Origin of the sequence: Brevibacterium aurantiacum (assembly GCF_007558825.1) — a bacterium.
Classification (GTDB): domain Bacteria; phylum Actinomycetota; class Actinomycetes; order Actinomycetales; family Brevibacteriaceae; genus Brevibacterium; species Brevibacterium aurantiacum_A.
Map to the genome: position 1 here is coordinate 230,352 of NZ_VLTK01000005.1, position 114,403 is coordinate 344,754.

Sequence of the window (114,403 nt, forward strand, 5' to 3'; positions counted from 1 at the left end):
CCTACACGCTTCCGAGCTCGGACAACCTCACCCCCGGCCCGCCCGCAAAGGAGCGCTCCGAGGCCAACGACCGTGTCGTAGAAGCACTGCGCGACGTGCTCGACCAGTTCAAGATCGACGCACAGGTCACCGGCTTCTCACGTGGCCCCACGGTCACCCGCTACGAGGTGGAGCTGGGATCGGGCACCAAGGTCGAGAAGGTCACGGCACTGTCGAAGAACATCGCCTACGCAGTGGCCAGTGCCGATGTCCGCATCCTCTCGCCGATTCCCGGCAAGAAGGCCATAGGCATCGAGATCCCGAACTCCGACCGGGAGAACGTCTCCCTCGGCGACGTGCTGCGCTCGAAGGCCGCCCGCAAGACCGAGAACTCACTGGTCATGGGCGTGGGCAAGGACGTCGAAGGCGGATTCGTCGTCGCCGACCTGGCGAAGATGCCCCACCTGCTGGTCGCCGGTGCGACCGGTGCCGGTAAGTCGAGCTTCGTGAACTCGATGATCACCTCGATCATGATGCGCGCAACCCCTGACGAGGTGCGTATGATCCTCGTCGACCCCAAGCGCGTGGAGCTGACGATCTACGAAGGCATCCCGCACCTCATCACCCCGATCATCACCAACCCCAAGAAGGCCGCCGAGGCGCTCGAGTGGGTAGTGCGCGAAATGGACGCCCGCTACGACGACCTCGCGAACTACGGGTTCAAGCACATCAACGAGTTCAACAAGGCCGTCCGGGAGGGCCGCGTCGAAGTTCCTGCAGGATCGGAACGGGTGCTCCAGCCCTACCCCTACCTGCTGGTCGTGGTCGACGAGCTCGCCGACCTGATGATGGTTGCCCCACGCGACGTCGAAGCTTCGATCCAGCGCATCACCCAGCTGGCGCGTGCGGCCGGTATCCACCTGGTCCTGGCCACACAGCGACCCAGCGTCGACGTCGTCACCGGACTGATCAAGGCCAACGTGCCCTCACGCCTGGCGTTCGCCACCTCATCCCTGGCTGACTCCCGAGTCGTGCTCGACCAGCCGGGCGCGGAGAAACTCATCGGACAGGGTGACGCACTGTTCCTGCCCATGGGTGCTGCCAAGCCGATGCGTGTCCAGGGTGCCTGGGTCAACGAGTCGGAGATCGAGAAGGTCGTCGAACACGTCAAGGGCGAACTCAAGCCGAACTACCGTGAAGATGTTGCGGTGGAAAAGCCGACGAAGCAGATCGACGAAGAGATCGGCGACGATCTCGAACTCCTGCTTCAAGCGGCCGAGCAGGTTGTGACCACGCAGTTCGGCTCGACCTCGATGCTGCAGCGCAAGCTGCGCGTCGGCTTCGCCAAGGCCGGGCGTCTCATGGACCTGATGGAATCACGAGGCATCGTCGGACCCTCCGAAGGGTCGAAGGCTCGCGACGTGCTCGTTCGGCCCGAGGATCTGCCGGGAACGCTGGCGATCATCAAGGGCGAGACCCCGCCGGACGAGGACACGAACCCGGAGGCCGGCGGCGGTGCGGATGATGACGGCTACGGCGCCAGCCGAGCGCATGATGCAGGCGGGCAGTCGGCGGCGGCAGACTACGACGAGGAGTTCGATGACTTCGGAGGCTCGGGGGCAGACACCTCGGCGCGGTCTTCAGGCTCCCGTGCCAACGATCGTTATGCGACGGGCGTCGGGCATGCCGCAGACCTGCATGTCGGCGACGTCGACCCCGAGACCGGGTTGGAAGTCGTAGAGACCAGCGGTGAGGACGCTTGGTCGCTCACAGGCCGCTGACTCCAGCGACAGCGCAGAACTGAAGATCTGAATTCGGCGTGGAGCCGGCCTCTGAAACGAGTGGCCGGCTCCACGCCATTCACATGTCACTCCGATAGGCTTGACACGTGAATGATCGATCAGAGAACGGCACCCCGGGACACGCACCGGCAGAGCCCAGCCCGTGGAATGTTCCCAACGCCCTGACCGTATTGCGGATCCTGCTCGTCCCCGTCTTCCTCGTCCTCCTCCTGGCCGATGGAGGCCAGGACATGACCATGCGGTGGTGGGCATTGGTCGTCTTCCTCCTGGCGATGGCCACGGACAAGATCGACGGAGATCTCGCACGCAAGTACAACCTCATCACGAACTTCGGCAAGATCGCCGACCCGATCGCCGACAAATCTCTGATGGCTGCGGCACTCATCGGCCTGGCCGCGATTGCTGAGATCCCTTGGTGGGTTCCCATCATCATCCTCGTCCGGGAACTCGGCATCACCGTGCTGCGGTTCTTCATGATCCGCATCGCCGTCATGCCCGCATCCAGAGGCGGCAAGATCAAGACCGTGCTGCAGACCGTCGCCATCGGGCTGTTCCTCCTCCTTCGCCCCACGGCGCAGATCGTCCCGGAAGGCGCGACCTTCGCATTGCTGATCCTGGCCTGGCTGATCATGGTCGCCGCCATCGTCGTCACAGTCGTGACGGGAATCGACTACTGCCTCCAGGCCGCGAAACTTGCCAAGGAATCGCGCGGAGGAGACGGAACTGCCGAGACCGGAGCCTCCGACCCGAGTTCGAAGTGAGCCTGTGAACGAGACCGATCTCTTCTCCCGAAGTCAGCACCTCATCACCACCTGTGCGCAGGTGGGACTCTCGGTCGCTGGAGCGGAATCACTGACCGGCGGTCGCTTCGTCGCCACGCTCGTCGATGTTCCCGGAGCCTCCGCCGTGGTACGCGGTGGACTCATCACCTATGCCACCGACCTCAAATCGCGGCTTGCCGGAGTCGATGCCGACCAGCTCGAAGAGACAGGACCCGTCGACGAAGTCGTCGCAGCTCAGATGGCGGCCGGTGCGGCCAGGGAATGTGTCTCCGACATCGGCGTGGCCTGCACCGGAGTCGCCGGACCCGAGCCGCAGGACGACAAACCGGTCGGTCTCGTCTACACGGCCATAGCCTTCGCCGGAAAAGCGCAGGTCAGCGAGCATCATTTCGCCGGAGATCGGGACGCTGTGCGCGCACAGACGGTCGCGGCCATGGTGGCAGACCTCGACGACTTCGTCACCCGGCTGGCGTTCGGCCCCGACGCGAACGGACCCCAAGAATCATGACGGTGCAGCTGCGGAATAAGTTCGACCTCGGCGAAGTTGACCAGATAATGGCAATTGGACGAATACACATCGGCACCTTCGAATGGACTGGCAAAACCATCAGGTCACGTACCCAGGTTGGCGCTCGGCATCGACCGGGCTGTAAAGTTGACTACACCATCACGACTGTTCACGGAGACAAAGGGAGGGACGCGCAATGCTACTGAGAGTTGAAATCGGTGACGCACTGCGCTCCGTACGCCGGCGCCAGGGGCGCACCCTGCGCGACGTCTCCACGGGAGCCAGCGTATCGCTGGGCTACCTCAGCGAGATCGAACGCGGACAGAAAGAAGCCTCCTCGGAGCTTCTCTCCGCGATCTGTGAAGCACTCGATCTGCCGTTGTCGGCTCTGCTGTCATCGGTCTCCGATCGTTTCGCGCTCGAAGAGGGCGTCGAGATTCCCGACACCATTCCACAGGAACTCTCGGACAAGATCCTCGGGCGCCCGGGTGGATACCCGGTGCCACGACTGGCAGCCAAGCCGTAATGCGTCACACCCTCTACTGGGTCCTCATGAACGAGGAGTTCGGAGAGGCTCGTGCTGCATCGCTGCACACGGACCTCGCACTGAGCAGCCTGGGTTCTCGGACCGCCGAAGAGGCATTCCGAGCAGGCATCGAACCCCGCGACATCTGGATCGCAGTCTGTGACGCCTCGGGCGTGCCCGAATCACACCGCCTGGGCAAAGAGAAGCCGCGTTCACGTCCCTTCTAGGGTTGCCCCTCCGTGGGACTGTCGTTCCCAGGACTCTTCCTCATCATTCGAATCCTGCCTGTTCGCAGTGCGATATCGCGGGTGCCTGGTCCGGGTGACTGGGGCAGAGGGGGGAGTGGCGTCAGGTGGGAAATAGTGCGACACGCGCCGTCATATAGAACACTTGTTCCCATGTCGGTTATGCTGGTAATGAATCACGGGACCTGTGACCATGAGTGGCTGATCATCCACGGGGGAATTCGTTCCTCTGTTGTTATGTCAGTGCCACCTTCTAGCCTTGGTCTCAACGGAAAAAGAAACTTTTAGGAGAGACCATGGCTCGGACACCGAAGAACCTGCAGATCCCAACCGGCGGAGATAAGTCGAAGGCACTGGACGCCGCGCTGGGACAGATCGACCGCAACTACGGCAAGGGCGCGATCATGCGTCTGGGCGAAGGGGTTCGCGAACCGATCGCCTGCATCCCCACCGGTTCCATCGCACTCGACGTCGCTTTGGGCATCGGCGGCCTGCCACGTGGTCGTGTCGTCGAGATCTACGGCCCGGAATCCTCGGGTAAGACCACAGTGGCACTGCACGCTGTCGCCAATGCACAGAAGACCGGCGGAATCGCAGCATTCATCGATGCTGAGCACGCACTTGACCCGGAATACGCGAAGAAGCTCGGAGTCGACACCGACCAGCTGCTCGTGTCTCAGCCAGACACCGGTGAGCAGGCGCTTGAAATCGCCGACATGCTCATCCGCTCCGGCGCGCTCGACGTCATCGTCATCGACTCCGTCGCGGCACTCGTGCCGAAGGCCGAGATCGAAGGCGAGATGGGCGACAGCCACGTGGGCCTCCAGGCACGACTGATGTCACAGGCCCTGCGCAAGATCGCGGGTGCACTGTCCCAGTCGAAGACCACCGCGATCTTCATCAACCAGCTGCGTGAGAAGGTCGGTGTCTTCTTCGGCTCACCAGAGACCACCTCCGGTGGTAAGGCTCTGAAGTTCTACGCCTCCGTGCGCATCGACGTGCGACGCATCGAGACCTTGAAGGAAGGTCAGGATGCGGTCGGCAACAGAACCCGTGCCAAGATCGTCAAGAACAAGATCGCACCGCCGTTCAAGCAGGCCGAGTTCGACATCATCTACGGTCACGGAATCTCCCGCGAAGGCAGCCTCATCGATATGGGCGTCGACAACGGCATCATCCGCAAATCCGGATCCTGGTTCACCTACGACGGGGACCAACTCGGGCAGGGCAAGGAGAAGGTGCGAACCTTCCTCAGCGACAACCCAGGCCTGGCCGAAGAAATCGAACTCAAGATCAAGCACAAGATGGGTCTGATCAAGGTTGACGAGCCCGAACCCGAGGCAGAGGTCGACCAGCTTGAAGACACCGCAGCAGAGAGCTCGAAATCGGATGACGTCGAAGTCTCCTGAGCCGATCGATCGCGGAAGCGATCTCGCCGAGTCGAGACCCCACGGGGGAGGCTCGGCGAGATCAGATGCGCCGACGACGAAGCTGGACAAGCTGCGCGAGGCCATCACCGAGATCGACCAGAGGCATGCCGAGGGGGAGTCGGAGTACTTCGCTGATTCCACCTTGCCCTCGGAATCTTCGTTGCCCTCTGATGTCACATCATCAAGGGATGCTCCCTCGTTCGCTGACGCGCTGGAGTTCGACGATGAAGCTGAGCCTGAGGATTTCGACGCCTCATACGCGAAGGCGAAGAAGACGGCCATGAACATGTTGGCCATGCGCGACCATGCCAGCGGCGAACTGCGCGACAAACTGCTCAAACGTGACTTCCTGCCGGCGGCCGTCGATGAGCTCATTGCCAAACTGCAGAAGTCCCGGCTCCTTAACGACGAGGAATTCGCTCACCGCTACGTGCGCGCTCACCGGGAACGACGCAAGCTCTCCCGATCGGCTCTCAAACGAGAACTGAACAAAAAGGGATTGCCCGCAGAGATCGTCTCCGGCGCCGTCGAAGATGTGGCCGGGGAAGATGACCTCGCCCGCCAAGTAGCCGAGAAGAAGGCCGCATCGACACGCGGACTCGACCACGAAGTCCGCGAACGCCGAATCCTGGGTATGCTCGCCCGACGCGGATTTGCATCCTCAGTCTGTCTGAAAGTGACACGCGAAGTCCTCGCCGAGGACTGAACAACGCCGATGACAGACAACAGCTAGAATAGTTGCGCCATGACTGAACTGATTGATGCCCCCGCCTCCACCGAGAAATCACCACGCAGCTACGAGGTGAAGACCTACGGCTGTCAGATGAATGTCCACGATTCCGAACGGCTCTCCGGACTTCTCGACGATGCGGGCTATGTTCCCGCGGACACCGATGACCAAGCCGACGTCATTGTCTTCAACACCTGCGCGGTGCGGGAAAACGCGGACAATCGCCTCTACGGAAACCTCGGTCAGCTCGCCCACGTCAAGGAACGCAACCCCGATTTCCAGATCGCAGTCGGTGGCTGCATGGCGCAGAAGGACCGGGACACGATCGTCAAGAAGGCCCCCTGGGTCGACGTCGTCTTCGGCACCCACAACATGGGATCACTGCCGGCGCTGCTCGAACGAGCCCGACACAACCAGGAAGCCCAGGTCGAGATCCTCGAGAGCCTCGACGTCTTCCCTTCGACCCTGCCCAGTCGACGCGAGTCGCAGCATTCCGGGTGGGTGTCGATCTCGGTCGGCTGCAACAATTCCTGCACGTTCTGCATCGTTCCCAGCCTGCGCGGCAAGGAGAAGGACCGCAGGCCCGGCGACATCTTGGCCGAGGTTGAAGCGCTCGTCGCCGACGGAGTCGTCGAAGTCACGCTTCTGGGCCAGAACGTGAACTCCTACGGCGCAGAATTCAGGGACAAAGGCGCATTCGCGAAACTGCTGCGCGCCGTGGGCAATGTGGAGGGCATCGAACGTGTGCGTTTCACCAGCCCACATCCTGCATCATTCTCCGACGATGTCATTGATGCCATGGCAGAAACGCCGACCGTGATGCCGCAGCTCCACATGCCGCTGCAGTCCGGGTCCGACACGATTCTCAAATCGATGCGCCGGTCCTACCGCACCAGCAGATTCATGCGCATCCTGGATTCCGTGCGCGAGAAGATCCCGCACGCAGCGATCACCACCGACATCATCGTCGGATTCCCCGGAGAGACCGAAGAAGACTTCCTGGGCACCATGGACATCGTGCGTCGTGCGCGCTTCTCGCAGGCATTCACCTTCCAGTACTCCATACGACCAGGCACTCCTGCCGCCACGATGGACGATCAGGTGCCCAAGCACATCGTGCAGGAACGCTTCGAGCGGCTGACGGCCCTCCAGGATGAGATCTCCTGGGAGGAGAACACAGCACAGATCGGTCGAGAGGTCGAAGTCCTCGTCACGACCAGACCTCATGATGACTCACCACGACTAACCGGCCGATCCGCGGATAATCGACTCGTCCATGTCGGAATCCCGCAGGGAGCGTCCATGCCACGTCCCGGTGACTTCGTCACCGCTACCGTGACAGATGCCAAACCCTTCTTCCTCTTGGCCGACTCGGGCTTCGGTGTGCGTCCGTCCCGAGCAGGCGATGCCTATGACCGCGCTCAGGCGGACAGCTGCGGTGCCCCGGCGCCGGGCCAGACGAGCGGCGGATCAACCAACCTGGGCATGCCGACCATCCGCATCCGCGGCTGAGATGCGCTCCTTTGCGATCATCCCGGCGGCCCCAATCCTCCTGGCAGGCGTGAACCTGGCAGAGGCCGCCACAGCTGAGGCGCTGCGAACGTCGATCGAGTCCTGTCTGCTGACCAAGGCGTCGTGGGCACTGCCGGTCAGCGGACTGCCACTCTTGGTCGGCCTCGGGGGACTGGGGATCGATCGGGGCATCGACACCCGCACGAATGAGCTGCTCGAAGGCGAGGACTGGGTTCAGGCTGTATCAGAACTCAGCCCTGCCAGCCGTGCAGACTGCGAATCCGCGCATCCTGCCATCGCCGTGGCACTCCTCCACGCCCACGCTTCCGGGGTTCGAATCGGCCCGCTGGGCAGCAGCGACGACCTGCTGATTCCCATCGACCTGTCCGTCGCAGCCTCGGACAACGCCCCATTGGCCCCCGTGCCCCAGGCAGCGGAGGCCGACGACAGGATCGTTCGCTCACTCCAAGCTGGAGATATCGGCGCGGTCTCTGCTGCGATCGATGCTGCAGCCGACGTCCACGCTGATCTCGACCTCCTCGACGCCGCCGCTGTGCATATGCGGACTCAAGGAGGTCGCGACTATTCGTTCACGACCGTCTTCGACGAGCGCGTCCACGAGGTTCGTTCGCTGTGTGGGACCGGGACGTACTGAAATGAGCCAACGTTGAGTACAGCCGACCAGCCGACCATCACGATTGCCGGAGCCACAGCCACAGGCAAATCAGATCTCGCTCTCAATTTGGCCGAGCATCTCGGCGGGGAGATCGTCAACACGGATTCCATGCAGTTCTATCGGGGTATGGACATCGGCACCGCCAAACTCCCCGTCGGGCAGCGTCGGGGGATTGCCCACCACCTCATCGACATCCTCGACGTTCGTGAAGAAGCGAATGTGCAGACATTTCAACGACAGTCGCGTAAGGCCATCGCTGACATACGTGCCAGGGGGAAACGTCCCATCCTTGTGGGCGGGTCAGGACTGTACGCTCGTGCAGCGACAGATCTGATGGAGTTTCCCGGCACCGACGCCGAGGTGCGGGCGCGGATCGAATCGGAGGTCGAAGCCGATCGCTGGGGCCGGCACCGGCATCTTCAGGAGGTCGACCCAGCCGCGGCTGCGAAGATCACACCCAACGACTCCCGACGCATCGTGCGTGCCCTCGAAGTGATCGAGCTGACCGGACGCCCTTTCAGCGCTCAACTGCCCGACTACCAGGCAATCGAACCGACTCTTCACCTGGGACTGAGCGTCGAGCGTACGACGCTGCACGAAAGGATTGCGACTCGGGTGGGAATCATGTGGGAGGAAGGATGGGTCGACGAGGTGCGCAATCTCCTCGATTGTGGTCTGGCCGAAGGCAGGACCGCGTCCCGTGCCATCGGATACGCACAGATCCAGCAGTATCTGGCCGGCGAACTCGATAAGGACGCCGCCCAAGAGCAGACGACGATCAGGACCCGGCAATTCGCCCGCCGACAGGATACGTGGTTTCGCAGAGACCCGCGCATCGCCTGGATCGACGCCACTGCCGGTGACCATGAGGCCAATGCGGCCAAAGCCCTGGACATCCTTGCAGACACGACAGCGACCATCGCAGACACGGCAGGTCCCGAGAGGTGAAGGCAAGTCATGCAGGCTGAAGACAGTTCGCACGGGTTGACGACAGTTCACACGGGTTGGAAACAGTCCACGAGAGCTGAATGCCGACTGTGCCACGTGAGGGTCTGTCACCGATAGGATGAGACCATGAGTTCCTCCCAGTCACCATTCGCCGACATCGCAGACACCGTCTTCATCAAGGGGCACGGCACACAGAACGACTTCGTCCTCTTGGCCGATGATGACAGTGATCTGGAGATGCATCCGGAGACGATCGCGCTCCTTGCCGATCGTCGCTCAGGATTGGGCAGCGACGGGGTCATCCGCATCGTCCGCTCCGCAAGCAGCGGGATTCCCGGTGCCCAGGAACAGGCCGAGGCCGGAGCCGAATGGTTCATGGACTACTACAACCACGACGGCAGCCTCTCCGAGATGTGCGGCAACGGAGTGCGAGTCTTCGCCCACGTGCTCGTGACGACCGGACGAGTCGCTGCTGACGCCAGAGAGATCCTCGTCGGCACGCGTGATGGCATCAAGACCGTGCACACTGTCCTCAATCCGGCACTGGGCAAGCAGACCGGAGACTCCGCTGCGACAGCACCGGCAGGGCGGACGCAGCCCGGCTCCGCAGGCGACGCCTGGTACATGATCGACATGGGCGAGTGGTCTCTCGACGACAGCGATGACGTTCTGGTCTCGACGTCTGGCATCGAAGTGCCCCGCCCCGGCATGCGGGTCGAGACGGGAAACCCTCACACCGTGGTCGCACTCGCGGAGTCGGCTGAGCTCGAAAGTGCTGAGCTGCGGGACGCCCCCGTCCTCGACCCGGTACCGCCGCAGGGGTCGAACATCGAATACATCGTGATGGAACCCGCCCGCAGCGATGTGGCCGGGGGAGAGGGCGCCCTGCGCATGAGGGTGTTCGAACGCGGAGTCGGCGAGACTCGCTCCTGCGGTACAGGAGCCTGTGCTGCCGCCATCGCCGCGCACCACTGGGCAGGTCCAGCATCGCCTCTGCAATGGCGGGTGGATGTTCCCGGGGGCCAGCTGCGCATCGGCATCACCCCGAATGAGGATGGTACACGCGGCAGCGTCACCCTCTCCGGTCCGGCAGTCCTGGTTGCCAGCGGCACAATCAGCTGAGACGCGCCAGCCGCCGATGAGCTCCAGCCGGCCACACCGACGGGGCCATCAGTCGCGGTCGACGGTGAGGACCCGGTAACCCTTCGATGATCCGGTGCGAACGACGCTGAATCCACTTCCCAGAGTCTCGATGAGCCACTTCTGGAGCGAGTCCGCACCGAGGTTCTTGGACACGACGAGATCGGCACGCCCACCGGGAGCCAGCCGCGGCAGCCAGGTGGTCAGCAGCTCGTGCAGAGCCTCCTTGCCGACCCTGATCGGCGGATTCGAACGGATCGCACTGAACTGCAGGTCGGGTGGGATCTGTTCGGCGGTGACGGGACGGATCGACGTCAGCCCGAGACGCTTCGCGTTCTTGGCAGTGGCGTCAAGGGATCGGGAATTGACGTCGAGTGCCCACACCCTGACATCCACCTCGGCGTCCTCGGCACTCAGTGCAGCGTCTAAGGAAATGGGGCCCCAGCCGCACCCCAGATCGAGGATGTCACCCGGCTCTGGCACCGGCAGATGTCGCAGCAGAACTGCGGTTCCCAGGTCCAAGCGGGTGGGGGAGAAGGTCCCCGAGACGGTCTCGACCGTGACTTCATGGCCCGCGAGGTTCAGTGAGAGCTCGCGTGTTTTGGCCTCGCTGCTGGGCGATTGCGTGAAATAGTGCTCTGACACCGTTACAGTCTAGACGGCTGTGGGAGAATTGATGGACACCTCTCTGATCTGAGAGGAAACTCTCCGCGGCAGCAGTGCCGCAGAGAGTGGAAGCGAACAAAGGAATGAATGACGTCCACTGACAAAGAACGTCGGGACGCGATGCTCGACCGCGTTCTCGCACGAGGCGCCCAGGCGCTGGGCACCAACGAATCAAACGTCGACGATGCCTCGCAGTTCGATCTGGCTGAGAGGGCCGCGCTCAAACGAGTCGCTGGCCTGTCCACCGAACTCGAAGACATCACTGAGGTCGAATACCGCCAGGTCCGCCTGGAGAAGGTCGTCCTCGCAGGACTGTGGAATACGACACAGGCCGATGCCGAGAACTCGATCAGGGAGCTCGCCGCCCTCGCAGAGACCGCAGGATCTGAGGTCCTCGACGCGATCATCCAACGACGTGAGACCCCGGATCCCGGCACCTACCTCGGCAAGGGCAAGGCGGCCGAGCTGGCCGAGATCGTTGCCTCCGTGGGTGCTGACACTGTGATCATCGACTCCGAACTCGCGCCCAGCCAACGACGCGGACTCGAAGACGTCATCAAGGTCAAGGTCGTCGATCGTGTTGCTCTCATCCTCGACATCTTCGCTCAGCACGCGAAGTCCCGAGAAGGCAAGGCCCAGGTCGAACTGGCTCAGCTCGAATACCTGCTGCCGCGCCTGCGCGGTTGGGGCGAGTCACTGTCCCGACAGGCGGGCGGCCGAGTCGCCGGCGGTGCCGGAATCGGTTCGCGCGGTCCCGGTGAGACGAAGATCGAACTCGACCGCCGTCGGATCAGGACCAGAATGTCCAAGCTGCGCCGACAGATCACCGCGATGGCCCCGTCGAGGGACACGAAGCGGAAGAACCGCGCCCGCAATCACATCCCCTCGGTGGCAATCGTCGGCTACACCAACGCCGGCAAGTCCTCACTGCTCAACCAGCTCACCGACGCCGAGGTGATGGTCCAGAACGCGCTCTTCGCGACCCTGGATCCGACCGTCAGACAGTCCCGCACCGCTGACGGCATCACCTTCACCTACACAGACACCGTCGGTTTCGTCCGGAACCTTCCGCACCAATTGGTCGAAGCGTTCCGGTCGACATTGGAAGAGGCCTCGGATTCGGATCTGCTTCTGCACATCGTTGATGCCTCGCACCCCGATCCGCACGGACAGATCCGCGCTGTCCGGGAAGTGCTCAAAGACGTCGACACGGGAGACATCCCCGAACTCCTCGTCTTCAACAAGGCCGACATCGCCGATGAAGCAGTGGTGACTGGACTCCACGCCGAGTACCCGGAAGCGAGATTCGTCTCCGCCGTGACCACGGACGGAGTCGCCGAGCTCGTCGAAACGATTGAGGCGATGCTGCCCTCGCCGAACATCGACGTCACAGTGCTCGTTCCCTATGAGCGAGGCGATCTCGTGTCGAAGATCTATGCCCTGGGCACGGTCGAGCATGAAGAGCACGGTGCCGAGGGAACCGCCATGCAGGCGAAGGTTCCGGCAGACCTGGCCGCGGAACTCGCCGACTTCCGACGTCCGGACCTGGTCATCGGCGAGTGAGCACCGTCGAAGATCTGCTCGAGTCCGCCGTAGGGGCCATCGGCGGCTCGACCAGGAAGGGTCAGACAGAGATGGCCGAGGCGGTCGCCTCGTCGGTGGACAAGGGCATCCACCTCTTGGTCCAGGCCGGCACGGGCACAGGAAAATCTTTGGCGTACCTGGTCCCCGCGGCCGAGTACTCCAGTCGGACGGGCAAGCGCGTCATCGTGTCCACGGCCACCTTGGCACTGCAGACACAGATCATCCACAGGGATCTGCCGCGACTGTTCAAATCAGTCAAGAAGACCCTCGACCCGCTGCCTAGGGCCGCCCTGCTCAAGGGCCGACGCAACTATGTCTGCAAACACAAACTCTCCGGCGGATATCCCGATGAGGGCGAGGGAATGCTCTTCGACCTCGGTGCCGATGCGGAGGCCGGACGAAAGCAGAGCGACCGATCGGGCCTGGGCGAGGAGATCCAGCGGATTCGGACGTGGGAGAAGACCACGGACACCGGAGATCGCGACGATCTGCTGCCGGGAGTCAGCGACAGGGCGTGGTCAGAGGTCTCTGTCAACGCCTTCGACTGCCTCGGGTCGAACTGCCCGCTGTACACGGAATGCTTCGCAGAGCTGGCCCGCAACAACGCGGCCGAGGCCGACATCGTCGTGACCAACCATGCGCTGCTGGCCATCGACGCCTTCGGCGAGAACGCGGTGCTGCCCGAGCACGACGTCATCATCATCGACGAGGCCCACGAGCTCAAGGACAGGGTCACGAACGCCCTGTCGGGTCAGATCAACACCAGCATGCTCGCGGCCGCCACAAGCTCGGTGCGCAAGCACACGATCGTTCAGGACGGCGTCGTGGCGCTGCTCGATTCAGCGGCTGCGGCACTCGAACGGGCCCAGAGCGGTGTCGGCGAAGGCCTGATCATGAACATGAGCGAGGCACTGTCCCTCGCGCTGGCCCAGATTCGTGACTCCACTCGCCAGATCATCAACGACATCGGCGGCAAGACCGAAGACTCCGACGCCGGCCGTCAGATGGCCAAGGCCCGCTGCCAGGAGATCTTCGAACTGGCCGAGCGCTTCTGCTCCCCGGGCAAGAACGACGTCGTGTGGCTGTCTCGACGCACCTTCCGCGAGCGCGAGACCACAAACCTCGTGGTTGCGCCGTTGAGTGTTGCCGGCACCATGCGGTCAGGGATCTTCGAAGAGTCAACGGTGGTGGCCACCTCGGCGACTCTGTCACTGGGTGGAAACTTCGACGCGGTCGCAGCGTCGCTGGGACTGTTCGGTCCCGACGCACCCAAATGGGACAGCCTCGACGTGGGATCTCCGTTCGACTATGGGAGGCAGGCCATCCTCTACGTCGCAGCACACCTGCCGCGCCCGGGCCGCAGCGGCCTGAGCGAACAGGCGCTGGATGAGCTTGAGGCGCTGGTCACCGCATCGCAGGGCGGTGCGCTGGGACTGTTCTCCTCACGAGCGGCTGCGAATGCCGCAGCTGAGCACCTGAGGGCGAAATCGGACCTACCGATCCTTCTCCAGGGCGACGACGGACTGCCGTCTCTCGTTTCTCAGTTCACCGCAGATGATCAGGCCTGCCTGTTCGGCACCATGTCACTGTGGCAGGGAGTGGACGTACCGGGCCGGACCAATCGTCTCGTCATCATCGACAGACTTCCGTTCCCCCGGCCCGATGACCCACTGATGCAGGCCAGGTCGAGAGACGCCGACGATCGGGGAGTCAACGGCTTCATGGCCGTCAGCGCCACTCATGCCGCACTGCGCCTGGCACAGGGCGCGGGACGTCTCATCCGGTCGACCTCGGACAGAGGAGTTGTCGCGGTCCTCGACTCGCGTCTGCGCTCGGCTCGGTACGGCGGCTATCTGGTGAACTCGATGCCGACGATGTGGCCGACGACGGATTCGGCACTCGTGAAGGGCAGCTTGGGGCGTCTGGCAGAGACGGAGATATGACCGGAGTCTGACACGCGCTGAGCCCCGTCCGACAGCACTCGGCTCTTTCAGACAGCGCTCCGCCTCGTCGAACAGCACTGTGCCCCGTCCGACATCGGACGGGGCACAGCGCGTTAGAACTTCGGCGGTCGAAAGACCTGAGGGTCGTCGGGGCCCGGCAGTGATGTCAGAGGCGGCGAATGACCGAGACGACGAGGCCCATGATCTGGGCATAGGTGCCGTCGATCGGTTCGTAGTCCTTGTTGTGGGGGAGCAGCCACTGGTGGCCCGCCTTGCGCTTGAGGGTCTTCACGGTCGCTTCGCCATCGAGCAGCGCAGCGACGATCTGACCGTTGTCGGCGGTGTGCTGTTTGCGCACGACCACCCAGTCATCGTGACAGATGGCTGCGTCGATCATCGAGTCACCGACGACCTTGAGCAGGAACATGTCACCCGAGCCCACGACCTGTGTCGGCAGAGAGAAGACGTCGTCGATCTCCTGTTCGGCCAGAATGGGCCCGCCTGCGGCGATGCGACCGACGACAGGGACCTGGACGGTGTTGTTGGCCAGCTCCTCGTACTTGGCGCGCTCGGCCTCTTCCTCTTCGAAGGGATTGACCACTTCTATGGCACGCGGGCGCTTCGGGTCTCGACGGACGTAGCCGAGACGTTCGAGCTGGGAGAGTTGGTGGGCCACGCTGGAGAGTGAGGCGAGTCCGGCCGCTTTGCCGATCTCACGCATGCTCGGCGGGTAGCCGTTGGTGACGACTGCGCGTTCGATGGTCTCGAGGACCAGTCGCTGTCGCGGGGTCAGACGAAAATCGCCCTCGCCGGTGGAGCCTTCCGGAATCGAGACGTCCTCGTCATCGCTGCGGGCGGCCGCGATCTCGCTGGCGACGTCCTCATTGCGGGGACGGCCCCTCCCTCGTTTGTTCTGAACCATTGCTCGTTCCCCTTCGTTCTATTCCCGCCGGCCTCACCGCTGGATCCTCACGTCGAGAATTCTCGTGTCAGTGCCGCCTGAGATGGTTCCTTCAGATCAATCAACAACGCTGGTTCTCTCTCATTGTCGCATAAATGTTCGAGTTGGACTGGACATATGTTCGATTGGCATGTTGAATAGAACAGACGTTCTACCTATTACGGGTGGAATCGTACGAAGGGAAGAGGTTAAGCGATGTCTGCACAGAACCAGGAACTGCGTCTCACCACTCGTGGACGCCAGGCGATGCGCCTGCTTCGGACCATGGTGTGCGCTCTCGTCATCATCGGCGGGGCATTCTTCGTCGCCACACAGTCGTTCTCGGCCGCCGCCGGAGCAGAGACCGAAGACATCGGCATCGACACCGAGGCTGTCGTCGTCGGCGAAGGTGAGTCGCTGTGGGCCGTCGCGTCGAACCTCGGAATCGAACGCGACACTCGCGATGTCGTGACCGAGATCGTGGAGATCAACCATCTGTCCTCGCCTGTGGTGCACCCGGGTCAGACCCTGGATGTGCCCCAACGCTAGACTGATGCGGTGGGAAATAACGAGTCTTTGCCAGTACGTTCGGACCTAGTCGGCCTCAAGCCCTACGGGGCTCCGCACCTGGATGTGCCGGTGCAGCTGAATGTCAACGAGAACGCCTATCCGATTCCGGACGTGGTCGTCGAAAGCATGCGCTCGGCAGTCGACGGTCACTTCGCCGGACTCAACCGCTACCCCGACCGTGAGTTCGAGGGCCTGCGCGAACATCTGGTCACCTATCTGCACGGAGTCAACGCCCGGGCCGGTCAGACCGTCGAGCTCAGCCCCGACATGATCTGGGCGGCAAACGGATCGAACGAAGTCCTCTCCCATATCGTGCAAGCCTTCGGCGGTCCCGGTCGCACCGTTCTCGGATTCACTCCCAGCTACTCTATGCACCCGCTGATCACTACGGGCACCGGTGCCACCTGGCGGTCCTCGGCGCGCAGCGACGACTTCACGCTTGATGCCAGCACCGTCGGCGCCGAGGTTGCCGAAGCCGATCCAGACATCGTCTTCCTGTGCACACCGAATAATCCGACAGGAACATCGATCGGTCTCGACGTCATCGAAGCCGCGTACGAGAACTGCTCGGGCATCGTCATCGTCGACGAGGCCTACGCCGAGTTCTCCAGGCCCGCACAAGCCTCGGCGATGACGCTTCTGGAAGGTCGTCCCCGTCTGGTCGTATCACGAACGATGAGCAAGGCCTTCGCCTGCGCAGGTCTGCGCCTGGGCTACGCGATTGCGGCCCCGGAGCTCATCGATGTCCTGCGCCTGGTGCGTCTGCCGTATCACCTGTCGGAAATCACTCAGGTGCTGGCCTGCACCGCTCTGGAACACGCAGACGTCCTCCTGGAGAACGTGGACCGGCTCATCGACGCTCGCGACCGAATCTCGGAACACCTGAGCAACGCCGGATTCAGTGTCTATCCCAGCGATTCGAACTTCGTTCTCTTCGGCAATATCGCCTCACCGCATGAACTGTGGCAGAAGCTGCTTGATCGCGGAATACTCATCCGCGACATCGGCATCGACCACCACGCTCGAGTCAATGCCGGCACCGAGGAGGAGACCACCGCGTTCCTCACTGCAGTCGACGAGATCCTGGCAGCCGACCCCGGCATTCTGCTGGAATCGAACTGAGATCCCGGCTTTGAGATGCGCACGCTGAGGCACACCACTTCGCTCGAGTCAGGGGACAATGGTCCTCAGGCGGCACACACCCTTCCTACGAAAGGCCATTCATGAGGCAGGCACAACGCTCCCGTACGACCTCGGAATCCTCGGTCACCGTATCCATCAACCTCGACGGAACCGGTCAGTCCGACATCTCGACGAGTGTTCCCTTCTTCGACCACATGCTCACAGCACTGTCGAAGCACTCACTCATCGACATGGAGATCAAGGCCGACGGCGATACACACATCGACGTCCACCACACGGTTGAGGACACCTCGATCGTCCTGGGCCAAGCATTGAGCGAAGCGCTGGGCGACAAGTCCGGCATCCGCCGCTACGGGCTGGCCGCCGTTCCACTGGACGAGGCTCTGGCCCGCTGCGTCGTCGACGTGGCCGGTCGCCCGTACTTCGTGCACGAAGGAGAACCCGAGGGCCAGCAGTACCACCTCATCGGCGGACATTTCACAGGGTCGATGACTTCGCACTCCCTCGAGTCGATTGCCTTCCACGCCGGTCTCACCGTGCACCTCGACCTGCTGCGCGGCCGGGATCCGCACCACATCGCCGAAGCCGAGTTCAAAGCCTTCGCCCGCGCTCTGCGTGAGGCAGTCGAACCCGATGAGCGCAACAGCTCGGTACCCAGCACGAAGGGAGTCCTGTGAGCACCACCGTCATCGTGACGCCGTTCGGAGTTGCCGAGCAGCTGGCCGCTGCATGCGTACTGTCGAACATCAAGGGAACGATTGTTCCCATCGGAGACTTCACCGGGATCGTCTTGGCCGACACCGATGTCCAGGCGGGCAACGAGGCGGCCGCGGCGATCTCGAAACTCTCCGGCAAACATGAGGTCCTCCTCCTGGTCCGCAGTGAGGAGCAGATCGATGCCGGTCACTTCCGCCACGGTGCCCGCGAATCGGATGTTCCTGCAGGTCTGGCGCTGAAGAACCTTCCAGACGTCCTCGAACAGCTGCTGCTCGAGATCAGATCAGCCGACGACGTGGAGGGCAACATCCCCACCTCTTCCATGACGAAGCTGCAGGCCAGTGCCGCCACGATGTCTCCTGGCCGGGCCGCCGTGGCCCGGACGGCACTGCTGTGGATCGTCGTGGCAGTGCTCGCTGGACTCATCACCGCTTTCGGCATCACGATCGGGCTCAGCGGGAACACCATGGCCTGGGTGGTGGCCGCCTTCGGCGCGATCGTCCTCGGCTTCTCCCTGTGGAGGATCTACAGCGTCCTGACCAAGGGAGCGAAGAAATGAGCACGGTGGCTGTCCTCGACTACGGGGCAGGAAACGTCCGCTCAGCTGTCCGCGCGGTGGAAGCGGCCGGTGCCGAAGCCGTGCTCACAGCAGACCGTGCCATCATCGATGACGCAGACGGATTGCTCGTTCCCGGCGTCGGCGCCTATTCGGCAGTGATGGCCGGACTGAAGCGAGTCGGCGGGGATGATCTCATCCGCTCGTGGCACGAGAGCCAGCGGCCTCTGCTCGGCATCTGCGTGGGGCTGCAGGTCTTCTTCGCCCGCGGAGAGGAGCACGGAGTGAAGACGGAAGGCATCGGACTGTGGCCCGGCGCCGTCACCGCACTCGAGGCTCCGGTCGTTCCACACATGGGATGGTCGCAGGTCAGCGCACCGAAGTCCTCACGGATGTTCGACGGTGTGGCCGAGGAACGTTTCTACTTCGTCCACTCCTATGCAGCAGCCGACACTCCACCGAACACCATGGTGACCACAGCGACCCATGGCAGCAGCTTCATCGCTGCCGTCGAAGACGGCACCACCTGGGCAGCCCAGTTCCACCCCGAGAAGTCTTCCGATGCGGGCGCGCGTCTGCTGCGCAACTGGCTCGGCACGTTCCCCGGAGCGGGCGCGACTGCCCACTAGGATTGTCCGAACCCTCCGGTTTCACCTGCTCCAATCTGTTCACATCAGTCTCGACAGCCTCTTGAGAAAGGTCACAATGACTCAAACCCCCAACAAGTTGGTCCTCCTTCCCGCCGTTGACGTCGCCGATGGCAAAGCCGTCCGCCTCGTCCAGGGCGAAGCCGGCACGGAGACAGATTACGGTTCTCCCATCGACGCGGCCCAGGATTTCGAAAGCCGTGGAGCGGAGTGGATCCACCTCGTTGACCTCGACGCCGCATTCGGTCGCGGATCGAATTCGGATCTGCTCAACCAGGTCGTCAAGGCTGTCGGCATCAAGGTCGAACTCTCCGGCGGCATCCGCGACACCGAGAGCCTCGAGCGCGCACTGGACACCGGTGCCGAGCGGGTGAACATCGGCACTGCCGCGTTGGAGAACCCGGAATGGACCGCCGACATGATCTCTCGTTTCGGCGATCAGGTCGCCATCGGTCTCGATGTGCGCGGAACAACTCTCGCGGCCCGCGGCTGGACCAAGGACGGGGGAGACCTCTACGAGGTTCTCTCGACTCTTGAGAAGGCAGGCTGCGCCCGCTATGTCGTCACCGATGTCCGCAAGGACGGCACGCTGCAGGGACCCAATGTGGAGCTGCTGAAGTCTCTGGCAGAGAAGACGGATAAGCCGATCGTGGCCTCGGGTGGAGTCTCCAGCCTCGACGATCTGCGGAACCTGCGCGAGCTGGTTCCCTTCGGCGTGGACTCGGCGATCGTGGGTAAGGCCCTCTACGCCGGGAAGTTCACTTTGGAAGAAGCCCTCGAAGTCGCTGGAGGCTGAAGAATTGGCATCGGATTCGGACGACCAGTCCCAGCCGCCTGACCGGCAACAAGGCCCCGGCCGGTCCGACTCGGCAGGAGTGTCATGGTCGGGGCGCGATCTGCGCCCGAATCCGTTCTCGGGTGATTCGGGACTGGCCGATGCCGGGCTCCTCGAGGCCCTCACCATGGTGAGCCGGGAGCCCCTGGATCCGAGTCTGCACCGCAACGTCGTCACCGCCCTGTCGGAGGCGCGTCTCTATGCCCCGATCGTTCCGATGGCTGTCGACCAGGAGGTCGGCGAGAACGGGCTGATGGTCGACAACTCCTCAGAGATGGCCATGGTCCGGCTGCAGGCCGAGGACGGACGCGAGTGCACCCCAGGATTCTGCTCGATCCCTCCGCTGACAGCATGGCATCGCGACGCTCGGCCCGTGCCGATCGAATCGGAGCGGCTCGTCCTCGGGGCGATCGAAGCCGATTCTCAGCTCGTCGTCCTCGACCCGGGTGCCGAGACCTCGTTCCTGCTGCGTCGCCCCGCGATGTTCGCGTTCGTTCAGGGCCGTGAGTGGACCCCGGCCTGGGCCGACGCCGAGGTGGGGCAGGCGCTCGTCGCCATCGCCGAACAGTTTCCGTGGGTGGCTCAGATCAGTCTCAGCCCCGGCAGTGCTCGAGTCCACGTCGAGGGGCCGGAGGTCGGCATCAGGCTGGGTGTGCGCTCCCAAGTGCCGGCCGAGGAGATGAAACGGTTCCAGGCGGCTCTGGCCGCCGATGAGACCATCGTCGAGAGCGTGGATTCGATGGCGCTCCAGCTCGCCGAGTCCTGAGCGTTCGCGTCGACACGCCCGTGCTGTTCGGCCGGGTACCAGATAGCGGGAAAGGGCATGTGCGCTTGCCGCTCATCTTCTATGCTTGGTCCCCATGAACCCGATGCGCGATCTGAGTCGACCCACCGTCCCCGACGAGAGCTACGTCGACGAGATCGCTGCCGAGACCCGTGCCCGCGCCGAACAGGTGGGAGCATGGACCTCAGGGTTCTCCGGAGCGCCCGAAACGAGTGCAGCGAGCATCGCAGCCGGGCTTGCGGAGGCGAAGCCGGAACTCGACGGACTGCTCCACACGATCCATTCCCTGGCAGAGACCGCCTACGACGAACACGAATCCGTCGCCGCCATCGCCGCAGTGCTGCGTGATCGTGGAATCGAGGTCGAGACCGGGCTCTTCGGCGTCGAGACCACCCTGCGGGCCACCACAGGTTCCGGGCAGGGACGTACGATCGCGATCCTCGCTGAATACGACGCCTTGCCCGAGATCGGCCATGCATGCGGGCACAACCTCATCGCCACCTCGGCGGTGGGAGCATTCCTGGCCCTGCACTCCCTCTTCGAACAGGATCCTGGTGCCGTTCCCGGCACGGTGGTGCTGCTGGGCACACCCGCGGAGGAGGGGCATTCGGGCAAGGAGGTCATGGCTCGCCAGGGTGCCTTCGACGGCATCGACGCGGCCATCATGGTCCACGGCTACGGGTACGACTGCGCGGATCAGGTGTGGTTGGGCAGGCGGCTGCTGGAGGTCACCTATACGGGAGTCGCCGCCCACGCCTCGGCGCAGCCGTTCATGGGCCGCAACGCACTCGACGCCGCCAATCTCTTCTACCAAGGGCTGGGGCTCATCCGTCAGCAGATGCCGCCGATCTCTCGACTGCACGCCGTCGTCGCCGAAGGCGGGACCAGACCCTCGATCATCACCGAATCGGCCACCGTTCAGTGCTATGTGCGGTCGAAGTTCCCAGCGACCCTCAAGGAGCTCTCGGAGCGCGTCGAGGACGCTGCGAAGGGAGCGGCGCTCATGACCGGAACCGGGGTCGACGTGACATGGGATGAGCATCCGCCCTCGCTGCCGGTGCGCTCGAACTCCGCGCTGACCCAGCGATGGGCCGTTCACGAGGAGACGCAGGGTCGAACACCGCTACCAGGCGGAGTGCTCGATGAGTCGATCGCAGCATCGACCGACTTCGGCAATGTCTCCTACCGGATACCGGGCATCCACCCACTCATCAAGACCGCCGACGCCGAGGTGGCGCTGCACACCCGCGAGTTCGCGGCAGCCTCGATTACACCTGCTGCTGAAGACGCCGCTCACGACGCCGGGTATGGCCTGGCGTGTACTGCATTGGACTTCCTCGTCGACGATGCGCTGGCCGCCGAGGTGGATGCGGAATTCGAGCGTGACGGAGGAGCGGTGGACGTGGAGAACTACTTCAACTAGAGACAGATCGGCTTCAAGACGACACCTGCTGGGCGTCTCGAAGGCCCAGGACGATTTGGATAACGCTGCGAAGCGGGCGAGACCAGGGATTCGGCTCGGATCGCGACCATCGAAGAGAAGGAAGTCACATGTCAACGACGACGACAGCGAAAGTCGGTATCGGCCAGCGCCTGCTGGACGGGATCGAACGCCTGGGGAACAAACTGCCTGAGCCGTTCACCCTCTTCCTCGGTCTGTTCCTCATCACAGGAGCGATCTCAACCGGCATGGCCATAGCCGACGTGTCGGTTGAGATTCCCGGCAGCGATGAGACCGTGGCGATCAAGGGACTCTTCACCGGGGAAGGCATGTCGTGGCTGACGACGACGATGGGCGACAACTACATCGGGTTCCCACCCTTGGCCACCGTACTGCCGATCCTCCTGGCGGTGGGCGTGGCCGAGAAGTCGGGGATGCTCGCTGCGGCCGTGCGGATCGCCTTCGGCAAGAGCCCCCGTTGGCTGCTGCCCTACGCCGTCGGATTCGTCGGCGTCGTCGGGTCGATCATGGCCGACTCGGCCTTCATCATCATCCCGCCCCTGGCTGCGCTCGTGTTCAAGGCTGCCGGGCGGCACCCGATGGCCGGGCTCATCGGCGGATTCGCCGCCACCGGGGCCGGGTATTCGACCTCGATCGTGCCGACGAGCCTCGATGCACTGTTCGCCGGCATCACCACCTCGGTGATGGGGACGTTGCCCGACACTGACTATACGGCCGTCAATCCGGTGTCGAACTACTTCTTCAATATCGTCGCCTCGATCGTGCTGGCGGTCATCGCCGGTTTCATCATCGACAAGCTCATCGAACCGAACATGGTTCGAAAGGGCGTTCCGCGCGAATACGCGGATGCCAAGGGTTCAGGCCTGGCCAAGGAATACCAGGCGAAGGACAACCCATTTGGCGAGAACTCGGTGTCTGCTGAAGAGGTCGAGGAATCTCAGAAGGAGGTCACGGCCGAACTGGAGCCTGAGGAGAAGAAGGGGCTGCTGTGGGCCGTGGGCTCCGCGCTGCTGCTAACGGCGGTGGTGCTCGTCGCCGTGCTCGTCCCCGATTCGCCGTGGCGCAACGAGGACGGCGGCTTCCTGCCGAAGTCGCCCCTGCTGTCGTCGATCGTCTTCATCGTCTTCGCCTACTTCATGCTCATGGGCGTGGTCTACGGCTTCGTCGTGCGTACCGTGCGGTCGATGAACGACCTGGTGAGGATGATGAGCCAATCGATCATCGACATGATGTCCTTTCTCATCCTCGCGTTCATCCTCGGCCAGTTCATCGCCCTGTTCAACTGGACGGGGATCGGATCGTGGATCGCGGTTGCCGGCGCCTCCGGTCTCGAAGCCATCGGACTCACCGGATTCGCAGCGATCCTCGGCTTCATGCTGCTGGCCAGCGTGCTCAACCTCTTCATCGTCTCCGGTTCATCGATGTGGACGCTCATGGCCGCGGTGTTCGTCCCGCTGTTCGCGCTGCTCGGCTATGAGCCGGCCTTCATCCAAGCCGGGTTCCGCGTCGGTGACTCGGCCACCCAGGTCATCACCCCGCTCAACCCATACATGATCGTGCTGCTGGGACTCGTGCGCCGGTATGAACCCAATGCCGGGCTCGGGACGATCATCTCGCGGATGTTCCCCTTCGTCATCCCCTTCTGGTTGGCATGGGCGGCGCTGTTGGCGATCTGGTTCTTCTTCGACCTGCCCCTGGGTCCCGGCAACGGCATCTTCCTCAAATAGGACGATAGGGAGGGCCGGACCGTGGGAGCTCGGTGCGCACCACGGCCCGCGCCGGGGTGGCTTCACAGCATCTGCCTCACGCCTTCGCGCCAGTTGGTCGTGCCGAGATCCTCAGCGAATGCCCCTGACTCGATGACGCAGGGGGAGTACCAGATCGGGGCGAGCTGGTTGAGTTCGTACATCGAGCGTTCGAAGATCCCGGCGACGCGAGTCGTCCAGCGGGGGAGCGAGAGAGGTCTTCTCGGCCTGGTGCCCAGATGCTCGTGAGTGAACTCCGCGATCTCGCCGAGGGTCGGATTCGACGAGGGAGCGATGAGCAGGCGATGCGTCCCCGCGGGGACGTCTTCGAGCAGCTGTGCCGCACGGATCATCAAGGCAGCGAGGTCTTCGATCACGGTGATGCCGTGAGCGACATCGGAGCGTGCGGGCACTATGGCCCGACGCCCTTTGGAGATCGGAGCGGTGATGCACATCCGCACTACCGACGTCTGCGGCTGTGCGGTCGTACCGAGCAGATCCCCGGCAACGACGCTCGCCGAGGTGGCCGGGTGTTCCAGCCTCGCCTCCATGAGCTGCTGCCTGATCCGTCCCTTCTCCTCGACCGGTGCAAACGGAGAGGACTCCGTTACCGAGCTGGGGAGGCCGGCGAAGGCGTAGACCGATTCGGGGAAGATCACCGGAATGCCGAGTTCCGCGGCGGCATCCATGATCGTCTTCTCCAGCTGTGGCAGAACCTGTGCCCAGACTCGGCTGTCGTAGGGAGCATGAACGCAGGCGAAGATGACATCGCTGCCTGCGGCGGCCTTGAGCAGTTGCTCGGGGTCTGATGCGTCTGCCTGAACACGGGCGATTGTGGCACGGTTGGCTCCGTTGGCTCGATTGGGCCGGTCGGCTCCATTGGTGTGATCGGCGTCGGCGGGCGCTGTCGATCCTTGGCCGGCTGCGGCGGTAACCGGGACAGCGGCTGGAGCCGAACGGGTTGCGACTGCAACGTGTACTCCTGCTGCCGTGAGTTGGGAGGCGATCTCGCTGCCGATCTGTCCATAGCCGATGACGAGTGCTGATTTCATGGTGGTTGTCCTTCGCAGTTTCGTGATGTCGTGATGCCGTGCGGACCGTCGAGTCCTTCGGTGAACGAGAGCACTGCTCTCTGAACTCAGAATAGGCCGCCGCGCGCGCCAATTCAAGAGCAGTGCTCACTATTGTAATCTTTGCTCTCTCGTTCTAGGGTTGAGGCATGACGAACTCGACTCCGCGCCAGCGGGCCCGGCTGGAAACCGAAGCGCAGATCACCCGGATCGGGAATCGAATGCTTGATGACGACGGTCTCGACGGAGTCTCGCTTCGGGCCATCGCACGGGAACTCGGAATCGTCTCAAGCGCCATCTATCGGTACGTGAAGAACCGCGACGAACTGCTGACCATACTCATCCGCGACGCATTCACCTCGATCGCCGATGACGTGGACGAAGCCCTCGAACACAACACATCTGTTCTCACCGTCGGTGTGACGATGCTGGCGTGGTCGCGCAGGCATCCCAACCGGTGGGCGCTCATCTATGGCACGCCCGTCCCCGACTACCAGGCACCGCGGGACGAGACCGTGATTCCTGGGACCAGGATCATGGTGACGCTGACGACCCTGCTCTCACAGTCCTCTGTGCATCAGACTCCCAACACTCAGGTACCGCCGGCTCATGCACTGGACGTGCTGCGTGAAGGACTGCGAGAACTGGGACTGGAGCCAGACGATCAGGTGATCATGCGCACTGTGACCGTGTGGGCTGCGATCATCGGCCTCATCAACGCCCTGCGATTCGGACAGTTCGGCCCCGGGATCGAACTGGTCGAAGACGAACTGATGCAAGGACTCGTGTCGACGCTCGGGTATTGAGTCGGAGAACGAACCAGTGACGACGAGTCACTTACCCGTCGAGCAGCCCGCGGATGTCCTCACCCGTGATCGCTGAGGAGAATCCCTCACCCTCATTGACCAGGGAGTCGAAGAGCTGCGCCTTCCTCTCCTGCAGCGCCAGCACCTTCTCCTCGATCGTCTTCTCCGAGACCATCCGATAGACCATGACATTCTTCGTCTGCCCGATTCGGTGTGCGCGGTCGACTGCCTGAGCCTCCACCGCCGGGTTCCACCAGGGATCGAGGAGGAAGACGTAGTCGGCCTCCGTCAGTGTCAGACCGAACCCACCTGCCTTGAGACTGATGAGGAAGACGGGTGCGTCCCCGGCCCTGAAATCCTCGATGACTGCGCCGCGATTCCGCGTGGAGCCGTCGAGGTAGGCGTAACTGATATTGCGATGCTCGAGCTGTTCACCGACCCGGGTGAGGAACGAGGTGAATTGGCTGAAGATGATGGTCCGGTGGCCCTCGGCAACGATGTCGTCAAGGTGGGAGAATAGTGCGCTGAGTTTGCTCGACCCGATGCCTTCATATTTCGCATCGATGAGATACGGGTCGATGGCCAACATCCGCAGGAGTGTCAGCGAACGGAAGATCGCGAAGCGGTTGCGATCCATGTCGTTGATGAGACCGAGGAGCTTCTTCCTCTCCTTCTGCAGAACCGTGTTGTACAGCTCCCTGTGCTTGGTGCTGAGTTCGACGCTGAGAATCTGTTCCTGCTTCGGTGGCAGGTCGGCAGCGACAAGTTCTTTGCTCCGCCGCTTCATGAACGGTCGAATCCGCCGGCGCAGCAGAGCCATCCCCTCCGGGGCCTCGCCGGATTCGATGGGGGAGGCGATTTCGCGCCGGAACTTCTCGAAGCCCGGAAGCAGTCCTGGTGAGGTGATCGAATACAGCGACCACAGGTCGGTCAGGGAGTTCTCCATCGGTGTGCCGGTGATGGCCAGGCGGAACCGGGCCTGAATCGCCTTCGCCGCAGTATGGACCTTGGCGGTCCTGTTCTTGACGAACTGTGCCTCATCGAGGACGAACGTATCCCACACGATCGACCTGAAGGCCAGTGCGTCGAGGCGCAGAATGGCGTATGAGGTGATGACGAGGTCCGCTTCCTCGATCTCTTCGGCCAGGGTGGTCTTCCGCTTCTTCTCTGTGGCTGAGATCGTGGCGACTCGCAGTCCCGGCGCGAACTTCTCCGCCTCGGCTCGCCAGGTCGACATCACCGAGGTGGGCGCGACGACGAGGATGGGAGCGGCGTTCTTGTCCGTGTTCTTGACGTGAGTGAACAGGCTCAGCGCCTGCAGCGTCTTGCCCAGGCCCATGTCGTCGGCCAGGATGCCGCCGAGTCCGCTGGACCACAGTGCTGCCAGCCAACTGAATCCCTCCTGCTGGTAGGGCCGCAGTGTGGCTTCGATTCCTTCGGGCACGTCGAGAGTTGGAATCTCGCCGAGGTGGCTGAGGGCTTCGACCGAGCGCCGCCATGAGGCCGCGGCAGCAGATTCGTCGACGAGCTCGTCGAATTCGGCCCACAGATCCATGTGATATCGGGAGAGGCGGGGTGATTCCGGCTTCCAGTCCGCGATGACATCGGAGTCGGCGAGCATCTGCCGAAACTTGTCGAAGAAGGGTGCGTCGAGTGAGAAGTAGGCACCGTCGGGCAGAACGATCATCGCAGCACCCTGATCCAAGGCGACGAACAGGTCGGCGAAGCGCACCTGCTGTCCGGCGATCGTGATGTCAAAGCGGATGTCGAACCAGTCGCTGTCCTCGGCATCGTCGGTCGACATTGCGACCAGGGGTGCATCGGTGACTTGTCGATAGCCCGGACGATCTCCGACCTCATGCACCTCGAGATGATCGATGTCGCTCAGGGCCGGCAGCAGTTTGTCGACGAAAACTGCTGTCTGCAGGCCGTCGAGGCCCACGGTGTCCGCCCGGCGAACTTCGCTCGGCAGAGTCAGCGGCATCGCGGTTACAGCAACTGTGGTGCTCAGCTTCTCCAGCACACGGTCTTCGTGCTCGATGCTCCGGTTGCGATCAGCCAGCGGTCCACGGCGGACCGGGAACGTCTGCACCGGGTGGTGATAATGCCACTCCCAGGTCAGGTGCGCACCATGGTCACCGTGGGTGACGGTGAGTGCGAGATCGGGAGGTACGAGCACAGGCAGGGTCACCGAATCGTCGGAGGAGACGACGGTGGTGGCATAGGCGAGCTTGGGATAGAAATCAGTGAAGAAGTCACGGATCTGGCCGTCGGTGATGGTGATCGGTTCCCACCGACGCAGCATCTGAACCACATCACGATTCGTTCTTTCCTCGGTCGGAGCCAGAACGAGGGACATACCGTCGGAGGTCGAGATGCCGTAGAAGCCGTGATCATCGATCGGGCCGCAGAAGCCCTGGTCGAACGACACATCGTCAATCGTGACCAGGGAGCGGGCCTCGAGCCCGTCCGAGACCGCAACCACATCACATTCGGTCGACCCTTCCTCGCCTCGGCGAATCGAGAGTCCGCGGCTGGTGCCGACGAGTTCGATACCCAGCGACCTCGCCTGATCGAAGAGATGCCAGAGCAAGGGCGAAGTGAACCAGTCAAGGACGACCGAGTCGTCATTCGTGATGAGGTGATTCGAGCTGATGGCGGACAGGCCGTAGAGCTGTGCGAACCAGGCCGCCTGCCCCTGTGCAAATGCACGAGTGTTTGAGTTGTTGGCGATGTTGGACCACGACACGTTCCCCTTGATCCAATTGCGGCGCGCACCTTCCATCAAGGGTCGCAGGGTCACGACGAGGTCGGTGCGACCGGTGAGTTCGGATCGTCTGGTGGGATGGGTTTCGAAGTTCCCGAAGCCCGTGCGTCTCAGCTCGGAGATCTCGAAGCCGAGAGCAAGGCGAGTCGGTGCGCTGCCGACCAAAGTGCCCCCGGGTCCGGAGGCCCATACCGAATCGTCGACTCGGTCGGAGGAGAACCCGGAGAGAATCGACTTCCAGTCGGGTTCTCTTCGACTGTGCGACGACACGTCGCTGCCATCAGGAGGCCGGCCTCGGGGGCTCGAGCGCGCAGTGCGCACGTGGGCGCTGCGCCAGTCGGCCTCGTCAGGGGAGCGGCGCTGCTCAGGATCGTGCAGCGCCGTGGAACCGAAAGGTGCCACCTGCCGGATCGACGCCGCCATCAGCGCAGCCACCACGTGTTTGCAGTCTCCGCCCACAGGGCAGGTGCACAGAGAGGAGATCACGGTGAACGATTTTGCTGTGGGATCGTGCCGCTCCAGCCGAACAGTGCTTGTGTAACCGTGTGCCGCGGTGCCTGAGACATCCGCCCGAAGAGTCATGGCGTCTGGATCCCAGCTGGCCTGCCCGACCATTCCCTTGTTGGCGTAGCTGCGTCCGCGCTCGTAGAACGTGGCACCGAAGTAGTCCTGTAACTCCTTGGCACTCACGTACGGCAGTTCAACGGGAGGCATGGAACGATGGTCTCACTCGGCACTGACATGACTAAAGCGGCCCCCGACCAATGGTCGAGAGCCGCAGCGGATGAGGAGAGTCACCACGAGTGGTGCACGACGAGACTGCCGGCACTCATCAAGGCTTGTGTCAGCGAACGGGGCCGGTGAACTTCTCGCCGGGGCCCTGTCCGGGCTCGTCCTGAATCGTCGAGGCTTCGCGGAAGGCCAGCTGGAGGCTGCGCAGACCGTCGCGCAGGGGGCGAGCATGGTGGTCGCCGATGACGGTGGCGGCTCCGGTGACCAGGCCGGCCAGGGCGGTTATGAGTTTGCGCGCCTCGTCGAGGTCCTGCAGCTCTGCTGCCGGAGCTTCGGGGGAGTCCTCGGCCAGTCCGCATTTGACGGCGGCAGCGGACATCAGGTGCACAGCTGCTGATGTGATGACCTCGACGGCTGGTACTTCGGCGATATCACGAGTGACATCGGCAACCGCCTCGGCGGGTACAGAATTTTCAGAACTCATGGGACTAGCTTGTCATATGATTGACCCGACGATTGCACGATCGACCTCGATGTGCGAAGAGTCATGAAGCGTAGTACACTGAATAGTGGTGCGAAGCGGGGTCTGACTCCCACCTTGATCGTGTAGAGCGATCGGGTCCAATGATCTGATGATCGACAGCCCGGGTGCAAACCTGAGGCAGAAGTTTTCAGATCGAGGTGTATTCACTTGATGTGCTGCGGTTTCAATTCCGTTGCTCTGATGTGTGTGCAGGCTCCCTTGGCATGTGGTCAATGGGAGCCTTTTCTATTGCCACGACATCATTTGAGCTAAAAAGGAGTGAACACATCAGCGAGACGCGCATCAATGACCGGATTCGGGTTCCCGAGGTCCGGTTGGTCGGACCCAACGGTGAACAGGTCGGTATCGTTGCCATTCGCAAGGCACTCGACCTCGCCCGTGAGGCAGATCTCGACTTGGTCGAGGTAGCACCGCAGGCGAAGCCTCCCGTAGCCAAACTCATGGACTACGGGAAATTCAAATACGAATCTGCTCAGAAGGCCAGAGAAGCCCGCAAGAACCAGGCGAACACTGCGCTGAAAGAGATCCGCTTCCGTCTCAAGATCGATGAACACGACTACGAGACCAAGAAGGGGCATGTGACCCGCTTCCTGGCCGGTGGCGACAAGGTCAAAGTCATGATCATGTTCCGCGGACGTGAACAGTCGCGCCCCGAAATGGGTATTAAGCTGCTCAACCGCCTCGCCGAAGATGTGTCGGACCTAGGCACCGTCGAATCCTCACCACGGGTCGACGGACGCAATATGGTGATGGTCATTGGTCCACTTAAGTCAAAATCCGACGCCAAGGCCGAGGCCCGCAAGGCATCATCAGATGCCAAGGGCAACGTCGCCGAGGTGAAATCCCGACGCGATCGCGTCGCTGCAGAGAAGCACGCAGCGCCCGACGCGTGAGAAGTAAGTACCGATTCGCTGAAGCCTGAACGGTTTCAGCGTGTGAAGTAGTTGGCGGTGGTCGCCACCGACAACGAAATGCAAAGGAGAACGGCTCGATGCCGAAGCAGAAGACGAACAGCAGCGCCAAGAAGCGCATGCGTGTGACGGGTACTGGCAAGATCATGCGTGAAGGCGTGAACAACCAGCACAAGTTCGAGGGCAAGTCCTCGGCCCGTAAGCGTCGCGTTGCTGAGGACCAGGTCCTCACCGGCGGAGATCGCGCCAAAGCCCGCAAGCTTCTGGGCAAGCTCAAGGGCAGGTGAGACCCCTTCGGGTCTCCATCCCGGGCAACCACGCACGTGGTTCCCATAGCTTGAACCAGACTCCGGCACTGCCGGTTGAACTAATTTTGAAGGAGTAACACGTGGCACGTGTTAAGAGAGCGGTCAACGCTCACAAGAAGCGTCGGGTCATCCTTGACCGGGCGAAGGGCTACCGTGGACAGCGCTCGCGCCTGTACCGCAAGGCCAAAGAACAGGTCATCCACTCGCTGGTCTACAGCTACCGTGACCGTCGCGCCCGCAAGGGTGACTTCCGTCGCCTGTGGATCCAGCGCATCAACGCCGGTGCTCGCGCCAACGGCATGACCTACAACCGCTTCATCCAGGGCCTCAAGGCCGCTGGCGTCGAGGTTGACCGCCGTATGCTCGCCGAGCTCGCCGTCAACGATTCAGCCACCTTCGCGCACCTGATCAAGGTTGCTAAGGAAGCTCTTCCGGCTGACGTCAACGCAGCTAAGACCGCCGCAGCCTGAGCTGCCGGTCCTCATACTCTCAACGGCCCCGAACTTACTTTGTTCGGGGCCGTTGAATTTGTCTCAGCTCATCCAGAACTCCTCAGCACTTCCAGAACTCCCAGAACGCGGGTCTACAAACTTCATGAAGCTTCCAGACGTCATCTCCTCCACACAGTCGAAACGGATCAAGAATGCCGTCAAGCTGCTCAAGCGCCACGGCCGCAAGAGCTCAGGCCAGTTCCTCGTCGAAGGGCCACAGGCCGTGCGAGAGGCTCTGGATCGTCATGTCTCGCAGGATCTTGACGGGCACAATCCTGGTGTACCGGAGTGGATGGGCTCGACTATCGATCCCAAGGGTGCTGTCGTCGACCTCTTCATCACCGAGGAGGCGGCCGAGGTTCATCCCGAATTCGTCGAGACCGTGAAGAGCGCACAGATCGACTGGAACATCGTGACCCCCGAGGTGCTCGCCGAACTGGCGACGACCGTGAACTCACAAGGTGTCGTTGCCGTGTGTGAACACCTCGATGTGGCCCTTGACTCGGTCATCGACAAAGAAGCTCAGCTCATCGTCGTCCTCTCACAGGTCCGAGATCCCGGCAACGCCGGCACGATCATCCGCCTGGCCGATGCCGCCGGCGCTGATGCAGTAGTGCTCACCTCGTCGAGCGTCGACATCTACAATGACAAGACCGTGCGGTCGACCGCCGGTTCTCTGTTCCACATCCCTGTGGTCACCGGTGTGGGACTGTCCGAGGTGACCGAAATGGCCCGTGCCCGTGGCCTCCAGGTCCTCGCCGCAGACGCCAACGACGATGCCCACGACCTTCACCACCCCTGGGACTCAGGGCTCGACCTGACCGCTCGCACCACCTGGGTCTTCGGCAACGAAGCGTGGGGGATGGGCGAGAAAGACCTGGAACTCTGCGACGCCTCGGCCGCCGTGCCCATCTACGGCAAGGCCGAGAGCCTCAACCTCGCGACCGCCGCGAGCGTGTGCATCTACGAGAGTGCTCGGAACCAGCGGATGTGACCCTATCGGGCCTCTGCAGACTTTGCGGTGTGCTCATTGGCGACCAGTTCCCAGATGTATCCGTCCGGGTCGGAGAAGTAGCCCATATATGACCCATCGATGTCATTGGCCGGTGCTGAGGATCCGCCAGCTGCTGCTGCCTTTGTGAGGGTGTCATCGATCTCGGACGGTGTTGCGAAGGCGCAGGAGATGATGCTGGCGCCGGGAGAGGGACGGTCAACCGCGATCTGCCCCGACAGTTCGAGGTAGCTGTCGTATTGTTCTGATTCGATGAAGAAGACCGAGAGATTCGGAAGTTCGAAGGCGACAATGCCTTCGTCGACGCCCTCTGTTTCGAGGCCCAGTCCGTCTCGATAGAAGTCGGCGGTGCGCTGAGGGTCGGTGACCGGCAGGGACAAGACTGTCGTCAGTGGCTTCATGGGCCCAGTCTAGCGATCAAGTACAGTGGGCTGCCCGATTCGAGTCAGGGCGGACCGATACGCTGAAGCCATGACGACTGAAGCTCCTCGCGCGCCGAAGATCAGACTGACGAACCTGGTGCCCGGCTACCTCGGCGATATCACTCCGGAAGAGTTTCTCGAGGGCATGGAGTTCACGGATCTCAACCTCGCTGAGGTGGAATCCTCCCAGGCTACATACCTGGACTGTTCACTGGCGAGGGTGAACTTCGGTGCATCTGAGGAGCCGGCGGATCTCACCGGTGCGCGTTTCTCAGGCTCGAAAATTGAAGACTCTCGTGCCGATACCTGGACGATGCCACGGGGAAGTTTCATCCACACCGAGATCTCTGGAACACGGATCGGCGCCGGAGTCTTCCATGACAGCGTGTGGGAGAAAACGACCGTCAACAACTGCCGCATCTCCTACCTCAACCTACGCGGCGCCAAACTCACCGACGTCGAATTTCGCGACTGCGTCATCGACGAGATCGACCTCGACCGAGCCAAGGTCAACCGAGTGTCATTCCCCGGCTCCACCGTCGGAGTGCTCCAGTGCGAAGGCTCAACATTGGGCAATGTCGACCTCCGGGGCCTGCAACCGCACAAGATCTCCGGAGTCCACTCATTGCGCGGAGCCACCATTGATGAAACACAACTGATGCTCTTCGCCGAACTCTTCGCTCACGAACTCGGCATCACGGTCGAATGATCGGGCCATCATCGCTGGGGGACGGCCCGCGCAGTGTTGACGCAGGCCGACCGGCGAGTGCGATCAATACCGGGGCTTCCAACTGAGATTGGTCGAATGGTAGATGACCGGCTTACCCGTGGAAGGGTTTTTACCAAGCGCGAACTTGCAGATAGAACTCTTGACGACGGATCCACCATCCATTCTGATCTCGTGGATCTTCTTGTTTGTGGCTGCCAGGCACTTGCTCTTGGCACCGGGGACCGAGATGCCCCAACTGTAAGTTGGTGAGGCGGCCGCAGGAGCGGCAGTGAAAAGGGTTGCAGAAGTGGCAAGCGCGAGAGCCACGCCGGCTATTTTCGATCGGATGCGAGTCGTCATCATTTCTCCTGGGTGTCATAGTTGAGTTTCCAGTGGGCAATGACAACGCTACGTAGCCTCAACGCGAGGAGATTCGAATCGAGGTGCCTGGTCTGGGTGAACGGTGACGAGACTGCAACGCCCGTCGCCACTGCACACAGCGAGTCCGGATTAAAGAGCTCGTGACGAGATCTCATGCGGCCCAGGCTGACCAACTCGAGGATGGCACGCTCGGCGCGTCTCGCATCCGCTCGTTCTACGCTGGGGCAGTATTTCCCGTCGAGGCAACGGGGAAAACTTCACTCAGCGTCTTGATGATCGTCGCGCAGCGCCGCGAGGTCAGAGGGATAGTGCGGCCGGTTCAGCTGGACTCTGAAGTCAGACCTACTGTGCGTCCAGCGCCTGAGTCGCGCGGTCACCCAACTCATCGATGAGCACACGCTGGTTCTCCGAATAGTCAACGGGCACGACGACGAGGTGGACTCCACCGGCGGCGGAGGCCGACTCGAGGACATCGTGCATCTCGCTGACATTCTCCAGCCTGTGCCCGGTTGCACCATAGGATTCGGCATAGGCGACGAACTCCGGATTGCCGAACGTCAGGCCGTAGTCGGGCATGCCGTCCACCGCCTGCTTCCACCGGATCATGCCATAGGAGCTGTCTTCGAGGACGAGCACCACGAGGTCGAGACCGAGGCGGACAGCGGTCTCCATCTCCTGGCTGTTCATCATGAATCCGCCGTCGCCGACGACTGCCATGACCCGGCGATCCGGGTAGGTCAGTTTGGCGGCCATAGCAGAGGGGAGACCGGCACCCATCGTCGCCAACGCATTGTCGAGGAGGAGGGTGTTGGCCCGGGTGGTGCGGTAGTTGCGGGCGAACCAGATCTTATACATGCCGTTGTCCAACGCCACGATTCCATCGATGGGCATGACCGCGCGCACCTCGGCGACGATGCGCTGTGGGATGAAGCGATCATCCGTCGTGCCTTCTTCGATCTTCTCCAGAATTCCGGCCCGCATCGGCAGCAGTGCTCCGGCGTTGGGCACGTGACCGACGAGTTCCACAGCGAGTCGATCGAGGCTGGGGCCCAAGTCACCGATGGTTTCGACCTGCGGAAAGTAGACCTGCTCGACGACGGCTGCCCGGTAGCCGACGTGGACGACGGTCGGTCCGTTCTCGTCCATCGTGAACGGAGGCTTCTCGGTCGTATCGTGTCCGATGGTGACGATGACATCGGCCTTATCGATCGCATCGTGGACATAGTCGCGGCTGGTCAGGGCCGCGGTGCCCATGTACAGATCGGACGAGCCGGACACGGATCCCTTGCCCATCTGAGTGGTGAAATAGGGGATGCGCACCCGAGAGACAAATCTCGACAGGGCCTCACTGCAGTCTGAGCGCGAGGCATCGGCGCCGAGCATGAGCAGTGGCCGCTCGGCATTCCGGATCACTTGGGCGGCGGCATCGATGGCATCGTCGCTGGCAGTCGCCCGTCCATTGGTGTGCGGTTGAACAAGGTCGCAGCGCTCCAGCGGCATCGCGGCGATGTCCTCCGGGAGTTCCAGATGGACGGGGCCCGGCCGTTCGGACTGGGCAACGCGGAAAGCCTCCCTGATCATGGTGGGGATCATCTTCGCCGAGGTGATCTGTCGGCTGTCCTTCGTCAGCGGCTTCATCGTCGCGACCGTATTGACGATCTGGAAGCGTGCCTGCTCGGCTGTGCGGATCCCCTTCTGCCCGGTGATCATGATCACCGGCATCCCGCCGAGGTGGGCGTACGCCGCGCCGGTCGCTAAGTTGAGCGCGCCGGGACCGAGCGTGGTCAGACACACTCCTGGCTTGCCGGTCAGGCGCCCATAGGTCGCTGCCATGAACGCGGCAGCCTGTTCGTGGCGGGTGAGGACGAATTCGATCGAGGACTGGCGCAGAGAATCGATAAAGTCGATATTCTCCTCACCGGGGATGCCGAAGATGCGCTCGACTCCCTCGTTCTCCAGGGCCTTGACCATGACATCGGAAGCTCGCTGAGTCGTCATTCTTCGACACTACATCTTCTGCTGACAGGTCTCGATGAGCCAGGTCACAGACCAGGACACGGACCGGATTCGGGTCGGACCACCTCGGCGAGGGTGGGAGGTTAAATCCCTATGGGACATCATCCGGACGGGTGGCCTGACACCGAATCACAGGCGATAGACTTGATCGCGGTAGACGAACGGTACCTACGCAGGCAGATGAAGGACATTGATGACTGACCAGCTCGACCCATTGGACGAGTCGGCCGTGAATGCGGCCGTTGACGCGGCACTGAGGGCATTCGCGGACGCACGCACCCTTGACGATCTCAAGGCCGCGAAGATCGAGTTCACGGGCGACAAGGCCCCGCTGGCGCTGGCCAACCGAGCCATCGGCGGACTCGACAAGGCCGATAAGGCCGCCGCCGGCAAGATCGTCGGCAAGTCCAGAGGTCAGGTCAAGAAGGCCCTCGACGCCCGTCAGGCCGAACTCGAAGCCGAGCGCGACGCAGCCGTGCTCATCGAAGAGTCCATCGACGTCACTCTGCCCACAGACCGCACCCGCCTCGGCGCTCGCCATCCGCTCTCCCTCATCCAGGAACAGGCCGCCGACTACTTCATCGGCCTCGGCTGGGAAGTTGCCGAAGGCCCCGAGATCGAATCCGAGTGGCTCAACTTCGATTCACTCAATTTCGGACCCGACCATCCTGCTCGCCAGATGCAGGACACCTTCTTCGTCGATCCTCCAGAGGCCGGCCTCGTCCTGCGCACCCACACCTCACCGGTTCAGTCCCGCTCACTCCTGCAGCGCGGTGTCCCGCTCTACATCGTGTGCCCGGGCAAGACCTTCCGCACCGACGAACTCGATGCCACTCACACGCCGGTCTTCCACCAGATCGAGGGCATCGCCATCGACAAGGGCCTGACCATGGCCAACCTGCAGGGCACCCTCGACGGCTTCGCCCGCGAGATGTTCGGCCCGGAGTCGAAGACCCGCCTGCGCCCCAGCTTCTTCCCGTTCACCGAACCGAGCGCGGAAATGGACTTCTGGTTCCCCAACAAGGTCGGCGGGCCCGGCTGGATCGAATGGGGCGGCTGCGGCATGGTCCACCCCAATGTGCTCAAGGCAGCGGGCATCGACCCCGAGGTCTACCAGGGCTTCGCTTTCGGTATGGGCATCGAGCGCACCCTGATGCTGCGCGAAGGAATCAACGATATGCATGACATGGTCGAGGGCGATGTGCGCTTCTCGGCACGTTTCGGAATGAAGGCTTGATATGCGCGTCCCACTGAACTGGCTGGCCGACTACGTCGATCTCCCGGCCAATACGGATCCCCATGCCCTGGCAGCGGAGTTCGCGTCGATCGGACTCGAGGAAGAGGACTTCTTCGGCCCCGAGATCACCGGGCCCCTCGTCGTCGGTCGCGTCCTTGAACTCGTCAAGGAAGAGCACTCGAACGGCAAGACCGTCAACTGGTGCCGGGTCGATGTCGGTCCTGCACACAACGAAGATGCTGATGATCCGAAGGACCCGCAGCCCGGCGAGGAACGACCCAGTCGCGGCATCATCTGCGGCGCCCACAACTTCGTCGTCGGTGACCTCATCGTCGCCTGCCTGCCCGGAGCCGTCCTGCCCGGTGATTTCCGGATCGCTGCCCGCAAGACCTACGGACACAAGTCCGATGGCATGATCTGCTCGGCCAAGGAACTCGGCCTGGGCGAGGACCACGACGGCATCATCGTCCTGAAGAACCTCGGCCTCAGTGGCGAACCCGGTGACGATGCGATCGCCCTCCTCGGACTCGACCAGGTCACCCTCGACGTCAACGTCACCCCTGACCGCGGCTATCAGCTGTCGATGCGCGGCATCGCCCGCGAGTACGCGCAGATGAAGGGGCAGTCCTTCACCGACATCGGCAGCCCCACCGTCGCCGAGGTGAACGCCCCCACCGATGACGGGTTCCCTGTCGTCATCGAGGACTCCAACCCCATCGACGGCAACGTCGGCTGCGACCAGTTCACCGCCTTGCAGGTGACCGGGCTCGACCCGGCAGCGACGACCCCGTTCTGGATGCACCGCCGTCTCATTGCCGCAGGCATGCGTCCCATCAGCCTCACCGTTGATGTCACGAACTACGTCATGCTCGAACTCGGTCAGCCCCTGCACGCCTATGACACGGCGCTGCTGGGCGAGGAGATCGTCGTGCGTCGTGCGCAGGCGGGGGAGAAGTTCACGACCCTCGACGACGTCAAGCGCACACTCGATGCCGAAGATCTTCTCATCACCGACCGTGGCGGCAAGGGCGGCAAGATCATCGGCCTCGCCGGAGTCATGGGCGGAGCCGCGGTCGAGGTCAATGATGAGACCACCGCCGTCGTCATCGAGTCCGCACACTTCGATCCGATCTCGATCGCCAGGACCGCCCGGCGGCACAAACTGTCCTCCGAGGCCTCGCGTCGCTTCGAACGTGGAGTCGACCCGCTGCTCGGCCCCGTGGCTGCACGCCGCTGCGCCGATCTGCTCGTCGAACTCGCAGGCGGCACTCTCAGCCCGGCGACAACTCAGGTCGGTCAGGCTCCTGAACCCACCGTCATCGAGCTTCCGATCAAGCGCGTCGACTCGCTCGTCGGCGTCGACTACACGACCGCCGAGGTGACCGGGCTGCTCGAAGGTATCGGTGCAGTCATCGAGGTCATCGGCAAGGACCGTCTGGCCGTGACCGTGCCCTCCTGGCGCACGGACATCACCGCAGACGTCGACCTCATTGAGGAAGTCGCCCGCACCGGCGGCTACGACCGGATCCCATCGATCCAACCGGCCGCTCGCGCCGGACAGGGCATGACCGAAGCACAGCGCACCCGGCGCCGGATCTCTAATCTGCTCGCCGCCGACGGGTACACGGAGGTGCTGTCCTACCCGTTCACGTCCGATAAGCGTGATGATCAGCTGCGCCTTGAAGCCGACGATGTGCGCCGCAAGCACATCCGCCTGGCGAACCCGATGTCCGAAGACCTGCCACTGATGCGCACCAACCTGCTCTCGACCCTGGTCGAACTGGTGGCACGCAACTTCGGTCGTGGAGCCAAGGATGTCGCCCTGTTCGAGGCCGGGCTCGTCTCCACCTCGGCGGGACTGCCTGCCGGACCCGGACCACGGCACCTGCCCGGCTACCACCCGACGGATGCGGAACTCGAGGAGGTCTACGCCTCGGTTCCCGCCCAGCCGTACCACTACGCGGGCATCATCTCCGGCAACGTCGAACTGCCCGGCGTCTGGGGCAAGGGCCGCAAGGCCGAGGCCACCGACGTCATCGACACGGTGCGCCGCATCGCCGGTGTCAACGGCATCGAGGTCAGTGTCGAAGCCGACCAGATCGCACCCTGGCACCCAGGGCGTGCGGCGAAGTTCCTCCTCGCCGATGGTCAGGAACTCGGACACGCGGGTGAACTCCACCCGAAGGTGTGCGAGAACCTGGGCCTGCCGGCCCGGACGGTTGCCTTCGAGATCGATCTCGACGCGCTCGTGGCACAGGAGGACCTGCGGACCTGGGACGGTGCACTGTCGACCTACCCGGTCTCCCGTCAGGACGTCGCTCTCATCGTCGACGAGTCACTGCCCACCCAGACGCTGGCGGCGACTCTGCGCGAGGGTGCGGGGGAGGAGCTCGAACTGCTCGAGACCTTCGACCTCTACACCGGTGACCAGCTGCCCGAGGGCAAGAAGTCCCTGGCCTTCCGCCTGACGTTCCGAGCAGCGGATCGCACGCTCAAGGCCGATGATGCCTCGGCGATGCGTGAGGCCGCGACGCAGTTGGCCGCTGAGCGCCACGGCGCTGAAGTCCGAAGCTGAGGACTGAACGCATGATGGCCCGGTCGGTTGCTTCGGTGTCCCGGCCGGGTCCTGTCACATCCGAACCGAACATCAGAGGAGTCTGACCATGACCGAGAAGCTGCCCTACGGAACCAACCTGCCCAGCGATACAGCGAAACACGAGGCGACGGCCGTGCCGTCCGAGACCATCGCGGTCGTGACCGGTGGAGCCCGCGGCATCGGCCGCTACCTGTCCGAGGCGTTTGCGAAGGCTGGCTACCACGTGGTCGTCACGGCCACCTCGGCGTCGAAGGCTGAGGCAGCGGCGGCGGAGATCGTCGACGCCACAGGGGGAGCGGTCACCGGATTGGAGCTGCGCGCCGATGACATCGACTCGGTGTCGGCGTTGCGCATTGCGGTCGCAGCGCTCGAATCTGAGAGTGGCCGCCGTATGCAGGTTCTGGTCAACAATGCCGGTCGCATCGAGTCCACCGAGGGCCCACTGTGGGAGGCAGATCCGGAGAGCATCAAGGGTGTCGTCGACGCCAACGTCCTGGGGGTCGCCCTCATGATCAATGCCTTCGCCCCTGTGCTCATTGCAGGCGCCGAGGCGACCGGCCGTCCCAGCCGCATCATCGACCTCAACTCGGGTTCGGGTGCGAAGGGCACGCCCGCCTACGCCGTGTACTCGGCGTCGAAGGCCTCCCTGTTCCGTCTCGCCGATTCCGTCGTCCACTTCGGTCATAACAAGGGTCTGCGGATTTTCGAGATGGCACCTGGCGTCGTCGAGACGTCGATGACGAAGTCCATGCCTGTCCATGACTTCCGCGGTGAAGACGATTGGACCAGCCCGCAGCAGGTCACCGACTTGGCGCTGGCTTTGTCCTCGGGCACGCTTGATGCGTTCACCGGGCGGTATGTGCGGGCAGGTGCTGACACCGAGGAATCGCTTCTCACCGAGCCGGCTGCCGGGTTCACAGAGTCCACACGACGTCTCGTCCTCGGCTGAGTTCCCAGGTTTTCGCAGAGCTCACGGACAGACTGAGACATCGGCAGATCAGTGATACGCACGCTGCTCATCGACAACTACGACTCGTTCACCTACAACCTGTACCACTACCTCACTGAGGTCAACGGCTGCCCACCCGTCATCGTGCCCAATGACTGGAAGGACTGGAGCATCGGTGCCCTCGAGGAGTTCGACAATGTCGTAATTTCCCCAGGACCCGGGTCGCCGGACAAGTCCGACGACTTCGGGATCTGCGCCGAGGTGATTGACGATGCGAGAATTCCCATCCTCGGTATCTGTCTGGGGCACCAGGGGATCGCCCTGGCTCACGGTGGAACAGTCGCTCACGCGCCTACTCCACGGCACGGGCGGCTCTCGGAGATCCGGAATTTCGGCGTCGATCTCTTCTCGGGAATTCCGCCGACGTTCAATGCGGTGCGCTATCACTCGCTGGCCGTCACCGATGTTCCAGAGGTGCTGGAGGTGACTGCCTATTCCGACGACGGAGTCATCATGGGGTTGCGTCACCGCACTCTTCCGCAGTGGGGAGTCCAATTCCACCCCGAATCGATCTCCACCGAACACAGCCTGGCGCTGCTGGGCAACTTCGCGCGACTGACCCGGGAGTGGACAGGCGGAGAGACTGAAGCCTCGAACACTGGGACTTTGAATTCCGGGACTCCAAGCTCCGGCACACTTGACCGACCCGAGCCAGTCACAATGGCGCTTCAGGTAGAAGCTTTGGAGCTGTCAGTGCCGGACGAGACCATCTTCTCAGCGCTTTACGGAGACGAGGAAGAAGCCGTCTGGCTCGATGGCAATGACCCGAGCAGGAGGTCATCGAGATTCAGCATCATGGGTGCGCCCACCGGAGCTAATGGCCGAGTCGCTACGGCAGATACGTCCACCGGCACGATCCGCATCCGCCACACCGGACGTGCTCCAGTCGACCCGGCAGATGCGGAGACAACAGTCAGCAGCGGCCTCTTCGACTGGCTCGAGGCCGAGTTGGACACCATCGACGTTGAGTCTCCGGCACTGCCCTTCGATTTTCGCCTCGGCTGGGTCGGATACCTGGGATATGAGCTGAAGTCCGAGGTTGGTTCTCGCAATCGGCACCACTCTGAACTGCCAGATGCCTCCCTGATGTTCCTCGATCGCGCCGTCGTCATCGACCACCTTGAGTCAAAGGTCTACCTACTGGCGCTCAACGGACTCGGCTCGTCACTAACAGACTGCGAGACCTGGTGCGCACAGACGAGGGCGGCGATCCAGGACCTCGCTTCTGACACCCCGTTGACTCCACAGGGGCTGGCAGCCAGCCCTGGAACCCGAAACGCCGTTCCCAACGCGACGTCTCTGGCGGCCCGGCATTCCCGCAGTGAGTACCGGGACAACATCGAGCGCGTGCTGGAGAAGATCACCGACGGCGAAACCTACGAAGTCTGCCTAACCAATATGCTCGAGGCCGAGATGGAGGTGGACACCGAGCTGGACACGCTGGGCATGTATCTTGCGTTGCGATCAGACAACCCCACCCCATTCGGTGCCTATCTCAAGTCCAGGAAAGCCACCGTCCTCAGCACCTCGCCCGAACGATTCGTGCGCATCACGGCCGATGGTCGCGTCGAATCAAAGCCGATCAAGGGCACCCGGGCACGTGGTGACACGGAGAGTGAGGACGTTGCGGTCCGCGACGAGCTCGTCCACTCGGAGAAGGATAGGTCGGAGAACCTCATGATCGTCGACCTTGTCCGCCATGACCTCGGAGCCACTGCTCAGCTCGGATCCGTGTCGGTCGATGAGCTCTTTGGCATCGAAACCTATGCCACCGTCCACCAGATGGTCAGCACGGTCAGTGCAGTCCTCGACCCCGAGAATTCCCCGGTGGCGTGTGTCCGAGCGGCCTTCCCACCGGGGTCGATGACCGGGGCGCCGAAGCTTCGGACGATGTCGATCATTGACGAACTCGAGACCGGTCCCCGCGGCGTCTACAGCGGTGGAATCGGATACTTCTCACTCAACGGGGCCGTCGACCTCAGCGTGGTCATCAGGACGCTGGTCGTTGCCGATGGCACCGTTCGGTACGGGGTCGGTGGCGCAATCGTCGCCCTCTCTGACCCCGAGGACGAATACGTTGAAACCGTGGCCAAGGCCGCTCCATTGCTGCGACTGTTCGACGATGCCGCATTTCCCGGCGCGGTTGAGGCCATGCCGCTTGGTCACGGTGTGAGCGGTGCAAACCTCGATCACGAGGAACTCATCAATGATCACGAGGAACCAGTTGATAGGGAAGGCACCGCGACATGAGGAGCTGGACTTGGGACCCACTGCCCAAAGATTTCGTGTCGAGTGGTGCAACCGGTGAACTCCGACTCGCAGATTCCTGGTTCGTCGGTGATGGCAGAGTCCGCGCGTTCGACGGGCATCGCCGACGATTCAGCAAGGCTGCTCTCGAGCAGGGTTGCACTGATGCGGACTCGACCGACTTCTGGACAGCGCTCATCGACCTCATTCCGCGTACGGGGGAGTGGTTCCCCAGAGTCGAGGTCCTCGGAGATGTTGCTGGACCAGTCCTCGGATTTCGGCTGAGACCTGCACCGCCACGCACCGACGAGCTCAGTGTGTGGATTCCACCGTTCTCGGATCCGCGTCGACACCCACAGACGAAGGGACCGGACATTGCCCTACTCGCTCAGATGCGTGCCCAGGCGTATGAGGAGCACGGCTGCGACGAAGTTCTGCTCGTCAACGAAGAGGGCCTCGCTGTCGAGTCGGCAACCTCGAGCCTGCTGTGGTGGGAGGACGAGACGCTGTGTGTTCCGCACCCGGACCTGGGCCAACTCCCAGGTGTGACCACATCACTAATCCAAGACGAAGCTCGCAGACGGTCTATCAGCATCGAGTATCGACGGGTACAACCTGAAGATCTGTCCGGACACGAGGTATGGCTCGTCAACGCCCTGCACGGAATCCGGCGGATCCGAACTCTCTCCGGCTCATACGATTCCGTTGCCGGCCCTGCGCCGGAGTGGTTTTGGGAATGGAAGCAGTGGCTGGATGCGCAGGCAGAACCGTTTTGAGGGCCTGTTAGTTCGGCGGTAGCTACGCTGTGTCTGCTCCATCACTCCAGACTTGGCACCAAGAGCACCTTCCCCGCATCACCCGTGAGCAGATTGAGTGCCTCGTCGGCGGCCGACAGCGGCAGGTGGTGGGTGAAGAGCCAGTCGAGGTCAAGTCGTCCGGACTTCAGCAACAACATGAGTTGATCCCAGCTCTCCCACAGACGCCTGCCGTAAATTCCTCGCAGGGTGATGCCCTTCCTGTTGATCCAGCTCGCGATGTCGATCTCCGCCGGCTGGCTCGGGTGACCGACAGCGACCACGGTGGCCTCATTCCGCAGCGCCTCGAATAAGGTCGGTAGCACCCCATGGACACCAGAGACTTCGAATGCGACATCGAAACCACCGCGCGCCCCTGCGACCTCCCGACAGATCTCGACAATGTCATCGGACGGGTGCAAGACTTGTGCACCGAGGTCGCGAGCCTGCCCCTGTCGAAACGGATTGGGCTCAACGACCACGACGTTGGCTACGCCCATGGTCAGCGCGATCTTCGCGATGACAAGTCCAACCGGACCGCAGCCGTTGATGAGGACGGCGTCGGATTCAAGATCGACGAGGTCGCTTGGGTTCAAGAGCACAGGGAAGCTGTGGAAGGCCCATCAAAACTGCGTCATTGAAGTCGTGCAGGACAAAGTCGGCGGCAACGAGCTCGTGGTCAACTACGGCGATAACTATCAATCGAACTTGCAGATAAGGCAAGACTGCTTAATCATAGAAGAATGACATCAGCCGATGACGTTCTCTCAAGCAGAGACTACAGCGAAGCTATTCGTAAAGGGCACAACGAAGTTTGGCATTCGATGTTTGCCAGCTTCACCACTATTGCTCTCATGAGCATTCTGATAGTGTTTGTGGCTGGGGCGGTTGAAAAACTCTTAGCTGGAAGCGCAGTCATTGATAGCAATAATCCTATGACACTCGTTGTGTCAGGATTCAAGGTTATTGTGAGCATGTTCTCTGGATATGAAGGATTGCAAGTTGTCGGGGTTTTGGCTACCATCGCGATCGCACAGACTGTGTCATCTCGATCATTGCTCGGGGAGGTCAGTGAACTTCCACAGAGCGATCGTGTGATTGAAGGAACTGGGCCATTGGAGGTCAAGAAGGCAAGCAAGCTGCAGCGGGTTGTATTGATCGCCGTGTTCTTCAGTGTGTTTATGACTTCAGCGATTATTCTGTTTTCTGTGGTGATGTTTACGATCGGCAGTTTTCCTGCAGGTTCAGTTTCGGTTATCTTGGGGGTATTTCTTACATTTGAAACTGTTAGATTCTTTGCGGGATACAGGGATATCGGGGAATTTAAACGAGACGTGTCCGGGCGCAGGGAAAGTGCGTTTAAGGATTGGAGCAGAAACTATGATCCGCCGAGCTGGATGCCGAGGGTTTGGTACCTTGGATTCGCGTCGTGTTTGATTCTTCCGTTTTTGCATTCACTGTTTTTGGGGTATGCGGACGCGGCATTTAACGTCTTGATTTTTACTGTATTTGTGTCGTTGTTGTATTTCGTAGTGTTCATTATAGTGGCACGCGGGGTAGTCGATATCAATCGAAGCTCGAGATTGATGGTGAGGGGCCTGTCGACCGTTCTTTCGGTGATGTTTTGGTTAGCTTCAACATTAGCCGTACTTGAATTTTTAGGTGCTGATCACGTTGCGTCCGGGAGTGTTGTTGTCGTCCAGCTGTTCGCGATTCTGTGTTTAACGGTGATTATGCTCTTTCGCGTGTGGGGAGAAACGCGATGGCTGGTCTTCAAGGGGTTCGGTACTGATTACGTCCGCAGGCTCGGTAGTAGGAGCGAGCGTGAGATTCTGCTTCGGGTTAAGGGCAGTTGGAATGAATCGAGAAGGATGTTGTCATTCTGGGCCAAAATTGTGGTCGTTGCTATTGCGATCGTTTTTGTAATATCTATCGCAATTTGGGATCTACCACCTAAGGAGTCAGTATCTTTCGTGATTTTGATGCTTTTGGGATGCCCGGCCAGTTTCGTCGCCCGTTGGAGCGGAATGTTTGAGAAGTTGGCCTGCTTCGGTGGCGCTCTACTGATTCTCATTGCTGCTAGCCGGTTATTATATGCAATGGGTCCAATCGGGCCCACTTATTCTCAGATTTGTTTCACTGTGATGTTAATGATATTTATCGTCGTTTGTTGGGACCGCCAGAGCTATTTTGCCCCGTTTCGGGCCGTACTGATTCTGCTAGATTCTATTGTTGTCCGCCAATTGGAGGAATTCGAATCAGAGCAGGACCGTGTGAATTCAGCTTCTGAAGGGCGGATAAATTCAGCGATCAGCTAATAGCCGTTGATTCGCTATTTTGCTGGTGCTTGACTTGGATTCCGCCAGCATCCATTCCACAATCGCCGCCACGTGCGCATCCACCGAGTCGATGGCTGGCAGGGGAGCGGACTCCGGCGGCACCAGCAGGCCGATCTCCGTGCACGATAGTGCCACCGCATCTGCACCGCGAGCTTTGAGGTCCTTCATGATCTCGACATATCGGGCACGGGAGGCATCGGTGAAGACGCCTTGGGTAAGTTCGTCGAAGATGATCTGATCGACCTCGAGACAGGTCTCCTCATCGGGGACGAGCGTGCGGATGCCCTGCGCCTCGAGTCGGTCGGTGTAGAAGCCGTCGAGCATCGTCCATTTTGTGCCGAGCACCGCCAGAGTCGAATGGCCCTGACGTTTGGCCATCGTCGCAATCGCATCGACGATGTGGATCAGGGGCGCATCCACCGCGGCCTCTACTGCAGGTGCGCACTTGTGCATGAGGTTGGTCGCGATTGCCACTGCCTCGGCGCCACCATGGACGAGTCGCTGTGCCGTTGCGGCCAGGGAGGCATCCATACCCGCCCAATCCTCGGCGACCTGCATGTCGCGGATATCGGCGAAGTCGGTTGAGTCCAACAGGATCTGTGCAGAATGATGCCCGCCGAGACGCTCAGTCACAGCCGAGTTGATCTTCGTGTAGTACTCGATGCTCGAGTGCCAGCTCATTCCACCCAACAGTCCGATCCTGCGCATAGTTTGTCTCCTCGTCCTCGTGTATCAGTGCTTTCCCTCCAGTCTCGTCCGATCCAGGGACTCCCGGTAGGCCCAGTTCCCTCTGCCATGACATAACCTGGACTTATGGCAAATGTGTTTGAGCAGGCGCTCGACGTCGGCGAACCGAAACGTCTGCTGATCTTCGGCGCGATCGCCGAGGCAGGAAGCATCGGAGCAGCCGCACGCGAACTCGGCTGGTCACAACCGGCACTGTCCCAACACATGAACGCGCTCGAGAAGGACCTTGACGTCAAACTCTTCGAACGCACCTCTCGAGGTATCGTCCTCACCACCGCCGGCCAACTGACACGCATCCGCGCGAACGAAATAGCCACCTCGGTGACGGGGCTTCGAGGAGACCTGGCCAGAGCGTTCGGCCTCGGCGGACGCAATGTCCGACTGGCTGGATTCCCCAGCTTCGTCATCGGCCCCTTGGCGGCAGCCTTGGGAAGTCTCGCATCATCCTCCGGCGCGGGCAGCGATTCCGTCCAGCATCACTCCTACGAGGTTGCCGAAACAGAACCGCCCGAAGCCATGACTCTGTTGGAGGAAGGCGAGATCGACGTAGCCTTCTTGTTCCATCACGAAGATGAGGAATCTCCAAGCCTTCCTGCTCACGACACGGTCGATCTCGGGGCCGACCATCTTGACCTGTTGGTCCCCGAACGATGGAACCGAGCTGGACAGATCACCCACCTCAGCGATGTCGCAGACCTGCCGTGGATCATGGGCTGCGTACGCTGCCGCTCCACCGCCGAGCGTCTCTGCCGGCGCGCGGGCTTCGAACCACGCACACGACACATCACGGACAACCCTGGTGCGATCCAGTCGCTCGTCTCCAACGGACTGGGCGTTGCCCTTCTGCCACGCAGCGCCCGTCGCTACTCCCAAGTGGCCGGCATCGACCCGATCGTCCTCGACGAGGCCGGGGCACGCAGAGTCACCGCGATGATCCCCGATGGACTGCGCTCGACATCAGAGGTCGAGGATCTGTTGAATGCGCTTCGCGCGGTGGAAGTCGCAGTGTGATGCTGACGTTCACGAAAGTCCTCAACAAGTGCCTGACGATCACCACGGCAGCAGCGATCATCATCATGATGCTCCACATCGTCATCCACGCCCTCGCACGTTCCCTCTTCGACGCCCCGATCTACGGCACCAACGAGATCGTCGAATACTGGTACCTGCCGATCGTGGCACTCCTCGGCATCCCGGCCGCCCAACTGCAGAAGGAACACATCACCGTCACCATGGCCATCGACCGGGCACGGCCATTCACCGCCTCGGCGTTCACAGTCTTCGCCTGCATCCTCGGCGTCCTCGTCTCCCTCGCTTTCGCCTGGTTCGGTCTCATGAAGGCACTCGAGAACATGGCAATCGGCTCGACAGCTGACGTCTCCGACATCATCACCTGGCCGGTCTACTTCCTCGTCCCGATCGTCTTCGTACTCCTAGCCGCGCTCTACGTCCTCGACGCCGTCCTCATCGCCCGGACTAGCGAATCCGAGCTCGACCGTGCCACGGGCAGACCGGCCGAGCACGACGCCGAGAACAGAACATACTGACGAGCTGCTGACGGAAACGACCTGTGAACGCAGATACTGATACCTCGACCGCTGGCCCAACGCCGGACGGCGGCCCGCCGACTAGCCCCCAGCTGCTGCCATCGGGTTCCCGCAGGAAACCGCCCGGCGCCCTCGCTCTGATCATCGGCTTCGGCCTAATCGCCATCTGCCTGATCGGCCTCTTCACCAGCCCCTCGGCGGCAATCGGAGGCGCCTGGTGCATCGCGATGATGCTGGTGTTGCTGTTCCTCTCCGTGCCCGTCGCCATCGCCTTGTCCGTGCCTTCGATCATCGGCGTCTACGCGGTCAGCGGCATCCCCGCGACCATGAATATCCTCTCGACGGCACCCTTCAGCGCGGTCTCGGACTGGACGCTGAGCGTGCTGCCGATGTTCATCTTCATGGGCATGCTGCTCACCCAATCCGGACTCTCTGGCAAGATCTACCAGGTCGCCGACCACTGGTTCTCCTGGCTGCCCGGCGGCATCGGCATCGGCACGAACTTCGCCGGCGCCGGACTCTCGGCAGTGACCGGGTCCACCATCGGCATGACCTACGCGCTCGGCCGTGCCGGCATCCCCGAGATGCTCAAGGCCGGCTACGACAAACGCATGGCCGTCGGCACGATCATGGTCTCCGGAATGACCGGCAACCTTATCCCACCGTCGATCCTCATGGTCATCTACGCCGGCATCGCCTCGGTTCCCGTGGGTCCGGCACTCATGGCCGGTGCACTGCCCGGGATACTCCTGGCGCTGTGCTTCGCCGTCTTCATCTTCGCCTTCGGAGTCATCGCTCCGAAACTCGTCGGCCGCGGCGTCGACACCGCCGACCGCACGACTCCCACCTGGCGCCAACGACTGACCTCACTCGGCGGAGTCTGGGGTTTCCTAGTCATCCTCGTCGTGCTCTTCGGCGGCATGTTCTCCGGCATCTTCACCCCCACCGAGGCGGGAGCCGCGGCCGCGCTGTGCTCTGTTCTGCTGTGCCTGTGGGAAAAGCGGGGCGACCATCCCTGGCGAAAGATCGCGGACTCAGCGCTGGCTACGGTGTCGGCCACCTCGGCGATCTTCTTCATCATGATCGGTGCGACGATGCTCACCAGCCTGCTCGCGATCACGGGGCTGGCCCCCATCCTCACCGGATTCATCACCGACCTGGGGCTTTCGCGGGTGGGCTTCCTGCTCGTGCTCATCGTCCTCTACGTCATCATGGGCATGTTCTTCGACACCATGTCGATGATGCTGCTGACCATCCCGATCCTGCTGCCGACGCTCGAGACGATGGGGGTCAGCCCACTCTGGTTCGGTGTCTTCGTCGTCCTCCTCGGCGAATTCGGCATGATCACCCCGCCGGTCGGCATCATCCCTTACATCATCCACAACATCGTCAAGGACAAGGCCGTCAACCTCGGGCACACCATCACGCTGCGCGACATCTTCATCTCCCTGCTGTGGTTCCTCCCCGTCGCTGTGGTCTTCCTCGTCCTTCTGGTCGCCGTACCAGGCATGACCGAATGGCTGCCGGACCTCATCGAGCGCACCAGCGGCGGCATGGCAAGTAGCTGACCCTCGCCGAGGTGGCCCTGCTGGTCCGTCGTGCGTGCTGTCGCGGGATTCAGAGCGGTGTGAGGGGAGTCATAACAGGGTGGACTCATTCAGATCTATGATCGAAGGAAACTCTCAGTCGTTGTTCAAAGGGGTCCCATGAATCGCATTCGGTCGGCGTCAGTCCGCCCTCTCACCGCCATCGCGACGGTCGCGTCGCTGGCGCTTTTGGCCGGATGCGCCGGATCTGTCGGCGGGAGCGATTCAGACTCGGATGCCTCCGCAGGGGAGGGCTTCGCCTACGACGCGCCACAGGATGAGATCGATGAGGCTCTGGCCGATCTCGACCCGGTGACCCTGAAGTTCCAGCCTTCGGCGATGTCGGAGAAGTCGATCCTCGCGCCGAACGGGCTCGATGTGAAGAAGGCGATCGAGGAGCGTTCGGGCGGAAAGATCACCGTCGACATCGTCTGGGGTCAGGCGATCGCCAGCTACGCCGACGTCGATGACGCTTTGGCTGACGGGCGAGTCGATCTCGCGTTCACGCTGCCGTCCTATACCCCGGCCGAATACCCGGCCTTCGATGCGCTCGGCACAGCCATGTCGACTCTGCCGTCTTCGCCGGTGGCCAGTGATCTGGCCGCGAATGCCGCCGGTGTCCAGGCCGCGTGGGAGACACCCGAGGTGCTCGCCGAGTTCGAGGACAAGAATCTCGTTCCCCTCATCCCGATGCTCGCCGCTGGTGGGTATTCCACAATGTGCTCGAAGTCGATGACGTCTCTCGATGATTGGAAGGGCAAGCAGCTGCGTGTCGGTTCGGCCGCCGCCGGTAAGCAGGTCACCGATCTGGGAGCCACTCCGGTGTCACTGTCGTTCCCGGAGACCTATGAGGCGCTGCAGCGCGGAACCGTCGACTGCGATCTCGGGCAGCTCGCCCCGAACGTGGAAGCCGGCACCTTCGAGGTCGCCCCGAATATCGGAGTCGCCTCCGATGCGGGAATCGCGCGCTCTGCCGGTGCCATCACAGCCGGGAAGAAGTACTCGGAGCTGCCGGTGGCCTATCAGCAGATCGTCTTCGACTCGATGTCGACGACGTTCTCCACCATGATGGAGGTCGTCATCGGTGCCAAGGCGATGGCCGTCGAACAGGCGAAGGCCAACGACGGATCGGTTGAGCCCTTCGACGATGATGTGCAGAAGCAGATGGCGAAGTACGCCAGGACGCTCTCGGATAAGACCGCAAAGAACGCCGGCGTTCCTGATGCGCCGTCGACGTTGAAGACCGCAGGGGCCGACTGGCAGAAGAGCGTGACCGAGCTCGGTTACGAGGACAAGGGCGACTTCGCTGATCTCGATCAGTGGTACCCGAAGGACGCGAACTACGACGAGCTCGGAACGCAGCTCTTCGAGAAGGCCATGGCCGGACACCGGCCGGAGTGAGGTAGGGCGGGGGACTGACGCCTAAACGAGTGTCATTTTCCCTGGTGCTTCAAACAGAAGCTCATTCCTCAGGCAGTGTCTCAGCTGTTTTCACTGACTCACCAGCAGACAAAGCCTCCGTCCACCACAAGATCGTGGCCGTTCATATAGGCTGACGCGTCACTGACCGCGAACGTCGCCGGACCGGTGAGATCGTCGACGGTACCCATTCGCCCTAGCGGGATTCCTGAAATCCATTCGGCTCGCTTTTCGGCGACTTCATCACGTTCAGTCAGCGGAGTGAGAATGTAACCGGGAGATAGCGAATTTACGCGTACACCCTGGGGTGCCCATTCCACTGCCAACGATCGTGTCAGATGTGCGACGCCAGCTTTGGAGGCGTTGTAGTTGGGTTGCAGGAGACCCTTGTTTGCGATGATTCCCGACATTGATGCCATGTTGAGAATAGTTCCGCGCCCACGTTTCAACATCACTCTGGCCTCAGCTTGAGAGCTGAAGAAGACACCAGAGAGATTGACGTCTATGACATTTCGCCACCAGTCAGCCGGCATGTCGACTGCGGGCACTTCACCGCGGGCGATGCCGGCATTATTGAACGCGATATCCAATTCCCCGAGTTCGGAGTCGACGCGTTTAACCGCGTCGTTGACGGCGTCCTCTTCGGTGACGTCGACAGACAGGGCCAGGCTCCGCATTCCGATCGATTCGACTTCGCTGGCCGTGCGAGCAGCGGTATCCAAGTTCGTGTCTAAGATGGCCACATTTGCTCCGGCTCGTGCCCAGGCAAGTGCAACAGCACGGCCAATCCCTTGACCAGCTCCGGTAATGAGGCCAGTTTTCCCCTCAAGACTGAATGGATTACTCATTGTGATGCCTTCCCAATTTGTCATATTGCGGATTGAAGAGATGCGGATACGGAGGAAGCGGAGTGCCGACAGGTATTGACCTGCGATCGTCTTAAAGCGGTCTTCGGGTGTTGGTCGTGCGGAACTCGTCGACCCGTTTTCGATCAAGCACGACCGCATCTGACCCGAGGCCGGTGGCCATCAGACTGCCGCAGGCGAGTGCAAAATTGGCAGCATCTCGCGTCTCTGCTCCTTCTATGAGCGATGCGATGAATCCAGCTGAGAATGCGTCTCCGCAACCCGTTGTGTCGATGACGTCAACGTCAAAGGCAGGTATCCGGATATCGCGATTGTTCGTATCGCTGATACTTACGCCGTCAGGACCCATCGTGATGAGGACGTTTTTGACGCCGGCGTTGAGATAGTAGTCGATGGCCTGTTGTCGATCATTTCCTGAGCCTGCGATGTAATACGCATCGTCATCACTTGGAAGGAGATAGTCGACGTAGGGCAGGCACGGTTCGATGGCACTACGATCTGCAGCAAGAGAGGATCGACTGGGAATGAAGTCCATTGTTACGACGATCCCCAATTTCTTGGCTGTTCGAAGGAAGTTCGCGCTGGGCTGGCCGTCGATTCCTGGCAATAGGCCAGTGCCTCCGAGATGAAGGACTGAGATGCCTTCGAGCAGTTCTGCGTGCAGGTCCTGCTCGCCTAGCTTTCCATTGGTGCTGACAACATGTAGTGCAGGACGACTGCCGTCTTTCCGAATGGGAAGGATAGTTGCCGATGTCGGTGATGACGGATCTATTCGAAGGTTCATCGTCGATACTCCAGCCTCGCCCATCTGCGAGGTGATGAAACTTCCAAGCGCGTCGCTGCCGACCACCCCAACCGTAGACACGTCAGCACCGAGGTGAGCAAGATTGACCGCTGTCGCCGCAGCAGTACCCGCCACTGTCAACCGAATTTCGTCGAGCAGTTGGATGCCTTGTCCATCCGGGATGGATTCGACATGTCGGCCGAGAACGTCGGCCAAATGCATGCCAACCGTGAGTACGCGTGTCATGAGAGTCTTCCCCTTCCGAGTTGGCTAGATGTGGTGATCAATCATGCGTGGTGGAGCTTCTCCCACTGATCGCGGGGAAATTCGCTTTTGGTGTCGCCGAGTAGAAGCGCACGATAGGTGGCCTCTGCCGCCTGCTCCATATTCACCGCCCTTCGGTAAGCCATTTCGATGCTCGGCCCGATGGCAGAAGAGCCGTGATTGCCCATGACGATGCAGTTATGCTCACTGGCCTGTGCGGCAGCAGTATCTGCTAGTTCGTCGGAACCGTTGGGGTAGAAGTCTGTTCGCCCGATCGATTTCACATAGAAGGCGTGGTCAAGTGTGAACAGGCGAATGTTGTGGCCGAGCGCGTCAAGCAGCACCGCAAATTGCGGATGGAGATGAATGATGCAATTGACGTCTGGTCTCGCTGTATACGTGCGGTGGTGAAGTTTCCACTCCGACGATGGCCGGGTGCTTGAGGAATCCACGGCCGTACTGTCCTTCAGATCGACGACCGCAAACGAATCGACCGTAAGGCGGTCGAGGAAGGTGCCGGCTCCGGTCACCGCAAATTCGTCTGAGCCTGGCACCCGTGCAGACAGATTTCCTCCGCTGGCGAGGGCGAGCCCCTTCTGTACGGCGTCCTGACCAACTTGGCAGAGTTCGGCGACGAGCTCATGCAATTGATCGTTCATATGTTCACATTCCTTTTCCTATAAGTGAGTTTGTCGAACTCAATCTGAGAAGACTTCCGGATTCTTCACAGTCGTGGGTTTCAAACCCTTCAGCCATTCCAGAAGTCCTTCGGTGGCGATCCGCGAGTGCTCTTTGATGACGTCATCGGAGGCCCCAGCGATGTGCGGAGTCATCGTGACGAGGTCTGATTCGAACAGCCGATGATCGGACTGCACTGGCTCCTGCCAGAAGACGTCGAGGCCAACCCCTGCCAGCTCACGATTGTCCACTGCGTTCACAAGCGCGCCTTCATCGATCAGTGCGGCACGGGCGGCATTGATGAGATAAGCGTGGGGCCGGATAAGCGACAGCTCGCGAACTCCGAGGAGGCCGACAGTGTCCTTCATGAGAGGGACATGGAGAGAGATGACATCGGAACTGGAGAGAACCTCGTCGAGCGGAGCGATTCGAGCTTCATCGCCAAACGCGTCGTCAGGAAGGAACGGATCGTAGACGATGACGTCCATTCCAAAGCCTCGAGCACGTCTGAGCACACCTCGGCCGACTGCGCCTCCTCCCAGAATTCCGAGAGTTCTTCCAGCGAGTTGAATTCCTCGGAACAGCGAGTAGGGCGCGAATACATCGTCGGAGCTCCAGTTGCCCCTACGCAGCCAGCGCTCGGCTTGGCTAGTGTGGCGCACTGTCATCAGCAGGAGTGTGAATGCGAGGTCGGCTGTCACTTCTGCATTTCTGGCTGGGGTGGTGAGTACAGGAATATTCCTGGTAGTGCATGCTGCAATGTCGACATTGACCGGGTTCGCTCGGCAAGAAACTACGGCGCGCAACGCGGGCATCTTGGTCAACGTCTCTTCATCGACTTCGTCGAGCTCGGTGATGACCACTTCCGCAGTGGACAGAAGTTCGTCTATCCCGCGGGTGCTCAGGGACTCACCAGCGATTGACGGCTCGACTTCGTGAACAGTGAAATCTTTGCGGAGCTCGTCGACTCGGACGGGATCGAATGCTGCCGTGATGACGAGGTGGGGTTTCATGCTCATGGGGTCCTTCCAAACGGGTTATGAATGAGATCGAGTAGATTGTCGGGTCAAAGCGGCAGATGTTTGGACGCTTCATTGTGAGTCAGCTCGGAGTTGCCGTAGTCCGCGCCATTGTGGTCGCAACGCCTCTCGAACTTGCCGGAATATCGTCGCTTGCGTTGTATGGAGGGCATACCTTTCTTCGTTCGGATCGAACCGGCGTACAGGCGTGGCGAGTCGTTCCATCGCCGCGTCGACGCTGCCGACATTGCCTAGTGCAACTAGAGCCAGAGCAGCACATCCACGCGCACCGAGTTCGATGTCATCGGACCGTTCGATCACCCGACCGGAGACATCGGCGAGGATCTGGCAGATGGTGTCTGACTGTGCGCCGCCCCCACTCAGACGGATGACGGCTGAGGATTCGAGGCCGAGTTCGTCCATGCATTCGCGCAGCGACTGCGCCAGACCTTCGTACACGGCGCGGATCATCTCGGCGACTGTTGTGCTTACAGAGAGGTTCACCCAGCTTGCGGAGGCAGCTGTATCGACGAAAGGTGCCCGCTCTCCACTGGTACTCGTATACGGCAGATAGATCACACCTCCGGCGCCAGGCTGAGCCGTGTTCGCAAGATCCTCCACCTCAGCCCAGGACAGATCGGACAGACTCAATGAAGATCGTGCCCAGTCGAGATTAGGAGTTCCGTTCATCGGCGCAAAACACTCGAGTACCTTGCCGTGGCCGTCAAATGAAAGAGTAATGACCGGTTGGTTGTTTGCGGCTGTCCTCTGGTTGTGAAGGGCACCGACGAAACTGGTCGTGCCGATGATGGCATACCCTTGTCCCGGCTTCGCCGCCCCGAGCCCGACGCCGCCCAAAGGTGTGTCCACCATTCCGACTACGACAGGAAGGCCCACTGGAATTCCTGTGACCGACGATGCTTCAGCGGTGACCGTGCCGGCGATATCGGTTGACGGAACTACCGGAGGAAGGAGCCGCCTGAATCGTTCATGACCAAGCTCGTCGATCAGTTCCCTGGAGTAGACGCCCGAACTGACATCGAGATACGTTCGGCTAGCCTCCGTCGGATCCGTGGCGATCTCGCCAGTCAGCTGATATCGAATCCAGTCCTTGCAATTGAGATGAAATGCGGACGACTGAACTCTCTCCGGGTCCGCCTCCTCTATCTCTTCCAGCAGAACTGGCAACGCCCCTGGAAATAGGGCAGATCCGGTGACCCTCCGCACAGCATCGGCACGTCCATCCATTTGCCATTGGTCTACTCTGTCACCGGCGCGCCCGTCCAACCAGAGCAGCGCCGGGCCAGTCGGACAACCCTCTTCGTCGACGAGCCAAGCCCCATCGCCCTGGCCCGTAATGGAAACAGCAATGATTTCGGCAGAATCAGATCGGCTGAGGGCGGAGTTCGTTGTACGACAGACAGCCGCCCAAACGTCGATCATGTCCTGCTCTGCGGTCGTGTGTGTTGGGCGTTGAACTGACAACTCTGTCCGTGCAGACCCGAGCACTTGCCCAGCGGTCGATATGACCACGGACTTCACCGCTGTGGTGCCAGCATCGATTCCCAATACAGCCGGTGTCTTCAATTCGCTCAATTCTCCTTGGTCGCAGATGCACTGCTGACTTCAGCCTGCTTGTCTGTTCGTGACCTTCGGCGAGCTTCGATCTTCTCTGGTTCGATACCAGGTGCACGCAGCAAATAGGTGAGGAACAGTCCGACGATATAGATTCCTGCCAGTACCCAGATGACAGGTGCAACTCCCATGACGGGCACGAGTCCTGCAATCACCGGCCCAACGAAGTTTGAAGCTCCAGCACCGAGATTGAGGACGGCGACTGCCGCAGCTTTGTGCTCTTTGGCGAGGAGAGGGACAACAGCAGAGAGTGGAACATACATTCCCAAGGCCAGTCCGTAGATAATGCCGATGATCATGACAATCCAGTAGTTCGCGCCGACGCTTTGCGGAACATAGTAGAAGCCGAGAATGGTGATGGCTGTGGCCAAGCCTCCGCCCCAAGCAATGACATTGAGTCGCCCGAAGATGTCTGATGCATAACCGGAGACGAGGTTGGCGAGGACATTTGCAAAGAGCATCGTTCCCCAGATCGATGACCATTCGGACTGGCTGAACCCGATAGTCTGCACCATGTAAACGTTGAGGAACACGGCGAACGAATAGTACGACATGGTGTTGATCAGTCGTAATACGCCTCCGACAGCGACTTTTGGCCTTTCGGCCATGATCGTCACTGACTTGACCAGACCGTCCACGGTCTCTTTCTTGGTAGGTCGGCGGGAACCCTTCTGAGCCTTGACGAGGACCGCCACCATGACGGTAGCGACAATCACGAAGACGATTGCAGACCACAGTGTGCCGAGTGCGCCGAACGGTTCAACGACGGCCGACACGAAATAGCCGCTGATGACACCGAGGCCCATGGCGTTGAAGAACCAGTACCAGCCGACTGCTTTGCCCATGACTTCATTCGAAGTCTCCATGGTGACCCACACCAGAAACCCGTAAGCGAAGAAGGGATACCCGATAGCTCTGACCGCATAGGCGAGGAGCATGATCGTGTAGTTCCCTGGGATGACTCCTCCAACGAGGAAGACGACCTCAAGGGCGATCCAGATGACACCGCCGATGATCATCACTCGACGTGGCCCCCATGACTCGGCCAGTGCCCCGGCCAACCAGGCTGCAACAGCGACTATAAGTCCGTAGACGGAGAAAAGGGTGGCGATGCTGCCGGCCCCGAATCCTCGATCAGTGAGATAGTTCGAGAGGAAGCTGAGTTCGATTCCGTCGCCGACCATGAAGAGCATCAGCGCGACGAAACCCCAGGCAAGTTTGGCCGATATCCCTTGTTTGGTGAGGAAATTAGAGAATCTGCCGGTCTGTGCTGAATTCGTGGGTTCGGACATTGTCTCTCCTTTGAGTGTGAACATTTGTTCACGTCAATGAACATTCGTAAGGGTAGAATAGGCACTGTCGGCATAAAGTCAAGACCGTGACCGAACTATCACGAAGGAGTGGGTGGCGATGAGCGATAGGCGCACAGTCGGTCGAGTGGCTCGACTGCATTTCGAAAATGGTCTCACTCATCAGGAGATCGCCAAGCTTTACGACCTTTCTCGAGTCAAGGTCACACGATTGTTGGCAGAAGCTCGTCAGACCGGCATTGTTGAGATCACCGTCCATTCTGATGAACGCCCCTTCTATGAAGTCGAAAGAGCCTTGGCCGATCGGTTCGGGCTGAAGCGTGTCTGGGTGTCTCCTCCGATTGAACCAGGCGATTCGGGCGGGCAGTCAGCAGACAATCGGGTGCTGGGGGTCACTGGTGCAGAGGCAATGCAAACGTTGCTTGACCAAGCGACTCGGGTGGTTATCGGTCTCAGTGCTGCTGTGAGCGTGAGCTCGAAATGCCTGCCGAAGTTCTCAGCCGCCGAGTTGGAGATATTCCCCTTGGCAGGAGGTCGTGCCGGTCGAGCGAGTGGATCGAATCCGCAGGAGCTGGTAGCAACTGTGGCGGCTGCAACGGGGGGCCAGAGTTTTCAGCTTCCGGCACCGTTGATTGCTGCGGACTCCCGAGTCTATGAGGCACTGATGGATAGAGCTGGCTGTGCCGCTGTACTTGAAGAAGCGGCCCAGGCGGACCTCCTCATTGTCGGTGTGGGTGCGGCTAGCAAGGTTGCGCCGGTCTTCCGCCAACAGGTCAGTCCGTCCGACCTCGATGAAATCGCTCGTTCGACGGCAGTGGGCGATATTTCCGCACGGTTCTTTGATTCCGCTGGCAGTGCCGTCCGCAATGATCTGGACAGGCGTGTGGTGGGTCTTTCGCTGGCGCAGATGCGGAAGATCTCGAATCGCTTGGCGATTTCCGGAGGTGAGGACAAGGCGGCTGCGGTGAGGGCCGTTGCGGAGTCGGGGCTGATCAATCATCTGGCTACCGACCTGACATGTGCATACGCACTTCTCAGCGAGGATTAGCGAGCAGCAAGTTGTTGGGTATCTATTGAGAGCCCTTCCTCGCCGAGTGCCGAGATCACAGAACTCCATGAGTCTGCCAAAATCGAGTCGGATGGCCACAGGTTCAACTAGGCTGGACACGGCGCACGCCAGCGCCGCTCTGCGTATCTGATCGAACGACAGAAGGGCTTGACGGGTGACGATCCTCTATTCCATCGGGCTGGGCGTCCTCAGCGCACTTATCGTCGGCTTCCTCGTCCGGCGAATGATGTTCACCGGCACGGGTGCAGCTCGCAATACCATCGTTTCCCTCGCCATGGGGCTCTCGATCTGGCCGATCACCCTCCAGGCGTATCGTCTTCTGGGTATCGCAGAGGGCGGGCAGTATCCGACCCTCGACATGAGCTTCCCGGCGATCATGGTCTTTCTCCTGCTGTTCGCCTGGTTCATCGTCATCCAAATGTTCGTGCTCCTGGCCATCGAGCTCGTTCTACCGACAGGATCGCTGAGTTCGCTGCTGCGGTCGGCGCCGAAGATCCCCACCTGGTATCGCAGGCTCAATCGCCTGGCCCAGATCCAGAAGATCCTCATCCAGTTCGGACTCTCCCGCTACCTCAAGCCCCGGATTCCGACCTTGCGAGTGTCCCTGCGCGAGGTCGCGTCGACCACGCGTGACGCGCTCGCCGCTGCTGGCGTCACCTTCATCAAGCTCGGCCAGTTCATCGCCACCCGTGGTGACATGATCCCGCACGAATTCGTCGAAGAGTTCTCTACTTTGCAGGCGGGTGTACCGCCGGTGCCGTTCAGTGAGGTCAAGGGCCAGCTCGAAGCACAGTGGGGCAGGCCCGTCGCCGAGGTGTTCGCAGAGTTCGACGAGGTCCCCTTCGCTGCCGCTTCGGTCGCACAGGTCCACCGAGCCGTCACCTGGGACGGTCGTGTCGTCGCCGTGAAGGTGCAGAGGCCGAAGATTCGTAAACAGGTCAGAGCCGACTGCGATATCGTCCTCACCCTGGCCGATCGCCTCGAACGCTCCACCGATTGGGCGAGCAGGGTCGGCATTGGGAAGCTTGCCCGCAGCTTCGTCGATTCCCTGCAGGGAGAACTCGACTACCGCGGGGAGTTGTCCCACATCGAGGCTTTGCGCACAGCCGACGAGACGGGCCGATCCACCTCGGGGACGGACTCCATGGTGCGCATCCCACGGGTGTACAAGGAGTACTCCGGTGAGTACGTCATCGTCATGGACCTCATCGAGGGTGTTCCGCTCTCACATGCCACCGAGGTTATCGAGAATCTTTCGGAGCTGGCCAGAAACGAGATCGCTCAGGATCTCTTCCTCATGGTCGTCCGGCAGGTGCTGGGCAAGGGCATCTTCCACGCCGACCTGCACCCGGGCAACATTGTCATTTCACCAGCAGGGAGAGCCGGCCTCGTCGACTTTGGGGCCGTCGGGCGCATCGACAAACGAGACCGCCGTGCCATTGCCTTGCTGCTCATGGCCTTCGACTCGCAGAACTCGCAAGCGGCGACGGCCGCAATACTCGACCTCCTCGGCACACCCAGTGACATCAATCTTCGGGAGCTGCAGCGCGAGATCGGTCAGATCCTGCTCAAATACGGTGACGGCCTGCCGGGCTCGACCTCGGCGGCCCTGTTCGGGGAGCTCATCGACTTCGTCGTCGACTTCGGTTTCCCCATGCCCGCTTCGGTCGCCACTGCCTTCCGGGCGATCAGCACTCTCGAGGGGTCGATCACGAAGCTCAACCCCGAGCTCAACCTGCTCACTCTCGTGACGCAGAACGGACGCAGCCTTCTGCGTGAGGTCGGAGGGCTGGGAGTCGATCTGCAGGAGACGGCACTCTACGCGGCCGCCGTCGGCCCGCAGATCGCAGAGCTGCCCGGGCAGCTCTCACGCATCGCCGGCCACCTGCAGGACGGTACCCTCGACGTCGGCACGAGCGGCCTGAATATTTCGATGATCAAGGGGCTGCTCAAGTCCACGGTTGAACAGTTCATCCAAGTGATTGTGTCCACGGCCCTCATCCTTGGGGGAGTGATCCTCATGGCGGCCGACTTCGGTCCGCCGCTGGCGCCCGAGCTCAAGCTGTTCACGTACTTCGGAGCCTGGGTGCTGCTGGTCGGCAGCGTCATAGCGGCGATGGTGCTGGCACCGGCGCTGCGACAGCGGATGGTGTGGGAAGGCCTGGGGTAATCCAAGGCGGCCTGACACCGTGTGGCTGGTTTGTTCCCATAGTCGTGGAGTGACGGCGGTGCACTGCAAGCGGAATGGCACTCGCTAGGATGATCGACATGACGGACACAGACCACACGACAGGAACGGCGCGCATCAGCGACACCGCACTTATCTTCGAAGGCGGCGGTATGCGAGCGTCTCTGACAAGCGGGATGGTCGTCACGTTGCTTGGCGCCGGTCTGGACTTCGACTGGGTCGCAGGGATCAGCGCCGGAGCGTCGAATGCGGTGAACTATCTGTCCGGTGACGCACGTCGGGCGCGCAGATCATTTGTCGACTTTGCTGCGGATGAGCAATTCGGCGGTCTGCGTTACTTTGCCCGCGGGCAGGGCATGTTCAACGCGGAGTACATCTACCAGGAGGCCGGCGGTCCCGAAGAGGCCCTGCCCTTTGATTGGGCGTCTTTCCAGTCGAGTTCTGCCGACATGCGAATCATCGCGTTTGACGCAGTGACAGGTGAGGACGTCGTGTGGTCGCGCAAGGACACACCCCACATCGAAGATCTCATGGTTCGCGTCCGTGCCTCCTCGACGATGCCGGGTCTCATGCCTCCGGTCCACCTGAACGGACACGTCTACGTCGACGGCGCGATGGGCGAAGATGGCGGAATCGCGTTGAGCCAGGCCCAGCGCGAAGGCTTCGAAAAATTCGTCATCGTCCTCACACAGGAGCGCTCATACCGGAAGGTACCGCAGCGTTTTCCCGCCATCTACCGAAGCATCTTTCGTCGGTACCCGGCGGTGGGCGAGGCGCTGCTCACCCGATGGAAGCGCTACAACGAAACGCGTGACCGCATCTTTGCTCTCGAAGCCGAGGGGCGGGCTCACGTCTTTGCTCCGGAACGGATGCCGGTTGACAACGGCACCCGAGATCTCTCGCGCCTCGCCGCGGCTCATCGCATGGGGCTGTCTCAGTCACGCCGCGAGTTGCCGGCGATGCGCGAGTTCCTCGGGGTGTGAGCAGCGAATTGCTACGCGAACGACAGCTTTTCGCAACACGATTCCGCGTGGAAACGGAGCCCACTTCTGCGTAGTTCCACGAGAACCGCCATTAAAGGTTTCTACATCGCGACGGGTAATCTCACCCCAGAGACAAACGACCAATCATTGCAGCTTGCAGAATTGACTCTGCTCCTGAAGTGTCGAGCAAGATGGGATTGTTGTCGCAGAGCCGCTTGGAGGCGACCCCCTTCTCTGCAGCCGACCCAATCGTGGCGGGATCGAAGCCGATCTGGCTCAGAGCGCTCGGAATTTCTATTCCCGACAGATACAGCTGTACGAGACGGGGTGCTGCGGCCGCTAGTTGTTCTTCTTGGTTTCCGCCTGCGCTCGTTCCGTTGCTGGCAGCGAGGATAAGCGCATGATCCGCTTGTGAGACACTTGCCGACAAGATGTCGTCCGCAATGACACTTCTTCCGATGATCCGAGCAATCTCTGCGTATTCCGGAATTCGAGCCTGACAGTTGAACTCCATCACGTATGGCATGAGCAGTCCGGTTCCGACCCCGTGTGGTGTGCGTGTCGCAGCTCCGACGGGGTACTGAAGAGCATGAGCGGCGGCGTTGCCCGCAGTGCCAAAAGCCAGTCCACCTAGGAGCGCGCCGTACATCACTTGTGTGCGCGCATGCAGCGAATCCGGTTCCCGATAAGCTCCCAGGAGCCCGTCGCTGATGGACTGAATTCCTTCAAGGGCCAAAGAGTTTGTGAGCTTGCTTTGCCCTATAGCTACGCGGCTTGCCAAGAGATCGGGATGGCTGTCTCTCCTGACGGCGGTGTATGACTCTATGCAGTGGGTGAGTGCATCGGCACCGGAAGCCGCGGTTACCGAGGGCGGACAGGTGAGTGTCAGTTCGGGGTCGCAGAGTGCCACTGTAGGAATTAGATAGGGACTCGAAACTCCTGCCTTCACGCCTTGCTCTGTGTCTGTCAGCACAGCGACAGGGGTGACCTCTGAACCTGTTCCGGCTGTCGTTGGAATAGCCACGATCGGGAGAATAGGTCCTGGGACTGCGAACTCTCCGAAGTACTGTTTGACGTCCCCTGGGTGGGCGAGCAGACACGAGACAAGTTTCGCCAGGTCAATACTCGAACCTCCGCCAATTGCCACTACCGCATCTGTCGAATGCCTCTTGGCGGCCGACACAGCAGCAGCGATGTCTTCTATTGGCAGCTCGGGTGAGACGTCACTGAATACCTCTACTTCAATGCCGCTGTCGGCAACGTTGTTCATCAGTGTGCTCACTTCCGGGTGCGTGACCATCGAAGGATCAACGCAGAAGAAGACTCGGGTCCCGAGAGTATTGAGGATTTTTGGAAGACTATGGCGCTGACCTGTACCGAAGATGATCTCTCGTGGCGCTCGGAATCCCGCAAATAGTCGGTTACATTTGAGTTCAGACATTGGTTCCATTCCATTCTCGCTAGGGTCGCTTTTCGTTAGATCCTGTATCGATTTTTGCCTAAGCACCGTTACCGTTCTCAAACTCATACAGATCACTGGTTGATCTGTCGGCGCCCCTGTGCCCAGTAGAGAGTAGACAGTAAGTACAATGCGTGTGGCTATCTGTCACCGCATCACAATTACTCATCCAGCGTGTCCCCTGCCGCCGTCCAGATTCGATTCTTGTCTCGATTCATCGACTGTCACATCATTTTCCGTAACACCGACGGCACGAATATCACGGTCGCGGATCAACCATGTACAGGCGAGAGTTACGGCACAGGAGAAGACTACATAGGCCAATGCAGCATTGAGGCCAAATCCACCAACGAACCATGTAAGGATAAATGGGGTCATGCCGGAAGCGATGATTCCAGAAACCTGATAGACAATTGAAATCCCCGTGTACCGGGTCGCGGGTGGGAAAAGCTCGGCATAGAATGCCGCCATCGGACCATACATCAGTGGATAGACAACGCCAAGAGCAACGACTAGTACTGCGGTAAGCGCCAGCCATGAACCCGTTTGAATAGCCCAGAAGGCCGGATATACGATCGCGACAAGTGCCAATGCTCCGCTGCCGAAAACCACACGACGCGGAATTGCGTCCGAAACTCGACCCCACACAGGTATAAAGATCGCCAAAATGACTGCTGAGATCATGAGAGATAACAAAACCTCAAGTTGCGAAAATCCGACAGTGCCTGTCGCGAATGCAATAATGAATACTGCCAAAAGATTATATGCGACACCCTCGGCGTAGCGAGTCCCCATTCCTAGCAGCAAATGCCGACGCGACAGTCGGTCTTTGAGCAACTCGGCAAGAGGGATTTTGCGTTCTACGCTATCCACTTTTTTCTGCGCGGCACGGAAACTGGGAGTCTCTGCAATTTTCGAACGAAGATAGACTCCCACAACGACCAGCAGAATGCTGACGAAGAAGGCAATGCGCCACCCCCACGCGAGGAATGCTTCATCCGACATAAACACGTTAAGGAGTGTGAACGCGCCTGTGCCCAACAAGAGGCCAAAGGCGAGACCCATCTGAGGAAAACTGCCGAAGAATCCTCGTCTGGTCTTAGGCGCGTACTCAACGCTCAACAGCACTGCGCCTCCCCACTCGCCGCCGATCGCGATTCCTTGAGCGATCCGCAAGAGGATGAGCGTGATGGGCGCCCAAATTCCGATCTGCTCGTACGTGGGAATCGCGCCGATCAGGAACGTAGCGATGCCCATAATGTACATGGTCGTTACTAGAGTCCTCTTGCGCCCTATCCGGTCGCCCAGGTGGCCGAAGACCAATCCCCCCAACGGGCGGGCCAAGAAGCCCACAGCGAAAGTTCCGTAAGATAGCAGCAGCCCGATAGTGCTGTCACCGGTCGGGAAGTACAGACGGTCGAATACTAGACCTGCAGCCGTGCCGTAGAGGAAGAAGTCGTACCATTCGATGGTCGTGCCGATTGTCGACGATGACACCGCTGTCCGAACGTCTTTCTTGGACACGCGGTGAGTGTCGTCGGTCATTTCAGTCTGGCGGAGGCCGCCAGCGTCAGTTGCTGGTTCCTGTTGCATATCACGTTCTCCAATTCGAGATGGAGCAGTGCGGGGAGTCGACGCCGTTCATCGTTCTGAGTTGCATCTTTGCACTGCGGATCGTTACGACTCTGGCCGACTGCTTCGGCTTGGTCTAGGAACGCCTCCGGCACTCATCCCACCACCGAGACGGGACAGCGAGAGTAGAAACGGGAAAGCCTCGACATCAATGCACTGATGAGGCTGGGTCAGAAGAATCGGTCACGATGTGCGGTTGCCGAGGCTGGCAGAGGTGGTGGCAGCTCAATCGGGGACACCTTGTGATCCGGGGGACAGGATGTCGAGTGTCCCGGGAGGTGTTCGGTCACCGAGACTCTAGCGTCGTCGGTGCCCGAACATCTCCACAGGCTAGACTCCTGAAGGGTCAGACCCTCACACGAAGTCCTTGTACTTGTCGAGCGTGCGAACCGGCTTGCGCAGAGCGTCGCGGCGGAAGGGATCTCCCAGTTCCTTGGTGCACATGATTTCGATGACGGTGGTCTTGCCCTCGTTCATCTGTGCCTCCACAGCCTTCTGCAGGGCAGGCCCGACCTCGTCGAGCTGGTCGACGACGACACCCTCGGCGCCCATCGATTCGGCCATCGCAGCGAAGCTCTCACCGTTGTCTAGTTCACCTGCGATGAATCGACGGCCGTAGAACTCCACCTGGTTCTTCTTCTCTGCTCCCCACTGCCGGTTGCGGAAGACGACGGCGGTGACCGGGATGTCATGCCGGACTGCGGTGAGGATCTCCACCATGCTCATGGCCCAAGCACCGTCGCCGGCGTAGGCGATGGCGGGACGCTCCGGAGCGGCGCGCTTGGCTCCGATCATCGTCGGCAGAGCATAGCCGCAGTTGCCGAAGCTCATCGGGGCGAAGAAGCTGCGAGGGCGTTCGAACCTCAGATAGCTGTGTGCGACCGAGTTGATGTTGCCGATATCGGTCGAGACCATGACATCGGCGGGCATCGCCTTCTCGAGTTCGCGGAGAACCTGTCGCGGATGGAGCCAGTTGCCCTCTTCCTTCTCTGCCTCGTCGATGGTGTCGAGGGAGAACTCGTCGCGCTCATGGGTCCACGAATCGAGTTCGGCCTCCCAGGCCTCCTTCTCGGCACGGATGAGCTCTGCTCGCTGCTCCTTCGTGGCATCGCTGGCGACGTCGCGATCGTTGAGCCGGGCGAGGAGCTCCTCGGCGACGGCCTTGGCATCGCCGCAGATGCCGACATCGATCTTCTTGACCAAACCGAGCATCTTCTGATCGGCGTCGACCTGGATGATCTTGGCATTCGTGGGCCAGTAGTCGAATTCGTACTGGGGCAGTGTGCCGAACGGTCCGAGCCGGGTGCCGAGCGCGAGGACCACATCGGCCTGATTGATCAGGGTCATCCCGGCCTTCGAACCCTGATAGCCCAGCGGACCTGCCCACAGCGGATGGCTGGCCGGGAACGAGTCGTTGTGCTGATAGCTGTTGACCACTGGGGAACCGAGGCGCTGCGCCAAGGCGATGCACTCATCGACCCCATCGGCCATGACAACGCCGCCGCCGGAGACGATGACCGGATTCTTCGCCGAGGCGAGCAGCGCCGCAGCTTCCTCGAGGCTTTCGGCCCCGCCTGCGCCGCGATCGATCTTCTGCGGCTGGGGAATCTCAGGCGAGCATTCGCCGTAGAAGTAGTCGCGGGGGATGTTCAGCTGGGCCGGTCCCATCTCCGACTTCGCCCGATCGAAGCAGCGGGCCGTGAATTCCGACATGCGGGACGCATTGCTGACATGTCCTTGGTACTTCGTGAATTCCTGGAACATCGGCAGCTGATTGGCCTCTTGGAATCCGCCAAGACCGATCGAATTCGTTCCCGCCTCCGGGGTGACGATGACCACTGGGGAGTGCGCCCAGTAGGCGGCAGCGATTGCCGTCACGCAGTTCGAGATGCCGGGTCCGTTCTGCCCGGTGACGACGCCATGCCGGCCCGAGGCACGGGCGTAGCCGTCCGCCATGTGTGCCGCGCCCTGTTCGTGGACCACGGGGATGAAATCGATGCCCGCGGGAGCGAAGATGTCCATCGCGTCCATGAACGCTGAGCCCATAATGCCGAAGACGTCGGTGACGCCATTGGCCACCATCGTTTCGACGAATGCTTCGGACGATGTGATCTTCTGTGGTTTCGCAGCTTCGCTGAGTGCTGCCTTGTCGGTTCGATCGGCCAGTTCCGTCATTGCAACGTCTCCTGTTCGTCGTCGGACCACTGCCTTGTGGTCTCGGATTTGTGTTCATATCACTTCGAAAAGCGGAACATGTTTGACGCTAGTGTTCGGAATCTGCCGTGTCAACAGAGTTCCGAAAAAGATTTCGTTTGGTACGATAATTCGGAACAATGAAATTCCGAAGGGGATGGGAGGGCGAGCATGGATGACACAGCAGAGCCGACAATCGACGAGGGGCTCTCGCTTGCGGGCGAGACTCCTGCGCTGCGGCTGGTGTCCCTGCTGGAGTTCATCTCCACCCGGGACCAGATCTTCACACTGCAGTCCCTGGTCGTGCAGACGGGCCTGCCCAAGCCCACACTGCATCGCATGCTCCAGCAGCTCGAGGGTGCAGGGCTGCTCACTCGACACAGCGATGGACGCCACTACGGCACTGGCGCCCGGCTCAGACGGATGGCAGAGGACGTTCTTCTCAATGATTCTCGGCAGGGTGCGAGGAGGATGATTCTGACTCAACTGGCCGAAGAGGTCGGCGAGAGCTGCAACCTCACTGCAGTCTCCGGCAATGACGTCATCTACCTCGATCGTGTGGAGACCTCCCACCCGCTGCGGGTGCATCTCGAGGCCGGCAGCCGGGTGCCCATCCATGCCTCGGCGAGTGGGAAGATGATCACCTCGCAATACGGAGACACCCCACGTCGCAGGCTTCTCACCAGTGCGCAGCTGAGGGCCTTCACCGCGAACACAGTCACGGACCCCGACGTGCTGGATGAGGAACTTGGCTCGGTCCGTCAGCTCGGCTATGCCCTCGACCGGCAGGAGTACCTTGAGGGACTCGTCTGCTTGGCGGTGCTCATCCCCACAGATATCGGACGCTCGAATCAGGCTCTGGCGATCCAGGCTCCCGTGATCCGCAAGTCGATCGACGACCTCGTCGAACTCCTGCCTGTGGTTCGTGCCGCAGCAAAACGCATGGCCGTTCTCAACGAGATCGATCGCGACGATGCGACCGCATCCTCGGCCTGAACCTCAGATACTCACGGACTGCGAAAGGACGGCGCATACTATGGCCGACGATTCAACGATTCGAGACATGTTCGGCATCGAAGCAGACATGCCGGTGCCCGTTCTCGACGACGACAGTGACCTGGTTCCGGACATCGATGAGAACTACCGGTTCGATCCGCAGGTCACCCGAGCCGTCCTCGCCGGGTTCGCCCATGGCTCACGAGTGCTGGTCCAAGGCCTGCATGGGACGGGGAAGTCGACTCATATCGAGCAGATCGCGGCGCGTCTGAACTGGCCGCTCATGCGCGTCAACCTTGACGGACAGATATCGCGCGCCGACCTCGTGGGCAAGGATCAGGTCGTCATCGAAGACGGTCAGCCGCGCACGGCCTTCGAAGAGGGAGTCATCCCCTATGCACTGACCCGGCCCATGGCTCTCGTCTTCGACGAATACGATGCGGGCCGACCTGAGGTCATGTTCATCATCCAGCGCCTGCTCGAACGCGATGGGCGCTTCACCCTCACGGAGCAGAACCGAGTGATCCGCCCGCATCCGGACTTCCGCCTCTTCGCCACGGCCAACACCGTCGGCCTGGGCAACATCAACGGTCTCTACCACGGAGTCAACCGACTCAATCAGGCCCAACTCGACCGCTGGAATATCATCGCCTCACTCGACTACCTCGACCCTGACGAGGAGTTCCTCGTCGTCACCGGACAGGTGCCCGAAGCCGCGGAAGCTGTCGGCACCGCTGGAGTGCGGATGATGATCGAGGTGGCGGCCCTGACACGGAGCGGATTCGCCGCGGGGGACGTCTCCGCACTGATGTCGCCGCGCACAGTCATCTCCTGGGCCCAGAACTCGGTGATCTTCGGCGACGTGGAACTCGCCTTCAGATTCTCTTTCCTCAACCGCTGTGATCCCTCAGAGTACCCACTCGTCGCGGAATACTATCAACGCTGCTTCGGCGATGAGCTGCGTGTCAGCGATGTAGCTGCGGCAAGCTGATGACCGAGCTCGGATCGCTGTCGTCCGAGGGCCGCTCCCACCGCGAAGAGGCCATACTGGAGAAACGGATGGCCTCAGTATTCAGGGCGCTGAGTGGCGATCCCGGAGTCGATCTGTGGGCGCATCGCCCGGTCGACTTCCGAGGGACGTTGCCGATGAACGCCCCTCATCTCTACCCGAATCCGCGCACGTCCGGTCTCGGTTCGCTGCGAGGAGCCACGGATGCGATGGCCATGCGTCGTAGGTTCAGCGACCTGGAGGTGCACCGGGCACTGCTGCCCGATGCCAGAGAGGAACGTCTCTTAGTCGAAATCCTCGAACAGTGTCGGTGCGAGTCCTTGGCGGTGCAGTCGGGAGTCCGGGCAAATCTGTCGCTGCGCCATGCCGACTGGCGAAGTGAGTACTTGCGCAGCCGACTCCATGAGACCCATCTGGGTATGCTGCTGTTCACCGTCATCCTCATCACTCGGGCCGCCCTGACTCGCGAGCCGATCACACCTGTCGAGTCCGACCTCATCGAAGAGGCCCGATTCGAGCTCTCGGCTGATCTTGGTCCGTTTCTGCCATCTTTGAAAGCGACACGCCACGACCAGCATGCCTTCGCCGAGGTGGCCCGTGACCTGGCCCGCACGATCGCCGGTCGGATCATCGCCCTCGAAGATCGGGAGAGCACACTGACCGGAGCGCGCGAACGTCGAGCGAAGGTGAACCTGCCCCTCGTCTTCGACGTCAGTGAGGAGCTGTTCGCCCCTGCCCCGGATTCGACCGGCGGTCGCCTTCATGTCGCTCACGGGTATCGCATCTGGGACACGAGCTTCGACAGGACATCCCACATCACCGATCTGGTCAGGGCAGAGAGTCTGCGCAGCGGTCGTCGCACGATCGCGGAGGAGGCTGCCCGGCTCGCGGTGCCGCTGACTCCCGTCGTCACCCGCCTGCACAGTGTCATCGACGATGTCACAGATGTCCACGAGGCAGTCGATGCCGACGAAGGCATCCTGGATTCCTCACGGCTGACCCGGCTGCTGACCTCTCCCGGAGACCCCCGTGTGTTCCGCGGACGCTCTCAACGGCCCGAGACAGACTGCGCCGTGACCTTCCTGCTCGACCTCTCGGGGTCGATGAAACCGCATACGGCGCGGCTCGGTGCGCTCCTCGATGTCATCGTCACCGCCCTCGACCGGCTGGACGTAAGCACGGAGATCCTCGGATTCACCACGAATGCGTGGAGCGGCGGCCGCCTGCGACGCGACTGGAAGAAGGCGGGATCTCCCGCCGATCCCGGCCGTCTCAACGAGGTTCATCACATTGTGCTCAAGGCAGCACATTCCTCATGGCGCCGCTCACGGACCCACCTGGGTGGGATCCTCAAAACCTCGTTATTCCGCGAAGGAATCGATCCCGAGGGCCTGCGGTGGGCCGTCGACCGACTGCGCAGCCAGCAGGCTGCGAAGTCCGCTGTGGTCGTCATCAGCGACGGGTTGCCTGCCGATTCGGCCACCGGAGAGGCCAACGACGAGCACTTCCTGGCCCGGGACCTCGAGGCGACAGTGGCCCGTCTTCGTCGAGCCGGTGATATCGGAGTCATCGGACTCGGCGTCGGCACGGATCCGAGTCTTTTCTATCCCGTGGGCGTCGAAGTTGACGCCGAGGATGTGGGGAATGCCGCATCAGTACGTGCAATCGTTGACGCCCTCCGCGCAGTTCTCAGACGCTGAGCGTTGACGCTTCAGTCGGTGAGACCCCGACTGCTGCACATGACGATGATCGGCTCCAGTGCACACATCGATGATCGGCCCGCTGCCGTGAACAGCGGGCCGATCTCATCGCGTGGGAATTTTCCCCCTATGCGATTCCGTTCTCCGTTGTCAGCGCCCCATGGCGACGCATCACGGCGCGCTCGCTGAAGCGGGTGACAGATGGACGGTCGTCACCGAGGACGAGGCGATCGACTTGGTGATCGGTGAGCTTCCTGTTGTGGCGAATGCGTGAGAGGAAGAAGACGATGCCGATGGCGATCCACACAGCCAGGGCGATGAGCGATTCCTTGCCCAGCGCACCTGGAGAGCCTGGAACGAGCAGAAGGAGCATGAAGATGAACGCAATCACCGCGCCCACACCGGACAGAACCTTCTTCGTCGTCGAGTACATGCCCGGCAGAGCCTCGGGGTCCTGCGCTTCGCGGGTGGGCCGGAAGATCCTGAAGGCGCACAGGCAGGTGTAGAGGTAGGCGATGGTGACACCGATCGAGGACATGTCGACGACCCAGGTCAGTGCCGCACGTCCGAACCACGGGCTGATGAGGCAGACGAGCAGCACGGCGATGATGCCGACATGTGGGGTCTTGTGCTTCGAGTGCAGTCGGGCAAATACTGGTGGAATCATCTGGGCTCTGCCCATGGCCAGCAGGATTCGACTTGCTGAGACGTAGAAGCCGTTGAGACCCGTGCTCACGCCCATGGTGATCGCAATAGCGAGGAGGAGGAGCCCCGAGCCGCCGATGACGCCGGTGACCGCATCGGCCGTGCCCCATGCGGATCCAGAACTCGCAAGTGCCTGCCACGGTTCGGCCATCGACACCGCCACGATCATCGCCATATAGAGAGCGGCGGCGCTGACGATCGCTAGGACGATGAGGCGCAGAGCTTTGGCAGGGGAGAAGTCGAACTCCTCGGCAGCCTGTGGGACGTTGTCGAAGCCGATGAAAGCCCAGGGGGCGATGGCGACGATCGCAATGATGGCAGCTATCGGGTTGACTCCGTCTGGCAGAGCCGGTGACATATTGCCGAAGTGCGTCGTCGGGCTGGCGATGACCGAGATGATGATCGCCGCGACCGCGATGATCATGATTACGCAGGCCCAGAATTGGATCCGGCCCGACAGAGCGGTACCGCGGATGTTGAGGATTGCGAAGACGACGAGCGCTGTGATGGAGATGAGGATCTCCGGAAGATAGACGTCCCAGCCTGCCACGGTGTAGAGATAGCCCTGTTCGATGACCGAAGGCATGATCTTGCGGAACAACAGTGCCAGCGCCGAAGCGTTGAGCGCGACGATGCAGACGTAGCCGAGTGTGAGGAACCACCCGGCGAAGAACGCATGGACACGTCCATAGCCGATGAGGGCATAGGCCAGTTCGCCTCCGGAGACAGGGAAGGTGCGGATGAGGAATCCGTAGCTGACGGCGATGATGAGCATCAGCCCCGCGCCGATGGAGAATCCGAGCAGGGTTCCCAATGGGCCTCCCATCGCCAACCAGTCGGTCGGGAGGATGAAGGCACCCCAGCCGACTGCGGAGCCGAGCGCGATGGCGAAGACCCAACGCGGTTTGAGCGTCTTCGCCATTCTCTCGGGTTGCTCGCCGTCACCGGGACCAGACGGTGTTGTCGTGATGTTCGGACTGGGGTTCTCTATTGATTTCGACATGGCACCTAACTTTCGTCACTACTCTGTGAACGTGGGTTCCGTGGTGGGTTCTCAGCCCGGTGGCTGAGTCGCTGCGGCCGGGGTGAGTGCCTGCAGGCACGTGATGAGGCCGACATTGACGACGTCGGACACGCTCGCCCCGCGGGAGAGGTCGTTGATCGGAGCCGCCAGACCTTGAAGCAGCGGCCCGAAGGCGTGCGCCCCGGCGAGGCGCTCGGCGATCTTGTAACCGATGTTGCCGGCGGCCAGATTCGGGAAGACAAGCACGTTTGCATGTCCCGCGACCAAGGAGTCCGGAGCCTTCGACTTCGCCACCGATTCGACGATCGCTGCATCGAACTGCAGTTCGCCATCAACATCGAGTTCGGGACATGTGCTGCGGATCCGCTGTGTGGCCAGACGGACTCTGTCGATGTCGGTGTGTTGGGCAGAGCCGGCCGTGGAGAAGGAGAGCATCGCCACAGAGGGTGAGGCTCCGGTGATCGCGGCGAAGGTTCGAGCGGTGGCGACGGCGATCGCGGCGAGCTGTTCGTCATCGGGCACGGGAATGACGGCACAGTCGCCGAACCCCAGATACCGTCCATCGGCCAGCTTCATGAGGAATGACGAACTGAGCACAGTCGAATCCGCAGCGAGCCCGACTATGGCCAGCCCGGCCCTGATGACTTCGGCGGTCGGACGATCCGCGCCGGCGACAGCCGCGTCGGCAGCACCCTCTGCGACCGCAGCGGCCGCGAGGAACACGGGGTCGTGCAGCCACTTTTCGGTCAGATCGCGGTGTTTGCTCGCCGCACTGCGCCGAATCCGAGCTCCAGGGGCTCCGGCCGCAAGATCTGCGGGATCGTCCACCCTCCACTCGTCGACTCTCGCGACGCCGAGCCTTTCTCCGCGACGCAGAACGTCGTCCCGGTCGCCGATGAGCACGGGCCGCAGCCCCGCCTCGGCGAGGACACCGGCAGCACGGAGAATGCGGTCATCGTGGGATTCCGCGAGAACCACTGTCGGGCGGGTTCCGTTTTCGCACAGACCGAGCACCCGCTCGAGCAGCATGGGGTCGATCGCGACCTCATCCGGGTCGGGTTCGGGAAGTGCCGTGACGGGGTCCGTTCGACTGCGTGCTGCCGGTGTCTTCAACATGGTGCGATCCTCAGACTGCCGCAGACAGCGCCGAGACGCCGACGCGCTTGTCGACGGCTCCCATGACGTGATCGACCTTGTCGAGCAGGTCGTCGAGAACGGCCTGGTCGGCAACCAGCGGCGGTGAGAGGACGAGCATCGTCGCACCGCGATTGTCCGGGCGGGTGATGAGACCAACTTCCTTCATCGCCTTCGGGATCACCTCGGTGAGCACCGACTGGGCGGCTTCGGGACTCAGTTCGGTTCCCGTGTCGCGGTCGGCCATCATTTCGATGGCGTAGAAGAACCCGGCGCCGCGGTATTCCTTGATGCATCGATAGGAGTCGGTGATCCGATCGAGCCCGTTCTGGAAATAGGGTTCGAGGCTGCGGACATTGCCCGGCACGTTCTCATCGGCGAGAGCCGTGAGGTTTGCTGTCGCGACCGCAGTCGCGACGGGATGGCCGCCCCAGGTGGCACCATGGGTGAACGCCCCGGCAGCGGGGGAGTCGAGCAGCGCTTCGGCCAGCGGTTTGCGGATGATGACCCCACCGAGGGGCAGGTAGCCCGAGGTGGATCCCTTGGCGAAGGTGATGAGATCGGGGACGACATCGAACTTGATCGACCCGAACCATTCGCCGAGGCGTCCGAAGCCGGTGATCACTTCGTCTGCGACGAGGAGGATTCCGTGTTCGTCACAGATCTTCCGCAGCTCCTGCCAGTAGCCGGCCGGTGGGACGAGGGCACCGCGCGAGTTCTGAACAGGTTCGGCGAACAGAGCTGCGAAGGTGTCGCCACCTTCGCGTTCGATGAGTTCCCTGATGGCCTGGATTGAGGGCAGATCAGCAGCGGTGCCTCCTGCCGGGACTTCTTCGCCGAGCGTGTTGGGTACATGGAAGACTCCCGGCATGAGGTCGCCGAAGGGCTCCTTGTACGCCGGGATGCCGGTGACTGCGAGAGCACCGAGAGTGGTGCCGTGGTAGGCCATGTTGCGGGCGATGATCTTCGTGCGTTCGGGCTGTCCCTGGGAGCGGTGGTACTGGCGGGCGAACTTGACGGCCGATTCCACGGCTTCCGACCCGGAGTTCACGAAGAACACCGTGTCGAGGTCGCCGGGGGCATGGCTGGCGATGAGAGTTGCGGCATCCACGGCCGCCGGGTGGGCTGAGCCCCAGTTTGTCCAGTACGCCAGCTTGCTCATCTGCTCGTAGGCGGCTTGGGGGATGTCCTGGCGTCCGTGGCCGATGTTCACGCAGAACAGTCCGGCCAGCCCATCGAGGTACTGATCGCCTCGTTCGTCGGTGAGATAACTCCCGTTGCCCTCGACGATGATCGGAAGACTTTCGTCATTCCACACCTTCCCAGTGGTGAAGTGGGGGAAAAGATGCTGCTGGGCACGATTTGCATAGTCCGAGATCGTCACGCGAACCCTCCATTCTCACTTTCGGGTCGGGTACGTCGAGGCGTCCCGACTCCGGCACTCCGTCTTTGGTGTGCTTGTCATCACTCTCTCGGCAATCTGGCTCCCATTGAAGTCCCAGTCCGTTGCGAGTTCTTTGGTACCAGAAGGTTCGAGCATTCAGTCGTGGTCGAGGAGGGAAGCGATGGCCTCGCTGAGGAGAAGGACTCCGGGCTCGATGGAGTCGAGGTCGATGGCGGCGAAACCGAGGCGGAAGAAGTTGAGATTGTCCTCGGGTGAGAGGAAGAAGGGATCTCCGGGTTCGATGACGACGCCTCGGCGCAGACATTCTTCAGCCAGTTCGCGGCAGTTGAGCTGCGGCGGTGCCTGGATCCACACGCTGACGCCTCCGGCGGGGAACGGCACGGCCCAAGGCAGATGCTCCTCGAGCGCGCTGGTCAGTGTTTCCCATTTCTTCCGCAGCTGGGTTCGTCGGCGTGAGATCGTGCGATGGAACTGTCCGGAATCGATGAGCAGCGCCATGGCTCGCTGGGTATGGCCCGGGACGTGGCGGATGGAATAGCGCCGATGGGTCCGCATACGTTCGATGAGCTCCGGCTCCGCAACGATGTAGCCCAGCCGGAGCCCGGGAGCGAGGAACTTACTGAAGGATCCTAGGTAGATGACGTGGTCGGAATGGGGGAGCGCCTTGAGCGCAGGGGTGGGTTTGCCCCTGTACCGGAACTCGGAGTCGTAATCGTCTTCGATGATGAGTGAGTTGGTCTCGCGCATGCGTGTCAGCAGCTGCAGTCTGCGTGATGGATCGAGCGTGACATTGGTGGGGCTGTGATGGCTGGGAGTGACGTAGACGATGTCGAGCGGTTTCCAGGGCGGAACCATTCCCTGAGCGTCGACTGACAGGGGGACCAGTTGGCCGCCGACGCGGGTGAAGGCGTGTTTGGCATCGACGTAGCCTGGGTCCTCGACGCCGACGGTGGTGTCGGGGCCGACGAGCAGTTGGGCCAGAAGGTCGAGTCCCTGTTGGGATCCCGCGGTGATGAGCACATTCTCGGGGCTGACATGGATGCCGCGGCTCGGCAGCACGCGATGGCACAGCAGTTCTGTAAGCAGCGGGTCGTCCTCATCGATGGCATCGCGGACTGAGAACGGCAGGTGCTCGGGATCCATAGCAGTGCGTAGGGCTCGGGCCCAGGCAAGCCTGGGGAATTCATCCGGATCGACCTGGCCGGCGACGAATGGGTAGGGGTAGGACTGCCAGTTCTTCGTCTTGGTGATCTCCGGAAGATTCCTATCCGGAATCGCACGGATCTTGGACTCCCAATCGATGGACCCATCGGAGAGTCGAGCCCTGTCGAGCTTCTTCGATCCGTTGTTGAGCAGGGTGGTGTTGATGAAATGTCCACTGCGAGGGCGAGCCTCGATGAGGCCGGTGGCGACGAGCTCTTGGATTGCGGCATTGACCGTATTGCGTGAGAGCCCGAGTTCGTGAGACAAGGCGCGAGATGAAGGGAGGGCGACATCCGGGTTGAGCACACCGGAGAGAATCTGATGCTCAAGCGCCCGACGCAACTGGCGGTAGAGCGGCTCATCCGACTCCAACGAGATCTCGATCGGAGATAGGGCTGGTGGGCTGTGCGCAGAGTCTGGAAGCTCGTCGTAGGTTGTCATGTCTGCAGCAACTCAGATGGAGATTCCATTGTCTGAGATGAAATCGGCCGCGTGATACCGGGGCACCACGACCATCGGAACCGGCAGACTCCGAAGCATCTTATTGGCTGTCGTTCCCATGAAGATCGAGCGGTTCTTGGCCAATCTGCTCGAACCGATGAGGACGATCTCGCCATCATCCCAGGTCAATTTCTCGATGGCCGACTCGATGGATCGGCCAAGCGCGACATCGACCATGACTTCCGTGGCGTCTTCGACGGACTGGGAAGCTCGCAGGAGCAGCTTCTTCGCATGGTCGCGGGCAGCGTCGGTCCTCTCTACGTCCTCGGTGCGGGAGTCCAGAGCGATGAGAGATATCAACCGCAGGGGTACGTCATGGAGCACTGAGGACTGGGTCGCGACGTTGAGTGCCACCTCGGCGCCGGGGCGCATGCCAAGAGCACAGCTCAGACGCGTCAGACGGCTGGGCGGCAGATAGCCCGAGGGAGCCAAAGCGACCGGAACGGGAGAAGAATGGAGGAGCGCGTTGGCCACCGACCCGATGGTGAAGCGTCTCAACGGGCCGTGGCTTGCCGCGCCGACGATGATGAGGTCGCAGGGACATGACGTGGCTTTGTCGATCAGACCCGCAGCCATGGAATCAGCGAAATGGACACTTGTCGTGGACCGGATGGTCTTCGGGACGAGATCGTGCGTTTTGGCCATCCATTGCTCAGCCTCTTCGAGGCAGAGTTTCTGATACTCGCGTTCCGGTTTCGACCCGGCCTGTTCAGGCGGGACACCACGGAGTACGTGGACCAAGTCGAGTTCGACCCGGTGGGACGACAGCGTGGTTTGGGCAAGCGCGAGGGCGAGCGACACGGCGTCGCGCCCACGATTGTCCATGGTGATGCCGACGACGTATCTCATACAGTCTCCTTCGACCTGAATCGTTCCGCCTCTGGCGTAGCAGTTCTGTTGACTATATGACAGACGAACGAAGGCGAACAAAGGGTGCTTGGCTTACGGGACTGCCGCTGTTCGAGATCTCGGAAAATGTCGGAATTTCCAGCATTCCGTTCTGTTTCCAGCCGATTCGAGGTAATGCTGGGGCACACTCAATCTGCTCAGTCACTGATCACCGCTTGGGTGCGCGACCACATGGTCTGCAGTTCCTCGAGCATCGCGGCAGAATGCTGTGTGTCGACGTTCGCAATCGCACCCACGATGCTCTGGGCGACACTGACCGCGCAGGTCACTGAGGCCATCGGGCCGACGCCTTCAGACGGTACAAGGACGAGTTGATCGGCGAGTTCGGCCAGTTGCGAATGCTGGTCGGCAATGACGATCAGCCGCACACCCCGTTCTTTGGCCAGTTCACACAGTGGAACGATGCTTGAACTGGTTTTCCAGATGGAAAAGGTCAGCAGGCAGTCGCCCGGCTGCAGCAAGCGAACGTCGTTGATCATGCTTGTTGTCGAACCATCACTGAGCGACACGTTATAGCCCAGGCCCTGAACATTGTGAGCCAAGACTGCCCCCGGGGCCACGTATGCGCCAGTGGCAAGTACCTTGGTCGATCCTGACGAAGTGATCATCTCGGCAATTGTTGTGATCGATGCATCGGAGAGCGACTCGGAAAGAAGTCCGAGGAGCTCGAGATCTTTACGAATAGACTTCACAGCCTGACCCGTGCCGATGGTCGTGTTGCGAACAAAATGTTTGTCGGCATCCAATGACGAGAGAAATCGATTCCGAATCTCTGTCGACAACTCCGACCAGCCGGTGAAATCGATGGCCTGCGCAGCTCGGACAACAGTGGCGACGTTGACCCCGGCCGACTCGGCGAGTGCTGCAGCACTGCAGTACGAAGCTCTTTCGGGATCGTCGGCAATCGCCTTGAGTACTGTCGTTGTCCCCGGGGACAGTTTGCGCTGAGACATGAGGTGCTCCAGCCATGTCGCGATGATTCCCACTATGAATCTCCTATTGCAATGAACGTTGCGATCTGATTGTATACGAGATGTGGTTGAGGTCACTTCTTCGCGGTTGGAGCGTCTGAAGTTCCAATCTTATCGCTGATAACAGTGGTAATGATGGAGGCGGAGGTTGCAACAGACACTGCAGAAGTTGGGGTGCGGTCACTCGCGGACTCTGAACCACGCATCATGACGGAACAGTCGAAGGAGACTTTTCATGAACAAGCGAGCTATGTCGATGGTTGCGATCGCCGCTGCCGCCACGATGCTTGTGAGCGCCTGTGGAAATGGGAGTTCGAGCAAGGGCGGGGACGCTCAATCGGTCGTCGACGATAAGACGGGCTTCGCCTCGTACACCGGTGATCCGCAGAAGGGCGGCGTCGTCGAAGTGTTGGGTGGAGTCGATTTCTCTCATCTGGATCCTGCTATGGGCAGCGACGGCAACGTCCTCAACCTCTACAACCTCCTCTACCGCAACCTCACTCAGTACAAATACAACCGAGAGTCCGGAGAACTCGAACTCGTCGGCGATCTGGCCGAAGATACGGGTACCTCAAACGAAGATGCCACGGAATGGACCTTCAAACTCAAAGAAGGAATCACGTTCGAAGACGGAACGCCGATCACGGCGGAAGACGTGAAGTTCGGTTTCGAACATGCCTTCGACCCGTCGCTTGCCATCGGCCTCGACTATCTGCAGAACTACGTCAAGGGCGCCAAGGACTACGAGGGTGTCTTCGAGGACCCTGAAGGCCTCGACTCGATCAAGGTCGTTGATGATCGGACGATCACGATCGAGACGAATAAGCCGATGGCCGACTTCCCGAATGTCGTTGCCACTGCACCGGGAGCCCCATTCCCGAAGGACAAGGTGACCAAGGTCGACCAGATCCAGAAGGATCCGATCTCGTCGGGGCCGTACAAAGTCGACGAGTACAAGCGCGGCGAGTCGCTGACGTTGGTCCGCAACGAGAACTGGGATGCCGAGACCGACGACATTCGCCCAGCCTATCCAGACGGCTACAAGTTCACAGTCAGCCTCGATCAGAACACGATCGATCAGCGGATGATCTCCGGCCAGGGCGACGATGCCAACGCTGTCTCGGCGTCGACCAACCCGGTGGTCGCGGCCAACCTCGCGAAGATCACCCAAGACCCCAAACTCTCTGAGCGCACGGTGCAGAGTATGCCCTCCTGCAATTACTTCATGGTCATGAACAACGCCAAGGAGCCACTGGGAGATAAGAAGGTCCGACAAGCCATCAACTGGGCTGTGGACAAGTCGAGCGTGGTCAACGCCAGCGGCGGCCCACAGCTGGCCGATGTCGCACCGAACCAGCTGCTGCCCAGCGTTCCGCAGTACGACGACACCGATCCCTACGCCACTGAGGGAAACACGGGCGATCCTGAGAAAGCCAAGGCCATGCTCAAAGAAGCAGGCGCGGAGAACCTCAAACTGACCATGGACGTACGTGCGCTGCCGATGTGGCAGGCGCAGGCCGAAGCGGTGCAGCAGTCACTGAAGAAGGTCGGCATCGAGGTCAAACTCAACGTCATCGACCAGGCGAAGTTCTACGAGGTCCTGGCCACACCGAGCCAGCAGAACGAGCTCGCGATCACAGGCTGGTGCTCCAACGGCTGGTTCTCAGGTGAACCGCTGTTGGGACCCCTGTTCGACGGTGAGCGAATCACGAAGACCGGCAACCTCAATCAGTCCCAGATCGATGATCCGAAACTGAACAAGGCCCTCGCCGAGGCGGCAGTCATGCCCGATCTCGACGACAAGACAGCGGCCTATGCCGAGATCAACGAACAGGTCCTCGAGCTCGCTCCCGTCGTGCCTCTGGTCCGCCCGCGCCCTCTGCAGCTCGTCGGCTCGAACGTCGGCGGAGCGTTCGCCAATCCGTCCAAGACCGGATACATCGACTACTCGCAGCTGGGGCTACTCAAGCCGGAAGGATAGTTCACTCGTGACTGCTTCGCTTTCGAATCAGGTCGAGGAATTCGGTCGGCCCGGCCCGGGGGAGGATTTTTCCCCCGGGCTGGGAACCCTGAAGAGGATCCTGCGCAAACCGACAGTGATTCTGTCCACCGGGTTCCTCGTCTTCATCGTCCTCCTCGCGATCTTCGCTCCGCTCATTACTCAGCTCTCCGGCTACAGCCCCTACGAATTCGACGAAGGAGCCGTGGACCCGGCACTGGGTGGCTTGCCGCACGGCGCGTTCGGTGGCATCAGTGCCGAGCATTGGATGGGAGTCGAACCCCAGAACGGCCGTGACATCTTCGCTCGGATCGCCTACGGCGCGCGTGTCTCGATGCTCATCGGCATCGGCGCAACCGCGATCACCATGGTCATCGGCGTGGTTATGGGCGTGATCGCCGGTTTCCTCGGAGGGTTCGTCGATGCCGTGATCTCCCGGGTGATGGACTTTCTCATGGCGTTCCCAGCACTGATCTTCATGATCGCAATCCTCTCGGCCCTGCCGCAGGGGAACCGTCCTCTGCTCCTCGTCCTCGTGCTCAGCCTCTTCTCCTGGCCGGCCACGGCCCGCGTGATCCGCGGCCAGACTCTGTCACTGAAGAATCGTGAATTCGTCGAGGCCGCCCGGACATCGGGTGCCGGCTGGGTTCCACTGGTATTCCGGGAAGTGCTTCCCAACCTTTCGGGAACCATCGTCGTCATGGCCACGCTGGCGGTGCCGACGTTCATCGCCACTGAGGCCGGACTGTCCTTCCTCGGAGTGGGCATCACTCCACCCGATCCCTCGTGGGGGCAGATGATCGCATCGGCGGTGACCTGGTACTCCAGCGATCCGATGTTCTTCGCCATACCGGGTATGTTCCTGTTCCTCACAGTGCTGTCGTTCACCGTGCTCGGTGACAACCTCCAGAAGATCTGGGCGGGAGGACTCTGATGGCCATCTATCTCATCAAACGACTGTTCGCGGCACTGATCATCATGCTGCTCGTCGTATTCTTCACCTTCGTCATCTTCTTCCAACTCTCACCGGATCCGGCAGCCAGCATCTGCGGCCAGACCTGCACCCCGGAGAGGATCGAGGCGATCCGGGACCAGTTGGGACTCAACGAACCGTTCTTCACTCAGTTCTTCACGTTCCTCGCCGCGATCTTCGTCGGCCGCGACTACGGTTCGGGTGCCTCGGTGGTCCACTGCAACGCCCCGTGCATCGGATACTCGTTCCAGACCAACCAGGATGTCCTGCAGGGGATCGTCGATCGACTGCCCGTCTCGGTGACAATCGCCGTCGGTGCCGCGGTCCTGTGGCTGCTCTCCGGCGTGGCTGCAGGCGTGATCAGCGCCGTGAAGGAAGGCACCTGGTGGGATAAGGGAGCGATGATGTTCGCCCTGGCCGGGATCTCCCTGCCGAACTACTTCGTGGCCCTGGTGCTGCAATACCTCCTCGTCGTGCAGCTCCAATGGCTGCCGTTCCCGACGGTGGTCCCGTTCACAGACAGCCCAGTGCAGTGGTTCCAGGCCTACCTCATGCCGTGGATGGTGCTTGCGCTCATGTACGCGTCGATGTACGCGCGGCTGACGAGGACCAATGTCATCGACACCATGGGAGAGAACTTCATGCGCACGGCCCGTGCCAAAGGCCTGGGACGCAGCGCCATCCTCATCCGGCACGGACTGCGTCCGTCATTGACCCCGATCGTCACACTCCTGGGCGTCGACTTCGCCACACTGCTGGGCGGAGCCCTCATCACAGAGACGGTCTTCGGGCTCAACGGCGTCGGCCGGTACGCCTACGACGCGATCGCCGTCAACGATCAGCCCGTGATCATGGGAGTCACGCTCGTGGCAGCCTTCGCCGTGATCATCGCCAACATTGTGGTCGACCTGCTCTACCGGGTGCTCGACCCCCGAGTGAGAGTGAGCACCTCATGAGCGCACACCCGTCGAGACCTGCAAGTGATGCTCCGGTCCTGTCCGTGCGGGATCTTCGCATCGAATTTCCGCTCGGGGTCGTCGTCGACGGTAGCTCATTCGACATCGCACGAGGCCAGACGATGGGATTGGTCGGCGAATCAGGATCGGGCAAGTCGATGACCTCGCTGGCGATCATGGGTCTGCTGCCGAAGGAGGCGACGACAACAGGGTCGGCGCGATTCCACGGCGATGAACTGCTCCACCGGTCCGATGCCTCGATGCGGCGGACCCGCGGCGACCAGATCGCGATGATCTTCCAGGATCCCCTGTCCTCGCTCAACCCTTACTACACGGTCGGCTTCCAGATCGCCGAGGCCTACCGTGCTCATAAAGGAGGTACGAAGGCAGCGGCGATGAGGATGGCCGCCGAGGCGATGGACCGAGTGCGCATCCCCGACGCCGCCGGCCGTGTCGGACACTATCCCCATCAGTTCTCCGGGGGTATGCGCCAAAGAGTGATGATCGCGATGGCGCTCGTGTGCGAACCCGACCTCATCATCGCCGATGAACCGACCACGGCCCTTGACGTCACCGTCCAAGCCCAGATCCTCGACCTGCTCGCCGAGGTGCAGGAGATGACGCAGGCGGCGATGCTGTTCATCACCCACGACCTGGCCGTCGTCAGCCAGATCTCCGACCATGTGACGGTGATGCGATTCGGCCGGACCGTTGAACAGGGCACTGCAGAGCAGATCTTCTCGAACCCGGGCAACGACTACACCAAAGCGCTGCTCGCAGCGACACCGCGCCTCGACGACGTCGTCGATCTTCCCGAGCCCATTCTCACGAAAGGGGGCAGATGAGCATGAGCGACATCGCCACGCCGCTGCTGGCTGCGTACGACCTGAGCAAGGAGTTCCGCAGCGGCCGCAGAGAGAAATTCACTGCAGTCGAGGGAGTCTCCTTCGATGTCCACCGGCGGCAGACACTGGGTATTGTCGGAGAGTCCGGTTCGGGAAAGTCGACCACGGCGCGGATGATCGCACGCCTCATCGATCCCACGTCCGGGTCTGTGGAGTTCCAAGGTGAGGAGATCACCCAGCGCTCGGGTGCGTCATTGCGGAACTTTCGCAGCGGAGTCCAGGTGGTATTCCAAGCCCCCTACTCCTCACTCAACCCTCGTCACACCGTCGAAGAGGTGGTGTCGGCACCACTCCGCTACCAGAAGCGGAAGGCCACGGGCGGGTACCGGAACATGGTCAAGGCGGCGATGGAACGAGTCGGACTCAACCCCGACCACTCAACTCGCTATCCGCGCCAGTTCTCCGGAGGGCAGGCCCAGCGCATCGGCATCGCTCGCGCACTCATCGTCGAACCGAAGCTCGTCATCTGCGATGAGGCGGTCTCCGCTCTCGACGTGTCGGTTCAGGCACAGGTGCTCGAGCTGTTGGTGGACCTGCAGCGCGAACGCGACATCTCCTACATCTTCATAGCCCACGATCTGGCGGTCGTGCGACAGATCGCCCACAAGGTTGCCGTGATGCAGAAGGGCAGGATCGTCGAGCAAGGCCCGCGCGACGAAATCTTCGATGACCCACAGCACGAATACACGAAGACCCTGCTCTCCGCGGTCCCGAGCATCGATCCCCGCTGGGACGCGGGTCAGCGTTCTTGAACGACACAACCACCTCGGTGCTCAGCATCGACACCGACCACCGATTCTCCACCATCTCCACACACAGGGAAGGATCTCAATTCCATCATGTCTGACACACAGACTCAGTCACAGCCCACGAATCAGCCGGCAGACCCACCGCGGCCGGTCGATGACTTCGTCACCACTGTCCATGAACTTCAGCTGCCCGCCGGTCTGCTCCGGTATCGGGCCCAGGCGGGCCGGATGGTCATCGGCTCTGAAATCGTCGAGGAAGGCGTGTTCGCCGGTCTCAAGCCGAAGGCACAGATCTTCCTCACCTCCTACACCGCCATCACCGAGGGCACCGAAGACGGTCAGGATGCTCAGCGTCCTGTCGTCTTCGTCTTCAACGGAGGCCCGGGATCGTCATCGGCCTGGATGCACATCGGTCTCTTCGGTCCACGGCGGGTGGTGGCCAACGACGTCAATGATCGCACCCCGCCGCCCTACGGTCTCGTCGACAATCTTGAGACGACTCTGGCTCACGCCGATCTGGTCTTCATCGACCCGGTGACCACGGGATACTCCCGCACCGCAGAGGGGGAGAAGCCGGAGGACTTCCACGGGTTCACTGGGGATCGCGACGTCGTCGGCGAGGCGATCCGGCTGTGGCTGACACGGAACAATCGGTGGATCTCACCGAAGTTCCTCGCCGGGGAGTCCTACGGAACCACCCGTGCAGCGGCCCTGGCCGGACATCTGGCCAAACGCCACGGGATCGCCTTCAACGGCATCCTCCTCATCTCGGCCGTCCTCGATTTCGCCACGATCGATTTCGCGGAAGGCAACGAAGCTCCCTACATCCACTACCTGCCGACGTTTGCCGCCATCGCGCACTATCACGGCAAACATCCGGGGCGCGAGCTCGAAGATGTCGTCGCAGAGGCGACGGATTTTGCCCATGGGGACTTCAGCCGAGCGCTCGCGCGCGGACACCGGCTCGAGACCTCCGAACACTCCCGAATAGCTGCGAAGGTGGCCGAGCTCATCGGGATCGATGAGAAGTTCGTCCGGCTGGCTGACCTTCGCATCGACGAGTTCACCTTCTTCACAGAACTTCTCCGCGATCAGCGACTGCGCATCGGTCGTTTGGATTCCCGCTTCACCGCGCATCCGGGGAAGGTCGCCTCAGAAGTGCTCGGCGACGACCCTTCATATCCGGCGATCCAGTATCCCTACACCGTGGGCATCAATCATCTGCTGCGTGCCGAACTCGGATACGAATCGGACCTCACCTACGAGGTGCTGACATCCAGAGTCCATCCATGGTCGTACAAGGAGTTCGAGAACTCCACCGTCAACACTGCCGAAGATCTCGCTTTCGCGATGCGGATGAATCCGCATCTCAAGGTCTACGTGGCGTTCGGTTATCACGACTCAGCGACGCCGTTTGCCGCCTCGGAGCATGTGCTTGCGCATCTGCGCATTGCCGATGAGTCCCATGATCAGATTGTTCGTCGCTATTACCCGGCCGGACACATGATGTATGTCGACCAGCAGGTCCGGGTCGAGCAGCTGCGCGATATCGCAGACTTCGTCGCTTGGTCAATCGGAGACGGTGCCAAGCCTGAGTCGAACCAACCCATCTGAGCCGGACGGTCACGCGCACTGAGCCGGTCGGCAACACACTAAGACGATCATCATCGAGAACAGGAGAATCGACGTGCCCGAGAACCATGATCGAGGCAGCTCACATGCAAGGGCTTCAGCCGAAGGCAGGAAGCTCGCCGACATCATCAACGCGGAGTGGACGTGGAGAGAGGCCGAATTCGGATCACTGTCTCAGAAGGCCTCCGTCGTCGACTTCTTGCCGGATGTCAGTGAAGCCTCGCAGCGGCGTCGGCAGCAGATGTGGGAGGACACACTCGGCAAACTCGAGTCGGTCAGTACCGATGCTCTCACTGTGGAAGAGACTATCGACTTAGAGGTCTACCGCCAGCAGTTGGTCACCCTTGTCGAGGCACAGAGATACCGGATGTGGGAGAGACCTGCCACGGCAGATTCTGCCTTCTGGCGCACGCTCGCCTTCGACGCCTACCGTCTTGTGCCAGAAGACGTCGGTTCGGCTCGGGCATACATCAGCTTGCTCGGCGACATTCCACGGTTCTTCGATCAGCAGATCGAGAACATGAGGGCCGGGGTGGCTCGAGGCTTTGGGCCGGCCAGAGTGTGCATGAGCGGACGAGAGGAACCGGTGCGGGTCGTCGCCGAGGTCGAGGACGTCACCGAGCTGTCGTTCTTCGGACCGTTCCGAAAAATCCCGGCGGTCGTGCCTGAACAGGTTCGAACTGAACTCCACGAGGCGGCTGCTCAGATGCTTTCGGCTGAGGTCGTGCCCGCTTATCGGAGACTCCTTGAATTCCTGACAACGGAGTATCTGCCGAATCTGCCGGAGTCTATCGCCGCAGTCGACCAGCCGGGCGGCATCGAGTTCTACCAGTCCCAGATCAGGGAGTATTCGACGACAGACCTCAGCCCGCAGCAGATCTTCGACCTCGGACAGGTCGAAGTGAAGAAGATCCGGGAGGAGATGGAGGACGTCGCCGTCGAGCTCGGCTATCCCGACGACCTGCCGGGTCTGTTCGAGTTCATGCGCACGAGTCCGCAGTTCTATGCAACGACTCCTCGTCAACTGCTGTCTGAAGCCGCGTACACGTGCAAGGCCTTCGACCGGGTGGTCCATCAGTACTTCGGGCGTCTGCCGCAGCAGCGCTTCGCCATCATGGAGACACCGGCGGAGATCGCGAAATTCGACACGTTCGGCCGGGGTGCTCCCGACCGGTACCTGCTCAACACGTACAACTTGCCGGCGCGACCACTGTATTCGCTGCCGGCACTGACCCTGCACGAATCTGCGCCCGGACATTCGTTTCAGATTTCGCTGGCCGAGGAGCTCGAGCTCGCCGACTTCCGGCGGCTCTATATCTCGGCCTTCGGTGAGGGCTGGGGCCTCTACACCGAACGACTCGGCGATGAGATGGGGATGTATGAGACGCCGTTCGAACGTATGGGTATGCTCTCGTTCCAGATGTGGCGGGCCGTGCGCCTCGTCGTCGATCCGGGCATGCATGCGCTGGGGTGGAGTCGGGAGCAGGCGCAGGATTTCCTGCGGGACAATACGGCGATCGCCGAACACGAGATCGTCACGGAGATTGATCGCTACATCTCCTGGCCCGGGCAGGCCACTGCCTACTACCTCGGGCAACTGACTATTCAACAGCTGCGGCAGGAGGCCGAGGAGGCGCTGGGGGAGGACTTCTCGATCAGGGACTTCCACGACACGGTGCTCGGGATGGGCAGCGTACCGCTCACCGTGCTGCAGGCACACGTGCGTGCAGCTATCCGCTCGGCAGCCGTCGATCGGCAGACTCAGGCGGCCGCCGGCCACTAAGGTTCTCGCCTCTCACTACGTCGACTCCGGTCGGACCTGAATCCGGCCGGGGTCGAGCTATGTCGCTCAGTGCTGCTCCGCTCGCTCCTCGGCGACCATCGATTTCACTTCCTCGCGGAGTTCTCTGGCGTCGTAGACGATGCCGGAGCGCAGAGTGAAGTCGACTCCGCCGACACGGTTGATGCCGGACTCTTCGGCGCGGAGATGACCGTGGCCGTAGAGGACCTTGAAGTTGCTCAGGGGGTTGTCCTTGACGATGAGCAGGTCGGCGATCTTGCCGGGTTCGACGGAGCCGAGCTCGTCGTCTATGCCGAGAAGCGCGGCGCTGCTCAGCGTGGCGGAGCGGACGACTTCGAGCGGGTGGAACCCCGCTTCGAGGAGGAGTTCAAGTTCTTCGATGAGGCCGAAGCCGAAGACCTTGTAGATGAAACCGGAGTCCGACCCGGCCGTGACCAAGCCGCCAAGGTTCTTGTAGTCGTTGACGAAGGACATCCATTTGACGTAGGCGTGGCGCCAAGCGATCTCGTCCTCGCTTGTCCAGTCGCCCATGTAGGAGCCGTGTTTGTCGGCCGAGGGCTGGAAGAACTCCCACAGAGTGGGGGAGGTGAAGTCCGAGTGCCATTCGGAGGTGCGCACTCGTGCGGCGTCGCGGGAGCCGATGTAGATGTTGAATGTCGGGCTCAATGCGGTTCCGAGTTCGAGGAGCTCCGCGAGGGTCTCCTGCCAGGCGCTGCTGCCGCGCTCGGCGGTCTGCAGCCACAGGTGGGCGCCTTGGCTGAAGCGCTGGGGTTCGCTGTTGTGGTTGTAGTCGGTGGGTACGTGCTGGAGGGTGCGGTCGCGGAACATGGCCTCGGGGATCCCGTACCAGTGTTCGATGCTGTTCAGTCCCCACCTCGCCGAGGTGAGGGCGTTGACCTGCGCGGCCCGGCGCTGGTCGTGGTGGCATGCGGTCCGCAGACCACGTGCTTGTGCTGCCTCGACGGCGGCACCGAACACAGTGGGGGAGGTGCCGAAGAACTTCACTCCGTTCGCACCGCGGTCGGCGACCTCATTGACCCACGCGGTTGCCTCGTCAGCAGTGACCGGGGTGGGCCCGTCGAGGGTTCCGGCACGCAGTGCGGGATAGATGTGCAGGCGCGGGGCCGCGATTTCGTTGGCTTCGGCTCGTCGGGCCTCGGAAACGGTCCAGTCGAGGCCGTTGAACGCACCGAGTTCGCGGATGGTGGTCACGCCGTGGCCGAGCCAGAGCTTATAGACATAGTCGGCGTTCGGGGCCTGCTCGGGTTTACCGATGTGGGCGTGAGAGTCGATAAGACCCGGCAAGACGTAGGAGCCGTTGAGATCCATGACTTCGGCGCCGTCGGACGAGGGACGTTCGGTGAGGCTGCTCGCACCGTTCGGTTCCCAGATTCCGGTGATCCTGTCGTCTTCGATCAGGATGTCCGCCGGCCCGTATGGGGCAGCCCCGGTCCCGTCGACGATCATGGCATCGCGGAGGATGAGCCTGGGGTAGGGTCCTGATCCGGTGCTCCGGGTGGGGGCGGCGATCTGGCCAGTGGATCCGAGCGTCATTGGCGGTCTCCTCAAGGGTTTCGCGTATGAGCGGAGTGCTCTTCGCTGAGCTTGTTCAATACTCACTCAGGCTAGCGCGAGAGTCAGTGTCTTGTGCAGATCAACCGGGATGTAGGACACAAATGCTCCTTGCGACTAGAACGTGCCTGATCTTCACGCCCGAATGCGATCACCGGTATACCCCAGTCTCAGAGAGATCTCCCGTGCCGCAGACTTCATCACCGGTACCAGCGCTTGCATCCGTTCCTTCGGCATGTAGGGACGAGTGGCCGACAGCGAGACTCCTGCGACAATGCTTCCGCTGCCGTCCCGGATCGGGGCGGCCACGCACCGGATTCCTGGTTCGTTCTCCTCGAGGTCGAGTGAGGCACCGTCGTGTGTGTACCCGTTCATACGTTTGACGAATGCCTCCACCGCCGAGGCGTCTGCCCCCGGATTCTCGGCTGTGAAAATCCGCTCCCACCGGTCATCCTGTCCGAGCAGCAGCGCCTTCCCGACACCGGTGCGAGTCATCGGCATGCGGTGGCCGATGCGAGAGCGCATCTCAGCACCACGAGTCCCCGGAATCTTATGGAGATAGAGCACCGACTCACCATCCTCGACGGAGAGGTGAATCGTGTCCTGAGTCCGCTCAGCGAGAGCCTCAAGACTCTCCCGGGCGACGACTGGCAGCGGATCCTGATTGAGCGCGGTGAAGCCGAACTCGATGAGAGTGGGTCCCAGACGAAACTCTCCCGGTGAACCGTGCCGCAGATAACCCATGTGCACCAGCAGCTGGATCATCCTGTGCGCACTTGATCGACCGATTCCAGTGGCGTCGACGACGGACTTCAACGTGGTGGACCCATGGGCGACGGCGCTGACGATCTGCAGACCTCTGGCCAATGTCTGGGTGCCCTGGGGAATTGCATCGCTGACAACGGTTCCAGAATCTTCGATCATCGCTCCAGTATGTCACCTATCCCACATATAGGGACACTGGTGGCGCATGGTGGAACGCCTGCCCATAGTGGCTCTTATGGCAAAACTGGCACCACCTGAGGCCCCGCAGATGATCGGCCTCGACTGGGGGACGAGCTCACTGCGAGCCTTCCTCATCGGCAACGACGGAGGCGTCCTCGCTGAACGCAACGGATCAGACGGGATCATGGCCGTCGGTCCGGACACCGGCGACCTCAAAGGCGACTTCTCCCGGCTCGCTCACGCCGCCATCGGCGACTGGCTCAGCGATCACGGCCACCTCCCTCTCCTCGCCTGTGGAATGATCGGTTCGACCCAGGGAGTCGCCGAGGCGGGTTACCTCGACCTGCCCATCGAACTTTCTGCCCTGGGTAGGCATCTGACGTCGGTCGAACTGTCCATAGGCGAACTCCACATCGTCCCCGGGCTGCAGAAGACATCGACCGAAGAGACGGCTCCTGACGTCATCCGTGGAGAGGAGACCCAACTACTCGGCCTGCTCGACGCAGAGCAGGCCGACGCGACCACAGTGATCCTTCCCGGCACGCACACCAAATGGGTGAAGTGCCAGGGCCAGCGCGTGGCTGACTTCTCCACCGCGATGAGCGGAGAGATGTTCGGCCTTCTGAGCACCTCGTCGATCCTCAGCCGTCTGGCCGAACCCACCGATGACTTCCACCCCGACGCCTTCGACTGGGGATTGAGCGTCGGAGGTGACGACCCCGCCGCGCTCACTTCCTCGATCTTCTCCGCACGCACCTGGGTCCTCGACGGACGACTGCACGCGAAGGAAATCAACGACTACCTTTCGGGAATGCTCATCGGCGCCGAGGTGGCCGGCCAGCTCACAACAACAGCCGACTCTGCCGCCCCCTTCATCGTCTGCGGAACCGCAGACCTGACGATGCGATACACACGCGCCCTCCGCCGATGCGGGCGACAGACGACAGAAGCGGATCCGCGCGCCGCTGCCACCGGACTCTTCAGCATCGCCGCACAATCCGGCCTCGTGCCGACCAAGGAGACCACCAATGACTGACACAGTTCCCACCGGCCTCATCGCCATCCTCCGCGGGGTTCGCTCTGACGAGGTCCTCGACATCGCCGAAGGCATCGTCGCCTCCGGGTTCTCCGCCATCGAAGTTCCGCTCAACTCACCGGACCCCTTGGCTTCGATCGAGGCGTTGGTCAACCGATTCGGTGATGAGGTGGAGATCGGTGCTGGCACGGTTCTCACCGCACGGCAGGTCCGCGACTGCAAGCGAGCCGGTGCCCGCATCATCGTCGCACCCGACACCGATACCGAAGTCATCAAGACCGCGCTCGGGATGGGGCTCACCCCGTACCCGGGAGCCACGACCCCGACCGAGGCGTTCGCCGCCATCAAGGTAGGCGCCACCAAGGTCAAACTCTTCCCATCCTCGGCGGTCGGGATCAGCGGTATGAAGGCCTGGAGCGAGGTCCTTCCTGCCGGCACCGAACTCTTTCCCGTCGGGGGAGTGGGACCCGACAACGCTGCCGAATGGCGCAACGCCGGTGCTGCCGGCCTGGGCCTCGGTTCCTCGCTCTATCGCCGAGGCGACCGCCCCGACGACGTACATAACCGGGCCGAGGCGATCGCCTCGGCGTGGGCCCAGGCCAACTGACCCAACGACGACAAGCAGATGACTACACCAGACGAAAGGCCAGACCAATGAAGATCACGTCGATGACGACGTACACCGTGCCGCCGAGGTGGCTGTTCCTCAAGATCGAGACGGATGAAGGGATAGTCGGCTGGGGCGAGCCGATCATCGAAGGCAAGGCCGCCACGGTTGCCGCCGCGGTCGATGAACTCTCCGACCTGCTCATCGGCAAGGATCCAGCGAATATCGAGGATCTGTGGACGATCATGTATCGCGGTGGCTTCTATCGCGGTGGGCCGATCCTCATGAGTGCGATCTCAGGCATCGACCAGGCGCTGTGGGACATCAAGGGCAAGGCGCTCGGACAGCCGGTGCACCAGCTGCTCGGCGGGAAGGTCCGGGATCGGATCCGCACGTACTCATGGATCGGCGGTGACCGACCTGGCGACACCGCCGCAGCGGCGCTGGAGACGAAGAACCGCGGGTTCACCGCCGTGAAGATGAACGCGACCGAAGAGCTGCAGTTCATCGACTCCTACACCAAAGTCGACCAGGTCATCGAAAACGTGCAGGCTGTGCGGGAAGCCACCGGCGACGACTTCGGCATCGGCATCGACTTCCATGGGCGTGTACACAAGCCGATGGCCAAGGTCCTCATCAAGGAACTCGAACCCTATCGACTTCTCTTCATCGAAGAACCTGTGCTCTCCGAACACTTCGGTTCGCTGCGTGACGTCATGGCGAACACCCCGACGCCGATAGCACTGGGGGAGCGACTGTTTTCCCGCTGGGACTTCCGCGAAGTGATCGCCTCCGGTGCGGTCGACATCATCCAGCCCGACGTCTCCCACTCCGGCGGCATCACGGAGACTCGGAAGATCGCGATGATGGCCGAAGCCTACGACGTCGCACTCGCACTGCACTGCCCCTTGGGCCCGATCGCGCTCGCCTCCTGCCTGCAGGTCGATGCCGGCAGCTACAACGCGTTCATTCAGGAACAGAGTCTGGGCATCCACTACAACACGAGTAACGACCTGCTCGACTACGTCACCGACCCCACGGTGTTCAACTACGAAGACGGCATGATCGACATCCCTTCCGGGCCCGGGCTGGGCATTGAGGTCAATGAGGAGTACGTCATCGAACGCTCAGCCGAAGGCCACCGGTGGCGCAACCCTATCTGGCGTCACGCCGACGGCTCGTTTGCGGAGTGGTGAGGAGAGACCAATGACTCAGCTGAAAACACAGATGACCACTCGGCCCACACGGATGCGCTACATCATCGCGCTCCTGCTCTTCATCACCGTCGTCATCAACTACATGGACCGGGCCAACCTGTCCATTGCGATGCCGGCACTGTCTCAGGAATTCGATCTCACCACCGGTCAGCAGGGACTTCTGCTTTCTGCATTCGGGTGGACCTACGCCGCGATGCAGCTGCCCGGCGGGTGGCTCGTGGACCGGGTGAGGCCACGGGTGCTCTATGCCTCCTGCTTGGTGCTGTGGTCCCTGGCAACGCTTTTCATGGGTATCTCCGGCGGGTTCGTCGCCCTCATCATCCTCCGACTTCTGGTCGGCGGATTCGAAGCGCCCGCCTACCCGATTAACAACAAGGTGGCCACCGCGTGGTTCCCGGAGCGAGAGCGCGGAAGGGTCATCGCCTTCTACACCTCGGGGCAGTTCATTGGCCTCGCACTACTCACCCCCGTACTGTCCTGGCTGCAGACGGTTCTCACCTGGCACTGGGTGTTCATCCTCACCGGGGTCGTCGGCATCATCTGGGCAGCGATCTGGTGGTTCGTCTATCGCGAGCCGCGGGACAAGGCAGGGGTCAACCGGGCCGAGATCGATCTCATTGCCTCCGGTGGGGGACTAGTCGATGTCGAGAGTGGTACGAAGAAGGAGACCAAGCCGAAACTCAGGTGGTCCGACGTCAAGGTCGTGCTGACCCGACGGAAGCTATGGGGCATCTACCTCGGACAGTTCTGCCTGACCTCGACCCTGTGGTTCTTCCTCACCTGGTTCCCGACGTACCTCGTTGACTATCGCGGGATGGATTACATCGAGTCGGGCTTCATGGCGTCACTGCCGTTCATCGCGGCTCTCGTTGGTGTGCTGCTTTCCGGGTGGGTCTCGGACCTCATGGTCAAGAAGGGCCTCACGCTTGGTACGGCTCGCAAGCTGCCGATCATCATCGGTCTGGCAATGACGGTGTTCATGCTCGGGGCGAACTACACGGATTCGACTGCGCTAGTCATCGTGTTCATGTCGATCGCGTTCTTCGGCAATGGATTTGCTTCGATCACCTGGTCACTGGTGTCCGCTCTCGCCCCCGAGCGACTGTTGGGTCTGACCGGAGGCATGTTCAACTTCATCGGCAACCTCTCGTCGATCGCCACCCCGATCGTTATCGGCTTCCTCGTCACCGACATCGACTTCGCTCCGGCGTTCGTTTACATGGCAGCGATCACCGTCGTGGGTGTGTTGTCGTACGTGTTCCTCGTCGGCAAGGTTGAGCGCGTTGAGGAGTGAGGGTCTGCTTTTGTTAACGTAGAGAAACACAGCTCTAGCACGATCTCGGCGCAGGTTTGCGGGCGCTTAGCGCCAGACGGTCATTCAACAATCTCGGTTTCTAACATGCCGATACAGGCGCTTCTAGTTGTCTCATAACTAGCGACGTGCACCTCCGAGAGCTCGTTCGCTTACGATACATAGTATTGAGAATCGCCCAGACGCAGACAGGTCGAAACCTCAAGAGAACCAGGTGAGCGCCTCATTTAGCAGACGAGACGTCTTATATGCCTAGGGATAAGAGACAAATTGGTTGCAGAGAACTTACAGTTCAGTTTCGGCTCGAAACGAGGGCAGGAACTTTGCATCTGCCCCGGTCGGCCTGGCCATGATCGCTGGGCGGTGCCTCGGCTTTCCAAGTTTAGGCGGCTATACGGAACACTGGTGTGAACAGGCTACGTACCTATAGCCCCCACCAGAATGTTGACCCATAGATTTGACCATGGCCATCAGAATTGCCTAGATCTACCCACATCTGCCGCGGGGGCTCTCCGCCGTACTTTGTCTCCTCGGACAACTTGTTGAAAACTCCTTGAGTGATGTACGACGGGTATCCACGATTGAGTGCAGCCAGCTTAGCGGCGATATTTGCAGCATTGCCGACCCAGACAAGGTCGTTGCTACCGCGGATACCTGTCCGAGCGACCATTGTTTTCGAAGATGCGATACCCACCTTTTGCTCTAGCTTGTAGACGTTGTTTGGATATTGAGCGTCTATTGCGGGCTGGAGGATGTTGATTACGGCCCAGTTGATCTTAAGTGCTGTTTTGGCGGCGCTCGAGTTCTTCGAATCTCCTATGTAAACCGCCATGACCCGATCGCCGTCAAAAGCGGTGATCACGCCTCCGAGCGCTCGAATGATCCTGGATACGACGTAGAGATAGTTTTTGTAGATCTCGGCAGCGAACCAGTCTTTGTAGCCATGCACTAATCCCGTTGAGTCCTTCAGATCTGCGTAAAGTACGACGGCGTCGAGATTGACAGCTTGATTCCCAAGCGTGATGTCTTCAGTTGAGGGAACCTGTTGACCGTCACGACGGCCCCAGGTCGTCAAATGAGTCTTAGCCACGTATTCACGGAGCTCATCAGCAAACGTCACAATTTTCCTTCATTTCTAGGCGACCGACCATGTCCAAGCTGATCCGTAAAGCGAGTACCCGAGTGCAGTGGAGCCAAGTGTGGTCCACATGTTCTGCTTGGTGCCCTCTCCGCCCAACTTTGCCCAGTCCAATAGGCTCCCATAGACAGCCGAACTAATATAGGTAGGATACGTTGGATCGAGCGCCGCCATCTTCGCTGCGTGGTTAGCCGCATTGCCAACCCAGACTAGGTCGTTGTTGCCGCGGATACCCGTCCTAGCTACGAAAAGTTTCGATGTGTCGATACCTACTCGCTGCTTCAATTCGAGGGTGGTCTTCGGGAACCTTTGTCGGTAGCGTGACATTACGACATTCTTGGTCATCCAGTTGATCTGGAGTCCACTTTTCGCCGCACTGGAGTTCTTCGTCCCTCCGATAAACACCGCCATCACGCGGTCACCGTCGTAGGCGGTGATGACTCCGCCGTTCGATCTAATGATCTTCGCAGCGCAGTACAGGTAGGACTTATATAAATCTGCCGCTACCCAGTCTTGTTTCGTCTCAACAATCTGAGTGGAACCGGCCAAATCTGCGTAAAGCACTGTCGCGTTAAGCTCGACTGCTTCGTTCGTCAGCTTTACACCCTCAGCTTCCGGCACCTTCTGTCCTTGGCGGCGCGTCCACGAGTCAGTGAAGACCGTATTGACATAGGTCATCAGCTCATCTTTGAGGGCCACTTGTTGCTCCATGTCAATAAATTTTCCCGACAACGAGAGAGATCCCGCTGTCCGCCTATTCTCATAGTATCTTGAGCATGTTCACGGTGCGTGGAAACTGGAGACGGCGTGTATGTTCACGTTATGACCCGAAAATCCCTCAGACGTCGTCGCGCGGCCGCACTGACAGCTCCGTCTCCGCAGCCGAATCCAGATCAGGCGTGGAAGTTGCTGGGACTAATCAATGAATGGATACGACATTCTGATGCCAAGGCCGCTGTCACCCTCGCATTCTCCGGAGTTCTCGGAACGATGATCTTCAACCTAGTCAATGGGTTCGAACACCGAACTCCCCTCTTCGGTGGGCTAGTGGTATTGGCGAGCCTCCTGCTGGTCGCGACCGTCTCACTCTGTGCTTGGACTCTCACGCCGCGAGTGAACGACAAGGACGCGGACCCACAGGACATCAATCGGATCTTTTTCGCCAGTATCACCCGTCACTTCGAAGGTGCTCGTCCCCGTTTCCAGGGGGTACTGAATGAGCTTACTGCTAATCCAGGGGAGTTAATCAATGACCTAGCTGATCAGATCCACGCGAACGCAAAGATTTCAACGATAAAGGCCAAGTACGTAAAGTGGGCGATCCGAGCCGCACTTGCAACGAGCGCGGCAGTTGCCTGCCTCGCGGTCCTAGTCGGTCTCTCGAACTTCTGAACCCATGCGGGGAACTTAGATCGTTGGCCACAAGCCGAACGGCATGATTCAAGTTCGAACCGCTGGAGAAGTGTCTCGGAGCCAAACCGTCTCATAACACCTGGGCTGGGAGACATCTGGGGTCAATCGGCTTGCCAGCGGCGACCCTGCGGCCAGTTGTCTGCGAGCCCGAGCAGTCTGCGGGCATCGAGAGCTTCGCGCTTGTCGGTGAATTTACCGTTCCATTCGTGAATCACTCCGGGGAACATCGGCTCGTTTGGTAGCGGGTGCAGCGGGTCGGGGTGGGCCCACAACGATACGCGAGCGCGTGTCGGGTCGTGGAGGGAGAGCTGATCGACGATCAAGACCGCCGACACCCGACGATTTTTCCAAGCTCCCGGTGACCCGAAGTAGCCGTCACGATTGCGGACTCCACGTGATGTGATCTCCTCGCCCGGGTTGAGCCCGTCGAGTGTCCAAGACACAGAGCCATAAAGCGCATTCAAGACGTATTTGTCGTTCTCATCGAACGAAGTTGTGCCGACAGCTATGACGAACGCCGCGTCGAGATGGCCGTACCTCCTCGCCTTGGACTCGAGGGCGGCGACGAGCTTTGCCCCGTCGTCAACGAAGTGGGCATCAGCGTGCGCGTAGACGCCGATGGAGCGCCTGGCGTTACCGCGGTTGTTGCGCTTGATAGGCATTGCCTTAATCGTGACGCTCCATCCGTCCTGCTCAAACGTCCGTGAAGGCAGATCTTCGGTGTCAACCGATTCGGGGTCAAGCTGCATGAGCCATCTCCGAATCTGGGCGCGGAAGTTCCCGGCGGGTGCGCTGTTGCTGGCTTGCGTAATCGAAGTCGTCATGAGGACGAAGTTGTCGTCGCCTACCTGGTCGAGCGCCGAAAGTAGGGCACCCATTCGATTGGCTTCGGCGCGATCGTCGCGCGACTGCCCAGGTGCGATCGCCTCGATGAAGACGCGCGAGCCACCCCGGCACGCGAGAAAATCGGGCCTGCGAGGGGAGTGACCAAGCTCGGGGTGGATAACGACCTCGTGGCTGCCGCGGACCAAGCACTCGTGAAGGTACAACTCCAAAAAGGCACTTCGAGCCTGCGCGTCGTCCGACCGTAGCGCCGCCCTCACCTCGGCGTACTCGTGATCGCCGAGCCGGTCAGCCCACTCCTGATGAAGCGCTCGGCTGTGCCGCCACAGCGAGCCGCCTGCCCGATTGAAGAACGCGAACGAGGTCTCGCCGTTGCGTTGCGGGGCGAGGTCGGTCCGCTCGCAATCGTCATAGATCGGCGGCTTCATGCCAGGCACGGCCGTTCGGCCAATGCGTTCTTCGCGACGATCATTGAACTCGCCATCAGCCTCTCTCGATTTTGACGGGGACGGCTGTGCAGTGTCCCCTATGCTTGGCCTATGGTAGCAACAACCGCCTCGACGACTCCTGTCAATGGTGCAGCGTCAACCTCGGAATGGCTCGACTTCGTGACGTCTCTTGCCGGGTCTCTCGCATGGCCGATCATTGTCTTCACGATCGTCATCATCTTCCGCAAAGAATTGGTCAAGCTGGTGGCGGCCATACGCGACCGAGTTCCCTTGATGACCAGTGTGAAGGGCTTCGGCGTCGAAGCGGCATGGTCGGCGAGTGAGGTGCGGAAGCTCGCGGAGGAGGTGAGTGGTCTACCCCATGCCGCTCCTGCTGGCGACCACCGGTCTGCGTCAGACAAGCCCGTCGAGCTGGCGCGCATCGAACCCAGCGCCGGGGTCATCAATGCGTTCGTCGACGTTGAGCGCGAGGTCGGCAGGTATCTCTCACGCGCGGGCGTTCCGTGGCGCGGATCGCCGATACCGGCCCTCCAGCGAAGTGACCTTCCGCCGAGCATCAAAGGTGCGGTCCTCGAGTTGGCATCCTTGCGTAACGCGGCCGCGCACGGTGTTGGCGACATTACTCTCGAGTCGGCCCTCGACTACATCGTGACGGCGCAACATGTGGCAAAAGCGATCGCACTCGGCGAGTACGACCGTGCGTAGCGCGAGTACATTCATCCGCAGTGCACGAAAGTGGTCCGCATATGCCCAGGCGTCGGGGTGCCGTTCCGTTCCGAGCCCCTCAGGTGTCTCGTAACCGAAGCGCCTCATAACCCATAGGTTGTGAGACAGGAATCAGCTGTTGATTCGACTGGTGACTTAGACAAACTCTTGAAGGCGTTCTCGCAGAGCGGTGTCGCAGACGTACACGTACGTACCTTGGATTCCTCGTGTAAGCAGGACGCTATAGATGTTCTTTACGTACTCGAGAAGGTCCGCGTCGGAATACGTGATACCGAGCTTGGCGTTGTTCTCGCGGCCCTTCTTGTCGTGATAGTTGGTGCGATCGAAGACTAGCTTGCCTGCAACTGGGTCGAGTCGAAGGTCGTTGCCAATGATTACCCCGACGTAGTTGAGGTCGTAGCCCTGCACTGTGTGGATCGATCCAACCTCGTCGACTGACTTTGGTGAGTTGATCCAATCCGTCTTGGCCGTGTTCCATCGCATCTGCAGACCGTCGAGTTCGATGTCGTAGACAGTTCCAGTTTTATCGTTTTTGCTCTTCCAGGACCAAGCATATCCAGCGACGAGACGCGAGAGCCCGTACTCTTCTTCCCGCTTCTGCAATTCGGTTCTCATGTTCCCCAGTTCAGTGAACATTCGAAGGTCATATTCCCCGAAGTCTTCCCGAGCTATTGGAGGATTATCGCTGAGTATAGAGCGGACGTAGCCCACATAGTCCTTATCTGCTTCAATACGCATCTGGGTTTGAAGCGGATATAGCCGACCAGCCGACTTGGCTTGCGCAGCGAGTTTCTTTGTCTCGGTTGCAGGCAGATCGGCGGGGCGGACAGTCTGGCCGACATCCAACATGAAGATAGAATGACGACTCTGCTTCTTGACCCAGTCCAACTGAGTCTTCTGTGGATTGTCCCAGCCGAACAGCATCTTATTGATTTCTGCGAACTTCGTATTCTGTGATCCGGATGCTTGATTTGCACGATGGTTGAGCCGATGGGCTTCGTCGACGACGATAAGGTCGAACTTCTCTGAGCTCTCACCGACCTGGAACGGCGTTAACACCATGCCCTTGCCCAGACCTGGTGTCAGCTTGAAGACCTTGGCGATTGACTCCCGTAGTGACTGCTGGGGGACGACGATTGCGAACTTGAGGGACTTGAGAAGCTCGGTATGTTCAGGAGTGAAGTAGTCACTGAAGATGGAATCGATGTCGAGCGGCTCTTCCAAATCGTGCCGCCTGATGTCTTCCAGCAGCTTGAGCAGATAGATTGCGACAACCGTCTTGCCTGTTCCCGGATTGCCCTCGACAACGACGGTGTTATCAACGCCGCTCCTCAGGTCGTCAAAGAAGCCCTCGAGAATGTCATCGACGGCGATGGCCTGATCGTGGTTCAGTGCTTTGAAGGGTGAGAGCTTGAAAAGATCACTGTTGATGATTTGGGGAATCGTTCGTTTGAACAGTTCCTCCTGAGTGCGCAACTCTTCGAAGATCTGTCGGAACGTCTTGTTGTAGTTCTCTCGGTCGTAGTACTCGGCATCGGTGATGCCGGCGTTGAGGTTGAGGACCTGTCGGCTTCCGTCACCGTGGAACATACGGATGAGGAACGACTCCAGATCGAGGCACGCTGATTTGTTGAACGTGTTATCTAGAACGACTCTCACCGACTGAAGTTGTCGTTTTGAGTCAGACTCGAGGTGCTGTCGCATTCGTCCCTCGACGTTGAGTGACTCCCCGACGTAGACCTCTTTTGCATTGTTCATGACATATACGACTGGCCAGTTCCGGTGTCGTGGGTCGACGGATCCCCACGCCTTGACCCGGTCCGCGTCGAACGGGAAGCGCTCGACCTTAAAGCTGGTCATATTTCACGCTCGTGCCTCGAGCTTTCTCCACTGGGTACTTCGCACGAGTCTTCTCCAGCTTGTCCAAAACGATGGTGTCGGGATCCAGATCCATTTTGTCGGCGAGCAGCATGCAATACGTCAACACATCTGCGAGCTCGTCTTTCGCGGAGTCGAGGTCGGCATCGCCCCACTGGAAGCATTCGAGCAGTTCCGCTGCTTCGATAGAAACACTTTTGGCTAAATTCTCAGGGGTGTGGAATTGTTGCCAATCGCGTTCTGCCATGAAATGACGGACTGCGTCGCGAACAGAATCTTCGTACATGTCTTCAAGGTATCAGCGACGCACGGCGACGGTGCGGAACGGGCGACAACATAAATGCGCGTGGATCAGGCGAGTGGAGAGCGGGGAGCGTCCTCCCCGGCCTCAGTGCCACAACAGTTTGGGCTCGGAGTTCGTACCGATAGACAGGAACTCCGAGCCCAGGCTGTAGTTGCTAAGTCAGGCCGTAGTCAGCACAACCTTCCCCGTAGTCTCCCGCCCTTCCAACGCCCGATGCGCATCCGCAGCCTCAGCCAACGGGAACGTCGCACCCACCCGGAAGTTCAACCACCCGTGCTCGATGCCGTTGAAGAGCATCGCCGAACGCTTCGCCAGTTCCTCCGACGAACGGACGAACCAAGCCAGTGACGGACGAGACAGGAAGATTCCGCCCGACGCATTGAGGCGCTGAATGTCGAACGGCGGCACCTGACCCGAGGCACCGCCAAAGAGCACCATCGAACCCAGCGGCTTGAGCGAGGCCAGTGACGCATCGAAGGTGTCCTTGCCGACTCCGTCGTAGGCGACCTCCACGCCCTCGCCGCCAGTGAGTTCCTTGACCTTCGCGGTCACGTCGACGCCCTCGCCGTAGAGGAACACCTCATCGGCACCGGCCTTGCGTGCCAGCTCAGCCTTCGCCTCGGTGCTCACAGTCGAGATGACGTTGCCGCCCAGGTGTTTGATGATCTGCGTGAGTAACAGTCCGACACCACCGGCACCGGCGTGGACGAGAGCGGTGTGTCCGGGCTTGATCTCGTGGGAGCTCGTGGCCAGGTACTGAGCGGTCAGACCCTGCAACGGCATTGCGGCAGCGACCTCGGTGCTCACGCCCTTGGGTACGCGCAGCAGGTTATCGGTCTTGACGACGACCTGGGTCGCATACGAACCCGGGCCCTCGTGCCAGGCGACGCGATCGCCGACGGACCAGCTGACGACACCTTCGCCCACCTCGGCGATGTGACCGGTGCCCTCGGAACCGACGATGTGCGGGTAGCTCATGGGATACGTGCCCGAACGACGATACGTGTCGATGAAGTTCACGCCCGCGGCCGCGACGTCAACGAGGACCTCACCAGGACCGGGCCGAGGAGTGTCGATCTCGTTGAACTCGAGAACCTCGGGTCCACCTGCTCGCATCGCCTGAATAGCCTGGGTCATCACGCCTCCTGCATATAATTTAATGTGCTGGTATAGTTATACATATGAATGATCTTACGGTTGCCGTCTCCGGTGCCACCGGATACGCCGGGGGAGAGGTCCTCCGGCTGCTGAGCACTCACCCTCATCTCAACGTCACCACGGTGTGCGGACATTCCTCCGTGGGTGAGAAGCTCGGCCGACATCAACCCCATCTTGCCCGATATTCCGATTTCGTGGTCAAGGAGTCCACCGCCGAGGTGCTCGCCGGCCACGATGTCGTCATCCTCGCCCTCCCCCACGGCCAGTCCGGAGCAATCGCTGCCGAGCTCGAAGAATCGAGCCCCGAGACACTCATCGTCGATCTCGCCGCCGATCACCGCCTCATCAGTGCCGCCGCCTGGGAGAAGTTCTACGGTTCCGAGCACCAGGGCACCTGGACCTACGGTCTGCCCGAACTCCTCACTGCCGGCGGAGCCAAACAGCGCGAGGCACTCAAGGACACCAAGCGCATCGCCGTCCCCGGCTGCAACGTCACCGCCGTGACCCTCGGGCTTGCACCCCTGGTCCAGGCCGGCCTCGCCGCTCCCGCAGGGCTCAACGCAGTCCTCGCTAACGGAGTCTCCGGGGCCGGTAAGGCACTCAAGCCGCACCTCACCGCCGCCGAGGTCCTCGGCGATGCCTCTCCCTACGGCACGGGCGGCTCTCACCGGCATGTGCCCGAGATCGAACAGAACCTCAACGGAGTCCTCGGCGCCGACGCCACAGAAGGCCCGACGCGGATCTCATTCACCCCGACACTTGTGCCCATGGCCCGCGGAATCCTCGCCACCATCACCGCCGTGCCGGGGGAGTCCGCACCGAAAACCGCCGAGGGCCTCCTCGACGCCGCGGCACTGAAAGACCAGCTGGCCCAGGCATTCGCCCAGGCCTACGCCGATGAGCCCTTCGTCCGCGTCCTGCCCGAAGGCCAGTGGCCGCGCACCTCATCGACGGCCGGATCGAACCTCGCACACATCCAGTTCACCGTCGATGAGCGCGCGGAAAAGATCCTCGTGGTTGTGGCCCTGGACAACCTCGTCCGCGGCACTGCCGGCCAAGCCCTCCAGTCCATCCACCTGGCCCTTGGTCTCGACGAGACCACCGCGCTTCCCCTTGAAGGAGTCGCCCCATGAGCGTGACCGCACCACTTGGCTTCACAGCCGCCGGCCTCATCGCCGGACTCAAACCCAGCGGGACCAAAGACCTCTCGCTCGTCGTCAACACCGGCCCCGATACCGCTGTCGCCGCCGTCTACACCTCGAACCGCTGCAAGGCCAACCCCGTCCTGTGGTCCCAGAAGGCCTCGGCGAACGGTCAGGCCCGCGCCGTCGTCCTCAACTCCGGGGGAGCCAACTGTTACACCGGTGATTTCGGACACGAGACGACGACGCTGACGGCACAGGCCACCGCCGATCTCCTCACCGAGGCCGGCACCGCCACCCAAGCCGAAGACATCCTTGTCTGCTCGACCGGACTCATCGGCGTCGGCGGCCAGGATTTCCGCGATACCATCATCGACAACCTCCCTCCACTCGTGGCCGCTGCTGAGGACTCCGTGGCCGGAGGCAAGCACGCCGCCGAGGCGATCATGACCACCGACACCGTGGCCAAGACTGCCACCCGTGAGGGCAGCTCCGGGTACACGATCGGCGGCATGGCCAAGGGCGCGGGCATGCTCGCCCCGGGATTGGCCACCATGCTCGTCGTCATCACCACCGACGCGAAGGTCGACCAGGCCTTGCTCGATCAGGCGCTGCGAGCCTCGACGAGTCAGAGCTTCGACCGTCTTGACACCGACGGGTGTATGTCCACGAATGACACCGTCATCCTCATGTCCTCCGGCGCCCACGACGCGGCAGTCGATACAGATGAGTTCACGAGCCTGCTACGCGAACTCTGCCTCGACCTCATGCACCAACTCCACGTCGACGCCGAAGGCGCCCACCACGACATTGCGATCACCACGCAGGGGGCGGCTAGTGAGGCCGAGGCCGTCGAGGTCTCCCGCTCAGTGTCACGCTCGGCCCTGTTCAAGGCCGCGATCTTCGGCCAGGACCCGAACTGGGGTCGCGTCGTTGCCCAGGTGGGAACCACCTCGGCGACCTTCGACCCCACGGCCATCGACGTGATCATCAACGGCACCGAGGTGTGCCGGGCCTCTGGTCCCTATGAGGACCCGGAGAAGGTCACATTCGACCGCAACGTCGACGTCGTCATCGACCTCCACGCAGGAGATGCCACCGCCACGGTCTGGACCTCGGACCTCACCCACGATTACGTCGAAGAGAACAGCGCCTACTCCACATGAGCAACCCACACGACATGTCCACGAAGTCCACGGCAGCCCGGCTTGCCGCCGCCCAGGTCAAGGCCGAGGCCCTGACCGAGGCGCTGCCGTGGATCAAGACCTTCGCCGGTGCCACGATCGTCATCAAGTACGGCGGCAACGCGATGATCTCCCCGGAGCTCCAACAGTCATTCGCCGACGACATCGCGTTCCTGCGCTTCGCCGGCATCCGACCCGTCGTCGTCCACGGCGGCGGACCCCAGATCACCTCGATGCTGGCTCGCTTGGGTATCGAAAGCGAGTTCAAGGCCGGACAGAGAGTCACGAGTGAAGAAGCGGCCGAGGTCATCCGCATGGTCCTCTCCGGGCAGGTCAACCGCGACATCGTCTCCCGCATCAACCAGAACGGCAATGCCGCGATCGGGCTCTCCGGTGAAGACGCGGACCTGCTGCTGGCGAACAAGACCCACGCCGAGGTGGACGGTGAACTCATCGACCTGGGCCGGGTGGGTGAGATCGCCGAGGTCAACACCACCGTGCTCACCGAGCTCCTCGACGCCGGGCGGGTGCCTGTCATCTGCTCGATCGCTTCGGAGATCGACGGTGAGGCCGGCAAGCCCCTGAACATCAACGCCGACCTCGCCGCCTCCGCCGTGGCGAAAGCCTTGCGTGCCGACAAACTGATCATGCTCACCGATGTGCCCGGCCTCTACGCCAACTGGCCCGATACCTCGAGCCTGATTTCTCGCATCGGCCCTAAGAAGCTGCGCGAACTGCTGCCCAGCCTCGACGCGGGCATGATCCCGAAGATGACCGCAGCCCTCGAAGCCATCGAGCACGGGGTGCAGCAGGCCCACATCATCGACGGCCGGATGGCGCACTCGCTTCTCCTCGAGGTCTTCACCTCCGAGGGCATCGGCACCATGGTCGAAGACACCGTCGTCGAACCCGCACCACTGGGTGACGGGCACAAAGGCGAGGGACACGAGACAAGCACTGAGGAGACGAACGATGACTGAGGCAAATGCTGTGACAGACCAGGCCCAGACCTGGCGCGATGACTTCTCCCGCGTCCTCTCACCGGTCTTCGGCTCACCCCAGCTCGACCTCGTCCGCGGAGCGGGCGTGCACGCGTGGGACGCCTCGGGCAAGGAATATCTCGACCTCCTCGCCGGCATTGCCGTCAACGCACTCGGCCACTGCCACCCCACGTGGGTCAAGGCCATCACCGAGCAGGCGTCGACCCTGGGCCACATTTCGAACTTCTTCACCTCACCGCCGCAGATCGCACTCGCTGAGAAACTTCACGAGGTCCTCGACCTGCCCAGCGGTTCGGCCGTGTTCTTCTCGAACTCCGGCACCGAAGCCAATGAGGCCGCCTTCAAGATGGCCCGCCGTGCTGGGGGTGGATCACGACCGATCATCATCGCCATCGAGGGCGCCTTCCACGGTCGCACCATGGGCGCGCTCGCACTGACGGCTAAGGCCGCCTACCGTGAACCCTTCGCACCCGGAGTACCCGGCGTCGTCCATATTCCCTACGGGGACGTCGACGTGCTCGCCGCCGCCATCAACGACACCACCGCCGCCGTCTTCATCGAACCCATACAGGGCGAGGTCGGAGTCCGGCAGCACCCGACTGGCTACCTCACCAAGGTCCGCGAACTCACCCGCGAGGCCGGGGCCCTCCTCGTCCTCGACGAGGTCCAGTCCGGTGTGGCCAGGACCGGATCATGGTTCGCCTACCAGAACCCGGACATCGGCGAAGGCGTCGTCCCCGACATCATCACCTCGGCGAAGGGGCTGGGCGGGGGCATGCCGATCGGGGCCACCATCACCGTCGGCGATGCCAACACCAAACTCCTCGAAGCCGGACAGCACGGGACCACCTTCGGCGGAAACCCCATCGCCTGCGCCGCCGGACTAGCCGTACTCGAAACCATCGAGACCGACAACCTGCTCGCCCACACCCGGGTCACAGGCGAGTGGCTCACCGAACAGCTGCTGACCATCGACGGCATCGAGAAGGTCACCGGCACCGGTCTCCTCCTGGGCCTCGAACTGGCCGAGGGCCTCGATGAGAAGGCGATCGCCGCTCGCGCGCTCGAGGCCGGGTTCATCATCAACCCCGTTGCACCCGGACGCCTGCGCCTGGCACCACCGCTGATCATCACGAAAGACGATCTCGCGCCGTTCCTGACCGACCTGCCCGGACTGCTGCACGGCTGAACACGTTCGCCGCCCACCTAGCGGCCACCTCGGCGACCGGGGCATCCACCCTCACAGCCCGGTTGCCCCACACAGACTGACAAAGGACACACCATGACACGGCATTTCCTCAAGGACACCGACCTCACCCCGGCCGAACAAGCGCACGTCCTCGACCTCGCGGTTGAGCTCAAAGCAGCCCCGTACTCTCGCACCCCGCTGGCCGGACCGCAGACCGCGGCAGTCATCTTCGATAAGACCTCAACGAGGACCCGCGTGTCCTTCGCCGCCGGCATCGCCGCCCTTGGCGGACAGCCGCTCATCATCAACCCCGGCGAGGCGCAGCTGGGACACAAGGAATCCATCGCCGACACCGCCCAGGTGATGTCGCGCATGGTCTCAGCCATCGTCTGGCGCACCTACGCCCAGGCAGGCCTCGAGGAGATGGCCGAGAACTCATCCGTCCCGGTCATCAACTCACTGTCCGATGACTACCATCCCTGCCAGATCCTGGCCGACCTGCTCACGATCCGCGAACACCGCGGTGACGTCGCCGGTCAGACCATGACCTACTACGGCGACGGGGCCAACAACATGGCCAACTCCTACGTCCTCGGCGGAGTCAACGCCGGCATGCACGTGCGCATCGCCGCCCCCGCCGACTACCAACCGGCCGAGGACATCATCGCCGAGGCGAACGAACTCGCCCAGACCACCGGCGGTTCCGTCATGGTCACCGATGACCCCGTGGCTGCCGCCCAGGGCGCCGATGTCCTCGTCACCGACACCTGGGTGTCCATGGGCCAGGATTCGGCCGGACGCGATGACGAAGCCTCACCCTTCGTGAAGTACCAGGTCTCACAGGAGCTCATGAACCTGGGCAACGACCCGATCTTCCTCCACTGCCTGCCGGCCTACCGGGGCAAAGAGGTCACGGCCGAGGTCATCGACGGTCCCGCCTCGGTGGTGTTCGATGAAGCAGAGAACCGCCTCCACGCACAGAAGGCACTCATGACATTCCTGCTGGAGAAGCGATGAGCGAGAACTCCACATCACCGACGAACTCGGCACCGCTGACGAAGACTGCGCGGCAGCAGAAGATCATCGATCTCATCACCCGCAAATCCGTGCATTCCCAGATCGACCTGGCCGAGAACCTGGCAACGATGGGCATCACCGTCACCCAGGCGACACTCTCACGCGACCTCGCCGAGGTGGGGGCCGTGAAGATCCGGTCCACCGCCGGATCCGTCTACGCTGTCCCCGGTGAGGGCGGGGACCGGAGCCTGCAGCAGTCCACGGGTGACAGCCTCGACGCGAAGCTGCCGAGGCTGCTCGAGGAGCTCCTCGTCTCCGCGGCGGCTCAGAAGGACATGGTCGTTCTGCGCACCCCGCCCGGAGCCGCCCAATATTTGGCCTCGGCGATCGACCGCTCCTCGATGACTGGGATCTTCGGCACCATCGCCGGCGATGACACTGTCCTCGTCATTGCCGACTCCACTGTCGGGGGACAAGCCTTGGCGGAGACGTTCCTCGAATACGCGGCCGGCGGCCTCAGCGAGGGATGAACCCCAGCCTCGGCGGATCCTGAGCGACACAATTCCTGAGACAATGACAACGAACGATGACGAATGGACCGGTGACGTGAAAGCGACAGCGGTGGGGAAGGACCTTTTGTGAGCGAACGACTGAGCCTATGGGGCGGACGATTCTCGGACGGCCCGGCCGATGCACTGGCCGCGTTGAGCAAGTCGACGGACTTCGACTGGCGCCTGGCCCACTACGACATCGCCGGTTCGAAGGCCCACGCAAAGGTGCTGCACCGCTCGGGTCTGCTGGACGACGACGAGCTGCAGGGCATGACCGAGGCACTTGACGAACTCGGCCGCCGCGTCGAAACCGGCGAATACGTTGCCGCAGAATCGGATGAGGACGTCCACTCCTCACTCGAGCGCGGACTCATCGAGATCGCCGGCCCTGACCTTGGTGGAAAACTGCGTGCCGGCCGATCCCGCAACGACCAGATCGCGACCCTGGGACGCATGTACCTGCGCGATCACGCTCGTGACCTGGCCAGTCTGGTCCTCGACGCCGTCGACGTCCTCATCGCCCAGGCTGAAGAGCACCCCGAAGCGCCGATGCCCGGTCGCACCCACTTGCAGCACGCACAGCCTGTGCTCCTGGCCCACCACCTGCTGGCCCACGCATGGCCGTTGCTGCGCGACGTCGCCCGGTTCGTCGACTTCGATGAGCGCGCCGGAATCTCCGCCTACGGCTCGGGCGCCCTGGCCGGATCATCCTTGGGCCTCGACCCACAGGCCGTGGCCGCAGATCTGGGCTTCAATGACTCGGCAGAGAACTCGATCGACGGCACCGCAGGTCGCGACGTCTTCGCCGAATACCTGTTCATCACCACGATGATCGGTATCAACCTCTCCCGACTTTCCGAAGAGGTCATCGCCTGGGCGACCAAGGAATTCTCCTTCGTCACCCTCCACGATGCGTACTCGACGGGCTCGTCGATCATGCCGCAGAAGAAGAACCCCGACGTCGCTGAGCTGACCCGCGGCAAATCAGGACGCCTCATCGGTGACCTCACCGGGCTGCTCTCAACGCTCAAGGCACTGCCGCTGGCCTACAACCGTGACCTGCAGGAAGACAAGGAACCGGTCTTCGACGCCACCGACACCCTCGAACTTCTGCTCCCGGCCTTCACTGGCATGGTCGCCACGCTGAAGTTCAACACCGAACGCATGGCCTACCTGGCACCGCGGGGATTCGCCCTGGCCACGGACATCGCCGAATGGCTCGTCCGCAAGGGCGTGCCCTTCCGCATCGCCCATGAACTCTCCGGGGAATGTGTGCAGTTGGCCGAGTCGAAGGATGCCGAGCTGTGGGATCTCACAGACGAAGAATTCGCCGGCATCTCCGAACACCTGACGCCAGACGTCCGTGAAGTGCTCACCACGCTTGGATCGATCGACTCCCGCAGCTCCAAGGGCGGAACAGCGCGGTCCGCCGTGGACCAGCAGCTGGCCAATGCCAAGGCTGAGGTTGCAAAGCTGCGCGAGTTCGCCGATTCGGCTCGGAGCGTGTGAGCGGCTGAGCAGCCAGGCGTTTGTCGGCCTCGGGCCAGGCCCCGGCGGCCGTCAGCGCTCGCTCGTCGGGTCTTGGGCGCTCAGGCGGAGGATCTGAGTGTTGAGAAACCGCTGTTCGGGAATGTTCGTGCACAGTCTGCCGGCGCTCCGGTAGGCCTCGAGCGCAGCCTCACGATCCCCGAGTGCCTCCAACAGCGGAGCCCGAACCGCATGCAGGCGGTGACTGCGACTCATCCGCGGGTCAGTCCTGAGCGGTTCCACCATGGTCAGCGCCGGCTGCGGACCGTTGACCTCAGCGACGGCCACAGCAAAGTTGAGGGTGACAGTCGGCGACGGGGCGATATGCGCGAGCATCGAATAGAGTTCGACGATCTGCGGCCAGTCGGTCTCTGCCCAGGTCGTCGCCTCGGCGTGGGCGGCGGAGATCGCTGCCTGCAACTGGTAGGCCCCGACTGGGCCGAACGGCAGTGCACCTTCGAGCAACGCGATCCCTTCGCCGATCGCCGCCCGATCCCACGGGCCGCGGTCCTGATCTTCGAGCCTCACGAGTTCGCCGTCCGCCGATGTCCGGGCCGGTCGACGGGCGTCGCTGAGCAGAAGGAGTGCGAGCAGGCCCGCCGTCTCCGATTCCCCGGGAAGTTCTGCATGGAGTCGACGCGCCAGACAGAGGGCCTCATCCGAGACCTCCTGGTCGAGCACTTCTTCGCCGAATGGGCGGCTGTGGCCGACAGTGAACATGAGATAGAGCGCGTGCAGCATGGCCGACAGCCGGTCGGTCAGTGAGGCTGGGGCAGGGAATCGCCGGTGGTGGTCATTGATCGTCGCCTTCGCTCTGCTGATCCTCTGTCCGGCGGTCGCGTTGGGAATGAGGAACACGGCCGCAATCTGTTGGGTGCTCAAGCCGAGAAGAGTTCTCAGCACCAGAGTGACCTGCGATTCTGTGGTGAGTTCGGGATGGCAGCACAGTGCGAGGACGTCGAGCGAGGAGTCCCGGTCCTTGATGATCGGGTCCGGAATCCTCGCGAAGTCGCAGAAGCCGACGCCGAATGTCCGTTGCTCTCGCTCGCGTCGGGCCCCCTCCTGACGCAAGGAGTCGATGAGACGACGGGAAGCCACTCGCAACAGCCAGCCTCGTGGCTTGTCAGGCACGCCTGTCGCTGGCCACTGTTGGGAAGCTGCGAGCAGTGCCTCCTGCACGGCGTCTTCGCAGGCAACGAAGTCACCGTATCGCCTCATCAGGGCAGCGAGGATGTGCGGCGTCTCGCGACGCCACACATCCTCGCTGTTTCCCTCAGACATTCGTCTCCACCGCTGACCGTTCACATGAGGGGACGCAGCTCAACGGTTTCACCCGGGCCGGAGAAGACCCCGGCGATCTCCTCGGCGCGGGTCTGCGACTCGACATCGATGATGAAGAACCCCGCAAGATGTTCCTTGGTCTCTGCATACGGTCCGTCACTTGACGTCGGCTTCCCGGCGGTCCACCGATAGAGCTTTGAGGCGGCAGGATCTCCAAGAGCCTCTCCGCCCAGCAGTTCTCCCTTCTCCTGGAGATCGCCGAGCATGGTCTCGAAGTCGGAATTGATTCTGTCCTGCTGCTCCTGTGACAGTGCCTGGAACTCGGCGAGGTAGTTGCCGGTCGGGTGCCCCCATGGATCGGGGTTCGAGTGGATGAGGAGGACGTACTTCATTGTTCTGCCTTTCGAAGGAGGGCCGCCTCTCGGCCCTTCCAGTGTGACATCGGATCCGAACTCACGATTTCGACATCGGGTTGGAAACTTCTTTCGAGGGCATGACCTATCGGAGGCGTAGTCCGGGTGCTTATCAGGTCAGTGGTTGGCCGGGTTGGTTCTGATCGGGACGAAGTACGCCGTAGAATCGACTTCGTCGGCTTCTCGCCGACGCTTCATACACATCTGAAAGGACCGAAGTGACCGACATCTTCAGTGAACTCAAGGCCCGTGGCCTCGTCTCGGTTTCGACCGACGAAGCCGCCCTGCAGAAGGCTCTCAATGAGGAATCGCTGACCTATTATGTCGGTTTCGATCCCACCGCACCCAGCCTGCACATGGGCAACCTGGTCCAGCTCATCACCGCCGCGCGTCTGCAGAAGGCAGGACACAACCCCCTGGCCCTCGTCGGCGGAGCAACCGGGCTCATCGGTGACCCCCGCATGTCGGGAGAGCGCACGCTCAACCCGCGCGAGGTCGTCGAGGAATGGTTGGTAAAGATCCGGGCACAGGTCGAGAAGTTCCTCGACTTCAGCGGCCCGAACGCCGCCCGGGTCGTGAACAACTACGACTGGACATCCGAGATGTCGGCCATCGATTTCCTCCGCGACATCGGCAAGCACTTCCCGATGAACCGGATGCTGGCCAAGGAGTCGGTCTCGGCTCGTCTCAACAGCGAAGCGGGAATCTCCTTCACGGAGTTCTCGTACCAGGTGCTGCAGGGCAACGACTACCTCGAACTCCACCGCCGCTACGGCTGCTCCCTGCAGACCGGTGGCTCCGACCAGTGGGGGAACCTGACCTCCGGCGTTGATCTCATCCGTCGCGTCGAACAGCACAGTGTCCATGCTCTGGCCACACCGCTGATCACCAAGGCCGACGGCACCAAGTTCGGCAAGACCGAGTCCGGCACCGTGTGGTTGGACGAGAGCCTGACCAGCCCATACGCGTTCAGCCAGTTCTGGCTCAATGCTGATGACCGCGACGTCGTGAAGTACCTCAAGGTGTTCTCATTCCGGTCCCTCGAGGAGATCGGGGAGATCGAGGCCGAGTTCACCGCGGCACCACACACGCGCCTGGCGCAGAAGGTGCTGGCCGAGGACGTGACGACCTTGGTCCACGGCAAGGAGAAGTACGAGCAGGCGATCGCAGCGGCCTCTGCCCTGTTCGGTGGGGGAGAGCTCGCCAGTCTCGACGCCTCCACCCTGGGGGCCGCGACATCCGAACTTCCGCGCGGTGAAGTCAGCTCGACGCAGCTAGCTGAGGGCATGCCCGTTGCCGATGCCTTTGTGACTGCCGGCATCGTGAAGTCCAAGGGCGAGGCACGCCGAGCGATCAAGGACGGCGGCGCCTACGTCAACAACGTCAAGGTCACCGGTGACGACCAGACCCTGACCCCCGCCGAGGTGCTCCCCACCGAAGGCGGAGGAGTGATCCTCCTGCGTCGGGGAAAGAAGACCCTGGGGGCAGTTGACATCATCAGCTGAGCTCCATGAATGCCGACGACACCGTGTCCTTGATCAATTCGAGGGCACGGTGTCGTCGTATTCACCATCGGCACATTGAAAGCCCCGTAAGCGACGGCGAGCTGCAATGTACAAGCAAATGACTTGTTATCGACGAAGACAAGTCATTCGCTTGTATCGGTACTCGGGCTGGCGCCTAGAGACTAGAGACTTCGGGAGGTCGAAGCTCTGGGGATGTCATTCGTGAGATATCTGGGCAGCCTCATGGCATCAGCGCGGGCAGTGACCGAGACTGGAAAGAGGACATCGTCGAAACGAGGAGAACATGCGCACGCTGCTCAACATCATCTGGTTCATCTTCAGCGGACTATGGCTGGCACTCGGCTACTACCTCGCCGGCATCATCTGCTGCATACTCATCGTCACCATCCCCTGGGGGATCGCCTCCTTCCGGATCGGCAACTATGCGCTCTGGCCCTTCGGCCGCGAGGTCATCGAAACGAGGCCAGCGGGTATCGCGACGACGTTGGGCAACATCATCTGGGTGATCGTCGCAGGCATCTGGCTGGCCATCGGGCACGTGGTGACCTCGATCCCGCTCTTCGTCTCGATCATCGGCATTCCCCTGGGATGGGCGAACCTCAAACTCATCCCCGTGTCTCTCATGCCATTGGGTAAGGAGATCGTCGACAGTGACTCCCTCATGCCCGGATACCGCGGAGCCTGAACGTCCGCGCACTGTCTTGAGGGTCTCGCGCAGCACTCGATCCCCGGTTTTTCGGGGGACGAGGCTCTCGCATCGTC

The 114,403-nt window shown here is 61.5% G+C and carries 101 protein-coding genes and 1 pseudogene (1 of these 102 running past the window's edge); 66 read left to right on the forward strand and 36 right to left on the reverse strand.

All coding sequences use genetic code 11. From position 1 onward, the window contains the following. From FO013_RS10810 to dapF, 11 genes are all read left to right on the forward strand, one after another. Positions 1–1,760 carry the 3' portion of a DNA translocase FtsK gene (locus FO013_RS10810; protein ID WP_260848097.1) on the forward strand. Its footprint begins 1,150 nt before the window's first position, so only the last 1,760 of its 2,910 coding nucleotides appear in the window; its start codon lies off the left edge, out of view; its stop codon occupies positions 1,758–1,760. Between the two features lie 107 nt (positions 1,761–1,867). Continuing rightward, positions 1,868–2,542 (forward strand): CDP-diacylglycerol--glycerol-3-phosphate 3-phosphatidyltransferase, encoded by a 675-nt coding sequence (pgsA, locus tag FO013_RS10815; protein WP_143922547.1) that lies wholly within the window; start codon positions 1,868–1,870, stop codon positions 2,540–2,542. A 4-nt stretch (positions 2,543–2,546) separates the two neighbouring features. Further along, the gene (locus tag FO013_RS10820) at positions 2,547–3,071 is read left to right on the forward strand and encodes a CinA family protein (RefSeq protein ID WP_186293054.1); all 525 of its coding nucleotides are present in this window, start codon (positions 2,547–2,549) and stop codon (positions 3,069–3,071) included. 196 nt (positions 3,072–3,267) lie between these two features. Beyond that, complete coding sequence (locus FO013_RS10825; RefSeq protein WP_143922548.1) at positions 3,268–3,597, forward strand: helix-turn-helix domain-containing protein; 330 nt, start codon at positions 3,268–3,270, stop codon at positions 3,595–3,597. After that, positions 3,597–3,824 carry a DUF3046 domain-containing protein gene (locus FO013_RS10830; protein WP_101619758.1) on the forward strand — a complete coding sequence of 76 codons (228 nt, stop codon included), beginning with the start codon at positions 3,597–3,599 and terminating at the stop codon, positions 3,822–3,824. Before FO013_RS10825 ends, FO013_RS10830 begins: the two co-directional genes overlap by 1 nt. 314 nt (positions 3,825–4,138) lie before the next feature. Continuing rightward, positions 4,139–5,251, forward strand: coding sequence for a recombinase RecA (gene recA, locus FO013_RS10835; RefSeq protein ID WP_143922549.1), 1,113 nt, complete (start codon positions 4,139–4,141; stop codon positions 5,249–5,251). Beyond that, positions 5,232–5,978 carry a regulatory protein RecX gene (locus tag FO013_RS10840; RefSeq protein ID WP_143922550.1) on the forward strand — a complete coding sequence of 249 codons (747 nt, stop codon included), beginning with the start codon at positions 5,232–5,234 and terminating at the stop codon, positions 5,976–5,978. The genes recA and FO013_RS10840 overlap by 20 nt, the downstream gene beginning before the upstream one ends. A 39-nt stretch (positions 5,979–6,017) precedes the next feature. Beyond that, on the forward strand, positions 6,018–7,514 hold the full coding sequence (gene miaB, locus FO013_RS10845) for a tRNA (N6-isopentenyl adenosine(37)-C2)-methylthiotransferase MiaB (RefSeq protein ID WP_143922551.1): 1,497 nt from the start codon (positions 6,018–6,020) through the stop codon (positions 7,512–7,514). 49 nt (positions 7,515–7,563) lie between these two features. After that, positions 7,564–8,169, forward strand: coding sequence for a hypothetical protein (locus FO013_RS10850; protein WP_143922552.1), 606 nt, complete (start codon positions 7,564–7,566; stop codon positions 8,167–8,169). 12 nt (positions 8,170–8,181) lie between these two features. Next, the gene (miaA, locus tag FO013_RS10855) at positions 8,182–9,138 is read left to right on the forward strand and encodes a tRNA (adenosine(37)-N6)-dimethylallyltransferase MiaA (protein WP_143922553.1); all 957 of its coding nucleotides are present in this window, start codon (positions 8,182–8,184) and stop codon (positions 9,136–9,138) included. A gap of 126 nt (positions 9,139–9,264) precedes the next feature. Next, positions 9,265–10,260, forward strand: coding sequence for a diaminopimelate epimerase (gene dapF / locus FO013_RS10860; protein ID WP_186293055.1), 996 nt, complete (start codon positions 9,265–9,267; stop codon positions 10,258–10,260). Between the two features lie 48 nt (positions 10,261–10,308). Here dapF and FO013_RS10865 read toward each other — a convergent pair whose 3' ends face one another. Further along, positions 10,309–10,923 (reverse strand): class I SAM-dependent methyltransferase, encoded by a 615-nt coding sequence (locus FO013_RS10865; RefSeq protein WP_143922554.1) that lies wholly within the window; start codon positions 10,921–10,923, stop codon positions 10,309–10,311. 108 nt (positions 10,924–11,031) lie between these two features. On the opposite strand from FO013_RS10865, the gene hflX reads away from it, so the two are divergent. Both hflX and FO013_RS10875 read left to right on the forward strand, forming a co-directional pair. Continuing rightward, positions 11,032–12,507 (forward strand): GTPase HflX, encoded by a 1,476-nt coding sequence (gene hflX / locus FO013_RS10870; protein WP_143922555.1) that lies wholly within the window; start codon positions 11,032–11,034, stop codon positions 12,505–12,507. After that, positions 12,504–14,471: an ATP-dependent DNA helicase gene (locus tag FO013_RS10875; RefSeq protein WP_143922556.1), complete on the forward strand. Its 1,968-nt coding sequence runs from the start codon at positions 12,504–12,506 to the stop codon at positions 14,469–14,471. The genes hflX and FO013_RS10875 overlap by 4 nt, the downstream gene beginning before the upstream one ends. A 166-nt stretch (positions 14,472–14,637) precedes the next feature. On the opposite strand, the gene lexA is transcribed toward FO013_RS10875, so the two are convergent. After that, positions 14,638–15,393: a transcriptional repressor LexA gene (gene lexA / locus FO013_RS10880; protein ID WP_143922557.1), complete on the reverse strand. Its 756-nt coding sequence runs from the start codon at positions 15,391–15,393 to the stop codon at positions 14,638–14,640. Positions 15,394–15,627: 234 nt separating this feature from the next. Between lexA and FO013_RS10885 the strand changes: the two genes are divergently transcribed. The 9 genes from FO013_RS10885 to FO013_RS10925 all read left to right on the forward strand — a co-directional run bounded on the left by FO013_RS10885 (position 15,628) and on the right by FO013_RS10925 (position 23,852). Beyond that, on the forward strand, positions 15,628–15,960 hold the full coding sequence (locus FO013_RS10885) for a LysM peptidoglycan-binding domain-containing protein (protein WP_143922558.1): 333 nt from the start codon (positions 15,628–15,630) through the stop codon (positions 15,958–15,960). Positions 15,961–15,969: 9 nt separating this feature from the next. Further along, a complete protein-coding gene (locus tag FO013_RS10890) occupies positions 15,970–17,103 on the forward strand; it encodes a histidinol-phosphate transaminase (protein WP_143922559.1) in 1,134 nt (377 codons plus the stop codon). A gap of 101 nt (positions 17,104–17,204) precedes the next feature. Beyond that, positions 17,205–17,801: an imidazoleglycerol-phosphate dehydratase HisB gene (gene hisB, locus FO013_RS10895; RefSeq protein ID WP_143922560.1), complete on the forward strand. Its 597-nt coding sequence runs from the start codon at positions 17,205–17,207 to the stop codon at positions 17,799–17,801. Continuing rightward, positions 17,798–18,400 carry a hypothetical protein gene (locus FO013_RS10900; protein WP_143922561.1) on the forward strand — a complete coding sequence of 201 codons (603 nt, stop codon included), beginning with the start codon at positions 17,798–17,800 and terminating at the stop codon, positions 18,398–18,400. The genes hisB and FO013_RS10900 overlap by 4 nt, the downstream gene beginning before the upstream one ends. After that, positions 18,397–19,026, forward strand: coding sequence for an imidazole glycerol phosphate synthase subunit HisH (hisH, locus tag FO013_RS10905; RefSeq protein ID WP_143922562.1), 630 nt, complete (start codon positions 18,397–18,399; stop codon positions 19,024–19,026). The genes FO013_RS10900 and hisH overlap by 4 nt, the downstream gene beginning before the upstream one ends. A gap of 76 nt (positions 19,027–19,102) precedes the next feature. After that, complete coding sequence (priA, locus tag FO013_RS10910; protein WP_143922563.1) at positions 19,103–19,840, forward strand: bifunctional 1-(5-phosphoribosyl)-5-((5-phosphoribosylamino)methylideneamino)imidazole-4-carboxamide isomerase/phosphoribosylanthranilate isomerase PriA; 738 nt, start codon at positions 19,103–19,105, stop codon at positions 19,838–19,840. A 4-nt stretch (positions 19,841–19,844) separates the two neighbouring features. After that, on the forward strand, positions 19,845–20,645 hold the full coding sequence (locus FO013_RS10915; protein ID WP_143922564.1) for an SseB family protein: 801 nt from the start codon (positions 19,845–19,847) through the stop codon (positions 20,643–20,645). Positions 20,646–20,739: 94 nt separating this feature from the next. Next, on the forward strand, positions 20,740–22,086 hold the full coding sequence (locus FO013_RS10920) for a M20 family metallopeptidase (RefSeq protein WP_143922565.1): 1,347 nt from the start codon (positions 20,740–20,742) through the stop codon (positions 22,084–22,086). Between the two features lie 128 nt (positions 22,087–22,214). Then, positions 22,215–23,852 carry an AbgT family transporter gene (locus FO013_RS10925; protein WP_143922566.1) on the forward strand — a complete coding sequence of 546 codons (1,638 nt, stop codon included), beginning with the start codon at positions 22,215–22,217 and terminating at the stop codon, positions 23,850–23,852. Positions 23,853–23,914: 62 nt separating this feature from the next. On the opposite strand, the gene FO013_RS10930 is transcribed toward FO013_RS10925, so the two are convergent. After that, on the reverse strand, positions 23,915–24,922 hold the full coding sequence (locus tag FO013_RS10930) for an NmrA family NAD(P)-binding protein (protein ID WP_143922567.1): 1,008 nt from the start codon (positions 24,920–24,922) through the stop codon (positions 23,915–23,917). A 167-nt stretch (positions 24,923–25,089) separates the two neighbouring features. Here FO013_RS10930 and FO013_RS10935 point away from each other — a divergent pair, with 167 nt between their 5' ends. Continuing rightward, positions 25,090–25,746: a TetR/AcrR family transcriptional regulator gene (locus tag FO013_RS10935; protein WP_143922568.1), complete on the forward strand. Its 657-nt coding sequence runs from the start codon at positions 25,090–25,092 to the stop codon at positions 25,744–25,746. A 31-nt stretch (positions 25,747–25,777) separates the two neighbouring features. Here the strand turns inward: FO013_RS10935 and FO013_RS10940 are convergent, their stop codons facing one another. Continuing rightward, positions 25,778–29,227, reverse strand: a complete 3,450-nt coding sequence (locus FO013_RS10940) for a DEAD/DEAH box helicase (protein ID WP_143922569.1) — start codon at positions 29,225–29,227, stop codon at positions 25,778–25,780. 130 nt (positions 29,228–29,357) lie between these two features. Further along, positions 29,358–29,729, reverse strand: a complete 372-nt coding sequence (locus FO013_RS10945) for a DUF1844 domain-containing protein (protein ID WP_143922570.1) — start codon at positions 29,727–29,729, stop codon at positions 29,358–29,360. Between the two features lie 272 nt (positions 29,730–30,001). On the opposite strand from FO013_RS10945, the gene infC reads away from it, so the two are divergent. The 4 genes from infC (at position 30,002) to FO013_RS10965 (ending at position 32,493) form a co-directional block, all read left to right on the forward strand. Continuing rightward, positions 30,002–30,682 (forward strand): translation initiation factor IF-3, encoded by a 681-nt coding sequence (gene infC, locus FO013_RS10950; RefSeq protein ID WP_143922571.1) that lies wholly within the window; start codon positions 30,002–30,004, stop codon positions 30,680–30,682. 98 nt (positions 30,683–30,780) lie between these two features. Further along, positions 30,781–30,987 carry a 50S ribosomal protein L35 gene (gene rpmI / locus FO013_RS10955; RefSeq protein WP_009885053.1) on the forward strand — a complete coding sequence of 69 codons (207 nt, stop codon included), beginning with the start codon at positions 30,781–30,783 and terminating at the stop codon, positions 30,985–30,987. A gap of 101 nt (positions 30,988–31,088) precedes the next feature. Beyond that, on the forward strand, positions 31,089–31,478 hold the full coding sequence (gene rplT / locus FO013_RS10960; protein ID WP_096157223.1) for a 50S ribosomal protein L20: 390 nt from the start codon (positions 31,089–31,091) through the stop codon (positions 31,476–31,478). Positions 31,479–31,602: 124 nt separating this feature from the next. Beyond that, positions 31,603–32,493 (forward strand): TrmH family RNA methyltransferase, encoded by an 891-nt coding sequence (locus FO013_RS10965; protein WP_143922572.1) that lies wholly within the window; start codon positions 31,603–31,605, stop codon positions 32,491–32,493. A 2-nt stretch (positions 32,494–32,495) separates the two neighbouring features. Here the strand turns inward: FO013_RS10965 and FO013_RS10970 are convergent, their stop codons facing one another. Then, complete coding sequence (locus FO013_RS10970) at positions 32,496–32,912, reverse strand: VOC family protein (protein ID WP_143922573.1); 417 nt, start codon at positions 32,910–32,912, stop codon at positions 32,496–32,498. Positions 32,913–32,982: 70 nt separating this feature from the next. Here FO013_RS10970 and FO013_RS10975 point away from each other — a divergent pair, with 70 nt between their 5' ends. Continuing rightward, entirely contained in the window at positions 32,983–33,642 is a 660-nt protein-coding gene (locus FO013_RS10975) for a pentapeptide repeat-containing protein (protein WP_143922574.1), read from the forward strand. Between the two features lie 63 nt (positions 33,643–33,705). On the opposite strand, the gene FO013_RS10980 is transcribed toward FO013_RS10975, so the two are convergent. Continuing rightward, entirely contained in the window at positions 33,706–34,005 is a 300-nt protein-coding gene (locus FO013_RS10980) for a hypothetical protein (RefSeq protein WP_143922575.1), read from the reverse strand. Positions 34,006–34,365: 360 nt separating this feature from the next. Beyond that, positions 34,366–36,021, reverse strand: coding sequence for an acetolactate synthase large subunit (locus FO013_RS10985; RefSeq protein WP_143922576.1), 1,656 nt, complete (start codon positions 36,019–36,021; stop codon positions 34,366–34,368). Positions 36,022–36,232: 211 nt separating this feature from the next. Here FO013_RS10985 and pheS point away from each other — a divergent pair, with 211 nt between their 5' ends. From pheS to FO013_RS11010, 5 genes are all read left to right on the forward strand, one after another. Continuing rightward, a complete protein-coding gene (gene pheS, locus FO013_RS10990; RefSeq protein ID WP_143922577.1) occupies positions 36,233–37,276 on the forward strand; it encodes a phenylalanine--tRNA ligase subunit alpha in 1,044 nt (347 codons plus the stop codon). Between the two features lies 1 nt (position 37,277). Continuing rightward, positions 37,278–39,851: a phenylalanine--tRNA ligase subunit beta gene (gene pheT, locus FO013_RS10995; protein ID WP_143922578.1), complete on the forward strand. Its 2,574-nt coding sequence runs from the start codon at positions 37,278–37,280 to the stop codon at positions 39,849–39,851. 88 nt (positions 39,852–39,939) lie between these two features. After that, on the forward strand, positions 39,940–40,821 hold the full coding sequence (locus FO013_RS11000) for an SDR family NAD(P)-dependent oxidoreductase (RefSeq protein WP_143922579.1): 882 nt from the start codon (positions 39,940–39,942) through the stop codon (positions 40,819–40,821). Positions 40,822–40,872: 51 nt separating this feature from the next. After that, on the forward strand, positions 40,873–43,131 hold the full coding sequence (gene pabB, locus FO013_RS11005; protein WP_222103604.1) for an aminodeoxychorismate synthase component I: 2,259 nt from the start codon (positions 40,873–40,875) through the stop codon (positions 43,129–43,131). Beyond that, positions 43,128–43,904: an aminotransferase class IV gene (locus tag FO013_RS11010; protein ID WP_143922580.1), complete on the forward strand. Its 777-nt coding sequence runs from the start codon at positions 43,128–43,130 to the stop codon at positions 43,902–43,904. The genes pabB and FO013_RS11010 overlap by 4 nt, the downstream gene beginning before the upstream one ends. Before the next feature lie 41 nt (positions 43,905–43,945). Here the strand turns inward: FO013_RS11010 and FO013_RS11015 are convergent, their stop codons facing one another. After that, positions 43,946–44,524, reverse strand: a complete 579-nt coding sequence (locus FO013_RS11015; protein WP_260848098.1) for a zinc-binding dehydrogenase — start codon at positions 44,522–44,524, stop codon at positions 43,946–43,948. A 141-nt stretch (positions 44,525–44,665) separates the two neighbouring features. Here FO013_RS11015 and FO013_RS11020 point away from each other — a divergent pair, with 141 nt between their 5' ends. Then, positions 44,666–46,240, forward strand: coding sequence for a hypothetical protein (locus tag FO013_RS11020; protein ID WP_143922581.1), 1,575 nt, complete (start codon positions 44,666–44,668; stop codon positions 46,238–46,240). On the opposite strand, the gene FO013_RS11025 is transcribed toward FO013_RS11020, so the two are convergent. After that, entirely contained in the window at positions 46,226–46,969 is a 744-nt protein-coding gene (locus FO013_RS11025; protein WP_143922582.1) for an aspartate/glutamate racemase family protein, read from the reverse strand. The genes FO013_RS11020 and FO013_RS11025 overlap by 15 nt on opposite strands. Before the next feature lie 105 nt (positions 46,970–47,074). On the opposite strand from FO013_RS11025, the gene FO013_RS11030 reads away from it, so the two are divergent. The 4 genes from FO013_RS11030 to dctP all read left to right on the forward strand — a co-directional run bounded on the left by FO013_RS11030 (position 47,075) and on the right by dctP (position 51,542). Next, on the forward strand, positions 47,075–48,019 hold the full coding sequence (locus FO013_RS11030) for a LysR family transcriptional regulator (RefSeq protein WP_143922583.1): 945 nt from the start codon (positions 47,075–47,077) through the stop codon (positions 48,017–48,019). Next, a complete protein-coding gene (locus FO013_RS11035) occupies positions 48,019–48,555 on the forward strand; it encodes a TRAP transporter small permease (RefSeq protein ID WP_143922584.1) in 537 nt (178 codons plus the stop codon). The genes FO013_RS11030 and FO013_RS11035 overlap by 1 nt, the downstream gene beginning before the upstream one ends. 23 nt (positions 48,556–48,578) lie before the next feature. Continuing rightward, on the forward strand, positions 48,579–50,123 hold the full coding sequence (locus tag FO013_RS11040) for a TRAP transporter large permease (RefSeq protein ID WP_143922585.1): 1,545 nt from the start codon (positions 48,579–48,581) through the stop codon (positions 50,121–50,123). Between the two features lie 138 nt (positions 50,124–50,261). After that, a complete protein-coding gene (dctP, locus tag FO013_RS11045) occupies positions 50,262–51,542 on the forward strand; it encodes a TRAP transporter substrate-binding protein DctP (protein WP_143922586.1) in 1,281 nt (426 codons plus the stop codon). Between the two features lie 98 nt (positions 51,543–51,640). Here the strand turns inward: dctP and FO013_RS11050 are convergent, their stop codons facing one another. From FO013_RS11050 to FO013_RS11075, 6 genes are all read right to left on the reverse strand, one after another. Next, a complete protein-coding gene (locus FO013_RS11050; protein WP_260848099.1) occupies positions 51,641–52,555 on the reverse strand; it encodes a glucose 1-dehydrogenase in 915 nt (304 codons plus the stop codon). Further along, positions 52,500–53,456 (reverse strand): carbohydrate kinase family protein, encoded by a 957-nt coding sequence (locus FO013_RS11055; protein ID WP_143922587.1) that lies wholly within the window; start codon positions 53,454–53,456, stop codon positions 52,500–52,502. The genes FO013_RS11050 and FO013_RS11055 overlap by 56 nt, the downstream gene beginning before the upstream one ends. 41 nt (positions 53,457–53,497) lie before the next feature. Beyond that, positions 53,498–54,133: a class II aldolase/adducin family protein gene (locus FO013_RS11060; RefSeq protein ID WP_143922588.1), complete on the reverse strand. Its 636-nt coding sequence runs from the start codon at positions 54,131–54,133 to the stop codon at positions 53,498–53,500. Between the two features lie 39 nt (positions 54,134–54,172). Next, entirely contained in the window at positions 54,173–55,171 is a 999-nt protein-coding gene (locus FO013_RS11065) for an NAD(P)-dependent oxidoreductase (RefSeq protein ID WP_143922589.1), read from the reverse strand. Between the two features lie 72 nt (positions 55,172–55,243). Continuing rightward, a complete protein-coding gene (locus FO013_RS11070; protein WP_186293057.1) occupies positions 55,244–56,767 on the reverse strand; it encodes an FGGY-family carbohydrate kinase in 1,524 nt (507 codons plus the stop codon). After that, positions 56,764–58,098 (reverse strand): MFS transporter, encoded by a 1,335-nt coding sequence (locus FO013_RS11075; RefSeq protein WP_143922591.1) that lies wholly within the window; start codon positions 58,096–58,098, stop codon positions 56,764–56,766. The genes FO013_RS11070 and FO013_RS11075 overlap by 4 nt, the downstream gene beginning before the upstream one ends. Before the next feature lie 118 nt (positions 58,099–58,216). Here FO013_RS11075 and FO013_RS11080 point away from each other — a divergent pair, with 118 nt between their 5' ends. The 3 genes from FO013_RS11080 to FO013_RS11090 all read left to right on the forward strand — a co-directional run bounded on the left by FO013_RS11080 (position 58,217) and on the right by FO013_RS11090 (position 62,356). Then, the gene (locus tag FO013_RS11080; protein ID WP_143922592.1) at positions 58,217–59,164 is read left to right on the forward strand and encodes a sugar-binding transcriptional regulator; all 948 of its coding nucleotides are present in this window, start codon (positions 58,217–58,219) and stop codon (positions 59,162–59,164) included. Positions 59,165–59,339: 175 nt separating this feature from the next. Beyond that, positions 59,340–61,355 carry an ABC1 kinase family protein gene (locus FO013_RS11085; protein ID WP_143922593.1) on the forward strand — a complete coding sequence of 672 codons (2,016 nt, stop codon included), beginning with the start codon at positions 59,340–59,342 and terminating at the stop codon, positions 61,353–61,355. A gap of 98 nt (positions 61,356–61,453) precedes the next feature. Then, on the forward strand, positions 61,454–62,356 hold the full coding sequence (locus tag FO013_RS11090; RefSeq protein ID WP_143922594.1) for a patatin-like phospholipase family protein: 903 nt from the start codon (positions 61,454–61,456) through the stop codon (positions 62,354–62,356). Positions 62,357–62,477: 121 nt separating this feature from the next. Here FO013_RS11090 and FO013_RS11095 read toward each other — a convergent pair whose 3' ends face one another. From FO013_RS11095 to xsc, 3 genes are all read right to left on the reverse strand, one after another. Continuing rightward, a complete protein-coding gene (locus tag FO013_RS11095) occupies positions 62,478–63,884 on the reverse strand; it encodes an iron-containing alcohol dehydrogenase (RefSeq protein ID WP_143922595.1) in 1,407 nt (468 codons plus the stop codon). A 96-nt stretch (positions 63,885–63,980) separates the two neighbouring features. Beyond that, positions 63,981–65,339, reverse strand: coding sequence for an MFS transporter (locus FO013_RS11100; protein ID WP_222103605.1), 1,359 nt, complete (start codon positions 65,337–65,339; stop codon positions 63,981–63,983). Between the two features lie 462 nt (positions 65,340–65,801). Next, entirely contained in the window at positions 65,802–67,622 is a 1,821-nt protein-coding gene (gene xsc, locus FO013_RS11105) for a sulfoacetaldehyde acetyltransferase (RefSeq protein WP_143922597.1), read from the reverse strand. A 189-nt stretch (positions 67,623–67,811) separates the two neighbouring features. On the opposite strand from xsc, the gene FO013_RS11110 reads away from it, so the two are divergent. The 3 genes from FO013_RS11110 to FO013_RS11120 are packed head-to-tail and all read left to right on the forward strand — an operon-like array spanning position 67,812 to position 71,345. Then, a complete protein-coding gene (locus tag FO013_RS11110; protein WP_143922598.1) occupies positions 67,812–68,636 on the forward strand; it encodes an IclR family transcriptional regulator in 825 nt (274 codons plus the stop codon). A 40-nt stretch (positions 68,637–68,676) separates the two neighbouring features. Next, positions 68,677–69,627 carry an AAA family ATPase gene (locus FO013_RS11115; RefSeq protein ID WP_143922599.1) on the forward strand — a complete coding sequence of 317 codons (951 nt, stop codon included), beginning with the start codon at positions 68,677–68,679 and terminating at the stop codon, positions 69,625–69,627. Beyond that, positions 69,627–71,345 (forward strand): cobaltochelatase CobT-related protein, encoded by a 1,719-nt coding sequence (locus tag FO013_RS11120; RefSeq protein WP_143922600.1) that lies wholly within the window; start codon positions 69,627–69,629, stop codon positions 71,343–71,345. The genes FO013_RS11115 and FO013_RS11120 overlap by 1 nt, the downstream gene beginning before the upstream one ends. Before the next feature lie 127 nt (positions 71,346–71,472). Here the strand turns inward: FO013_RS11120 and FO013_RS11125 are convergent, their stop codons facing one another. From FO013_RS11125 to FO013_RS23250, 7 genes and pseudogenes are all read right to left on the reverse strand, one after another. Next, positions 71,473–73,053: an APC family permease gene (locus FO013_RS11125; RefSeq protein ID WP_143922601.1), complete on the reverse strand. Its 1,581-nt coding sequence runs from the start codon at positions 73,051–73,053 to the stop codon at positions 71,473–71,475. A 51-nt stretch (positions 73,054–73,104) separates the two neighbouring features. Further along, positions 73,105–74,190, reverse strand: a complete 1,086-nt coding sequence (locus FO013_RS11130; protein ID WP_222103606.1) for a phosphotransacetylase — start codon at positions 74,188–74,190, stop codon at positions 73,105–73,107. Between the two features lie 10 nt (positions 74,191–74,200). After that, a complete protein-coding gene (locus FO013_RS11135) occupies positions 74,201–75,592 on the reverse strand; it encodes an aspartate aminotransferase family protein (protein ID WP_143922602.1) in 1,392 nt (463 codons plus the stop codon). Positions 75,593–75,748: 156 nt separating this feature from the next. Then, positions 75,749–77,257 carry a MocR-like pyridoxine biosynthesis transcription factor PdxR gene (pdxR, locus tag FO013_RS11140; RefSeq protein ID WP_143922603.1) on the reverse strand — a complete coding sequence of 503 codons (1,509 nt, stop codon included), beginning with the start codon at positions 77,255–77,257 and terminating at the stop codon, positions 75,749–75,751. Between the two features lie 12 nt (positions 77,258–77,269). Continuing rightward, entirely contained in the window at positions 77,270–78,166 is an 897-nt protein-coding gene (locus tag FO013_RS11145; protein WP_143922604.1) for a universal stress protein, read from the reverse strand. Between the two features lie 197 nt (positions 78,167–78,363). After that, a complete protein-coding gene (locus tag FO013_RS11150) occupies positions 78,364–78,972 on the reverse strand; it encodes a MurR/RpiR family transcriptional regulator (protein WP_260848100.1) in 609 nt (202 codons plus the stop codon). Positions 78,973–78,999: 27 nt separating this feature from the next. Next, positions 79,000–79,179 (reverse strand): annotated as a pseudogene (locus tag FO013_RS23250) (hypothetical protein); the annotation flags it as partial. A 253-nt stretch (positions 79,180–79,432) separates the two neighbouring features. Between FO013_RS23250 and FO013_RS22845 the strand changes: the two are divergent. The 7 genes from FO013_RS22845 (at position 79,433) to FO013_RS11185 (ending at position 88,194) form a co-directional block, all read left to right on the forward strand. Next, positions 79,433–81,178 carry an ABC transporter substrate-binding protein gene (locus tag FO013_RS22845; protein WP_143922606.1) on the forward strand — a complete coding sequence of 582 codons (1,746 nt, stop codon included), beginning with the start codon at positions 79,433–79,435 and terminating at the stop codon, positions 81,176–81,178. Between the two features lie 7 nt (positions 81,179–81,185). Further along, the gene (locus tag FO013_RS11160; RefSeq protein ID WP_260848101.1) at positions 81,186–82,130 is read left to right on the forward strand and encodes an ABC transporter permease; all 945 of its coding nucleotides are present in this window, start codon (positions 81,186–81,188) and stop codon (positions 82,128–82,130) included. After that, positions 82,130–83,125, forward strand: coding sequence for an ABC transporter permease (locus FO013_RS11165; RefSeq protein WP_143922608.1), 996 nt, complete (start codon positions 82,130–82,132; stop codon positions 83,123–83,125). Before FO013_RS11160 ends, FO013_RS11165 begins: the two co-directional genes overlap by 1 nt. Then, positions 83,122–83,970, forward strand: a complete 849-nt coding sequence (locus tag FO013_RS11170) for an ABC transporter ATP-binding protein (protein WP_143922609.1) — start codon at positions 83,122–83,124, stop codon at positions 83,968–83,970. Before FO013_RS11165 ends, FO013_RS11170 begins: the two co-directional genes overlap by 4 nt. Beyond that, entirely contained in the window at positions 83,967–84,782 is an 816-nt protein-coding gene (locus FO013_RS11175) for an ATP-binding cassette domain-containing protein (protein ID WP_260848102.1), read from the forward strand. The genes FO013_RS11170 and FO013_RS11175 overlap by 4 nt, the downstream gene beginning before the upstream one ends. An 87-nt stretch (positions 84,783–84,869) precedes the next feature. After that, complete coding sequence (locus FO013_RS11180; RefSeq protein ID WP_143922610.1) at positions 84,870–86,393, forward strand: S10 family peptidase; 1,524 nt, start codon at positions 84,870–84,872, stop codon at positions 86,391–86,393. Between the two features lie 73 nt (positions 86,394–86,466). Continuing rightward, on the forward strand, positions 86,467–88,194 hold the full coding sequence (locus FO013_RS11185) for a DUF885 domain-containing protein (RefSeq protein ID WP_143922611.1): 1,728 nt from the start codon (positions 86,467–86,469) through the stop codon (positions 88,192–88,194). Between the two features lie 66 nt (positions 88,195–88,260). Here the strand turns inward: FO013_RS11185 and FO013_RS11190 are convergent, their stop codons facing one another. Then, complete coding sequence (locus FO013_RS11190) at positions 88,261–89,766, reverse strand: amidohydrolase family protein (protein WP_143922612.1); 1,506 nt, start codon at positions 89,764–89,766, stop codon at positions 88,261–88,263. 153 nt (positions 89,767–89,919) lie between these two features. Further along, complete coding sequence (locus FO013_RS11195; protein ID WP_143922613.1) at positions 89,920–90,708, reverse strand: IclR family transcriptional regulator; 789 nt, start codon at positions 90,706–90,708, stop codon at positions 89,920–89,922. Between the two features lie 76 nt (positions 90,709–90,784). Here FO013_RS11195 and FO013_RS11200 point away from each other — a divergent pair, with 76 nt between their 5' ends. The 4 genes from FO013_RS11200 to FO013_RS11215 are packed head-to-tail and all read left to right on the forward strand — an operon-like array spanning position 90,785 to position 94,883. Beyond that, positions 90,785–91,765 (forward strand): 2-dehydro-3-deoxygalactonokinase, encoded by a 981-nt coding sequence (locus FO013_RS11200; RefSeq protein ID WP_186293059.1) that lies wholly within the window; start codon positions 90,785–90,787, stop codon positions 91,763–91,765. Beyond that, the gene (locus tag FO013_RS11205) at positions 91,758–92,372 is read left to right on the forward strand and encodes a 2-dehydro-3-deoxy-6-phosphogalactonate aldolase (RefSeq protein ID WP_143922615.1); all 615 of its coding nucleotides are present in this window, start codon (positions 91,758–91,760) and stop codon (positions 92,370–92,372) included. Before FO013_RS11200 ends, FO013_RS11205 begins: the two co-directional genes overlap by 8 nt. Further along, entirely contained in the window at positions 92,354–93,568 is a 1,215-nt protein-coding gene (gene dgoD, locus FO013_RS11210; protein ID WP_313900582.1) for a galactonate dehydratase, read from the forward strand. The genes FO013_RS11205 and dgoD overlap by 19 nt, the downstream gene beginning before the upstream one ends. A gap of 10 nt (positions 93,569–93,578) precedes the next feature. Then, positions 93,579–94,883 (forward strand): MFS transporter, encoded by a 1,305-nt coding sequence (locus tag FO013_RS11215; RefSeq protein ID WP_143922617.1) that lies wholly within the window; start codon positions 93,579–93,581, stop codon positions 94,881–94,883. 442 nt (positions 94,884–95,325) lie between these two features. Here the strand turns inward: FO013_RS11215 and FO013_RS11220 are convergent, their stop codons facing one another. Further along, entirely contained in the window at positions 95,326–96,021 is a 696-nt protein-coding gene (locus FO013_RS11220) for an adenylate/guanylate cyclase domain-containing protein (protein ID WP_143922618.1), read from the reverse strand. A 15-nt stretch (positions 96,022–96,036) separates the two neighbouring features. Further along, complete coding sequence (locus FO013_RS11225) at positions 96,037–96,750, reverse strand: adenylate/guanylate cyclase domain-containing protein (protein WP_143922619.1); 714 nt, start codon at positions 96,748–96,750, stop codon at positions 96,037–96,039. 111 nt (positions 96,751–96,861) lie between these two features. Here FO013_RS11225 and FO013_RS11230 point away from each other — a divergent pair, with 111 nt between their 5' ends. Continuing rightward, on the forward strand, positions 96,862–97,431 hold the full coding sequence (locus FO013_RS11230; RefSeq protein ID WP_143922620.1) for a Pycsar system effector family protein: 570 nt from the start codon (positions 96,862–96,864) through the stop codon (positions 97,429–97,431). A gap of 122 nt (positions 97,432–97,553) precedes the next feature. Here FO013_RS11230 and FO013_RS11235 read toward each other — a convergent pair whose 3' ends face one another. Continuing rightward, on the reverse strand, positions 97,554–98,723 hold the full coding sequence (locus tag FO013_RS11235) for a hypothetical protein (RefSeq protein WP_143922621.1): 1,170 nt from the start codon (positions 98,721–98,723) through the stop codon (positions 97,554–97,556). A gap of 111 nt (positions 98,724–98,834) precedes the next feature. On the opposite strand from FO013_RS11235, the gene FO013_RS11240 reads away from it, so the two are divergent. Continuing rightward, positions 98,835–99,449 carry a hypothetical protein gene (locus FO013_RS11240; protein WP_143922622.1) on the forward strand — a complete coding sequence of 205 codons (615 nt, stop codon included), beginning with the start codon at positions 98,835–98,837 and terminating at the stop codon, positions 99,447–99,449. A 156-nt stretch (positions 99,450–99,605) separates the two neighbouring features. Here FO013_RS11240 and FO013_RS11245 read toward each other — a convergent pair whose 3' ends face one another. From FO013_RS11245 to FO013_RS11255, 3 genes are all read right to left on the reverse strand, one after another. After that, a complete protein-coding gene (locus FO013_RS11245; protein ID WP_143922623.1) occupies positions 99,606–101,330 on the reverse strand; it encodes a DUF2075 domain-containing protein in 1,725 nt (574 codons plus the stop codon). Beyond that, complete coding sequence (locus FO013_RS11250; RefSeq protein ID WP_143922624.1) at positions 101,317–101,634, reverse strand: nucleotide pyrophosphohydrolase; 318 nt, start codon at positions 101,632–101,634, stop codon at positions 101,317–101,319. The genes FO013_RS11245 and FO013_RS11250 overlap by 14 nt, the downstream gene beginning before the upstream one ends. A gap of 177 nt (positions 101,635–101,811) precedes the next feature. Continuing rightward, complete coding sequence (locus tag FO013_RS11255; protein WP_143922625.1) at positions 101,812–102,789, reverse strand: quinone oxidoreductase family protein; 978 nt, start codon at positions 102,787–102,789, stop codon at positions 101,812–101,814. Positions 102,790–102,833: 44 nt separating this feature from the next. Here FO013_RS11255 and argC point away from each other — a divergent pair, with 44 nt between their 5' ends. The 7 genes from argC (at position 102,834) to argH (ending at position 110,403) form a co-directional block, all read left to right on the forward strand. Continuing rightward, positions 102,834–103,943 carry an N-acetyl-gamma-glutamyl-phosphate reductase gene (argC, locus tag FO013_RS11260; RefSeq protein WP_143922626.1) on the forward strand — a complete coding sequence of 370 codons (1,110 nt, stop codon included), beginning with the start codon at positions 102,834–102,836 and terminating at the stop codon, positions 103,941–103,943. Then, positions 103,940–105,118, forward strand: coding sequence for a bifunctional glutamate N-acetyltransferase/amino-acid acetyltransferase ArgJ (argJ, locus tag FO013_RS11265; protein WP_143922627.1), 1,179 nt, complete (start codon positions 103,940–103,942; stop codon positions 105,116–105,118). Before argC ends, argJ begins: the two co-directional genes overlap by 4 nt. Further along, a complete protein-coding gene (gene argB, locus FO013_RS11270) occupies positions 105,115–106,116 on the forward strand; it encodes an acetylglutamate kinase (RefSeq protein WP_143922628.1) in 1,002 nt (333 codons plus the stop codon). The genes argJ and argB overlap by 4 nt, the downstream gene beginning before the upstream one ends. Then, positions 106,109–107,326: an acetylornithine transaminase gene (locus tag FO013_RS11275; RefSeq protein WP_143922629.1), complete on the forward strand. Its 1,218-nt coding sequence runs from the start codon at positions 106,109–106,111 to the stop codon at positions 107,324–107,326. The genes argB and FO013_RS11275 overlap by 8 nt, the downstream gene beginning before the upstream one ends. Positions 107,327–107,419: 93 nt before the next feature. Beyond that, positions 107,420–108,343 carry an ornithine carbamoyltransferase gene (gene argF / locus FO013_RS11280; protein WP_143922630.1) on the forward strand — a complete coding sequence of 308 codons (924 nt, stop codon included), beginning with the start codon at positions 107,420–107,422 and terminating at the stop codon, positions 108,341–108,343. Next, the gene (locus tag FO013_RS11285) at positions 108,340–108,873 is read left to right on the forward strand and encodes an arginine repressor (protein ID WP_143922631.1); all 534 of its coding nucleotides are present in this window, start codon (positions 108,340–108,342) and stop codon (positions 108,871–108,873) included. Before argF ends, FO013_RS11285 begins: the two co-directional genes overlap by 4 nt. Positions 108,874–108,981: 108 nt before the next feature. After that, a complete protein-coding gene (argH, locus tag FO013_RS11290) occupies positions 108,982–110,403 on the forward strand; it encodes an argininosuccinate lyase (protein ID WP_143922632.1) in 1,422 nt (473 codons plus the stop codon). 51 nt (positions 110,404–110,454) lie between these two features. On the opposite strand, the gene FO013_RS11295 is transcribed toward argH, so the two are convergent. Together FO013_RS11295 and FO013_RS11300 are read right to left on the reverse strand one after the other, a co-directional pair. Next, a complete protein-coding gene (locus FO013_RS11295) occupies positions 110,455–111,702 on the reverse strand; it encodes an RNA polymerase sigma factor (RefSeq protein WP_143922633.1) in 1,248 nt (415 codons plus the stop codon). Between the two features lie 20 nt (positions 111,703–111,722). Continuing rightward, the gene (locus FO013_RS11300; RefSeq protein WP_143922634.1) at positions 111,723–112,094 is read right to left on the reverse strand and encodes a YciI family protein; all 372 of its coding nucleotides are present in this window, start codon (positions 112,092–112,094) and stop codon (positions 111,723–111,725) included. A gap of 239 nt (positions 112,095–112,333) precedes the next feature. Here FO013_RS11300 and tyrS point away from each other — a divergent pair, with 239 nt between their 5' ends. Together tyrS and FO013_RS11310 are read left to right on the forward strand one after the other, a co-directional pair. Beyond that, the gene (gene tyrS / locus FO013_RS11305; protein WP_143922635.1) at positions 112,334–113,620 is read left to right on the forward strand and encodes a tyrosine--tRNA ligase; all 1,287 of its coding nucleotides are present in this window, start codon (positions 112,334–112,336) and stop codon (positions 113,618–113,620) included. Positions 113,621–113,924: 304 nt separating this feature from the next. Then, complete coding sequence (locus FO013_RS11310) at positions 113,925–114,326, forward strand: YccF domain-containing protein (protein ID WP_143922636.1); 402 nt, start codon at positions 113,925–113,927, stop codon at positions 114,324–114,326. Positions 114,327–114,403: the final 77 nt, after the last annotated feature.

Coding starts and splice junctions, on each gene's coding strand:
- pheS (WP_143922577.1), top strand. CDS start 36,233: ATGACTGACCAGCTCGACCCATTGGACGAGTCGGCCGTGAATGCGGCC.
- FO013_RS11205 (WP_143922615.1), top strand. CDS start 91,758: ATGACTGACACAGTTCCCACCGGCCTCATCGCCATCCTCCGCGGGGTT.
- FO013_RS11300 (WP_143922634.1), bottom strand. CDS start 112,094: ATGAAGTACGTCCTCCTCATCCACTCGAACCCCGATCCATGGGGGCAC.
- FO013_RS10840 (WP_143922550.1), top strand. CDS start 5,232: ATGACGTCGAAGTCTCCTGAGCCGATCGATCGCGGAAGCGATCTCGCC.
- FO013_RS11180 (WP_143922610.1), top strand. CDS start 84,870: ATGTCTGACACACAGACTCAGTCACAGCCCACGAATCAGCCGGCAGAC.
- FO013_RS11165 (WP_143922608.1), top strand. CDS start 82,130: ATGGCCATCTATCTCATCAAACGACTGTTCGCGGCACTGATCATCATG.
- pheT (WP_143922578.1), top strand. CDS start 37,278: ATGCGCGTCCCACTGAACTGGCTGGCCGACTACGTCGATCTCCCGGCC.
- FO013_RS11000 (WP_143922579.1), top strand. CDS start 39,940: ATGACCGAGAAGCTGCCCTACGGAACCAACCTGCCCAGCGATACAGCG.
- FO013_RS11295 (WP_143922633.1), bottom strand. CDS start 111,702: ATGTCTGAGGGAAACAGCGAGGATGTGTGGCGTCGCGAGACGCCGCAC.
- FO013_RS10980 (WP_143922575.1), bottom strand. CDS start 34,005: ATGATGACGACTCGCATCCGATCGAAAATAGCCGGCGTGGCTCTCGCG.
- miaB (WP_143922551.1), top strand. CDS start 6,018: ATGACTGAACTGATTGATGCCCCCGCCTCCACCGAGAAATCACCACGC.
- FO013_RS10830 (WP_101619758.1), top strand. CDS start 3,597: ATGCGTCACACCCTCTACTGGGTCCTCATGAACGAGGAGTTCGGAGAG.
- recA (WP_143922549.1), top strand. CDS start 4,139: ATGGCTCGGACACCGAAGAACCTGCAGATCCCAACCGGCGGAGATAAG.
- FO013_RS11245 (WP_143922623.1), bottom strand. CDS start 101,330: ATGACCAGCTTTAAGGTCGAGCGCTTCCCGTTCGACGCGGACCGGGTC.
- FO013_RS11120 (WP_143922600.1), top strand. CDS start 69,627: ATGACCGAGCTCGGATCGCTGTCGTCCGAGGGCCGCTCCCACCGCGAA.
- FO013_RS11145 (WP_143922604.1), bottom strand. CDS start 78,166: ATGAGATACGTCGTCGGCATCACCATGGACAATCGTGGGCGCGACGCC.
- FO013_RS10970 (WP_143922573.1), bottom strand. CDS start 32,912: ATGAAGCCACTGACGACAGTCTTGTCCCTGCCGGTCACCGACCCTCAG.
- pdxR (WP_143922603.1), bottom strand. CDS start 77,257: ATGACAACCTACGACGAGCTTCCAGACTCTGCGCACAGCCCACCAGCC.
- FO013_RS11080 (WP_143922592.1), top strand. CDS start 58,217: ATGAGCGATAGGCGCACAGTCGGTCGAGTGGCTCGACTGCATTTCGAA.
- FO013_RS11235 (WP_143922621.1), bottom strand. CDS start 98,723: ATGAAGCCGCCGATCTATGACGATTGCGAGCGGACCGACCTCGCCCCG.
- infC (WP_143922571.1), top strand. CDS start 30,002: ATGGGAGCCTTTTCTATTGCCACGACATCATTTGAGCTAAAAAGGAGT.
- argF (WP_143922630.1), top strand. CDS start 107,420: ATGACACGGCATTTCCTCAAGGACACCGACCTCACCCCGGCCGAACAA.
- dctP (WP_143922586.1), top strand. CDS start 50,262: ATGAATCGCATTCGGTCGGCGTCAGTCCGCCCTCTCACCGCCATCGCG.
- FO013_RS10935 (WP_143922568.1), top strand. CDS start 25,090: ATGACGAACTCGACTCCGCGCCAGCGGGCCCGGCTGGAAACCGAAGCG.
- FO013_RS11250 (WP_143922624.1), bottom strand. CDS start 101,634: ATGTACGAAGATTCTGTTCGCGACGCAGTCCGTCATTTCATGGCAGAA.
- hflX (WP_143922555.1), top strand. CDS start 11,032: ATGACGTCCACTGACAAAGAACGTCGGGACGCGATGCTCGACCGCGTT.
- FO013_RS11020 (WP_143922581.1), top strand. CDS start 44,666: ATGACATCAGCCGATGACGTTCTCTCAAGCAGAGACTACAGCGAAGCT.
- lexA (WP_143922557.1), bottom strand. CDS start 15,393: ATGGTTCAGAACAAACGAGGGAGGGGCCGTCCCCGCAATGAGGACGTC.
- FO013_RS11275 (WP_143922629.1), top strand. CDS start 106,109: ATGACTGAGGCAAATGCTGTGACAGACCAGGCCCAGACCTGGCGCGAT.
- FO013_RS11090 (WP_143922594.1), top strand. CDS start 61,454: ATGACGGACACAGACCACACGACAGGAACGGCGCGCATCAGCGACACC.
- priA (WP_143922563.1), top strand. CDS start 19,103: ATGACTCAAACCCCCAACAAGTTGGTCCTCCTTCCCGCCGTTGACGTC.
- FO013_RS11095 (WP_143922595.1), bottom strand. CDS start 63,884: ATGAGTTTGAGAACGGTAACGGTGCTTAGGCAAAAATCGATACAGGAT.
- hisB (WP_143922560.1), top strand. CDS start 17,205: ATGAGGCAGGCACAACGCTCCCGTACGACCTCGGAATCCTCGGTCACC.
- FO013_RS11255 (WP_143922625.1), bottom strand. CDS start 102,789: ATGACCCAGGCTATTCAGGCGATGCGAGCAGGTGGACCCGAGGTTCTC.
- FO013_RS10885 (WP_143922558.1), top strand. CDS start 15,628: ATGTCTGCACAGAACCAGGAACTGCGTCTCACCACTCGTGGACGCCAG.
- rpmI (WP_009885053.1), top strand. CDS start 30,781: ATGCCGAAGCAGAAGACGAACAGCAGCGCCAAGAAGCGCATGCGTGTG.
- FO013_RS11060 (WP_143922588.1), bottom strand. CDS start 54,133: ATGAACGATCAATTGCATGAGCTCGTCGCCGAACTCTGCCAAGTTGGT.
- FO013_RS11075 (WP_143922591.1), bottom strand. CDS start 58,098: ATGTCCGAACCCACGAATTCAGCACAGACCGGCAGATTCTCTAATTTC.
- FO013_RS11110 (WP_143922598.1), top strand. CDS start 67,812: ATGGATGACACAGCAGAGCCGACAATCGACGAGGGGCTCTCGCTTGCG.
- FO013_RS11240 (WP_143922622.1), top strand. CDS start 98,835: ATGGTAGCAACAACCGCCTCGACGACTCCTGTCAATGGTGCAGCGTCA.
- dapF (WP_186293055.1), top strand. CDS start 9,265: ATGAGTTCCTCCCAGTCACCATTCGCCGACATCGCAGACACCGTCTTC.
- FO013_RS11035 (WP_143922584.1), top strand. CDS start 48,019: ATGCTGACGTTCACGAAAGTCCTCAACAAGTGCCTGACGATCACCACG.
- FO013_RS11215 (WP_143922617.1), top strand. CDS start 93,579: ATGACTCAGCTGAAAACACAGATGACCACTCGGCCCACACGGATGCGC.
- FO013_RS11200 (WP_186293059.1), top strand. CDS start 90,785: ATGGCAAAACTGGCACCACCTGAGGCCCCGCAGATGATCGGCCTCGAC.
- FO013_RS11195 (WP_143922613.1), bottom strand. CDS start 90,708: ATGATCGAAGATTCTGGAACCGTTGTCAGCGATGCAATTCCCCAGGGC.
- FO013_RS11285 (WP_143922631.1), top strand. CDS start 108,340: ATGAGCGAGAACTCCACATCACCGACGAACTCGGCACCGCTGACGAAG.
- FO013_RS11130 (WP_222103606.1), bottom strand. CDS start 74,190: ATGTTGAAGACACCGGCAGCACGCAGTCGAACGGACCCCGTCACGGCA.
- FO013_RS11125 (WP_143922601.1), bottom strand. CDS start 73,053: ATGTCGAAATCAATAGAGAACCCCAGTCCGAACATCACGACAACACCG.
- hisH (WP_143922562.1), top strand. CDS start 18,397: ATGAGCACGGTGGCTGTCCTCGACTACGGGGCAGGAAACGTCCGCTCA.
- FO013_RS11170 (WP_143922609.1), top strand. CDS start 83,122: ATGAGCGCACACCCGTCGAGACCTGCAAGTGATGCTCCGGTCCTGTCC.
- FO013_RS10985 (WP_143922576.1), bottom strand. CDS start 36,021: ATGACGACTCAGCGAGCTTCCGATGTCATGGTCAAGGCCCTGGAGAAC.
- FO013_RS11055 (WP_143922587.1), bottom strand. CDS start 53,456: ATGACACGCGTACTCACGGTTGGCATGCATTTGGCCGACGTTCTCGGC.
- argJ (WP_143922627.1), top strand. CDS start 103,940: ATGAGCGTGACCGCACCACTTGGCTTCACAGCCGCCGGCCTCATCGCC.
- FO013_RS11030 (WP_143922583.1), top strand. CDS start 47,075: ATGGCAAATGTGTTTGAGCAGGCGCTCGACGTCGGCGAACCGAAACGT.
- FO013_RS11010 (WP_143922580.1), top strand. CDS start 43,128: ATGAGGAGCTGGACTTGGGACCCACTGCCCAAAGATTTCGTGTCGAGT.
- FO013_RS11190 (WP_143922612.1), bottom strand. CDS start 89,766: ATGACGCTCGGATCCACTGGCCAGATCGCCGCCCCCACCCGGAGCACC.
- FO013_RS10945 (WP_143922570.1), bottom strand. CDS start 29,729: ATGAGTTCTGAAAATTCTGTACCCGCCGAGGCGGTTGCCGATGTCACT.
- argC (WP_143922626.1), top strand. CDS start 102,834: ATGAATGATCTTACGGTTGCCGTCTCCGGTGCCACCGGATACGCCGGG.
- FO013_RS11175 (WP_260848102.1), top strand. CDS start 83,967: ATGAGCATGAGCGACATCGCCACGCCGCTGCTGGCTGCGTACGACCTG.
- argB (WP_143922628.1), top strand. CDS start 105,115: ATGAGCAACCCACACGACATGTCCACGAAGTCCACGGCAGCCCGGCTT.
- FO013_RS11115 (WP_143922599.1), top strand. CDS start 68,677: ATGGCCGACGATTCAACGATTCGAGACATGTTCGGCATCGAAGCAGAC.
- FO013_RS11225 (WP_143922619.1), bottom strand. CDS start 96,750: ATGGAGCAACAAGTGGCCCTCAAAGATGAGCTGATGACCTATGTCAAT.
- FO013_RS11310 (WP_143922636.1), top strand. CDS start 113,925: ATGCGCACGCTGCTCAACATCATCTGGTTCATCTTCAGCGGACTATGG.
- xsc (WP_143922597.1), bottom strand. CDS start 67,622: ATGACGGAACTGGCCGATCGAACCGACAAGGCAGCACTCAGCGAAGCT.
- FO013_RS11025 (WP_143922582.1), bottom strand. CDS start 46,969: ATGCGCAGGATCGGACTGTTGGGTGGAATGAGCTGGCACTCGAGCATC.
- FO013_RS10825 (WP_143922548.1), top strand. CDS start 3,268: ATGCTACTGAGAGTTGAAATCGGTGACGCACTGCGCTCCGTACGCCGG.
- FO013_RS10975 (WP_143922574.1), top strand. CDS start 32,983: ATGACGACTGAAGCTCCTCGCGCGCCGAAGATCAGACTGACGAACCTG.
- FO013_RS22845 (WP_143922606.1), top strand. CDS start 79,433: ATGAACAAGCGAGCTATGTCGATGGTTGCGATCGCCGCTGCCGCCACG.
- FO013_RS11065 (WP_143922589.1), bottom strand. CDS start 55,171: ATGAGCATGAAACCCCACCTCGTCATCACGGCAGCATTCGATCCCGTC.
- FO013_RS10965 (WP_143922572.1), top strand. CDS start 31,603: ATGAAGCTTCCAGACGTCATCTCCTCCACACAGTCGAAACGGATCAAG.
- FO013_RS10920 (WP_143922565.1), top strand. CDS start 20,740: ATGAACCCGATGCGCGATCTGAGTCGACCCACCGTCCCCGACGAGAGC.
- FO013_RS11230 (WP_143922620.1), top strand. CDS start 96,862: ATGACCCGAAAATCCCTCAGACGTCGTCGCGCGGCCGCACTGACAGCT.
- FO013_RS10925 (WP_143922566.1), top strand. CDS start 22,215: ATGTCAACGACGACGACAGCGAAAGTCGGTATCGGCCAGCGCCTGCTG.
- FO013_RS10930 (WP_143922567.1), bottom strand. CDS start 24,922: ATGAAATCAGCACTCGTCATCGGCTATGGACAGATCGGCAGCGAGATC.
- FO013_RS10940 (WP_143922569.1), bottom strand. CDS start 29,227: ATGCCTCCCGTTGAACTGCCGTACGTGAGTGCCAAGGAGTTACAGGAC.